The 115343-nt window shown below is 42.5% G+C and carries 91 protein-coding genes and 1 tRNA gene (2 of these 92 running past the window's edge); 26 read left to right on the top strand and 66 right to left on the bottom strand.

All coding sequences use genetic code 11. The features are described 5' to 3' along the window. The 9 genes from G5B43_RS10490 to G5B43_RS10450 form a co-directional block, all read right to left on the bottom strand. Positions 1 to 1588, bottom strand: partial view of a M3 family metallopeptidase gene (locus G5B43_RS10490; RefSeq protein ID WP_165294687.1) — the 5' portion only. 530 nt of this gene lie to the left of the window's left edge; the window shows 1588 of its 2118 coding nt (coding positions 1-1588); its start codon is at positions 1586 to 1588; its stop codon lies off the left edge, out of view. 40 nt (positions 1589 to 1628) lie between these two features. Further along, the gene (locus G5B43_RS10485) at positions 1629 to 3929 is read right to left on the bottom strand and encodes an alpha-L-rhamnosidase C-terminal domain-containing protein (protein WP_240904840.1); all 2301 of its coding nucleotides are present in this window, start codon (positions 3927 to 3929) and stop codon (positions 1629 to 1631) included. A 75-nt stretch (positions 3930 to 4004) separates the two neighbouring features. Beyond that, positions 4005 to 5114: a hypothetical protein gene (locus tag G5B43_RS10480; protein WP_165294686.1), complete on the bottom strand. Its 1110-nt coding sequence runs from the start codon at positions 5112 to 5114 to the stop codon at positions 4005 to 4007. A gap of 21 nt (positions 5115 to 5135) precedes the next feature. Next, on the bottom strand, positions 5136 to 6494 hold the full coding sequence (locus G5B43_RS10475) for an FAD-dependent oxidoreductase (protein ID WP_165294685.1): 1359 nt from the start codon (positions 6492 to 6494) through the stop codon (positions 5136 to 5138). A 30-nt stretch (positions 6495 to 6524) separates the two neighbouring features. Then, positions 6525 to 7949 (bottom strand): RagB/SusD family nutrient uptake outer membrane protein, encoded by a 1425-nt coding sequence (locus G5B43_RS10470; protein ID WP_240904839.1) that lies wholly within the window; start codon positions 7947 to 7949, stop codon positions 6525 to 6527. A gap of 43 nt (positions 7950 to 7992) precedes the next feature. Continuing rightward, positions 7993 to 11220, bottom strand: a complete 3228-nt coding sequence (locus tag G5B43_RS10465; protein ID WP_165294683.1) for a SusC/RagA family TonB-linked outer membrane protein — start codon at positions 11218 to 11220, stop codon at positions 7993 to 7995. 188 nt (positions 11221 to 11408) lie between these two features. Next, positions 11409 to 12605, bottom strand: a complete 1197-nt coding sequence (locus G5B43_RS10460; RefSeq protein WP_165294682.1) for a FecR family protein — start codon at positions 12603 to 12605, stop codon at positions 11409 to 11411. 58 nt (positions 12606 to 12663) lie between these two features. After that, positions 12664 to 13248, bottom strand: a complete 585-nt coding sequence (locus G5B43_RS10455; protein WP_165294681.1) for an RNA polymerase sigma factor — start codon at positions 13246 to 13248, stop codon at positions 12664 to 12666. Between the two features lie 154 nt (positions 13249 to 13402). After that, positions 13403 to 16111: an alpha-L-rhamnosidase gene (locus G5B43_RS10450; protein ID WP_240904838.1), complete on the bottom strand. Its 2709-nt coding sequence runs from the start codon at positions 16109 to 16111 to the stop codon at positions 13403 to 13405. Between the two features lie 232 nt (positions 16112 to 16343). On the opposite strand from G5B43_RS10450, the gene uvrA reads away from it, so the two are divergent. The 3 genes from uvrA (at position 16344) to G5B43_RS10435 (ending at position 21310) form a co-directional block, all read left to right on the top strand. Continuing rightward, positions 16344 to 19160 (top strand): excinuclease ABC subunit UvrA, encoded by a 2817-nt coding sequence (gene uvrA / locus G5B43_RS10445; RefSeq protein WP_165294680.1) that lies wholly within the window; start codon positions 16344 to 16346, stop codon positions 19158 to 19160. A gap of 11 nt (positions 19161 to 19171) precedes the next feature. Continuing rightward, positions 19172 to 20809, top strand: coding sequence for an alkaline phosphatase PafA (gene pafA, locus G5B43_RS10440; protein ID WP_165294679.1), 1638 nt, complete (start codon positions 19172 to 19174; stop codon positions 20807 to 20809). A 66-nt stretch (positions 20810 to 20875) separates the two neighbouring features. Beyond that, the gene (locus tag G5B43_RS10435; protein WP_165294678.1) at positions 20876 to 21310 is read left to right on the top strand and encodes an RrF2 family transcriptional regulator; all 435 of its coding nucleotides are present in this window, start codon (positions 20876 to 20878) and stop codon (positions 21308 to 21310) included. Positions 21311 to 21328: 18 nt separating this feature from the next. Here G5B43_RS10435 and G5B43_RS10430 read toward each other — a convergent pair whose 3' ends face one another. The 6 genes from G5B43_RS10430 to G5B43_RS10405 all read right to left on the bottom strand — a co-directional run bounded on the left by G5B43_RS10430 (position 21329) and on the right by G5B43_RS10405 (position 30406). Beyond that, positions 21329 to 22630, bottom strand: a complete 1302-nt coding sequence (locus tag G5B43_RS10430) for a UDP-N-acetylmuramoyl-tripeptide--D-alanyl-D-alanine ligase (RefSeq protein WP_165294677.1) — start codon at positions 22628 to 22630, stop codon at positions 21329 to 21331. A 44-nt stretch (positions 22631 to 22674) separates the two neighbouring features. Next, positions 22675 to 24996: a glycosyl hydrolase family 95 catalytic domain-containing protein gene (locus G5B43_RS10425; protein ID WP_240904837.1), complete on the bottom strand. Its 2322-nt coding sequence runs from the start codon at positions 24994 to 24996 to the stop codon at positions 22675 to 22677. 5 nt (positions 24997 to 25001) lie between these two features. Beyond that, on the bottom strand, positions 25002 to 25829 hold the full coding sequence (locus G5B43_RS10420; protein WP_165294676.1) for an ATP-binding protein: 828 nt from the start codon (positions 25827 to 25829) through the stop codon (positions 25002 to 25004). Between the two features lie 63 nt (positions 25830 to 25892). Next, positions 25893 to 28301, bottom strand: coding sequence for an outer membrane beta-barrel protein (locus G5B43_RS10415; RefSeq protein WP_165294675.1), 2409 nt, complete (start codon positions 28299 to 28301; stop codon positions 25893 to 25895). Between the two features lie 3 nt (positions 28302 to 28304). Further along, the gene (locus tag G5B43_RS10410; RefSeq protein WP_165294674.1) at positions 28305 to 30041 is read right to left on the bottom strand and encodes a PspC domain-containing protein; all 1737 of its coding nucleotides are present in this window, start codon (positions 30039 to 30041) and stop codon (positions 28305 to 28307) included. 29 nt (positions 30042 to 30070) lie between these two features. Continuing rightward, positions 30071 to 30406 carry a PadR family transcriptional regulator gene (locus tag G5B43_RS10405; protein WP_165294673.1) on the bottom strand — a complete coding sequence of 112 codons (336 nt, stop codon included), beginning with the start codon at positions 30404 to 30406 and terminating at the stop codon, positions 30071 to 30073. 178 nt (positions 30407 to 30584) lie between these two features. Between G5B43_RS10405 and G5B43_RS10400 the strand changes: the two genes are divergently transcribed. Then, positions 30585 to 30971, top strand: a complete 387-nt coding sequence (locus tag G5B43_RS10400) for a VanZ family protein (RefSeq protein WP_240904836.1) — start codon at positions 30585 to 30587, stop codon at positions 30969 to 30971. A gap of 3 nt (positions 30972 to 30974) precedes the next feature. Here the strand turns inward: G5B43_RS10400 and G5B43_RS10395 are convergent, their stop codons facing one another. The 8 genes from G5B43_RS10395 to G5B43_RS10360 all read right to left on the bottom strand — a co-directional run bounded on the left by G5B43_RS10395 (position 30975) and on the right by G5B43_RS10360 (position 39252). Continuing rightward, on the bottom strand, positions 30975 to 31667 hold the full coding sequence (locus G5B43_RS10395; protein WP_165294672.1) for a ComF family protein: 693 nt from the start codon (positions 31665 to 31667) through the stop codon (positions 30975 to 30977). Between the two features lie 162 nt (positions 31668 to 31829). After that, positions 31830 to 32888 (bottom strand): 23S rRNA (adenine(2503)-C(2))-methyltransferase RlmN, encoded by a 1059-nt coding sequence (gene rlmN, locus G5B43_RS10390; protein ID WP_165294671.1) that lies wholly within the window; start codon positions 32886 to 32888, stop codon positions 31830 to 31832. Between the two features lie 19 nt (positions 32889 to 32907). Continuing rightward, on the bottom strand, positions 32908 to 33942 hold the full coding sequence (locus tag G5B43_RS10385) for an LLM class flavin-dependent oxidoreductase (protein WP_206367316.1): 1035 nt from the start codon (positions 33940 to 33942) through the stop codon (positions 32908 to 32910). A 528-nt stretch (positions 33943 to 34470) separates the two neighbouring features. Then, the gene (locus G5B43_RS10380; RefSeq protein ID WP_165294670.1) at positions 34471 to 35052 is read right to left on the bottom strand and encodes a tRNA-(ms[2]io[6]A)-hydroxylase; all 582 of its coding nucleotides are present in this window, start codon (positions 35050 to 35052) and stop codon (positions 34471 to 34473) included. 22 nt (positions 35053 to 35074) lie between these two features. Next, positions 35075 to 35713, bottom strand: coding sequence for a gluconate 2-dehydrogenase subunit 3 family protein (locus tag G5B43_RS10375; protein WP_165294669.1), 639 nt, complete (start codon positions 35711 to 35713; stop codon positions 35075 to 35077). Between the two features lie 11 nt (positions 35714 to 35724). Then, positions 35725 to 37461 (bottom strand): GMC oxidoreductase, encoded by a 1737-nt coding sequence (locus G5B43_RS10370; RefSeq protein WP_165294668.1) that lies wholly within the window; start codon positions 37459 to 37461, stop codon positions 35725 to 35727. A 98-nt stretch (positions 37462 to 37559) separates the two neighbouring features. Next, a complete protein-coding gene (locus G5B43_RS10365; RefSeq protein ID WP_165294667.1) occupies positions 37560 to 38789 on the bottom strand; it encodes a glycosyltransferase in 1230 nt (409 codons plus the stop codon). Between the two features lie 34 nt (positions 38790 to 38823). Beyond that, complete coding sequence (locus G5B43_RS10360) at positions 38824 to 39252, bottom strand: hypothetical protein (protein ID WP_165294666.1); 429 nt, start codon at positions 39250 to 39252, stop codon at positions 38824 to 38826. A gap of 166 nt (positions 39253 to 39418) precedes the next feature. Here G5B43_RS10360 and G5B43_RS10355 point away from each other — a divergent pair, with 166 nt between their 5' ends. Continuing rightward, positions 39419 to 40459 carry a linear amide C-N hydrolase gene (locus G5B43_RS10355; RefSeq protein ID WP_165294665.1) on the top strand — a complete coding sequence of 347 codons (1041 nt, stop codon included), beginning with the start codon at positions 39419 to 39421 and terminating at the stop codon, positions 40457 to 40459. Positions 40460 to 40527: 68 nt separating this feature from the next. Here the strand turns inward: G5B43_RS10355 and G5B43_RS10350 are convergent, their stop codons facing one another. From G5B43_RS10350 to G5B43_RS10300, 11 genes are all read right to left on the bottom strand, one after another. Further along, on the bottom strand, positions 40528 to 41820 hold the full coding sequence (locus G5B43_RS10350; protein ID WP_165294664.1) for an acetylxylan esterase: 1293 nt from the start codon (positions 41818 to 41820) through the stop codon (positions 40528 to 40530). 26 nt (positions 41821 to 41846) lie between these two features. Beyond that, positions 41847 to 43175 carry a DUF3748 domain-containing protein gene (locus tag G5B43_RS10345; protein ID WP_165294663.1) on the bottom strand — a complete coding sequence of 443 codons (1329 nt, stop codon included), beginning with the start codon at positions 43173 to 43175 and terminating at the stop codon, positions 41847 to 41849. Positions 43176 to 43451: 276 nt separating this feature from the next. Next, entirely contained in the window at positions 43452 to 44627 is a 1176-nt protein-coding gene (locus tag G5B43_RS10340; protein ID WP_206367315.1) for a sialidase family protein, read from the bottom strand. An 11-nt stretch (positions 44628 to 44638) separates the two neighbouring features. Continuing rightward, the gene (locus G5B43_RS10335) at positions 44639 to 46111 is read right to left on the bottom strand and encodes a RagB/SusD family nutrient uptake outer membrane protein (protein WP_165294662.1); all 1473 of its coding nucleotides are present in this window, start codon (positions 46109 to 46111) and stop codon (positions 44639 to 44641) included. A gap of 2 nt (positions 46112 to 46113) precedes the next feature. Further along, positions 46114 to 49434: a SusC/RagA family TonB-linked outer membrane protein gene (locus G5B43_RS10330; RefSeq protein WP_206367314.1), complete on the bottom strand. Its 3321-nt coding sequence runs from the start codon at positions 49432 to 49434 to the stop codon at positions 46114 to 46116. A 193-nt stretch (positions 49435 to 49627) separates the two neighbouring features. Further along, complete coding sequence (locus tag G5B43_RS10325) at positions 49628 to 50809, bottom strand: FecR family protein (RefSeq protein WP_165294661.1); 1182 nt, start codon at positions 50807 to 50809, stop codon at positions 49628 to 49630. Positions 50810 to 50884: 75 nt separating this feature from the next. Beyond that, complete coding sequence (locus G5B43_RS10320) at positions 50885 to 51448, bottom strand: RNA polymerase sigma-70 factor (protein WP_206367313.1); 564 nt, start codon at positions 51446 to 51448, stop codon at positions 50885 to 50887. Positions 51449 to 51514: 66 nt separating this feature from the next. Further along, positions 51515 to 52447: a dihydrodipicolinate synthase family protein gene (locus tag G5B43_RS10315; RefSeq protein WP_165294660.1), complete on the bottom strand. Its 933-nt coding sequence runs from the start codon at positions 52445 to 52447 to the stop codon at positions 51515 to 51517. 35 nt (positions 52448 to 52482) lie between these two features. Then, positions 52483 to 54033 (bottom strand): sodium:solute symporter, encoded by a 1551-nt coding sequence (locus G5B43_RS10310; protein ID WP_165294659.1) that lies wholly within the window; start codon positions 54031 to 54033, stop codon positions 52483 to 52485. A 7-nt stretch (positions 54034 to 54040) separates the two neighbouring features. Further along, positions 54041 to 55672, bottom strand: a complete 1632-nt coding sequence (locus G5B43_RS10305) for a ribulokinase (RefSeq protein WP_165294658.1) — start codon at positions 55670 to 55672, stop codon at positions 54041 to 54043. A gap of 12 nt (positions 55673 to 55684) precedes the next feature. Next, positions 55685 to 57289, bottom strand: coding sequence for a fucose isomerase (locus tag G5B43_RS10300; RefSeq protein WP_165294657.1), 1605 nt, complete (start codon positions 57287 to 57289; stop codon positions 55685 to 55687). A 149-nt stretch (positions 57290 to 57438) separates the two neighbouring features. Here G5B43_RS10300 and G5B43_RS10295 point away from each other — a divergent pair, with 149 nt between their 5' ends. Continuing rightward, entirely contained in the window at positions 57439 to 58293 is an 855-nt protein-coding gene (locus tag G5B43_RS10295; protein ID WP_165294656.1) for an AraC family transcriptional regulator, read from the top strand. Between the two features lie 13 nt (positions 58294 to 58306). On the opposite strand, the gene G5B43_RS10290 is transcribed toward G5B43_RS10295, so the two are convergent. Next, positions 58307 to 60121: a hypothetical protein gene (locus tag G5B43_RS10290; protein WP_165294655.1), complete on the bottom strand. Its 1815-nt coding sequence runs from the start codon at positions 60119 to 60121 to the stop codon at positions 58307 to 58309. Positions 60122 to 60355: 234 nt separating this feature from the next. Here G5B43_RS10290 and G5B43_RS10285 point away from each other — a divergent pair, with 234 nt between their 5' ends. Next, positions 60356 to 60682, top strand: a complete 327-nt coding sequence (locus G5B43_RS10285) for a DUF4870 domain-containing protein (protein ID WP_165294654.1) — start codon at positions 60356 to 60358, stop codon at positions 60680 to 60682. Between the two features lie 55 nt (positions 60683 to 60737). Continuing rightward, positions 60738 to 61424 carry a hypothetical protein gene (locus tag G5B43_RS10280; RefSeq protein ID WP_165294653.1) on the top strand — a complete coding sequence of 229 codons (687 nt, stop codon included), beginning with the start codon at positions 60738 to 60740 and terminating at the stop codon, positions 61422 to 61424. Positions 61425 to 61502: 78 nt separating this feature from the next. On the opposite strand, the gene G5B43_RS10275 is transcribed toward G5B43_RS10280, so the two are convergent. Continuing rightward, entirely contained in the window at positions 61503 to 62447 is a 945-nt protein-coding gene (locus G5B43_RS10275) for an aldo/keto reductase (protein ID WP_165294652.1), read from the bottom strand. Between the two features lie 156 nt (positions 62448 to 62603). On the opposite strand from G5B43_RS10275, the gene G5B43_RS10270 reads away from it, so the two are divergent. Then, positions 62604 to 63113 (top strand): GNAT family N-acetyltransferase, encoded by a 510-nt coding sequence (locus G5B43_RS10270; RefSeq protein ID WP_165294651.1) that lies wholly within the window; start codon positions 62604 to 62606, stop codon positions 63111 to 63113. 38 nt (positions 63114 to 63151) lie between these two features. Here G5B43_RS10270 and G5B43_RS10265 read toward each other — a convergent pair whose 3' ends face one another. Further along, on the bottom strand, positions 63152 to 64183 hold the full coding sequence (locus tag G5B43_RS10265; protein WP_165294650.1) for a threonine aldolase family protein: 1032 nt from the start codon (positions 64181 to 64183) through the stop codon (positions 63152 to 63154). Between the two features lie 355 nt (positions 64184 to 64538). Between G5B43_RS10265 and G5B43_RS10260 the strand changes: the two genes are divergently transcribed. Next, positions 64539 to 66065 (top strand): SulP family inorganic anion transporter, encoded by a 1527-nt coding sequence (locus tag G5B43_RS10260; protein ID WP_165294649.1) that lies wholly within the window; start codon positions 64539 to 64541, stop codon positions 66063 to 66065. Between the two features lie 145 nt (positions 66066 to 66210). Beyond that, positions 66211 to 67350, top strand: coding sequence for a hypothetical protein (locus tag G5B43_RS10255; protein ID WP_165294648.1), 1140 nt, complete (start codon positions 66211 to 66213; stop codon positions 67348 to 67350). Positions 67351 to 67535: 185 nt separating this feature from the next. Here the strand turns inward: G5B43_RS10255 and G5B43_RS10250 are convergent. Continuing rightward, positions 67536 to 67607: transfer RNA gene (locus tag G5B43_RS10250), tRNA-Glu, on the bottom strand. 176 nt (positions 67608 to 67783) lie between these two features. Next, positions 67784 to 69058, bottom strand: coding sequence for a phosphoribosylamine--glycine ligase (gene purD / locus G5B43_RS10245; protein ID WP_165294647.1), 1275 nt, complete (start codon positions 69056 to 69058; stop codon positions 67784 to 67786). A 99-nt stretch (positions 69059 to 69157) separates the two neighbouring features. Between purD and G5B43_RS10240 the strand changes: the two genes are divergently transcribed. Continuing rightward, positions 69158 to 71806, top strand: a complete 2649-nt coding sequence (locus G5B43_RS10240) for a TonB-dependent receptor plug domain-containing protein (RefSeq protein ID WP_165294646.1) — start codon at positions 69158 to 69160, stop codon at positions 71804 to 71806. A gap of 1 nt (position 71807) precedes the next feature. On the opposite strand, the gene G5B43_RS10235 is transcribed toward G5B43_RS10240, so the two are convergent. Beyond that, on the bottom strand, positions 71808 to 72335 hold the full coding sequence (locus G5B43_RS10235) for an ExbD/TolR family protein (protein ID WP_240904834.1): 528 nt from the start codon (positions 72333 to 72335) through the stop codon (positions 71808 to 71810). Positions 72336 to 72425: 90 nt separating this feature from the next. Between G5B43_RS10235 and G5B43_RS10230 the strand changes: the two genes are divergently transcribed. The 5 genes from G5B43_RS10230 (at position 72426) to G5B43_RS10210 (ending at position 77534) form a co-directional block, all read left to right on the top strand. Continuing rightward, on the top strand, positions 72426 to 73193 hold the full coding sequence (locus G5B43_RS10230) for an enoyl-CoA hydratase/isomerase family protein (protein ID WP_165294645.1): 768 nt from the start codon (positions 72426 to 72428) through the stop codon (positions 73191 to 73193). A gap of 2 nt (positions 73194 to 73195) precedes the next feature. Further along, complete coding sequence (locus tag G5B43_RS10225; RefSeq protein WP_165294644.1) at positions 73196 to 73825, top strand: hypothetical protein; 630 nt, start codon at positions 73196 to 73198, stop codon at positions 73823 to 73825. Between the two features lie 42 nt (positions 73826 to 73867). Then, complete coding sequence (locus tag G5B43_RS10220) at positions 73868 to 75604, top strand: phospho-sugar mutase (protein ID WP_165294643.1); 1737 nt, start codon at positions 73868 to 73870, stop codon at positions 75602 to 75604. 2 nt (positions 75605 to 75606) lie between these two features. Beyond that, positions 75607 to 76149 (top strand): NUDIX hydrolase, encoded by a 543-nt coding sequence (locus G5B43_RS10215; protein ID WP_165294642.1) that lies wholly within the window; start codon positions 75607 to 75609, stop codon positions 76147 to 76149. A gap of 71 nt (positions 76150 to 76220) precedes the next feature. After that, positions 76221 to 77534, top strand: coding sequence for a nicotinamide mononucleotide adenylyltransferase (locus G5B43_RS10210; RefSeq protein WP_165294641.1), 1314 nt, complete (start codon positions 76221 to 76223; stop codon positions 77532 to 77534). A 10-nt stretch (positions 77535 to 77544) separates the two neighbouring features. On the opposite strand, the gene G5B43_RS10205 is transcribed toward G5B43_RS10210, so the two are convergent. The 3 genes from G5B43_RS10205 to gcvP form a co-directional block, all read right to left on the bottom strand. Further along, positions 77545 to 78366: an N-acetylmuramoyl-L-alanine amidase gene (locus tag G5B43_RS10205; RefSeq protein ID WP_165294640.1), complete on the bottom strand. Its 822-nt coding sequence runs from the start codon at positions 78364 to 78366 to the stop codon at positions 77545 to 77547. 60 nt (positions 78367 to 78426) lie between these two features. Beyond that, entirely contained in the window at positions 78427 to 79176 is a 750-nt protein-coding gene (locus G5B43_RS10200; protein ID WP_165294639.1) for a DUF1080 domain-containing protein, read from the bottom strand. A 100-nt stretch (positions 79177 to 79276) separates the two neighbouring features. Beyond that, positions 79277 to 82150: an aminomethyl-transferring glycine dehydrogenase gene (gcvP, locus tag G5B43_RS10195; protein ID WP_165294638.1), complete on the bottom strand. Its 2874-nt coding sequence runs from the start codon at positions 82148 to 82150 to the stop codon at positions 79277 to 79279. Between the two features lie 342 nt (positions 82151 to 82492). Between gcvP and G5B43_RS10190 the strand changes: the two genes are divergently transcribed. Further along, a complete protein-coding gene (locus tag G5B43_RS10190) occupies positions 82493 to 83407 on the top strand; it encodes a dimethylarginine dimethylaminohydrolase family protein (protein WP_165294637.1) in 915 nt (304 codons plus the stop codon). A gap of 171 nt (positions 83408 to 83578) precedes the next feature. Then, on the top strand, positions 83579 to 84490 hold the full coding sequence (ctlX, locus tag G5B43_RS10185) for a citrulline utilization hydrolase CtlX (RefSeq protein ID WP_165294636.1): 912 nt from the start codon (positions 83579 to 83581) through the stop codon (positions 84488 to 84490). A 7-nt stretch (positions 84491 to 84497) separates the two neighbouring features. On the opposite strand, the gene G5B43_RS10180 is transcribed toward ctlX, so the two are convergent. The 7 genes from G5B43_RS10180 to rpmB all read right to left on the bottom strand — a co-directional run bounded on the left by G5B43_RS10180 (position 84498) and on the right by rpmB (position 89929). Next, positions 84498 to 85124 carry a Crp/Fnr family transcriptional regulator gene (locus G5B43_RS10180; RefSeq protein WP_165294635.1) on the bottom strand — a complete coding sequence of 209 codons (627 nt, stop codon included), beginning with the start codon at positions 85122 to 85124 and terminating at the stop codon, positions 84498 to 84500. Then, positions 85124 to 86713, bottom strand: a complete 1590-nt coding sequence (bshC, locus tag G5B43_RS10175; RefSeq protein ID WP_165294634.1) for a bacillithiol biosynthesis cysteine-adding enzyme BshC — start codon at positions 86711 to 86713, stop codon at positions 85124 to 85126. The genes G5B43_RS10180 and bshC overlap by 1 nt, the downstream gene beginning before the upstream one ends. Positions 86714 to 86826: 113 nt before the next feature. Continuing rightward, positions 86827 to 88128 (bottom strand): 30S ribosomal protein S12 methylthiotransferase RimO, encoded by a 1302-nt coding sequence (rimO, locus tag G5B43_RS10170; RefSeq protein ID WP_240904833.1) that lies wholly within the window; start codon positions 88126 to 88128, stop codon positions 86827 to 86829. 36 nt (positions 88129 to 88164) lie between these two features. After that, on the bottom strand, positions 88165 to 89127 hold the full coding sequence (gene ftsY, locus G5B43_RS10165; protein WP_165294632.1) for a signal recognition particle-docking protein FtsY: 963 nt from the start codon (positions 89125 to 89127) through the stop codon (positions 88165 to 88167). Positions 89128 to 89240: 113 nt separating this feature from the next. Further along, the gene (locus G5B43_RS10160; protein ID WP_165294631.1) at positions 89241 to 89402 is read right to left on the bottom strand and encodes a DUF4295 domain-containing protein; all 162 of its coding nucleotides are present in this window, start codon (positions 89400 to 89402) and stop codon (positions 89241 to 89243) included. Between the two features lie 40 nt (positions 89403 to 89442). Further along, on the bottom strand, positions 89443 to 89625 hold the full coding sequence (gene rpmG / locus G5B43_RS10155; protein ID WP_002998409.1) for a 50S ribosomal protein L33: 183 nt from the start codon (positions 89623 to 89625) through the stop codon (positions 89443 to 89445). A 70-nt stretch (positions 89626 to 89695) separates the two neighbouring features. Beyond that, on the bottom strand, positions 89696 to 89929 hold the full coding sequence (gene rpmB, locus G5B43_RS10150; RefSeq protein ID WP_130142180.1) for a 50S ribosomal protein L28: 234 nt from the start codon (positions 89927 to 89929) through the stop codon (positions 89696 to 89698). Positions 89930 to 90107: 178 nt separating this feature from the next. Between rpmB and recO the strand changes: the two genes are divergently transcribed. Next, positions 90108 to 90833 carry a DNA repair protein RecO gene (recO, locus tag G5B43_RS10145; RefSeq protein WP_165294630.1) on the top strand — a complete coding sequence of 242 codons (726 nt, stop codon included), beginning with the start codon at positions 90108 to 90110 and terminating at the stop codon, positions 90831 to 90833. A gap of 87 nt (positions 90834 to 90920) precedes the next feature. After that, positions 90921 to 91367, top strand: a complete 447-nt coding sequence (locus G5B43_RS10140) for a DUF805 domain-containing protein (RefSeq protein WP_165294629.1) — start codon at positions 90921 to 90923, stop codon at positions 91365 to 91367. 123 nt (positions 91368 to 91490) lie between these two features. Here the strand turns inward: G5B43_RS10140 and G5B43_RS10135 are convergent, their stop codons facing one another. After that, a complete protein-coding gene (locus tag G5B43_RS10135) occupies positions 91491 to 91682 on the bottom strand; it encodes a cold-shock protein (protein ID WP_093364840.1) in 192 nt (63 codons plus the stop codon). Between the two features lie 149 nt (positions 91683 to 91831). Here G5B43_RS10135 and G5B43_RS10130 point away from each other — a divergent pair, with 149 nt between their 5' ends. The 4 genes from G5B43_RS10130 to gcvT all read left to right on the top strand — a co-directional run bounded on the left by G5B43_RS10130 (position 91832) and on the right by gcvT (position 95231). After that, positions 91832 to 92560, top strand: coding sequence for an SIMPL domain-containing protein (locus tag G5B43_RS10130; RefSeq protein WP_165294628.1), 729 nt, complete (start codon positions 91832 to 91834; stop codon positions 92558 to 92560). A gap of 436 nt (positions 92561 to 92996) precedes the next feature. After that, positions 92997 to 93368 (top strand): DUF4359 domain-containing protein, encoded by a 372-nt coding sequence (locus tag G5B43_RS10125; protein WP_165294627.1) that lies wholly within the window; start codon positions 92997 to 92999, stop codon positions 93366 to 93368. Further along, positions 93368 to 94045 (top strand): pseudouridine synthase, encoded by a 678-nt coding sequence (locus tag G5B43_RS10120; protein WP_165294626.1) that lies wholly within the window; start codon positions 93368 to 93370, stop codon positions 94043 to 94045. Before G5B43_RS10125 ends, G5B43_RS10120 begins: the two co-directional genes overlap by 1 nt. Before the next feature lie 103 nt (positions 94046 to 94148). After that, on the top strand, positions 94149 to 95231 hold the full coding sequence (gcvT, locus tag G5B43_RS10115; protein ID WP_165294625.1) for a glycine cleavage system aminomethyltransferase GcvT: 1083 nt from the start codon (positions 94149 to 94151) through the stop codon (positions 95229 to 95231). A 43-nt stretch (positions 95232 to 95274) separates the two neighbouring features. On the opposite strand, the gene G5B43_RS10110 is transcribed toward gcvT, so the two are convergent. The 4 genes from G5B43_RS10110 to G5B43_RS10095 form a co-directional block, all read right to left on the bottom strand. Next, positions 95275 to 95487, bottom strand: a complete 213-nt coding sequence (locus tag G5B43_RS10110; RefSeq protein ID WP_165294624.1) for a DUF6358 family protein — start codon at positions 95485 to 95487, stop codon at positions 95275 to 95277. 2 nt (positions 95488 to 95489) lie between these two features. Further along, on the bottom strand, positions 95490 to 95789 hold the full coding sequence (locus G5B43_RS10105; protein WP_165294623.1) for a hypothetical protein: 300 nt from the start codon (positions 95787 to 95789) through the stop codon (positions 95490 to 95492). Between the two features lie 24 nt (positions 95790 to 95813). Continuing rightward, positions 95814 to 97232 (bottom strand): Glu/Leu/Phe/Val family dehydrogenase, encoded by a 1419-nt coding sequence (locus G5B43_RS10100; protein ID WP_410528487.1) that lies wholly within the window; start codon positions 97230 to 97232, stop codon positions 95814 to 95816. 253 nt (positions 97233 to 97485) lie between these two features. Beyond that, a complete protein-coding gene (locus G5B43_RS10095) occupies positions 97486 to 97800 on the bottom strand; it encodes a rhodanese-like domain-containing protein (RefSeq protein ID WP_165294621.1) in 315 nt (104 codons plus the stop codon). Between the two features lie 108 nt (positions 97801 to 97908). Between G5B43_RS10095 and G5B43_RS10090 the strand changes: the two genes are divergently transcribed. After that, positions 97909 to 99219: a M20/M25/M40 family metallo-hydrolase gene (locus G5B43_RS10090; RefSeq protein ID WP_165294620.1), complete on the top strand. Its 1311-nt coding sequence runs from the start codon at positions 97909 to 97911 to the stop codon at positions 99217 to 99219. Here the strand turns inward: G5B43_RS10090 and G5B43_RS10085 are convergent. The 11 genes from G5B43_RS10085 to G5B43_RS10035 all read right to left on the bottom strand — a co-directional run. Continuing rightward, a complete protein-coding gene (locus G5B43_RS10085; RefSeq protein WP_165294619.1) occupies positions 99208 to 99699 on the bottom strand; it encodes a GNAT family N-acetyltransferase in 492 nt (163 codons plus the stop codon). The two genes, G5B43_RS10090 and G5B43_RS10085, sit on opposite strands and share 12 nt — an antisense overlap. A gap of 1 nt (position 99700) precedes the next feature. Continuing rightward, positions 99701 to 100264, bottom strand: coding sequence for a thiamine diphosphokinase (locus tag G5B43_RS10080; RefSeq protein WP_165294618.1), 564 nt, complete (start codon positions 100262 to 100264; stop codon positions 99701 to 99703). Positions 100265 to 100267: 3 nt separating this feature from the next. Next, entirely contained in the window at positions 100268 to 101455 is a 1188-nt protein-coding gene (locus tag G5B43_RS10075) for a M20 family metallopeptidase (RefSeq protein ID WP_165294617.1), read from the bottom strand. 17 nt (positions 101456 to 101472) lie between these two features. Next, positions 101473 to 101925, bottom strand: a complete 453-nt coding sequence (locus tag G5B43_RS10070) for an SPOR domain-containing protein (RefSeq protein WP_165294616.1) — start codon at positions 101923 to 101925, stop codon at positions 101473 to 101475. A 14-nt stretch (positions 101926 to 101939) separates the two neighbouring features. Then, entirely contained in the window at positions 101940 to 105245 is a 3306-nt protein-coding gene (gene secA / locus G5B43_RS10065; protein WP_165294615.1) for a preprotein translocase subunit SecA, read from the bottom strand. Positions 105246 to 105413: 168 nt separating this feature from the next. Beyond that, a complete protein-coding gene (locus G5B43_RS10060; RefSeq protein WP_165294614.1) occupies positions 105414 to 106289 on the bottom strand; it encodes a menaquinone biosynthesis family protein in 876 nt (291 codons plus the stop codon). A gap of 87 nt (positions 106290 to 106376) precedes the next feature. Then, on the bottom strand, positions 106377 to 108263 hold the full coding sequence (locus tag G5B43_RS10055; protein ID WP_165294613.1) for a heparinase II/III family protein: 1887 nt from the start codon (positions 108261 to 108263) through the stop codon (positions 106377 to 106379). Between the two features lie 33 nt (positions 108264 to 108296). Continuing rightward, the gene (locus G5B43_RS10050) at positions 108297 to 109841 is read right to left on the bottom strand and encodes a family 43 glycosylhydrolase (protein ID WP_165294612.1); all 1545 of its coding nucleotides are present in this window, start codon (positions 109839 to 109841) and stop codon (positions 108297 to 108299) included. Positions 109842 to 109878: 37 nt separating this feature from the next. After that, the gene (locus G5B43_RS10045) at positions 109879 to 111609 is read right to left on the bottom strand and encodes a RagB/SusD family nutrient uptake outer membrane protein (protein WP_165294611.1); all 1731 of its coding nucleotides are present in this window, start codon (positions 111607 to 111609) and stop codon (positions 109879 to 109881) included. 29 nt (positions 111610 to 111638) lie between these two features. After that, a complete protein-coding gene (locus tag G5B43_RS10040; RefSeq protein ID WP_165294610.1) occupies positions 111639 to 114761 on the bottom strand; it encodes a SusC/RagA family TonB-linked outer membrane protein in 3123 nt (1040 codons plus the stop codon). A 28-nt stretch (positions 114762 to 114789) separates the two neighbouring features. After that, on the bottom strand, positions 114790 to 115343 hold the 3' end of the coding sequence (locus tag G5B43_RS10035; RefSeq protein ID WP_165294609.1) for a hypothetical protein. Its footprint extends 1051 nt past the window's final position; 554 of the gene's 1605 nt are visible here — the last part of the coding sequence; the start codon falls outside the window, past its right edge; the stop codon is at positions 114790 to 114792.

Here is a 115343-nt window from a genome sequence, read left to right as displayed (position 1 = left end):
GCGATGGTAACTCGACAAAATCGCGCGATACAGATGTACCGGCCAAACTGCGGTATTTTACATTCGATAACAGACCATGTAACGCATGTCCAAATTCATGAAACAGCGTAGTCGCTTCATCAAATGTTAATAGTGCGGGCTCATCTCCCACGGGTTTTGTAAAGTTGCACACGATAGATATAACAGGAGCAACACGCTCCCCATCTTTTGTGCTTTGTGAACGGTAAGACGTCATCCACGCCCCCCCTCTTTTCGATTCTCTCGGGAAGAAATCAGCATAAAGCAACCCTAAATGTTTGCCATCGCTATCTTTTACTTCATACACTTCCACCTCTTCGTGATAAGTTGGTACATTGCTCAATGCGACGAAACTCAAACCAAATAATTTATTGGCCGTATCAAACGCTCCTTGCCGTACTGACGCCAAACTAAAATAGGGTTTGATTTCTTCTTCATTCAAGGCATACTTTGCTTTACGGATTTTCTCCTGGTAATATCTCCAGTCATACGGCGCTACCTGAAAATCTCCGCCAGCGGCTTCGATCTCTTTTTGAATGTCGGCCGCTTCCACTTTTGCTTTTGCTAACGCCGGTGTCCATATTTTATTCAGTAGCGCATATACATTCGTTGGATTTTCTGCCATAGCTTCTTCCAACACATATGCGGCATGTGAATCGTAGCCCAATAATTTTGCCTTCTCTAAACGAAGGTTCGCTGTTTTAAGCAGGATTTCTTTGTTATCATTATCATTGCCGTTGTTGCCTCGCATTTGGTAGGCATTCCAAATATCTTTACGCAGCTCTCGGTTATCGGCATACTGCAAGAAAGGCATCACAGAAGGATTCTGAAGTGTGAAGAGCCATTTACCTTCTTTATCTTTTGCTGTTGCCGCGTCAGCAGCGGCTTGTTTTAGCGCGGCAGGGAGTCCAGCTAAATCTTCTTCATTATCCACAACCAATTCATAGGCATTAGTCTCCGCCAACAGATTTTGTCCGAAATCATTCGTAAGCACGGATAATTCAGAGTTGATCTTTTTCAACTTCTCTTTATCACTTTCGGAAAGATTAGCACCCGCGCGGACAAACCCTTTATAAGTTTCTTCCAATAATTTGGCGTCTTCTGCATCCAACGTTAAAGAAGCACGATGATCGTATACTGTTTTTACACGTGCAAACAACTTCGCATTCAAGGAAATTTCATCGCCGTGTGCCGAAAGTACAGGCGCCATATCTTTAGCTATCGCTTGAATGGAATCATTTGTATTCGCTGAATTAAGGTTAAAGAATACACGCGAGATATCTCCTAATGTACTCCCGGCATTCTCCAACGCTACGATAGTATTTTCAAAAGTAGGATCCTCCGAATTGTTTACGACAACGTCGATTTCTTGATTGTGCTGTTCTAAAGCAGCTTTGAATGCGGGACGAAAGTGCTCATCCTTAATTTTGTCAAATGGTGGTACTTGAAACGGTGTGTCATAAGTCAATAACAACGGGTTATTTTCGTCTGGTGTGCTATCTGTTTCCTGACAGCCTACGACTACTGCTGCAACGACTATACAAAATGGTAAGAACTTTAATTTATTCATTCGTTGTTGTTTAGTTTTTGGCAAAGATAAGGATTATGAGTTAGATACTTATTCTAATTTCCCATTTTCCTTCCGAAATGATCCATTGACCGTCCGAATTTCCTACAGCAACGTTTCCTTTTTTTAGCATGTTGCCCACAGGAACTCCGTTGATAAGAATAGATGTATAGTTCTTCAAAGGAAGCTCAAAAACCGCCGTTGTACCTTTAGGAACATTCAACGTTACCGTCATTTGATCCGTAGATTGCGTGATAGAACTTTCTATCTCTCCCTTGATGGAAGAAACCTTAGCTTTGGCAAACGACAGATTGCCTAGCTGGGGCGTCACCGAGAACGTTTTATATCCCGGCTCTAAAGGTTTAATACCACAAACTTCACTAGACATGATGGTAAGCCCTCCCCCGCTCCAAGCATGATTTACAGTACCCCCGCCGTATCCATCCTTACCGATACCCCAACCTTCGAACAGGGTAGTAAAATTAGGGTTATTAACCATTTCGGCAAAACGCTTTTTATGACGGGCATTAGCCAAAACAGGCTGCTTCATTTTGTACATCGCTTCAAACACATATTTTTCCATATAAGGACTTGCGTGCTCCTGCTTAGAAAAGACATCTAGAATGAGATCATATTTATCCTTATCAGCAATATCAGCGAGAACCGCCAAAGCATGCACCCTATCATCTGTCTTGCCGCTATAGGATGGATCGCGGTATGCTGTACCATTCCAGAATCGCTGGTTGAAGGTCTGTTTAAATTGTTTCATTTCAGCCTCGATCCGGCGCATATCCTCCTTATACCCAATTTCGTCAGCCATCAGACAACTTCCCTTCAAAGCTAGATAATACCAGAGATTATAGAGCAGTAACATATCTTTATTCTCTCCCCAGTCGCCCCATTGCCACCCTCCTTCTCGCAATAGAACCAAACCATCTTTATCCTTCTCCCAGAGCGAAATGTACTTTTGGATAGCTGGATAAAGATCCACAAGAACCTGCTTATCGCCTGTATGCATATAATACATCCAAATCCCATAATAACCAATACTCGCAAGCGCTTGATCAGGGAGTTCTTTATCCCAGTTGCCAGCAGGAACAGGAGAAAACAGCACACCATCTGCTTTTTGCCAACCAATCAGCTCATACAGCCACTTTCTTGCCAACGCGTGAGAAGAAGGGCTTAACGCATAAAAAGCTTCTTGCGCTTCAAGTACCACATCCCCCGTCCATTGCGCTCGTTCACGGTCGGGACAATCCATATAGGTGTCACGCATGGTTATGTAGAGTGTACGGGCAGCTTTTTGCCAAAGCGTATTGAAAAAGCGATCGGAGCATTCGAAAAATCCTGCAAACTCCGTGTCGTAGCCCGTTTCGCGATACATTAGCTGATGGATCTTGACATGTTCGGGAACGATCAAGTACATCACATGTCCATTTATCCACCCCAGACTTTCGTACTGCTGGCGACCATTTTTGGCTACATACGCTGCGCGTAAATTTTCGGCTGAACCATTATAATATAAATAGTTGTCGGTAACGATGTGGATCGAGTCTCCTTCATTGGCCTCGATATCAAAATAGGGGGTAAACTGCATATTGTATGGCAGTTTGCAGATGATAGTATCTCCCTTTCGGAGAATGTCCTGGGAACGAAATGCTTTAAGATCAAAATCCTTCCATAATGGGATCGGTCGTTTAACGAGTTTATTCCAAGGTACCGATCCGAAAGCACCATGCTCTATAGCTGGTTCAAAAGAAGTCAGCTTTCCCTCATTGCTATACCAGCCCTGATCCCCCAAGCGGGCGTCGTAAAGAATATTGGACTCAGGCAACCTGAAATTAGGTTCCTTTCCTGGAGCCGACTGGTATTCCACTAACTGTTTGACAAGCCAGCTATTGTCACTGTAAAGTTCAAACTTTTCGCTTTGCAGATCAAACAAAAGTCCCAGCTTACCACTACTATTGTGTGAAAAACCATGTTTCCCGAAGTACCAGACCTTAATCGCTATGGTATTGCTTTCTTTCTTGAGATATTTGCTGATATCCACTTCGTCGTAGTAGGTGTCATTCGGATTAGGTCCTCTCTTTAACCCGCCCTCGAATACGACAAGTTCATCGTTGATATAAAGCCAATATTTACTATCCACCGCAATCTTTGCTATAGCTTGTTTGGGCAAACTGTCTACGTGAAAATCTTTCCGAAAACCTGCCCAGATGTTGGTCAAGATTGTATCTTGAGACGCTAATCCAATCCACTTACCCTTCCATTGTTGGGCCGCAATCTGGTTAGAAAATAAGACAATAGAAAAAAATGCTAGTAACCACATTCGGTTCGTCTTCATACTATGTTTTCCTTTATCTGGTTTATTTTGGACTATTTTAAATGCTTTTGGATCCTCACTTTAATCTTTTGCAAATTAATCAATCGTTGGAACTTCTTGAAGGAATTTCTTTATCTGCTTAACGATATATGGATTGTTATGTTTAAGCAATGCTGTTACACGCAGCAGAATTTCCGGCTCTTTCGGGAGATAATTTCGTAGACACTGCAACGCAGCAGTCAATACGGGACCATACATTGTTGGCAAGCGGTCGGTAATGTCCAACATAATTGATCGGTCTAGTTTTTTGTATGTGCCAAGTTTCTCCATCACCTTTGGTTCCAATGCTGCGGGAACGCAGTCAAATGCTAACCATAATTTCTGCTGGAAGGAGGAATCTTCACCCCACTCCTCTGGTAAAACGGTTAAGGTATGTAATACAAGGTTGTATGAACTATGGCATAAAAAACCAACGACCTTATCCTTCATTTGAAGTGGGTGATCTGACAACATACGCATTCGATCCAGTGCCCAATATCTGTCCCAGATATCATCGCTATTGAGTATATCAAGTAGAAAACCAGGATTCAGCGCAGCTTCCGTTGCGTGTTCAACATCCCGTTGCATCTGGCCGTACACAAGGTTCCACATCTTGTAGGTAGTAAAGACCGCTCCTTTTACGACATAGGGCAGTACATCTTTGGATGTAGGACGGGTTACAGCATCCACGCCTTCAGCCGCACTGCTCTCCGGGAATAAATTTTGGTAATTGAAATTGCCTATGGGCGAAAGACTATCGGCCAATATAGTGTGCAGTTGTTGGTACTCCTGTTCATTGAAAGGTTCATGCTCCGCTTTGCTTAAAAATTCTGCTGGAGGAAGTTCAAAGCCAAGGTATCGGCCCGTCACATTCCAATAAAGGTTTACCCTCAGCAATCGACAAGACCCGTCAAAGCAGACTTCTGTGCTTATCTCCCGATAATACGATATCGGATCGCCGCGTTTAGTCAATAATTGAAAAAGAGTGTCTTTTGGCGTCGAAATCCCCCCCGTATCGATAAGTATACTATTGACATCAGCGACATTTTGCGGCAGCGTGGGTGTTGTGAAATAACGAATGGTATCTTCCCGACGCTGCTGACTAAAAGTCGAGGTAGTCCCATAGAAAAAAAGGAGTACAATAAAAATAGTTCCTAAAACCCTCATGACCAAATCTTATCTTTTTATCTATCCTGTCGGTACAATAGCGCCGTGTTCCGTCAATAATTTCTTCAGATCTGACATGGCAACCTCCGCAGGTGTTTTACCTTGCACGTGCGCCAATACAGCTGCGGCAGCCGCAGCTTGCCCCATGCCCATACAGGATGCCTGGACACGTAAAGCTGAATTTGCCAGACGGTCACTCCCGACACAACGGCCAGCAACGATCAAGTTCCTGCTGCCTTTTGGTATAAGCGCCCTTAACGGTACCGATGCTACCCGTCCCTCTTCCAGATGTTTAGGGACTACTCCCTTTTCGTCGTGGAGATCTATAGGATAGTAAGAATAGGAAACTGAATCTTCAAAAATTCTTCCCGTAACGTAGTCTTCATGTGTAACCTGATAGATACTATCAATGCGATAGGTCTCCCGGACGGCAGTTTCGTTTTGCATATCCAACACCTTTAAACCGGTTAAACCTGGCAGCGTCCGAAGAAACTTCAGTGTTCTAAACAGCGATGCCCGTCCGTTGATGTTTGCAATAGTGTGCGATACAGAGGTAGTGGCGTCAGCGCCGGCGATGTGCTGCACGTTATCGCCGGCGTTACGAAGCAAAGATTCAACATGTAGAAACTCTCCTTTAATCAGGTCTCCACGATCTACCGCCGCGTTAAATTCATCCTTAATCCGGTTCATATCAAGTTGATCCAGGGAATATCCACCAATACGGAACATCAACGTTCCCGGTTGTGTCTCTTTCTCTCGCAGCAAATTAAATCCTGCCAAGGAGACAGCAAATGCATTTCCAGTGCAATCAATCAATTGATTGCAGACAATCTCCGTTTCCGTTCCTTTTCCGACCGTCGTTACTTTCCAACCTTCCTTATGTTGCACGACTTCTACCGGCGTTTCGTAAAACCTCAGGTTTACGCCTGCCTCCACACATTTATCTTCGATCACCATCGCATAAAGAGGACCATTTAAACGCACCTGGTGATGCCAATGCTGGCGGCCATGAGGAATGGAAAAATCGGGTAATTTGTCATCATTTAACGCGACAGCTTCCTGTACCATTTCCCAGCCTATACCGCCAATAACCTGCTTGCCCCATGCAAAAAAAATACCGGGAAAAGCGACTCCACCGGTCGTGGTAGTACCACCCAGCATACTCCCGTTTTCGACCAAAATAATTTTCTTCCCCGCCCTTCCAGCTTGCACTGCAGCTACTACGCCTGCTGTGCCGCCACCGATCACCAGGATATCGGTAGTGAGCATTTCCTTTTTTAGTATACGTGGTCCTTGTAGCACCTCTCCTTTGAGTAACCGAGGTGTAGTCAATCCTAAGGAGATTGCTCCTAATGTGGCTATAGCTGACCTTCTTTTCATTTTGTCCATTTCTTTAAAGTTTCTAGATGGTTAATATCCGGGGTTTTGATCAGCCACCGGGTCAATTGCATCGTTATAATTTGTCTCGGAAAGCGGAATTGGCCAAAGTAAATGCTTTTGAACGACCGACTTTCCTTTGCCATGTTGAATGCGTTCGTCCAATTTTCCGGTTCGCTTCAATTCGAACCAACGCTTCCCTTCATATATGAATTCATATCCCCGTTCCTGTATAACGAGATCCACAAAGGTGTCACTGTCATAATCTGTAGGGTCGTAATCGACCGGAGCTGATGCATTCGGCGCATAGCCATAAGCCCTCCGATGCACCTTGTTCAGTGCCTCCATAGCCGCTGCGCTGACGGTATTTTCAGCTTTTGCAGACGCCTCAGCGAAGATCAACAAAGCATCGGATAACCGATATATCGGCAGGTCATTTCCTGAAGTATTCGCATCAAGCGCATCTGGATCCACATACTTTGAACTAACCAGCGTATTTGGTCCCAAACCAAAGTTAATCTGGTCCCAGAGCTGTTTGCGGATATCATCGTTATTCCACTCGATATAATTCGCGTTGGTCGCGTCGCCATGGACGGCATAAGCACCTGTACCACCTGCTGTGAGTAGTTTGGTACTTGGATGGTTGGATATCCACAAAATGTAATTCCCCTGAGCAGGAAGACGTGCGTACTTCAGCGCAAAAATCTCCTCGGTGCTTGTGGTGATATCCGGCCCGAAAATTTTATACTGGTAGTCTTGGGGGCTACTCACGCTTACTAAATTAAAACCTGCTTGGACAACTTCGTTGGCTAGTTCAGCTGCTTCGTTATAGCGCTTCAGTTGCAAGTACACATCAGCCAGTAGCGTTTTAGCGGCCCATTTAGTGGGACGGCCGCTAACTGCAGCAGTTTCTGGCAGCGATATCGACGCTGTTGCCAAATCATCCAAAATTAACTGATAGACTTCGTCTTCTGTACTGCGCGGAAGATCCTTTACGTCCATTGTTTCCTCGGTACGCAACGGTACACCCCCCCAATTCCTGACCAACTGAAAATAGGAAAAAGCACGCAGGAACTTTGCTTCGGCAACGTATTCCGCAAACGCTTCCCCTTCTACCACGTTCAAGACAACCAGATTTGCGTTCCTGATTGCCAGATAGAAACCATTCCAAAAACCTTGAACGCGTGTTATGTTCGCGTCATCCAGCCCTTGGTAGTTGCTCAGGGGGGTCCAACTACCACGACCATACATCCAGTCTGAATGACACTCCAGCGCAGCAATATAATTCGGCATGAGATCTTTACGCAATGGGCTATAAATCGCATTCACTGCGGCTTCAACTTCTTCTGCCGTATTATAAAAATTCTCCTCCGAGATCTGCTTAGGTGTTTCTTCGAGGGCCTTTTCGCACGCTACAAAAAGTGCAACTATACCCCACATGCATATTAATCTCTTCATCGTATTTAATTTCAATTTCTTCATCCTATGAACTGTAATAAAGTTAGAAACCGGCTCGGATACCGAAGGTGACCGATTTCGCCGACGGGTAGCTATTATGGTCGAGTCGAAAATTCACTTCCGGATCCCACCAGGAGTAATTGGTGAACGTAAGTAGATTTTGTGCGCTCACATAGACCTGCAGCCGCTGTAATTTGTTCGTATTCCATGCTTGCAGTGGTAGGTTGTAAGCCAAGGATATGTTTTTGAGTCGCAAAAATGAACCGTCCTCTATAAATCGATCCGACACCTTTACGGGCGTCGATCTACTGATCCGCGGATAGTCGGCATCTGTATTATTGATCGTCCAATGATTCTCATACACTGTTTTGGGCATATTCAGACCAAAGCCATAGTCCATGGTATTCGTAACAGAGCTCGCATTGAAAATATCATTTCCATACGTTCCTTGGAGAAAAAACGAAAATTCGAAATTCTTATAATTCATTACGGAATTAAATCCATATGTAAAATCAGGGTTAGCGTCCCCAATATATGTCTTGTCGGCAGATGTGATGCTACCGTCCTGATTGACATCACGATAAATAATGTCCCCTTTCTCGTCGTAACCATCCTCTATGTAACCCCAGAACTGTCCGACGGGTCGTCCCTCCCTCAATATGCTGGTAGCATCGCTCACGATGACCATACCGATATTATCCCGCAGAACATCTTCGCCGTTGTATAGACTGATTACTTTGTTTTTGTTAAAGGCTATATTGGCATTTATATTCCACGTAAAACTGCCTTCAAAAGGCCTTGCTTCCACGCCTAACTCAACGCCTCTGTTTTGTACCTTGCCGACATTTCGGATCGTCGTCGTATAGCCCATGGAAGCCGGCAACCGTACATCACTCAGCAAATCGCGCGTATTTTTCACATAGTAGTCCGCGGTTAACAATACTCTATTATTCAGGACGCCAACATCTGCTCCAAGATCAAACTGCTCGGTAGTTTCCCAGGTTAAGTCATTCGGCAGTCGTGTTAATGGACTAACCGTATTGAAATATTCATTACCAAATATCGTCTTACCTGGGGATAGTAAATTAAGCGTAGTATACGGATCAATGGCTTGGCTACCGGTTAGCCCCCAGCTGGCCCGCAACTTGAGATCCGAAAAGGCCGAAACATTACGCATGAAATTTTCGTTTGAAATACGCCACGCAAGCGCTGCTGAAGGAAAATTCCCCCATTTACTTCCCGGCGAGTAGCGCGAGGATCCGTCACGGCGAAAACTTATCGTCGCGAGATAACGGTCGTCGTAACTATAATTTACGCGCCCCAAGAACGAAATTAATACCGACTTTGTGTACGCGGACCCGGGTACACCTGGCGTACCAGCTGCGCCCAAATTGTAGGTCTCATAGATATCCGAAAGAAAATCTGTCCCTCCGGCGTTTACAGCCGTCGTCATAAAATTCTGGTAGGTCAGTCCCGCTACCGCAGCGAGACTATGGTTGTCATTAAACGTTTTATTATAATTCAATGTGTTTTCGTTCAACAGGCTGGTCTGCTGCGTGGAAGATACATTAGCGATTCCCGGGCTATCAAAAAATTTGGTCGTCGTATAATTATCCGAACGGTCATCGCGGTTCTCCAACCCTCCAGCCACTTTGAAGATAAGATCGGGGGTAATCCGATAGGATACAGCCGTATTGATCAACGCTACGTTTGCTTTGGTCTGCGCGGTACTTTCATTGATCCAGTTAATGGGATTGCGCAGATCTGTCGCCAGAAATGGATAAGCGGTATGCAGTATTCGATAAGAACCATCTTCGTTATAGGGTGTCAGAATCGGTGGAGCAGAAATGGCTGCAGCAATCATGGAGTTGCCTCGATTGCCTCCTCCACTGTCTCGTCTTTCGGTTGTCAGACGCGAGAGGATCGTATTCAATTCGACGGAAATCTTATCGTTGATTTTATGATCGATACTGCTTTGCAACGAATAACGATTGTAATTGCTTCCTTGAATGATACCATCTTGCCCGAAAAAGCTACCGTTTATGGAAAACCGCGTTTTCTCATTTCCACCAGCTATGCCAAGCGCAGCCGTGGTCATCGGGGCATTTCTAAAGACAAAATCCTGCCAGTCAAAACCTTCCCCAAATCCGCTTATCTCTTCTTCATTAAAATAAGGTGCCACATTATCGTTCGTCGCCTGTTCGTTGTAGAATCTTGCATACTCCTGCGCGTTCATAAGATCGAGTTTACGGATGAGCCGCTGCGAGCTGTAACTGGTTTCAAACGACACATCTGTACGTCCTTCTTTTCCCTTTTTTGTTGTAATGATCACGACACCATTGGCACCACGTGAACCGTATATCGCCGTAGCCGATGCATCCTTGAGAATCTCGATACTTTCTATATCAGCGGTATTGACTATGGAGGGATTAGAACCGGCTATGGGAAATCCGTCAATAACATACAGCGGTTCATTACTTCCCTGAATGGAATTTCCTCCGCGAACACGAACAGATATACCGGGACCGGGGGCGCCCGAACTCTGGCGTATATGTACTCCGGGAGCTCGGCCTGAGAGGGCCTGCAATGCGCTGGCATTGGGAAAGGCATTTACCTCTCGAGCCCTTACCTGCGCTACGGATCCGGTCAGATCCACCTTCCGTACTGTCCCATACCCGACCACAACGATTTCATCAAGTTCATCCGTTCGGTCTACTAATACCACGTCGACCACCGTTCTGTTTCCAAGACTTATTTCCTGATCTTCATATCCGACAAACGAAAAATGCAGCATTGCGGCATCATCTTCAGTACGGAGGATATAATTGCCTCTTTCATCAGTCATCGTACTGTTGGTTTTCCCTCTTTCGGAAACAGTAACTCCCGCGAGCGGTTCACCTGCGCGATTCGTAACGTTACCCTTCACTATTTTTTCTTGGGTTAGCCTCCGATTGTCCGTGCTTGCTATCGAAGCATTTTCCTTTCGCATCAATATGATGTTCTTGTCCACCAGTTTATATCCTATATGAAACTTCTCCAGGAGTCCGTCGAGGACTTTCTCGACATATACGTCATTCACGTGCAAATCCACCAACGCATTTGCCGGAACGACAGATTTATCGTAAAAAATATTATATCCGCTTAGTTTCTGGATATCTTTCAAAACAGCAGTCAGTTTTACATTTTTCCTGCTAAGCGTCACTTTTTGACCAAACGTAAATGCGCTAACTTGCAACGTGCTTACAATCATTAAGATCAAGGATAGTTTCATGACGAACAATCTAGGTTTCAAACGCCTGCAAAACGGCGTGAGTATATCATAATTTTTATACATTTGTATTTAAGATTGGTTGTTTACTATTATATGCTAAGACATCAATCGACAAGCCCGCGGGACTTGGCTAATCAGGGGCGGTCGCAACGCTCCTGATTGTTATGCTCTTCCAATTCTGCTGATTTTTATTTCATAACCAAAATCCTCCTTCCATTGATTTCGAATCTTACCGATCCTGTTAACTCGACCGTTTTCAACAATTTCTCAATATCCTCAAACCTGGAGATCATACCGGAAAACTGCTTATCCCTTAAATCATCTTTAAACACGACATCCACATCATACCATCTGGCAACACTTTCCATAACTTCATCGATCGACGCATCTTCAAATGCAAACGAACCATTTTTCCAGGCAATGACATAAAATGGATCCACATTGGTGATGGCTATGTTTTTTGATTCGCGTGCATAAACAGCTTGCTGGCTAGGTTTTAGAACATGAGCTAGTCCATTGTCGAAAGAGATCTTTACCGACCCTTCTACCAAGGTTGTTTGAATCGTTTCACCATAGCTGTTGACGTTAAAAGCAGTACCCAGCACTTCTAGGGTTTGCTGATCCGTCTCCACAATAAAGGGAATCCGTTTCCCATTTCTGTATTGTTTACTTACATCGAAATATGCCTCTCCCTTCAGTTCAACACGACGGACATTCTCCTGGAAATTGATCGGATAACGAAGCGTGGATGAGGCGTTCATCGCTACTTTTGTCCCGTCAGATAGCGTTAAATTATACTCTCCACCATTTGGGGTAATAATGGTATTATACAGGTTACCTTTCACCCTTTGTTCACCCGTTATTGCGTACGTAATGGATCCCTCGGCTGTCTTATGTACTGCATAGCCCTCCAGTTGGATTATTGTATCATTTTTCAATCCCTCCAGGTCTAATTGAGTTCCATCGGCCAAAACAATCCGGGCTTTATTTCCTCCCGGCTTAATAGTCGAAATCGTATCCTTAACGCCGAGTTTTACCGCTGTTGGATCTGGCCCATTTATAAAATCTATTGCAAACTTTAAAAAGACAAGGATACTTGCAGCAGCCACCAGCTTAACTAAACGTTTAGTTGTTTTAATCTTTTTGGTATCTTTAGAAAAATTCGGCTGAAGCCGCTCATCCAACATAATCCGCTGGAATAAATGGTCGGAATCGGGGGCATGTCCTTTTGTGGCGGGCGACGACTCCATAAGGATATCCCAGACCCATAGGAGATCTTCATCTGTTTTCTGTTCCAACGCGTTTTTAAGCAAAACAAGATTGTCGGCAGATATGGAATTGTCCATATACTGACGTATGAGATGAATGAGTTGTCCTTTTTCCAACGTTTATAATTAATGGTTACTTATTATATAAACGAAGTAGCAATAAAAAAGGACTAGATTAAAATAAATTTTTTAATAAAAAAAGTAGAAGATAAATATTTTTCACGATTAGTTTCACCGTTTTGGATGCTGTGATCAATTGATTCTTAACGGTGTATTTGGAGACGCCAATCTTATCCGCAATCTCCTCATAAGATAATCCATTGATTTTATTTAATGTATAGACTTCCCGTTGCTTTTCGGGCAGGCGCTCAATGGCATTAGTCCATACGCTGGTTAACTCGGTCATATCGAGTGTGTGTTCCGTACTTCTACATGCTTCTTTCCAACTATACTTCAAATGCTCGGCAAATTTGGATTTCACCACCTTTTTTCTGAAAATGGAAATTGTTATCCGTTTGGTGATGATAAATAGATAAGCATAAAGACTGTCGGGACTTTCTATCTTGTCACGGTGTAGAAACAGGGAAACAAACACTTCCTGAACAAGTTCTTCCGCTTCCTCATGATTTTTACAAAACTTATAAGCATAGTTATAGATTGGCTTGTGATAAGCATCAAATACCCTGCGGAAGGCCTTATGGTCTCCGGTCTTGAAATCCGCAAATTCAACGTCCGATATCGTATTTATAATTTGGGCCATTACCAAAAGATTGCATATTCCCGCAGGCTTATATTATCATGCACCATAACAATGAACCTACATTGCCTAGTACAACTAGCTATTTCAAAAATATCAAAATGTAAACCAGCAACTATCCTGCACTATCCTGCTTTTATGAGTTAATATATGCAATTTATTTCAACAACAGTTCGTATTCTCCCTGCCCAATAACAATTTCCTTGTCTTTTATTTCCTTGCCTGCTAAATAAGGCCTTCTATTCTCCATCATTGGAATAGCAAATCTCGCCCTCATATTAGAAGGAATCTGTATCGTCAGATAAACATCTGATTTTTCTTGTCGCCACGAAACCTTGATTTCTCCTCTGACACTATGAAAACTGGCAGAGAACTCTTTCAGATTTTCAGGAATAAAAGGTTTGATGTTAACTTCTTCAAATCCCGGTGCGGTTTCCATCGGCTTAATGCCTGCAAGGCCCTTATAATACCATGCGCCTATTTCCCCAAACATAATATGGTTCATGGAAATATCTTTCTTGGCACCAATATCCCAGTTTTCATACAAGGTGGTAGCGCCATTTTTTATCCACCATCCCCACGACGGATATTCTTCTTTAGAAGCAATCTGATAGGCTATATCGGCATAACCATTTTCACTTAAGGCATTTAGAATGGATTTGGTACCGAGTAGACCTACGTCTAAAAAGTAATTATTGGTTTTGACCTTCTCAACAAGATTAAGAGTAACTTTTTCTACCAGATGTTCCGGCACTATTTTCCAATATAAAGGCATGCTTAATTCTGTCTGCGTCCCACTGGAATAAATACCTTTTTCGTAATCCAAATATTTAGCATTAATCGCATTTTTTATTTTGACTGCCAACTTGCTGTACCTATCAACATCTTCCGTACGGCCAAAAATTTTTGCCGCTTTAGCAAGAATATCTGCATCTACATAAAAATAAATGGAGGTGGTCAGCTCCACATTCGATTTCGTCCTGACAGGAACCCAGTCACCTAACCCCCAGTCAGTCAGTCCGGAGGGATATTTATAATCAATGTAATCTACATATTTCTTCATCGCATCATACGCTCTCGACAACAAGGTGGTATCGCCATAAAAAAGATAGATGTTCCAAGGTATAATGGCGATGGTGCTGGTCCAATCCGGACCATTTGCCCAATGATATCCCCACCCACTGGTCGGAATGATTGCAGGGAGCACCCCGTTTGGTTGTTGCTCATCAAGGTGGTCATTGATCCATTTTTCGTAAATCGTGATACCGTCAAAATTATATAATCCAGTCTCTACAGCAATATGGCCATCACCAGTCCAGCCGTTTTTTTCCCGCTGTGGACAATCCGTTGGATAACCAAATAGATTAGAAAGATATGCGTTATTTGTTGCTTCCCAAATTTTGTTTAAAGTAGGATTTGAACTATGGATTTTTCCAATCGATGGAACATCAGAATGCATAAAATAAGCGGTAAGATTTTCCATCCCCAGTTTTAATGGCTGAGAAGTCGTTACTTCCACGTATTGAAAACCCTTGTAGTTAAACTTCGGCATAAACTGATCCTCCGCTCCGCTGAGGATGACAATATCTGTTTGAAATGGGTCGGTGTCATCCGTGGGTCGATAATGATGATCGATGTTGGACATATCTAATCGCCCCTCCTTATCCAATCGCTCTCCGTGCTCCAGCCTGACAACTGTGCCTTTCTTTCCTTTTATAACTAACTCGGTTACCCCCGAAATATTGCGTCCAAAGTCATATAAATAGGTCGTATCATTGATTCTCTTTACTTGTTTGGCAGTCAGCTTCGAAGTGTTACGTATAGGGTATAACTGCTGGGCGACAATATTATTGGAAGGGGCAGCCCGAATGTGTACCTCTTTCCAAGCCGAATCGTCAAAATCCTTCGTATCCCATCCTGTATTGGTCAAACGGGCATCATAGTGCTCTGCCGTATAAATACTGTTAAAAATAATCGGCCCGCTATTCGTTTTCCAAGATCTGTCCGTAGTTATCGTTTCCACAGTACCATCTTCATATGTGATACGCACATCCATACAAAAAGTAGGTCGATTTCGCCAAGGAGCCTTATCAAAAAACCAAACTGCGGTAGACTGATGGTTATACCAACCATTGCCCAAGACGACCCCCAGTGTATTCTGCTCCCGCAGGAGATGTTCTGTAATATCATAGGTCACATATAATAACCTTCTATCAAACCGGGTATACATAGGATCTAAGCGATGGTCGCCAACTTTAGCACCATTGATAGAGAGCTCAAAAAGACCTCCTGCAGCAATATAAGCACGGGCATGTTTTACATTTTTATGCTGTAACTCGAACTTCTTCCTAAAATAAGGAGCCTTCTTATCATCTATATCGTTATGATCTGAAATCCAGACACCTTTCCATTCATCAGGTGTCATCATACCCGTTTCGAAAGTAGTGGGGGGCGAAGTCAAGACCTTGCCATTTTTATCCCAAATCGTTACTTTCCAATGATACTGCGTAAAGGATTGCAACTTTGGCCCACTGTATATGACAACATTATTATTTGACTCGATCTTTTGAGAGTTCCAAATCGGAACTGCAAAATCCTGCGTTTCCGAGATCAAAATTTGGTACGCCTGCTGTTCCTTATATTTTTCCTCGAAAGTCCAACTGAACCTAGGCGAAGAATTGTCTATACCAATTGGGTTTTGCAGAAATTCCGTCAGAAAACGTGATTTTCCCTTACCGACATTTCGATCATAGGAAAAACCATACAGCATACTATTCCCTAAAAAAAGAGAAATTCCGAAAATCAGATAATATGGAAAGGTTTTCATGATGATCATAGAAATACAGTGAATGGATTTGTTACGCATACATTTAAAATTACCTTTTATTAAATTTAGATTGGTTCTGTTTTCATTCCACATACTCCACTCATCACTAGGGCAATAGAAGCTGCAGATGTCCAAATTAACACTATTTCCTCCCTTTACTATCCTGTAGTGTCCTGTTCATCACACACAAAGTAAAAAAGAAGCGACCAACTAATTATTCCGAATGCATAATGGAGACTTATAACAGACAAAATCCTTACCTTTGTGGGTTATGTCAAAAAAATCGGAACAAAACGCGAAGTCGTTTATCCAAATTAAGGGTGCGCGGGTCAACAATCTGAAAAACATCGATGTCGATATTCCTAAAAATAAGCTAGTTGTCATTACGGGAATGTCAGGTTCAGGGAAATCCTCTCTTGCTTTCGACACCCTCTATGCAGAGGGACAGCGACGTTACGTAGAAAGTTTATCTTCTTACGCCAGACAGTTTATGGGCCGGATGAATAAACCTGAAGTAGACTATATTAAGGGGATCGCTCCGGCGATTGCCATCGAGCAGAAAGTAATTACTTCCAATCCGCGCTCTACTGTGGGTACATCTACGGAGATATATGATTATCTTAAACTTCTCTACGCACGTATCGGCAAAACCTTTTCTCCAATTTCGGGTAAGCAAGTTACAAAAGATACCATATCCTCTATTATCGATGAGTTGATGACATATCCCGAGGACACCACGATTACTATTTTCGCAGAACTTATACCTATCAATAAACGGAAGCTAAAAGAGGAACTATCGTTGCTACTTCAAAAGGGATTTGTTCGGGTTCTTTTTGAAGAAAAGATACAGAAGATAGAAAGTATTATCGAAGATACAACGATACAAAATAAGGATTTTAAGGCGGGAGAAGTGCACATTGTTGTAGATCGTATCCGGTTAGATAAACAAGACGAGACAAACAGCCGCATTGCCGACTCGTTACAGACTGCTTTTTTCGAAGGGAAAGGCGAATGTTATGTCGACATCGACGGCAACAGAAAGCACTACTCCGATAAATTCGAGTTGGACGGAATTGTATTCGAAGAACCTACACCAAACTTCTTTAGCTTTAACAACCCTTATGGTGCCTGCAGACGTTGTGAGGGATATGGCAAGGTTATCGGTATCGATGCCGATTTGGTCATTCCAGATAAAAGCCGTTCGGTATATGATGGTGCTATTGCTCCGTGGAGAGGAGAGAAAATGGGTGAATGGCTGAACCGCCTGGTACGCAACGCACTCAAGTTTGATTTTCCTATACACCGCGCCTATGGTGACCTAACACCTGTACAGCAGGAATTATTATGGACAGGAAATAAGTATTTTGCTGGATTGAACCAGTTTTTTGAAGAACTGGAACAACAGACGTACAAAATACAATATCGGGTTATGTTGTCGCGTTATCGCGGAAAGACGGATTGCCCCGATTGTAAGGGATCACGTTTACGTAAAGATGCCACTTATGTCAAGATTGCTGGCAAATCTATTACTGATATTGTATTATTACCATTAGAAGAAGCACTACAGTTCTTCAAGGGGCTTAATTTAACGGAACACGAACAGCTCATTGCAAGAAGATTGCTTGCCGAGATTGTCAACCGACTTCAGTTCTTGTGTGATGTGGGATTGAGCTATCTTACCTTAAATCGTTTGAGCAATACGCTTTCGGGTGGAGAGTCGCAACGCATCAATTTAGCCACATCGTTAGGTAGTTCATTGGTTGGCTCTATCTATGTATTGGACGAGCCAAGTATTGGTCTACACCCTCGCGACACACAGCGGCTTATCGGCGTGTTAAAATCGCTCCGCGATGTAGGAAACACGGTTATCGTAGTGGAGCACGAACAAGAGATGATGGAAGCCGCCGACTATCTTATCGACATTGGACCCGAGGCAGGAATCAATGGCGGTCAACTTGTTTTCGCAGGAACTTATCCAGAAATCGTGCAAGACAAACACAGCTTAACCGGACAATATCTAAACGGTCAATTAACCATCCCTACACCTAAAACACGACGCAAATGGCGCGATTCTATTGTCGTCAAAGGAGCTCGGGAAAACAATTTGAAAGGAATTAACGTAACCTTCCCGTTAAATGTATTTACAGTCGTAACGGGTGTGTCTGGATCGGGAAAAACGTCCCTCATCAAACGGATTCTATATCCGGCCTTACAAAAAGCCATCGGTAACTATAGTGGCGAGCAAACTGGCATATTCGACGCATTGGAAGGCGATATAACGAGTATTGAACAAATCGAAATGATCGATCAGAACCCGATCGGTAGATCCTCGCGTTCCAACCCTGTGACGTATGTGAAAGGCTGGGATGAAGTTAGAGCAGTTTACGCTAATTTACCTGCTGCAAAGGCATCTGGACTAAAACCTGCTGCTTTTTCGTTCAACGTGGAAGGGGGTCGTTGTGACGTATGCCAAGGGGACGGCGAAGTAAAAATCGAAATGCAGTTCATGGCAGACATCGTACTCCCCTGTGAGGCTTGTGGTGGTAAGCGGTTCAAGCAACATGTGTTGGACGTGGAATACAAAGGAAAATCGGTAGCTGACGTCTTAGACCTTAGTGTGGATGAAGCTATGGAATTCTTCATTGACGTACCTAAAGTCATTGCCAAAATCAAACCTTTACAGGACGTGGGATTAGGTTATGTAAAACTTGGACAACCATCGAGTACGTTATCGGGAGGTGAGGCACAACGTATCAAGCTCGCTTCTTTTTTGATTAAAGGCAACAACAGCAAGAAAACGCTCTTCATTTTCGACGAACCGACAACCGGACTGCATTTCCACGATATTCACAAACTACTTAAAGCGTTTGATGCACTGATTGCGCTGGGCAACAGTATTCTGGTCATTGAACACAATATGGAGATGATAAAAACGGCCGATTGGGTTATCGATATCGGACCAGAAGGCGGAAATAAAGGAGGAGAGATCGTTTTTGAAGGCATACCAGAAGATTTGATGAGATGTAACGAATCTTATACTGGGAAGTATTTAAAAAATCATCTACCTTTAGCTACCGTTTCTAAGTAAACTAAGTTATTATGTGGAAATTTTTCTTTACAAGTCTCTCGACCATAATTATAGCGCTTCAAGGACATGCACAACCCGCACGCCCAAAGTTGGTCGTTGGATTAATGGTGGACCAGATGCGATGGGACTATCTCTATAGATTTGCCGATAGATATGGTGATAACGGTTTCAAGCGTATGTTAAATGAAGGTTTTTCTTGTGAGAACACCCTTCTTAATTATATCCCGACGTTTACAGCAATAGGACACAGCTCTGTTTATACTGGTTCCGTTCCCTCTATCCACGGCATCGCGGGAAATGATTGGATTGTACAAGCGACGGGGCAACCCATGTATTGCACGCAAGATGACAACGTCCAGGGAGTAGGCACACAAGAAAAGGAAGGACAGCAATCGCCTCGCAACCTACTGGCATCCACCATTACCGATCAATTGAAACTGGCGACCAACTTTCGGTCTAAAGTTATCGGTATCTCCATGAAAGATCGCGGTGGAATCCTCCCTGCCGGCCACTTTGCAGACGCGGCGTATTGGTTGGAAGGGAAATCCGGAAATTGGATCTCCAGTACATTTTATATGAAAAATTTACCTCATTGGGTTGAGGATTTTAACAAACGGAAACTGGCGGATAAATATTTAAAGCAAGACTGGAATACGTTATACCCTATCGAAACGTATACCAACAGCACGGCTGACGACACCCCTTATGAGGGCAAGTGGCCTGGTGAAGAGGCTTCCACATTTCCCAGAAAAACTTCTGAATTGATGAACGATGTCGGTTACGAGCTCATCAAGACAACACCTCAGGGAAATACATTGACCCTCGACTTTGCTAAAGCAGCTATCGAACAGGAGCAATTGGGTAACAACCCAACAGAGAATACAGACTTTTTGTGCGTGAGCTTATCAGCAACAGATTATGTTGGTCACCGTTACTCCTTATCGGCAGTAGAGATTGAGGACACATATCTCCGTCTTGACCAGGATATTGCGGATTTTTTGGCTTATCTAGATAAACATATAGGAAAAGGTAACTATACTTTTTTTCTTACCGCAGATCATGCCGCGTCTTATAACCCCATGTATTACACAGATCAGCAAGGGAATGGAGGCTATTTATTTACACGGCAAATCCAACGTAGCCTGAATAGCGAACTTCAAGAAAAATTTGGCAGCGATAAAATCGTAAGGAGTTTAATGAATTACCAAGTGCATCTCAATTACGCGCTCATCGATTCCCTTCAACTCAGTCTTAAAGATGTCAAGGAAACAATCATTAATTCGCTTAACAGAGAAGAGGGCATTACATATGTTATTGATATGGAAGGGAACCAGAATATGTTCATTCCCGCTCCGCTTCGAGAGAAAATTATCAATGGTTATAACCGAAAGCATAGTGGTGCCATCCAGATTATCGCAAATCCCCAATGGTATGCCGGCACGCCGCGTAGCCCGGGAACAACTCATGGTGTGTGGTCACCATATGATTCACACATACCTCTCGTATTCATGGGCTGGGGAATATCGCAAGGTGTAAGCAATAAAGAAGTACATGTTGTTGATATCGCTTCAACACTGGCGTCATTGCTGCATATTATGGAGCCTAATGGCAACATCGGAAAGCCGATCGTTGAGGTATTAGGCCAATAAGTCAAGGGCAAATTATTTTTCCGTATCTTTGCGGCTACTATTGATTGATCCATAAAAAGGGAACACATGCTTTCTAAGAAAACAAAATACGCCATCAAGGCGCTCATGGTGCTGGGACGTAACTACGGAAAAGAACCTATGCAAATTGTAAGGATTGCAGAAGAGGAACGTATTCCTAAAAAGTTCCTGGAACAAATTCTTTTGGAAATGCGTAACGCCGGCATATTGTATTCTAAAAAAGGTGCCGGTGGGGGATACAGCTTAAACAAAGCGCCAGAAGATATCTACCTTTCCCAAGTTATGCGATTAATTGACGGCCCTATCGCCCTACTACCTTGCGTGAGTCTTAATTTTTACCGTTCCTGTGAGGAGTGTGTGGAAGAGCACGCTTGTGGTATCCGCGATACCTTTATTGAGGTGCGGAATGCGATGCTGCAGATTCTTAATGATACAAGTATCGCACAACTTATTAATAAAGAGAAGCACTTGTCCTTGGATTAAGGACGAAATAATACAGCCTTACAACGTCTCCATCAGTTTTTCAAATGCCATTCCACGAGAAGCTTTCAGTAGGATAGTACTGTTAACAACAGGATGTTCTCTGAGAGCTTCTTTAGCATTGTCCGTCGTTTCGTAAAATTCCGCTTTCGTATTTTGATGAGCATAAAACGCCTCACCCACAAAGATGGTCCGATCGGCATCGATGGCTAGCGCCTTGTCGACCACATATCGGTGTTCTTTCGTAGCATCGTCACCCAATTCAAACATATCGCCTAGTATGATTACTTTATGTTCCGCTTCGATAACTGCTATATTAGCCAACGCGGCTTCCATACTGCTTACATTTGCGTTATAATAGTCAGCAATAATAGTATTGTGTATCGTCTTGGTAATTTGGGAACGGTTATTAGTCGGTGCATAAGCCTCAATCCCTTGGTTGATATGGTCATCATCTATGCCGAAATAATGCCCTACGGCAACTGCCGCTAATATGTTTTCCGTATTATATGAACCTGTCAGTTGCGTTTGTGTTGTTTGATATACCTCTGTATCCCCTGTCTTCCAAGAAACACAAAGTAGTGGATTTGCATATTCCAGTCGTCCTATGACGTCATTTGCCGATGAAAAACCATAGCGAACAATTTTTGAAATTCCGCGCTGTATTTCCATTTCTCGCAGATGTTCATTATCTCCTTGTAGAAACAGCACACCATCATGAGTTTTAAGAAAATCGTACAGCTCGCCCTTGGCTTTCTTCACCCCTTCAAACGAACCGAAACCTTCCAAATGTGCCTTTCCTACGTTGGTAATCAGACCATGTGTGGGCCTAGCAATGTCGCACAGAAATGCAATTTCTTCCTGGTGATTAGCACCCATTTCGATAACCGCCATTTCAATGTTGTCATTTATCGAAAGCACGGTTAGCGGAACACCGATATGATTATTAAGATTTCCTTTTGTCGCATACGTTTTGAAGCGTTGCGATAATACGGCATGTAATAACTCTTTAGTGGTGGTCTTCCCGTTCGTTCCGGTGATTCCGATAAACGGTATGTTTAGCTGGCCACGATGATACCGTGCCAGATCTTGCAACGTAGCCAATACATTTTCTACCAGAATATAGCGTTCATCCGTTGCATATTTTGCTTCATCGACAACTGCCCATTTGGCGCCGCTCGCTAACGCTTGCCCTGCAAATTCATTTGCATTAAACCGTTCTCCTTTTAAGGCAAAAAATATACTATCAGGTATGATGTTACGTGTATCTGTAGATACCGAGAAATGCTCTTTATATAAAGAATATAACTGCTCGATTGTCATGTTGCTTATTTTTAGACAAAGGTAGTTTTATCCCCTTAAACTTACTATATCTTTTTCTTGATCTTATTCCCGTTTACAAAAACATTCACGGTTTCATCCTTTTTGCCGCGCACCTTGAAGTTTGTTACGCGACCATCCTTCCATCGAATATCCACGGTATAATTTCCCCGTGCTTTCAATCCTTTCACTTCACCACTATGCCACGCTTTAGGTAACGCGGGGAGCAAGTGGATATAACCGTCATGCGACTGTATGAGCATTTCGGCAATTCCCGCAGAGCCGCCGAAGTTGCCGTCGATCTGGAACGGTGGATGCGCACAGAAAAGATTCGGATATGTTCCGGCTCCCACGCCTACATAACTCGCTTCATCTTTAAAAGCAGGTTTGAGCAATTGCCGGAGAATCTCCAACGCGCGATCACCATCATGCAGCCGAGCCCAGAACAAAATCTTCCAAGCACGAGACCATCCCGTTCCCTCGTCTCCTCTTACAAGTAGCGTTTTCTTTGCTGCTTCCGCCCACTCGGGCATGCTGACCGGCGAAATGAAGTGCGCAGGATATAGTCCATATAAATGCGACACATGGCGATGTTGAGGCTCAACTTCTGCGTAGTCCTCCAACCACTCCATCACACGCCCTGAGTTGCTGACAACCACCGGCGGCGGCACATCACGAAGTTGCCGTTCCAGATCTACCACAAATGGATCCTTTAATTGGAGTATATCGTTTGCTTCGATTACCGCCTCGTACAGCTCCCGCACGATCTGATTGTCTATTGTAGGCCCCATCGCTACCGACGCCACCTTACCATTCGGCATCTTGAAAGCATTTTCCGGCGAAACTGATGGCGCAGTTACCCACCAACCGTTTTTAGGCTCTTTAACCAGTGTCGCATGGTAGAAAACAGCGGCTTTTTTTAGTACCGGATATATTTCAGCGAGGTAATTTTCGTCTTTTGTGAACTGATAATGTTCCCACAAGTGGTTGCAAAGCCAGCCCGATGCTGTACTTGCGCCCCACGATGCTTGCTCGCCCGGCGCCGAATACCCCCAAATATTCGTCATCATATAGACCACCCAACCGGGCGCATTATAATAAGCTTTGGCTGTCTTTTCACCTTCTTTCGCAATACGCTTAATCAAATTAATAAAAGGTATATGGTACTCCGAAAGATTATTTACTTCGACCCCCCAATGGTTCATCTGTGCGTTAACGTTCAAATGGTAGTCTCCATTCCAGGGCGTTTGGATTTGATGCGCCCACAAACCCTGCAGATTTGGGGGAAGCGCGTTTCTTACGTTCGGCGCGGTACTGGATATACTAAGGTATCGGCCGAATTGATAGTACAAAGCCGCCATGGCGTTATCCTGCGCAGGATCCTCAAAAAATTGCTCGATGCGTTGGTCGGTAGGAATGTCCCGGCTGTTCCGGTTATCTTCCAAATGTAACGAGACACGACCAAAAACATTTCCAAATTGCTGGCGATGTGCTTTCCACAGACTTTTGTATGTCCATTTAGCAGCACCGGCCAACAAACGCTCAACAGCCTCGTCAGGACGGTGTCCATAATAATCCGTTGACGCTGCAAAAACGAGCAGTACTTCATCCGCATTTTTAACAATGACTTGATGGTCATGCGTCATATGGCTGCCACCATTGGTAATGACTTTTACTTTCCCCGCGAACCGTAATCCATCCCCTCCTTTTCCGTCGGGTAATGTGCCACTCCATGTCATTTCGTTATCAGTCACGTTCATATGACGCACATTTTCATCCCTGTAAAAATGTGTAGCAAAGGTAATGGCACCTTTCTTATTCGCCGACAAGCGGACAACACCGACATTCCTGTCAAACGAGGTGAAATATTCGCGCAGGTACCATATACCATTCGCCTCGAAGGACGTTGTGGCGGTAGCATTTGCCAGATCCAACGTGCGTTTATACTGCGAAACCCCTCCGGGTATCGTATGCAAAAAATTGAGGTAGCCGAAGTTCTGAAAACAACCGTAGGGTATCTCTGCTCCCTTCCCGTGCCCCGAGCCCTTTCCTTTCGTGACAAAGTTCCTGTTGACCAATATTTCCGCTTCATCGTTCTTCCCCGCCATCAACAGCTTTTGAATACGATCGACGCCTTTATATGCATTGCCATTATTCGGGTCTTCTGGACTTCCCGACCACATGGATATTTCGTTTAATACGATAGATTCGTCCAGAATTTTCCCATCAGGCATCATGCCAATCTGCCCGTTACCCAGAGGCAGGGTTTCCTCCCAACGGACCGCGGGTTTATCGTACCACATCGTCAAATCCTGCGCATACAGATTGCAGACAAGGTGAAGGAAGATGATCACATTTATGACTTTCAACCTTTTTACTTTTTATCGAGCTTAATAGCTTTGACGCTATTGCTGTTAAACGTAGGAATGTATATCGTATTTGTCTCTGGGTGTATACCCAAATCTGCGGTGTTCATCTTCCCGCGCACATCCATCAACTTCTCGGAAGAGCCATCCGCCTTTACATAGTATACCAAGCCTCCCCAACATGTAACGAGAAGGTCCCCATCGTTACCTATCGGTTCCAATCCGTCACCTCCCAGTTCAAACCCTTTCGCAATAACAGTACTTTTCTTGTTAGCATCGATCTTCCATAATTCTGGTCCTACCAAAGCATAGAGGTTTCCTTTTATAAATTTCAACCCGTTGGCATTCGGCGCATTTTCCAGAAACACCGTTGGCTTGTTGTTTCGCATCTGGTAAATAGTCCCCGTGCGGGTGTCTGATACATAGACAACACCGTTATCATCGACCGTCACATCGTTCAGGAAAACAGCTCCGGGGAACTCAATTTCGTTAACGACATTACCCGTCACCAGATCAACAACCGCAACAGCGGTGATATCAGCCACATATAAAAAATCTTTGTAACTAGCCATTCCTTTGGGCGCGTTCATTCCCGTTACCCAATTTTGATCTTTTACGCTACCATCTAAATTTAACACAGCAACGCCTCCTTGTCCATCTTTTGTCGCACCGTCTCCGTCAATCAATGACACGTATAAAACATCATTTCCGGCATGATAAAGCACAGACTCGGGAACCGGTAAATTTTTCGTTTCCCACAATTCCGTTAATTGATGCTGGCCAAATGCCGTCGTAGACAATGCCGCTCCTAAAGAAAAAAGAAGTAATCGTTTCATTTGTATATTTTTTATTTTAAACCCATACAAGATAACAATTTTTTAGGAGTTTGGTTTATTGACCTACCGGGCGCGGCTTGCTTCTTCAGATTCGGAGTCTCTTTTTCTGATCTGTTGTTTCAAATTACCGAATTTATAGGTATACGTTAATCGAACGGTTTGATTGTCATTGTACTGCCGGATCATGGAGTTGAACTGGCCAAAATCTGTCGATACGTTATTTTGTTGTGTTCGGAAAATATCTGTTGCTGCCAATTTCAGCGAGTTTCGCTCGTCTTTGAAATTATAATTGATACCTATATCCGTTCCCCAGCGTGCATGAATTTTATAAATATTATAGAGGAATGGGCTATTGTAATCAACGGCCAACTCCGCAGAAAGTGCCTTGGTCAGCTTAAAATTGTTCGTACTACGACCTTGAAAGAAAACAGAACCTAGGTCAGCATATTCTCCAGCTATCGGCCCGTTAAAATGCATATAGATCGTTGTCAGGTTATTGTTCATTGTCCAAATTTTTCCTATTCTAAATGGCGCGTTGATATTCAGATAGGAAGTCACTGTTCTGGCAAGGTTTTCGCGCGTCACCCAGGACTCGCCTTTAATATCATCTTGCCCCATGCTTTCAACCATAGCGTCGTTCGTAATATCCGTACCCAGTGTTATATTGAACATTTTGTAGAGCGTATAATTTAATGTAAATCCATCTGTGTACTGAGGTCGGAGATACGGATTCCCTAACATAAAGGTAAACTTATCTATATAATAGGGCATGGGATTCAAATAGCGATAGTTTGGTCTCGAGATCTTTCGCGCGTAACTTAAAGAAATAATGTTGTTTTCGTTAACCGCGTGAGAGATGCTCGCTGAGGGAAAAAAGTCTAAATAGTCACGTTTATTGGTTACGCCGTTGGTGACCGAATGGGCATCCGAAAACGTATACTCTGCGCGGACACCTAACTTGATATCGGTTGCTCCGAAAGAGCGGTTATAATCCAAATAGCCTGCAGCAATCTCCTCCGTGTAGATAAAATGATTTTGACGCCCCTCAAAATCTTCCCAGGTATTATCGACAAATCTTTCAAAAGCTAAATTATTATCTGATTTTACGCGACTATATTTTAGTCCCGATTCTAGCTTTCCCTTACCCAATTTTTTTATAAAATCGATTTTCCCAACATAAATATCGATATCGACCGGCATCCCCGTCCGCCATTTTTCGGGAGCATAAGACAGATTCCCGTCTGGAAGATAGGTTTTATAGTCGTAATCAATATCGGCATCATTGCGAAATGCTGTCCAATCAAAATCAAATATCAATTTTCCGCCTAATGTATCCAGCTGAAGTTCGTTGTTAAAGTTCACGGAGTACCGATTGAAAGGCGTTCTACTATTCGTTACCGTACGTAGTACCGAGTCAACAAGACCCAACTCTGGACCAATATTGGTCAAACTCGCGTTTACGGAGCTTTCCCTATCATTATCGCCAGAAAATTGCAATAGCATGGTGTTCCTTTCGGATGTCTTCTGTTCTATCCCTATTCGGTAATTGTGGGTTTTATTAGTTTCCACCAAGCTAGCGTCTTGATCGAAAACCCGGTCACCGACCTCTTCAGAAGGAATTTTTCGCTCCAACCCCAAATCAAATTGCCTCTTATTCCGAGTGAAACCATACGTTCCGAAAACAGTCGTGTTGTTTTTCTTATAACTGAGGTTCAGTGACGAATTCCCCCGGGCATGCTTACCATGTGCCCCACTGGCAAGAAACGACCCGTTGAAACCTTCTAGTCTGTTCTTTTTCAAAACAATGTTAATGGTGCCCACCGTTCCCTCCGCATCTTCCTTCGCACTTCTTATCGTACTGACTTCCACACTTTTAATCTGGTCGCCGTTCATGGATTTAAGAAAGGTCGACAGCTGTTCGCCACTCATATATGTTTGCCTGCCATCAATCGTTACATTTACACCTTGTTGTCCCATTAACTGGAGATTCTCATCCTTGTCAACGCTTACTCCCGGAGCACGTCGCACCACTTCTAACGCATTATTACCTGCTGCCAACGTAGAATTTTCCACGTTCAAGATCAGCTTTCCATCCCGTTGTTGAACGAGGGGCACCTGTCCTTCCACCGTTACAGCGTCGATTGCTTGCGATTCGGGTTTTAATATTATATCGTCTACGGTAACAGATTGACTTGCTACCTTTAATAAAGAAGATTTGCTTGTTTCGTATCCTACAGATGAAGCCTGCACCACAAATTCACCAGGGGATACATTTTTTATGACGTATCGTCCATGTTCATCGGTTACCTCTGTTTTGATGAGGGCTCCTACTTTTGCCGTCAATAAGTAAATTGACACATTTGCTATCGGTTCTTGCTGTTCATTAAAAACACGACCGCTTACTTCCCCTTGTTGGGCCTGTGCTGTAAATACAGTAACGAGGAGAAAACATACATTTAAAATAATGCGCATATATTAACTTTCTTCTTTTTTAGTATTGATTTTTACGTTGTTGTCTTTCACTTCAATGGTTACATTGGAACCGTCAATACGGATGACAGAGTCTGGCTTTACCTCTACGCCATCCGATAAAGCTTCCGTTCTGGACTTCACGTTCTCTTCCTCTTCTTCTTTTGGCTTTGGTGGTTGTGCACACCGTAACCCGACATTAGTCATTGTCCACTCTGTGTACTTCTGTTGATTTTCATTAGGATAGTTGTTGCGACACTCCCAATAAGAAATGTCCCGAATTTTATGTTCTATTTCTCTTTGAAGTACTACCTTAGCACCCTGGGGGAGATATACGGTCACCGCCACTTGCTGATCTCTATCCAGCGCATTTTTCTTCAACAAAAAATGACTAGGGAACAAAAGAGTCTTATCTTCTTGGATAGCCTCATAAGCGATATTATGTGCGCGGTCAGAAGCCAATTGATAGGTTTTTCCTTTGGCAGAATAACTATATTGTATATAGGGCTGGCTCAGTGAATCGATATTTTCAAAGTAGATGCTGATATCACGATGCAGGTAGTTCCGCAAGTCCTGTCCATCCAGCTGAATATTAAATTTTGATTTTAGGGAGTCTTGCTCACTAGCATCCAGGACGCGGATATCTTTCTCCGTAAAATAGTAGACTTCCTGCGGTTGTATGCTTTTTTGCACATTGATAGTACTCTTTTCCCGAAAATCTTGCGAGGCGGCTATACAATAGTAGACGATCCCCACGATGGATACGATCCAAGCAGCAAACATGGTCAACGACAGATAGCTATTTAATTTGTCAGTTTTAAACAAGATGCGTGTAAGCCAAAAAAACAAGGCAAAAAATGGTATAGCAATCGCCAGAAAGCCAAAAGTCAATGCAATAATAGCATCATTGGTTGCCAATCCTTTCAACGGCGGAAAGAACATCGGGTTTTCAAGTCCAAAGAAGTTCATCATATTAAACACATAAAAGATGAACAATCCTAATAAATTTAAGCCTGCGAAAATCAACATAACCCATGCAATCATTTTCCCGATCAGACCTAAACAACCGCTCAATAGATTTCCGGCTGTCCGTGCGCCGCGGCCGATACGCTCACCGGTACCAGAAAAAGTTTCGGAAAAACTCTTCGCTTCTTCATCAAAGGATTTTTTAAAGTTCTGTAAATTTGGTTCCTCACCGCGCATGGCCATTTTATCGGCACGGGTTTCTGCGATAGGCATTACAATCCAAAGTATAATATATGCCAAAACACCCGAACCGCCAAGTAAGAAGAAAAGCACCAATAGAATACGTATCCAAATGGGCTCTATACCGAAATAACGTGCCAGCCCACTACAAACCCCGCCCAACATTTTGTCATCCGGATCGCGCATCAATTTTTTACCGACATATTCTACATGGGGTGGTTGTGCCGCCCGCTGCTCATGACGAAAGTCCTCTTCTACCGGTGTTCCCTCGCTTTCTTCAAAGTCGCTTACACGCCCCATCTGCTCAATGACCCGTTGAACATCATCCAAATTGATGACTTCCTTACGTCCTGTTTGGATACGCTCATTAAACATTTCCGCAATGCGATTTTCAATATCTTCCAGTATCTCTTTGCTTTCAGCTGTATTTCCAAAATGCTTTTTAATATCAATCATATACGATCGTAGCGTATCATACGCATCTTCTTCAATGTGGAAGACAATACTGTTGATATTTATAATAATTGTCCTATTCATGACTTTGTTAATATATGTAGATGTTGTTATTAGTCGTTTCGCCCTAGCAGGGATGTTTCCACTGCAAAAACAAGTTCTTTCCATGTTACGTCTAGTCTGGATAACACAGCGCGTCCTTCATCCGTAATTTGATAATATTTACGAGGAGGCCCTGAACTTGATTCTTTCCATGTATAACTCAACAACCCGTTGTTCTTCAAACGTGTTAATAAGGGATATAATGTTCCCTCTACCACTAATAATTGGGCTTTTTTAAGCTCTCCAATAATATCTGAAGCATAAATCTCCCCTCGGGAAATGATAGAAAGGATACAGTATTCCAGTATTCCTTTCCGCATTTGGGTTTGTGTATTTTCTGCTATCATAACATGACAAAGATATATGTTTTATATTGTACTATGCAATACATAGTACTATAAAAATCACAAAACAAACTATAAAAAGCTCATTTACAGTAAATTATTTTTTAATTCATCCATAATTAACTGTTTTTAAATATAATTTGCTTTGAAAGTTCCCCAATTAACACGACTTTTATCCCCCATGTTGAGAAACTTGTTTAACTACATTTGGGCCGTTATTTGGGGTATTATGATGCTTCTGCTCATGGGAATGCCATCAGATGATATGCCGGGAGTTAGTTTTTTTGAAGGGTTTGATAAGATGGCACATTGTGGTTTTTTCTTTGTCTTTACTGCATTGCTGCTATTGGGTTCTATTTCACCCGCTAGCGGTAACCCCTCTAAGATAAAAACGATCATCGTTACATTTCTCATTGCCGGTATTTTTGCCTTCGGTACAGAAGCCATTCAATATTACCTGTCTACAGGGCGTCAAGCGGATTGGTGGGATATTTTTGCCGACTATGTTGGGATAGGTATGGCTCTCTTCAGCTATATATTGTTTTATCGGAGACGCATATATGGATAGCAATTAGGCTATCGCTAATACAGCCACAGAAACTTTACAATGGCACTGTTCGGCAAGTGTTCGTGCCGCAGAGGCAATAGTAGCCCCGGTTGTAAAAACATCGTCCACCAATAATATGTGTTTATTTTCAAAGACTGACGGTTTAACACAAGAAAAAGCATTTTCGACGTTGTCATAGCGTTCCACACGACTTTTCTTGGTTTGTGTTTCCGTATTTTTTACCCTTATAAAATCCGCTTGGTTTAGAGGTAACGACATCGCCTCGGCAATTCCTTGTGCAATATATTCACTCTGATTATATCCTCGAATCTGCTTCTTTTTTTCATGCAGTGGCAATGGGACCACCACATCGATATTCGCGTAAAACGGAGAAGCGAGCAATTGGATTCCAAAGCACCTTCCTAGATATTTTCCAACTCGTTGGTCTTTACGGTATTTCAATTTATGAATTATAGCTTGTACTAGGGAAGATTTTGAAAACGAGAGATAGGCCGCACCAGCATCAATAGGTGCTTTGCCCAATAGACGTCGGGTTATTCCGTTTTGTTTGAAAAGATAATGATCATTTATAGGTAAATAGAATCGACAGGTTGTACAGATAAATTCTTCCTGGTACAAAAGAACATTTTCGCAGGAAACGCACAATGGCGGGAATAAGATAGATACAAAGCTTTCCCAATACGATTTGATTTGCATACTGTTTACAATTGGTATATACAAATTTACTTCTTTTTTAGAAAAAGAATCAAAAAATCGTCGCTTTGGATATTTGAGAGGATTTGTAGTGCGAAGTGTATATTTCTGCAAACCTCAATTGTGAGTAATAATCACAGATACGAGAGAACTGTTCTTTGCTCTCTAAACTACGGTTTCTTCTTTAATAGCAAGCTGGCCACAAGCAGCATCGATATCTTTCCCCCGGCTGCGGCGGACGTTCGTCACAATATCCTGGCTGCGTAAATAATTTGCAAACTGATCGATTTTATCCGCCTCAGCATTCACAAAATCAGCCAAAGCGATAGGGTTGTATTCGATAATATTCACTTTACAAGGTACATGCTTGCAAAACCGGGCAAGCTCCTTTGCATCCTGCAATTCATCATTAAAATGATGGAACACAATATATTCGAAAGTTACCGGATTTTTAGTTTTTGTGTAGTAATATTTTAATGCGTCTGCCAATGCTGCCAAGGAGTTTTGTTCATTAATGGGCATGATCTGGTTTCGCTTTTCATCGCTTGCAGCATGTAATGACAAAGCTAAATTAAAGCGAACCTCATCATCTCCCAGTTTTTTGATCATCTTCGCAATACCAGCGGTAGATACGGTGATGCGCTTTGCCGCCATATTCAATCCATCGGCTGCCGTAATCCGCTCTATTGATTTCATCATGCCGCTGTAATTCAACAACGGCTCCCCCATTCCCATATAGACGATATTGGTCAACGGTTGGTGGTATCTTTCCTCAGCCTGTTTAGCAATCAATACAACCTGATCGTATATCTCATCGGCTTGAAGGTTACGCTTTCGCTCCATGTAGCCCGTAGCACAGAATTTACAGGTAAGGCTACATCCTACCTGCGAGCTTACACACGCTGTCATCCTATCCGGGGTCGGAATCAGCACGCCCTCGATTACATTTCCATCATACAGAGTGAAGCTGCTCTTAATGGTTTTGTCCGAGCTCACCTGCGACTCCCGAACTTTCACAGCACGTATCTCGAAATTATCTTTCAGTGTTTCGCGTAGCGCCTTACTCAGATTTGTCATTTGTTCGAAATCTGTACATGATTTCGACCATAGCCATTCATATACCTGCTTCGCCCGGAATCCTTGCTCACCCATCGCAGTTAGTTTATCTTTTAAATCCGATAAACTTAAACTCCTGATATCAATTAATTTACTCTGCTGTACCACGGTACAAAGATAGGGAATTTTATTTCAATGCCTCTTTCACTTTCGGGATAATCTGCGAGCCGTACAATTCAATTGCTTTCATCATGTCTTTATGATCTGGACTACCCACATCCATGTGAGCCGAAAAACGGGTAAGTCCGAACATCTCGATAACGTGCAGAATTTTTTCTACCGATTCATTTACATCACCGACCACCAAATGACCATGCTTGGACCGGCCGAAATCGTATTGTGAGCGCTGATAAGGGGGCCAACCTCTGGAGGCACCGATTCTATTCATTTGTGCCGCGTATAATGGATAATATTGATCCGCTGTGGCTTGCCCGCCCTCACCAAAAAAGGCATGCATATGGACACCTACCTGAAAGTCTTCCATAGCATGTCCATTATCCTCCCACGCCTGTTGGTACACTTCAAATAACGGCTTAAAGTTTTCAATGGCGCCCCCGATAATTGCGAACATAACGGGAAGCCCCAATTTCCCTGCCCGGATTACTGACGACGTTGTTCCTCCGACAGCTACCCAAATGGGTAAAGAGCCACGAACGGGGCGAGGGAAGATTTCCTGATCTATCAACGGTTTCCGAAATTTACCCGACCAAGTAACCGTCTCTTGCTTATTCAATCGCAATAGCAATGCTAATTTTTCTTCAAAAAGCTCCGCATAGTCCTTCAAATCATAACCGAATAACGGAAAGGACTCAATAAAAGATCCGCGACCGGCCATTATTTCCGCACGACCATTCGATAGCAGATCCACCGTCGAAAAATCTTGAAATAACTTAACGGGATCCGACGAACTGATAACGGAAACGGCGCTACCTAATTTGATGTTTTTGGTTACCGTGGCAGCTGCCGCCAATATAATTTCGGGAGAAGAAACGGCGTAATCTATACGATGGTGTTCACCCATTCCAAAGAAGTCCACCCCAACCTCGTCCATCAACTTTACTTCTTCGATTATTTCCTGCGTACGTTGCGCCGCAGATTGCATTTTGCCGGTTGCGGGATCTATGTGTACATCCCCAAACATGCCTATACCTAATTCGATCATAGCTTTTTTCCTTTCTGCTACAAAAATAGTGTACCCCCAACGTCAAAACATTGATATACATCAAGAAATTTGCCTTTTTCTTTTCCCTAGATGGAAAAGAAACAAAAGATCACGACTTGTATAGCTCTGCTATTTTTTCTCGTCTATTCCTAAACAGAATAAAACTCACTTCGTTCAAACATGATTCTGTTTTTAACGGAATAGCCTTCGTAAAAATCAACGCAGAACGATACCATGTCGACTTAACCCGCATAATCGCAAAGCAATATTGATCGCTTTTATATACGCATTTGCACCATCCCAAATTAACCTTAAAGGTCACATCCGACTATTATGAGAAGCGTATTAGATTTTTGAGATATGTAGAATGTTTAAGTCTGAAAGATATTGCACTTCCCTTCTTTGACCTTAAAAGGTCGCCTCCGGATGTTTGACGTCTGAAGAAATCCATCATTAGCACTGTCCAATATGTCAAATATCCGCAGCGACGATTTTTTTGTCGTACTTTTTTCTAAAAAAAGTACCCAATCAACCATGAATATATTCCTTGTTCCCGTAGCTCTGAATCAACTCCCCTTCAAAATCCAACCATTCCTGCCATCTTTTGTCAACATCGACATCCGTTGTATATTTACGTGCAAAATGGAGAAAAGTGGTGTAATGATTAGCCTCTGAAACCATCAAATCGTGGTAGAATTTTGCCAACTCTTGGTCATTGATATTTTTAGAAAGCACGCGAAAACGTTCACAACTACGCGCTTCAATCATCGCCGCAAACAGTAGTCGGTCTATAAAAGCTTGGTTACGGGAACCATCTTTCTTAGAGAATTTCATCAACTGTCCGACATAGTCGTCTTTTCTTTCCCTTCCTAATGCATATCCCCGAGCTTTAATAATATCAATCACCATCTGGAAATGCTGCATTTCTTCTATGGCAATAGCAGTCAACTCGTGAACGAGATCTTCATGTTCCGGATTCTGCGTAATTAACGTAATCGCATTAGACGCCGCTTTTTGTTCGCACCACGCGTGATCCGTCAGAATTTCATCCAAATTAGATTCTGCGATATTTGCCCAACGAGGGTCTGTCAATAATTTTAATCCTAACATACGAATTCAATAAACCCCAAAATTACCCAAAAAAGTTCTCTAGGTCAAACCCGTGTTCCTTTAATACATCTTCAGGGACACCGTTCCATACACCAGGCCTATTTCCCACGTAACCGATATCTTTAACCCCCATTTCCGTCGTATAGAACCCCGAGGCCGTCAAGTTACGCATCAAGGAGAAGAACGCAACGCCCTGTTGCATTTCCGGTTTAGCTTTATCGGGATAAGCAATTTCGTCGATAAATTCAATCTGTTGCTCTTTCGTGCATTTTATAAAAGCGTTGCCATAACGTTTCTGACATTGTACATCTGTCCATTTTAACCCACCGCGCATAGGGATTTTGTTGGAGGGAAGATCCTTGACAATAAATTCGATAAAGTCGGGCACGCCTGCTTCTGAAGCACTTCCAGACACATCATCCTTTGGTATAATAATATTCGCTAGTACCGTAATGGTCGCCATTTCATGGTCTGTAAAAAACTTTTCTTCTAATAGTTTTTGCGTCCGTTCGTGTTCCCAATCCTCTACGCCCGGCAGTTTATCAGAAGTCTCACTGGCGATTCTCGCTTCCTTTGCACTCTCCCCATTACAGGCTGTCGTTAAAACACCGGCACCTGCGGCAAGTAAACCTAAAGCCTTAAGCGATTCTCTTCTATTCATATCTTTTTCGATTAGCCATTTAACTTTTTCTTTTCTTCCAATATGTATTCCGCTGTACGCATGGACAGCGCCAATATGGTCCAAGTTAAGTTTTTGTCTCCTTGCTGCACGAAAGGGCCCGCATCTACTACATACAAGTTCTTACAATCGTGCGCCTGTCCCCATTTGTTCAACACAGAAGTTTTCGGATCATTTCCCATACGCGTAGTACCACCTTCGTGAATAATCACACCCGGAGCTTCCAAACCATATTTTGTTTCTGGCCCTTGCTCGGGCGACAAAACAACAGCTCCCATCTCGTGCATGATGGATTTAAATGTGTCTTGCATGTGCTTGGCTTGTTCAACCTCCTCATTGGCCCATTTGTAATGAAAACGTAATACAGGAATACCATATTTATCCACTCTTGTTGGATCTATTTCGCAATAGTTATCTTTTCTTGCCAAAGCAGTGCCGCGTCCGGCCATGCCGATGGATGCACCGTAGAAGCGACGATAGTCTTGCTTGAGCATAGCGCCGTATCCACCACTATCCCGCATTTCTCCATTCTTTCCTGCCACCATTCCGACAGCTCCAGGAACCCAGTTTAAGAATCCATACCCTGGCATATTCAATCCGCTACCATATTCAATATGATAACCTCTGGGAAAACGCAATTTCTTATTATCTCCCCACCAAGGAGAATAAATATGCACACTGCCTACACCGTCTTCGTTAAAACGTTTCCTATCTAGCAATTGTGGTAGGAATCCCCAAGCACTTGATCCCGTAGAATCGTGTAGATACCTCCCCACTAAGCCACTGCTATTACCAACTCCACCTGGATGGGCGGACGATTTAGAGTTCAGCATAATGCGCGCGCTTTCACAGGCGCTTGCACCCAAGATCACCGTTTTTCCCCTTACAGCATATTCTTGTAAACTCTTCGTATCTACGTAAGAAACACCAGTCGCCAGCCCCTCATCGTTTGTGAGTACCTCACGAACCATAGCGTTGTCTATCACTTTTAGATTTCCGGTCTTCATTGCCGGCATAACCAGACAGGAAGAAGAAGAAAAATCTCCGTAGACCTTACAGGCTCTTCCACATTGCCCACAATAGAAACATGTTCCACGCCCCTTAATCTCCGGCGACGATTCTGTCAAAACTGCTCCTCGTCCAGGCAGAACTGGAACACCAGCTTTTTTTGCTCCTCTGGCGATATAAAGCTCCCCTAAACGTGGTTTCGGCGGTTTCATAAAGATCCCGTCTGGTTCATTCGGGTAACCTTCTACCGTACCATATATACCGATCATCCGGTCTACCCGATCATAGAATGGTTTAACCTCTTCATAGCTGATAGGCCATTCCTCGGTAACACTATCCGTTGGCTTGAAGTCATCTGGTCCCATCCGCAAAGAAATACGTCCCCAGTGATTTGTTCGCCCGCCAAGCATGCGGGCACGAAACCATTCAAATTCTGTCCCCGTTACCGTGGTATAAGGCTCTCCTTCTAATTGCCATCCACCATAAGCGGCATCAAAATCACCAAACGGACGAGTTGTTCCCGCACCTCTACGGGGCGACTCCCAAGGCCAGCGCAACTGCAATGCATCCTTTGCGGGATCCCAAAACGGCCCTGCTTCCAACATCAATACGTTAAGTCCGGCGTGGGCTAGCATATAACCTGCCATACCACCGCCTGCTCCAGACCCTACAACAATAGCGTCATAAACTTCCGGACTCTCTTTTATCTGATAAACGCCCATATTTTTGTGAATTTATAAAAAAGCGGTAAAATTATTTCTCTTCTCTAATACTGCTTAGCCACAACCAAAGTAAAAAAAAATCTAACTTGAAAAGAATGTTATCGTATATTCTTATTTTTTTCCTCAATCCAGAGCGACATATATTTACTGGCGTTATAGTACTGGCTCTGTAAGATCTGGCCGACAAAATTCTGCCGGCGATGTGTATCCAAATCCTCTTTTAACTCATCTACGTAGATAAGAAATGGCGTTTCAAACCGCTCTCTACTGCTCGTTGAATTAAGTATGGTGACTCCCTTTTCCTGCGCCTCATGCCACACCTCCAAATCCGCATATAAAAGAGCGGCTTTTTCTACAAAGCTATTCAAATCATCTTCAATATATCCATTCCAGAGCCCCTCAGCTGACATCGATTCTGCGCCCACAGCCGTGGTAACCGAAGGGGTTCCCGCTTGCATGGCATCGATAAATTTGCCCTTGACACCTGCCCCAAATTGAATTGGTGCGATCAGCGCCCGATAGGTTTCGAGGGTTTTGCGAGCGTCATCGGCCCTTCCTTTTATCAGGAAGTTCTCTTTAGGCTGATGTAGCTGATAAACCTTTTCACTCGCATAAGCTCCATAGATATGCAGCTCCACGCCGGATAGACGCTTTCTTAATTCCGGCCAAATCCGTGTTTTTAAGAGCTGCACCGTATGCCAATTCGGTTCATGCAAGAAGTTTCCGATGAACACAAAATTTTTTCGCTGTGAAAAAGAAGTCCATGCATGTTTTGCAGACGCTTCTATTTTCGATTCTAAAAAAGGAAGGTAATATAACAGTTCAGCTGGCAAGCGAAATGTTTCCAAAAGAAGTTTCATTTCGCTCTTTGAAATAATTAAGGAAAGGTCACAACGCAGTATAGCGGCTATTTCCCGCGTGGTAATGTCGCCATAAAAATCTATTATTGTATTTTGTTTTATCGCATCTTGCCGTGCCTTTCGCAAAAAATGCAGATCCTCCGTATCCAATATGGTTAGCGCAGATGGCCAATATTGTCTTACACGCCAACCGTATTGCTCCTCGGAGACAAAACGGTCAAAAACGACAATATGAGGTTCTAAACATGTAATAAAATCATCGAAACTGCTATCGTTAAGCTGGATATACTCTTCCCGAACATTCTCTTGGAGAAGCGGATGGCTATAGGAGGATTTGGCAGCAGCCGAAGCGAAGACGATTTCGTAGCCCGCATGTTGAAACATCCTAACCAATTGCAGAATACGCGTTCCTGCTGCAGAGGATTGGGGTTCTGGCCAAACAAGCCCGATGAAAAGCACTTTCTTCATCGGGCTAAAATAAGGAATTTACATTTTCTGAATGCTATCTCCGTCTAAATTCAATTTTCGTAGTGGCGCTACCTGTTGTGTTCACCAACGTAAATTTGGCTACGGTTTGGATAATATTTTCCTGAATATCGTACTCCATATTGTCAAAAACCATCTTCTTACTGGTAGGCATACTATAGGAATAGGAGCTTGTCTCTCCTTCTGCACCATATACATAGGCGTAACCGTTGGATTTAAACTCCATATTTTCACCGTCTCCAACTAACGTCACCCGCACATCGGCCGTACCAGCAACAGACGTTGTTTTTACCACATCAAACCACTTGTTTGAGCGGATAATATTCAACGCTGTATCACGACCTATATTATCCACTGTTTCTTTACTACAGGACGATAGTCCTATCAAAATCATCCCAACAAACAGAAACATCCAGTTCCTATATGTCAATGTGCATCCTTTCATATTGATATAAACTTTTAAAGTACAAAAGAAAGTATCCAAGTATAATGCCAAAATAGTCAATTCAAAAAATGCTTTGACTTGAAAACAAAAAGATAATATGGATGTTAACGTCATAAGTTACGCTGTTCAACATTATAATATTAATTAATATAATCAGTTTTACGTTATGAAGTATTTTCTCTATTTTATTCTGGTTGCATCGATATGCTTTCAACAGAAAACAGTAGCATGTACGCGGGTTGTTTATAAGGGTCCTAATGGAACAGTTATAACGGCACGAAGCATGGATTGGAAAGACGACATCGCCGCCAATATCTGGGTATTTCCCCGCGGCATAGCAAGAAGCGGAGAAGCTGGCCCACAATCTTTCACCTGGGTTTCCAAATATGGAAGTGTGATTTCGAGCGCTTGGGATATCGCAACAACAGACGGTTTAAACGAAAAGGGGTTGGTTGCGAATGTATTATGGCTAGCAGAATCCAGCTATCCTAAATTTGATCCTCAGGGTACAAAGAAAGGGGTCGCCATTTCGGCCTGGGCACAATATGTCTTAGATAATTTTGCAACCGTGAGCGAAGCGGTTGCCGAATTAAAAAACGAACCATTTGTTGTCGTCAGCGACTATGTACCTGGCACAACAAAATTCACGACACTCCACTTGTCCATTTCAGACGCGACAGGTGACAATGCCATTTTTGAATACATAGATGGAAAACTCGTCATCCATCACGATCCTTCCTATACAGTGATGACCAATTCTCCTGTTTTCGACCAGCAACTTGCTTTGAATAATTATTGGCAAGGTATTCCGGGTACCGTTATGCTACCTGGTACAAACCGTGCAGCCGATCGGTTCGTTAGGGCTTCTTACTATATAAATGCCATTCCGCAGACGGAAGATACGAGGATAGCGGTTGCTAGTGTATTCAGTGTTATCCGAAATTGCTCTGTACCTTTTGGTATTAGTTCAGAAACAGAACCAAATATATCATCCACACGCTGGAGATCTGTCGCAGACCAAAAGAATAAAGTCTATTATTTCGAAACAGTTTTAACCCCAAATACTTTTTGGGTCGACCTGACTAAATTCGATTTGCAGGAAGGAGCTAAAACCATGATGTTGAATTTAAAAGGACATGCAACATTCAGCGGTTTATCAAATAGCTTTTTTAAAGAAGCTAAACCTTTTAAGTTTATGGGTATTTAACCCCATTCCATTTTCAGCAGACTTATTTTACAAACAGGGCATCTTATAGATGCCCTATCATATTTTTCCTATTTCCCTAGTTGTTTTAATATCCACTCTCTAATCTGCTGTTGTTGCTCCGGATATGTCCAATGTCCCGTTTCCTGCACCAAATACAGTTCTTTAGGTGCATCGATTACATTATAGGCGGCATAGTAAGATGTGGGTGGACAGGTATCGTCATTGTATCCCCAGGTGTAGAATCCCGGAACTTTCACGTAACGTGCAAAATTAACAACATCATAATAGCTCGAAACGTTGATTTTCTCATCCGTTGAACCATCCCTAAACATGTGAGGCCATCCTCCGGCGCGGTTATGCAGGTATCCCGTCAGGTCGCTCAGTGCTGGATAAAGAGATACCAAGCCCTTTACTCGATCGTCCAAGGAAGCCGTAATGATGGCCAGAGCCCCTCCTTGACTTCCTCCCCAAACCAACAGATTATCTTCATCAAAATCTGCTAACGAATATAAAAAATCTATTGCTCTGACACACCCTAGATATACTTTATTGTAATAATAATCATCCCGATTATCAAGGTTGAAAAACGGATATCCTCGTAATGCTCCATTGCGCAAATCTTCATATAAACCTGTTTCATAGGTAACGGGAATGCCGTGTATGCCGATTTGTAATGTAATGATTCCTTTTTCTGCTAAGTCTACAATACCCGCATAAGGGCGAACTCCTGCCCCTGGAACCGATAACACAGCAGGATATCTTCCTTCTTTCTTCGGTTTCGCCAATATACCGTACAGGCGATTGCCTGCCATAGCATTTTGGAGATTGACTTGAAATACATCTACGGTTTCCGTACAGCGTTCCGGTAATAGCGTTAGCTTTGCATCCATCGGTACTTTTTCTGCTTTTGCTTTTGCTGTATTCCAAAACTCTTGAAAATCATCTGGCAATGTTTGCGTAGGCTGGATCTCCAACGGAGCATAACCTGCCGTAGCGATTCCCCGATAGGTATTGCCATCGATTGCCACACTGGCCTCGCAACGTAGAAAACCCGGACCCGACAATTTTCCTTTTATTATCCCAGAACCGTTTTTTAATTTCAGTTTTCCTTCGTCCGTCGGCTGCATCTTTTCCGGCCCAACAGCATAGGTAACCTCTACATCATGGAGTGGAACCTGATGCTTTAACACCTGTATCTTAAACGTGGCATCTTGATTCGGCTCATATGTCCAGTCTGGCTTATCCGGCGAAACAAGCACTTGGATAGGCTGCGTTGATCGTGATTGAGCGAGGCCTGCTAAAGAAATAAAAAGACAGCAACATAACGTTGTTAAGAACTTAATAAAGTTGATTCTATTCATAATCGATTTATATTATTTTTGAGGGTTCAAGATAAGGAATTACGGGGAAAATGTTTCGTTGAATTTGGAGATACGTTGTTGGCAATACTGACTCGCTTTATCTGCAAATACTCTTCTCCTTCGATATGCTCATATTGATTGTAGACCACGAAGCTCCCATCTGGGGAAAAAGATGGGGCACCAACTACTTTTCGGTCATTAAGGTCATTTTGGGTAATTTGGATATATTTGTTACTCTTCATATCATGAACAAACACATTGTTTTCCGCCACAAATGTAATCTTCTTGCTTTCCTTACTGAGATTGAACGGAGAAGATATGGAAAATGGGTTATCTGTCACAAAAGTTAGTTCTCCACTATTTACTTCACATCTTACTATCTGGTTATTACCTTGTTCATCCTTCGCCAAAGCATAGATATATTTTCCGTCGTGGCTTGAGCGGAGCCAATGCCTTAAATCAGATAAATTAGCTCCGTAGGTTAAACGTCTCTGCCGAATGCCTTGCGGAACTTTCGGACGCTCTCCTTCTTTTCCGACCGCAGCTTTATCTGCCAAGATCTTTTCCCGATCTATTTCCACGACAAAAATTTCGGTTACCAGCTGACCGTTTGCACTTATGGTATTTCCTTGAAAGGCGATGGCATAATGATCAGTGGTTCCATCTGTAGCTGGAGAAACCCAGCACTCATCGAAAGCTTTATTGATCTCATCAGAACCAGGGACAGGATTTGCCACCACATCAGATACTATAGCCGAGTAGTATCGACCATTGGAGTTTCCAGATCCTTTATCAACGATGATGTCCGCTTCGGATTTTAGCATCACACCAACCACTCTCAAATCCGGTTCCACTAATTCATCATTATAGGTAAAGCTGAGCATCATACCGTCCGGACTCCAGCAATGCGAGTGTGTTCCCCCGCGAAGGCTGCCCGGCACATAGGGTGTCGATACATCTCTGGCATCCGCCGAAAAAGCAGGTCCTTCCTGATGAATATTCACAAGCATTCCTGTACGCCTTGACATCGCGTAGGGACATTCTTCATTTGCGTCGGGCAAACCATGAATGAATATCACTTGGTCTTCTACCGGACTAAAGGATACTGCACCAACACCTGGCCCGTATATCGTTTGATTTGCCGTTTTGTATATAATCCGTTCTTCACCTGTTTCTACATGCACAATGCCTATGGTAGAGGTTTCACCAATTTTCGTATCGTCATTTCTGCCGTCAAATACAATCCATTTACCGTCTTTGGAAAAGACACCATGGTGGTGCAGGGTATGCCCATTTGGCGAAGTGGTTAGGTTGTTAACAGCTTTGTCTTCTATTATTCTATTTTTAATATTCATACAACTTAGACAAATTAAGGAAAGGATCGCTAACGAAACTTTGGAAAGGCTCTTTATGTGCTTACTTATCTCAACATGCATATCTATTGCCCTTTGCTTGGGTTAAGCATCATGAATAGCTTAACATAAGGTTCTACCATAACATTCACTTTAGTCCCACAAAAACAATAATCCTTAGGTCAAGTCAAAATTAACCAATGCTTGATTTCCCAAAGTCATGCGAATTGTCAAAGATATCCAATTTTTTGTCATCAAAACAGTGATGAATTATATCTTTCAATCCAAAAATCTAAATCTTTCGATCCGGTGAAAGGTCAGGAAATTGGCGTCATGGTTATTTCTAGCGTCCGCGTTTCCATCGAAATAAGCCGTACGCGAAAGTACGATAATATCCTCCCCTTCAAACGACCAGTCCACATATTGGAAGCCATGGTTGATAACGTCCTCGTGCTCTAAAAGGGTTTTAACATCTTCCCATTTCTTTAAATCTTTCGATCTGCGTAACACCAATACATTCCGAAAGCCCGCCGGGTTCCGTTCGGGATATTGCCTGCTATATTTCTCCGGAATCGAGTTGACCAGGGTATAATAGTAATCTGACACAGGGTCGTACTTGATGACGAATTTCTTGCTACCGCCGTCAAATGGAATAAACCCCGTTTTAGGATCAAAAGAGAGTTCTTTGCCACCCTTTGAAATATTCACCATCGCAGCTTTCTCCTCATGCGAAGTCCGGTCGTCCACACGCAGCATGTTCCACATCTGCCCATCCTTACCTACCACAAAATTTCCTTCGAGCCAACCCGTAAAGTTACCATTCAAATACGTGGAGTCGTATAGCATGGTACTACTTGTTGTCCATGATTTAGCATTCATCAGATCGGCGTCTACAGCAGCTGACATCACCATTGCACCATATCGCTTGCCCCAAGCCAGATCGGGACCATGTGCTGTTTCCATCGGACGCCACAACCTCCCGTTATGCTCTACTACCGGCATTGGAGCACAATGAAACTGTCCAGTTAACAACACGCCATTTTCCCTGTTCGTAGGTTGGGTCCAGGTCTGTCCCCCATCGGTAGATTTACGGATTAATACTGTTCCATGATGACGGTCGGGACCAAGCAGATAAAGCTCCCCCTCGTGAACAAACAAACTACTCCAAAATGCGCCGTTTATTTCAGAAAGGAACCGCCAAACTTTTCCCTTATCGGAAGACGTATAAATTCGTGTCGTGGCTTGTTGCCATTCGGTACTCTTCGGCCCGAAAAAGTCGTGTGATGCTACGTAATCACCATTAGGTAAGATTGCTAGGCTGGGAGAACCTATATAGCGTTGAGCAGAACTGGGTTCATAACACACAATCTGGCCAGGAACGTGTTGAGCTAACAGCAACGTCGGCAGAAAAAAAGAAGCCCATAAAAAATAGCATACTGCATGTACTTTCATCATTTCTATATATATTAAAAATTATCATTCTGTTCAATCGCAGAATCTGAATCGATCACCACTTGTGGAATAGGAAAGACGATGTGATGTGGTTGTGCATTCTTCCCTCTTCTCACCGCATCTGAGATAAATTTCCCGTGCCTGATCATATCCATTCTTCGGTGTCCTTCATTATAAAATTCATGTCCTCTTTCCAATAAGATCCTGTCTCTCATTGCATGCTGACTCATCACATCACTAATTTCCAGATCATCAAGCCCAGCACGCTGCCTGACTAAGTTAAGATACTGCAAAGCTTCTTGACTCGGAAATTGAAGCTCGTTTAACGCTTCCGCACGAGAGAGGTAGATATCTGCCAAGCGAATCTCCGGAATATCGTTGCCATGAGCCGCTCCAACATGATTCTCATCCGGCCAATATTTGAATGATCGAATGTTATCGTTACCTGCCAGAAGAACCTCTTGATCGGAATTATTGATATACTTTGTGATCATCAGATTCTTGCGTTTATCAGCATTTTCAAAGGTGTTATAGAATTCGTCATAAATCCGAAACTCGTTTGGCCAATTTAACCAAGTGCTTCGAAAAACCAAACCTATCTCTGGAGCCGACTTAAAATTATCGGGGAACGACACATTGCTCCAGCTATTTGCTGTAGCTCTATCTGCCGACGGCACCGCCGGTCTCACCCAGATATATTCATTATTCTTTTCACTCTCCACCTTAAAGAGATCCTGATACGTCTCATGAAGGGAGTAATTAAAAGAATCTAAAAATTCAGCTGTCCAGTCGGCAACCTTCTGCCACTGCTTGGTATTCAAGTACAATTTGATCAAGAACCCCATTGCTGCCGCTTTATGAGCACGGTATCGTTCGGGTTCGTTACCTGGATTAGGCAATAATTCTACGGCACTCAGCAATTCCCTTTCCATAAATTCTTTGATTTCATCTTCGGATGCCTTTGCCAAACTTAACTCTTGCGTAGTAGATGTTCTCAACGGCACAGGTCCAAAGAAGAAGTAGAGTTTATAATAGGAAATTGCCCGTAAGAATTTAGCCTCTGCTTCATACAACACTTTATCCTCTGCCGATAAATCAGAGCCTTCTAAGCTTTCTAGAACAATATTAGCATTCCGGATACATTGATAAGGTGAATCCCAATTCTGAATCAGGAAATCCATCGTTGGGTCCCAGTTAAAATCCCGATAATTTTTTATGGTTGCTTCCACATTATCACCGCTCTGATAGAGAATATCTGTAGAGAATTCTTGTGGCCCCAATATATAAATAGAATTATTGCTATTCATGTTCGCCGCTTTCGCATATCCTTCATACAATACCGACGTTAACCCTTCCTTTGTTTTTAGGTAGTTTGTTGGAGAAAGCTGAGAAAACACCTCTTCTTCCAGAAAACCTGAACACGAAGAGAAGCATATTGCCGAAGATAGGATGCTGATATAATAAATTCTTGTTAATTTCTTTTTCATATCTATAAACTTAAATTGACACCAAACATAAACGTACGGGCAGTAGGATAAGCGTTCCAATCAATACGAGCACCGCTACCATTTGGATTTATTGATGGATCATAACCTGTGTATTTCGTAATCATGGCTAGATTTTGTCCCACCAAAAAGAGATTTATTCCTTTCACATATCTCGTATTTGTTAGCGAAAACGTATACCCGAGCTTCACTGTATTTAGACGAATAAAACTTGCATCTTCTACTGTATAAGAGTTCACTTCTTTCTTTCCCTGTCCATTCGGGTTAACAAAAGAAGGATAGACCGTCGAAGGATTATCTTCCGTCCATCTATTCAGCATGGGTTCTGCCAATCGATTTCTTTTCAGGTTAGCCGGAAAATACGTGTCAACCAGGTTATTGTTCAACATATCTACGCCGAATACACCATCCATAAAAATATTCAAGTTAAAGTTCTTATAATCGATATTATTCGTTAGAGAGGCGGTATACTTTGGGAAAGAATTTCCCAATACAACGCGATCATCTGCATTAACAACACCGTCACCATTAATATCTCGATATTTGAAATCACCCGGAGCAACCGGATCGTTGGTTACCGAAAAATCATCTGTAGCTTGCCATATGCCATCTATTTGGTAGCCAAAAAAAGAATACATGGGCAATCCCACCTCGATTACGGAAATATTAGATACGCCACCTGCAGCTCCGGAGTAGATAATTTTATTGGTCCCGAGGTCCCTTACCTCATTCTGCAACCAAGCAAAATTCAACGTGCTTTCCCATAATACAGCTCCTGTTGTATTCTGCGAATTCAGCATCAACTCTACGCCCTTATTTCTCACGGCTCCGACATTCGTCATCATGGTCGAAAACCCGGTTGTCCGCGGTACCGCCAAGTTCAACAACATATCTTTGGTATCTTTATAAAACCAGTCGATACTACCCGATATACGGTTTTGTAAGAATCCGAAATCCAGGCCGAAATTCAGTTGTTCCGACGTTTCCCATTTCAAATCCGGATTCGCTATCCGGCTGGGTGTCGTTGTACTGACCTGAACTTCTCCTATAACGGCTTTTTGTCCTGTAGCATAAGTCGACATTGATTGATAGTTACCTATTTCCTGGTTTCCCGTTCGCCCCCAACTACTTCTCAGCTTAAGCGTATTAAAAACACCCATATTTTGGATAAATTCCTCTTGATCCAATTTCCAGCCAAATGCAAAGGATGGGAAAACACCGAAGCGATTATTCTCTCCAAATCGAGAGGAGCCGTCCATCCGTAAAGAAGCCGTCAATAAGTATTTATCCATTAAATTATAGTTTGCTCTACCTAGGTAAGACAACAGGCTATTTCTGGTCCGAGAGCTCCCAACGATAAATTTGGTGGGATCGGCCAGCCCCATGTTATCGGTTTTGGTTGCATCAGAAGAAAATCCACTTCCTTGGGAGGAAGATGAAAGGTAGTTAAACTGCTGACCGGTAACACCTAGGATCACATCCAGATCATGTATATCCATTTTCTTTTTATAACCGACTGTAAACTCACTCAGATAACTGGTACGCGAACCTTCCAAGATACTTGCAATCCCTTCATTAGACCGCCCTTCTATTGTCTGTCTATCGACGTATGTATCTCTTCTTTGATTTGAAATATCAGCCCCGATATTCAATTTCGCGGTAAAATCATTCAAAAAATTAATCGCGCCATACACAGTTCCAAGCGTTCTGTACAGATTAGACTGAGAAGTCTTACCGTTCGCAATGGCTAAAGGGTTATCAATATTCATATCAGGGGAGAGCATATATCCCCCGTTGGCATCGTACACAGGAAGAGTAGGGTTATAGGCAATTGCCGCATAAATGATACCGGCACGCTCATTTAAATCCATACCGTTCGCCACATAGTTATCCTTTATATAGGAGCTCGTCATGTTGGCTCCAAACGTAAAGTAGGACGCTGTATGTTCTAAATTTAGCCGTGCACTGTAACGCTTATTATCAGAATTAATCAATAGCCCATCTTGATCATAATAGTTGAGAGAAGTATGGTATTTAGTACGTTCGTTACCTCCCGAGAACGATAGGTTATGGTTCTGAACCGGAGCATTTTTATCGTACATCAAACCCAACCAGTCAGTCGAATGCCCGGTATTTTCAACTCGTTGCTCGGGGGTACCACCACCTGCATCAATAATGCCGTTAATTGCATCACGGTATTGTTCGGTATTTAAGATATTGATATCACGCTGTATATTTTGAACACCGTAATAAACATCATAATCCACTTTTAAACCATCTGATTTTCCTCTCTTGGTGGTAATCAAAACAACGCCATTTGCTCCTCTCGATCCATAAATCGCTGTTGCAGAAGCGTCTTTTAAGACTTCAATCGAGGCGATATCATTGGGATTAATTGCATTTAATGGGTTTCTAGCAGATCGCATTCCTGTAAAGTTAGCACCCGTACCGCTTACGGTCACAGCGTTATCAATAGGGAATCCATCGACAACATATAATGGAGAATTGCCGGCGTTGATGGAACCTGTTCCCCTTACGTTTACAGAAATTCCTCCTCCTGGCTCACCACTGCTTTGAACAACTTGAACCCCCGCTACCTTACCTGCCAATAGTTGTTCAGGCGAGGTATTAACTCCTTTGTTAAAATCTTCCTCCCCTAAACTGCTAACGGCTCCCGTAATATCACTTCGCTTAGCTGTACCATATCCAATGACCACCACATCGTCGATAGCTTCTTCCATAGGTTGCAAAACTACATCTATGCGATTCCGGTTGCGCACTGGTTGCGATTGAGCCGTATAGCCAACAAAAGTATAAGAAAGTGTATCCCCTGGATTGACAGATATGTTGTAAATCCCTTGTGCATCCGTAGCCGTACTGGTCGATTTACTTCGCACCGCAATGCTGACACCTTGCATCGGTTGGTTATCAGGCGTACGCACAGTACCGGCAACGGTATACTGCTGCACTTCTTTTGTTACAATGGTTCGATTTGTTTTTACTTTCCGTGCTTCCTTAATGAACACCGTCTTATGCTCTTCATTAAGCACGACGTCGATCGCGATTCCGGCAAAACACTTTTCAATGGCATCTTGGAGTCCTACATCTTGTAGGTCCAATGATACGGCACGAATCTTTTTCGACAGATGAGCATCCGCAACAAAATTATATCCAGTTTGCTTGGAAAGCTTATAAAATACCGTGTTAAGCGGTGTTTTATAAGCCTTTATACTTACATTTTGAGCAAATGTCATTGCATTTGCCTGAAAAAAAGTCACTATCAATAGAATAAAGCTAAGCTTCATAATGATTAGTTTTTTTAAAACACAATGTGGTAGACCGCATTGCCATACGGTTGTTTTTTTATACATTTGAATTAGGATTTTTTTGACGTTATTGACTCTTTGTTAATTAATCCTTTCTAAGCATTTGCTAGTATGGGAACAGGAGTGCTCGCAACACTTCTGTTCTTCATATGAAGGTTCATTTTTAGATTTACTACGGGTTCTTTCTTTTCACTATAATCCTCCTTTCATTGTTTTTATCTATAATTTCGAATTGCAGGCTGTTTGCCATTTCCATGGTCTTTAATAAATGCCTTACATCCCGTGTACGCAGATAGTTCCCTTGAAACGCGACATCTGTCATGTTTCCAACATACTCCACCTCAAAACCATACCATCTGGAAAGCTTTTTCATAATATCTTTTATGTTTTCATTATTAAAAATAAAATATCCCTCTTTCCAGGCCTTCAAATCGGTCACTTCAAACTCTTCCACCTTCAATTTTGATGTATGGACATCATTTACTGCCTTTTGCCCAGGTTTCAGCAGCACTTCTGCCTCCCTTCCGATTAGAGACACCCTGACAGCACCTTCTATCAATGCCGTTTCGACAATATCATCATCTTCATAGGCATTCACACTAAACTGTGTACCAAGCACTTCCACTTCTTGATTCCCAGCTTTCACAATAAAGGGTATTCTATCGGATCGAGATGAACTGGATATTTTTAACGTCGAATAAGCAGGAACAATTTCAAAATGAGCTTGTCCGATGAGTTCTACCCGTCTTTCTTTTTCTGAAAAACGGACAGGATAACGTAATTGAGAGGCCGAACTAAGGAAAACATGGCTACCATCGGGCAATATAAGTTTATATTGGTGGCCTTTTGGGGTTTCAATAGTGTTATAGGCATCGCTTACTGATATCTTTTCCTTCCCATCATCGATAACCGTGTACACAAGCTGTCCATCTACCGTTTGGCTTATGCTGAAATGGTCTTCGGTCACAATTTCTCCGATATTATTCTCTGATATTGTCACCTTCTTACCATCCGCCAATGTCAGGATAACAGCATTGGTCTCAGGCAAAAAATTTGACACAAATTGCTCCTCGTTCATTTTCTCTTCCGAGTTCATCACAAACCAACCTATTCCCAGAAATAACAGCAAACATGCGGCAATGGAAATAGGCAACTTAAATTTTATGACTTTCTTTTCTCGTAAGGCTTGTTGAAGTTTCTCCAAACCCAGTCTGTGTTCTTCAAGCAAATCCGCAGGTTTCAGATCAGACGGAGATGTTTTGTATTTCAGGTACCAGCTTTCCACAATCGCTTTTTCTTCTGGCGTGGCTGTCCCCAAATTATACTTCTCTATTAGTTCTTCCGCTCTTTTCATTAAAGTTTATGCCTGGTTAAAACTATTGCTGTTTATAGCTAAGACACGGAAGTATGGGGGAGGGGGTATAAGATTTTAAAAAAACAGCATAAAAATATTCGTTCCTAATTTCACCCTAAGTATTCTCAGCGCATTCCTAACTTGGGTGCGGACAGTCTGCGGACTTATATCCAATTCGTCTGCAATTTCTTTATGGGATTTTTCCTGAAACCGACTCATTTCAAAAATTAATCGCATCTGTGGGGGGAGCGAAGCGACTTCTTGTTCTACTAGCTGAATCAATTCCTTTTCTCGTATTTTTTCCGCCACAATATCCTGTTCCGCATCCATAAAATCTTGTAAAGAACGCATATATACATCTTGGACTTTCTTGTTTCGAAAAACATTGAGCACCCGACTTCGGACAGCGGTATACAAATAAACCGATAAGCTGGAGGTAATGGTCAATGTCTCCCTATTCTTCCAAAGATAGATGAACAGTTCATGCACGATATCTCTTACCTCCTCCCTATCCGGCAATCGACGATACGCATGGCTGTACAGCACACCATGGTATCTGTTGTAGATTTGTTCTAACGCCGACTGCTCGCCGGTTTTCAGCAAATCAAAAAGTTCCTTATCTGTAACTGACGCATTCAATAGAATCTAAGTTTATAACAGGAATAAATGTATCTTTTTTTGCGGAAAAATAAAAACTTTTATGCACTACCTCACCGATACCAAATCTATTTTATGAGCTAGGTTTTCGAAATCCTGCCGCAACAAGTCCAACTGTTTTTCGGTCTCCTTGTTCGGCAGTACACTTCCGTTTCTACAAGACAACCCTATATCCAGCCCGCGTTGTCCTAGGATATATTTTGCGCTAGCCGGATAGGTGTCGTGCATGACATCCATATTCGTCGCGAAAAATTCCTGTACTTTGGCTACCTCCGCTTGCTTTCCCTGATCAGCGTAGTTGTCGCATAACCATACCACAAGCTCCGGGAAATAGTTCCCCTGAATACAGGATAGGCCAGCGGATCCAGCTTTTAACGATTCTACAGCGTGTACCATATAGGCATCGTATAGGCCAAAAGAGGGTTCCGTTTGCGTATTGGCAATTTTCTGACGGACGTTGGCGATATCCAGACAGGTATCTTTATGGTATTTTACCCTTCCTGTGGCGACCAATTCCCCTAACAATTCAGGAGATATAATACGCTTGTAAGGTACGGGGCATTCGTAAAACCCGACCGGAATGTCGCCAGTTAAGTCCAATAATTCATAAACATTTTTTCTAAATATCTCTTCGGAGTCCTCCTCTTTCGCCAACAGGCCGGATATCAGAATAATCGCAGAAACGCCTGTACTATATATTTTCTTCACATTTTCCGCTTGCTCCACCATCGTTTCGCCAAAAGAACCTGTTGCTACGATGGGAACACGCCCGTTAACGCGCTGCACAATATAATTGACAGAATCTACCATTTCGTCTACCGATAGCTGGTACATTTCACTGGACAGACAATTGGCAAATAAGCCCCCTGCCCCACTCTCTAAATAAAAGTCAACCAATTGCCCCAATACATCATAATCAATAGATAAATCTTCCTTAAACGGCATCAGCATTACCGGTATAAACTTTTTGCTATTATTCATTTTAAAATATTAATATGTTTTTTTGTTTCCACTCATCACACTTTACGCCTTAACCGCTGGCTGATATTTCCCACCAAAAGGATGGCCATCGTTCCAACTACGATGATCATATTCGCATGGAGCATATTTCTGAGAAAGGCATATTCCTCGGGGAGTAGATAGGAAAATGTCATCCATAAAATAACGGCTATTCCAAAACCTGTCGCGAGCATTGCATCGCTATTGCCCACTTTTTTATTGGTAATCCCCAACAGGAACAAACCAAGCATACCCCCAGCAAAGATTCCCGACAAGGTCCACCATACATCCAATATACTTTGCACACCAATCATCGCTATTCCCGCAGACATCCCTATCACACCAAATACGCCAGTACCGATCAGTAACAGACGCAGGTTACCTTTGTCCGAAATATTCGGATTAATGTAACGCTTATAGATATCCTCTGTAAAAACGGTGGCCGAAGCATTCATTCCGGAACTGACTGTGCTCATGGCCGCAGCTAAAATAGCGGAGACAATGAGCCCCAAAATTCCCACAGGAATGTTATTCACCATATAATGAGGCAGTACTTTATCTCCATAATCTGCGGGAGTCAATGTGTTCACCACATTGGCGAGGTCTCCTCCTATTGCACCCATCCTCTCGATTGCTGCCTGTTCTTTAACCGTTGTTAACAATTCCGGATTAACATCATAATACGCATATAAACACGCTCCGATAATAAAAAACAATAAAGAAATCGGTAGATAAAGCCAGGTACATAACCACACGGATTTAGCTGCTTCCTTCGCGTTCGGTGCAGCATGATAGCGCTGCACATAATTTTGATCCATCCCGAAGTTCGTCAGGTTCATAAAGAACCCATACAACAGAATCACCCAAAACGTAGAAGAAGAAAAATCGGTCAGCGAGAAGGATCCCAAGCTAAACTTATCGTCCCGCAGACCAATATCCACAATGGTAGCCACACCTCCTGGGATACCATATACCAAGGTACCGATCACAATCAGTGCACCTATTGTCAACAATATACCTTGAAACACCTCTGTCCATATCACCGCTTCCAGTCCTCCCAGAATGGTATAGATGATAATACATGCTCCCGTCACTAACATAATCAAAGACATATCCAGGCCTGTTAGGGCCTGAAGGGTAAGCGATATGCCGAAAAATATAGAGCCCATTCTCGCCACTTGGGTTAATAAGAAGCATATAACAGCGTAACTTCTCGCCCATGTGCCAAACCTATTCTCTAAATTCGTATAGGCTGAAACTTGCGTATGCTTGCGATAAAACGGCACAAAATATTTTGCTGCTATAAACGCCGCTATGGGCATAGACAGGCTAAAAACGAAGGCATTCCAATTGGATCCGTAGGCTTTTCCGGGGACGCCGAGGAACGTATTAGAACTGAGGAATGTTGCATATAGCGAGATGCCTATCGCCCAGGCCGGAATTTTTCCTGCAGCCTTTGTATAGGCCTCAGAGGTCGTGTTTTTTCGCGAAAAATAGACGCCCACTAGCACCATTGCCAGAAGATAAACAGCTATTACGGCCAGATCGATGATTGGTAAATTATTCATAATACGTTTATAAGGTCGTTAACGTCGTATATCGGTGGTATAAAACCTCATATATATCTTGAGTTGACAAATTTGGTTGATACGTCTTGACAGCCTTGGCTGCCATCACCGTTTTTGCTTCCTGTATATCGTCATAAATTCCCGATGCAAGAGAAGCAAATATAGCAGAACCCAACGCGCACGTCTGGTCACTGTCCACAACCTGAACATCGTAACCCAATACGTCCGCCAATACTTGAACAACATAAGGTGATTTATTCGGGATCCCCCCCGTAGCAATGATTGATTTTATTGGAATATCAAAAGCCCGAAAACGATCCACGATGGTTTTAGAACCAAATGCGGTCGCTTCTACCAATGCTTTAAAAATATGCCCTGCGTGCGTAGCCAACGAAAAGCCGTGCGCCGCGGCTTTCTTCGTGAAATCTGCATCGGGGGTACGTCTTCCGTTATGGAAGTCCGTAAAGACGAGATCATCTTTCGTGACAGGTAAAACAGACGCCTCTTTCGTTAGATAATCAAAAAGCCTTTCTTCTAACACCTGCAGTTGCTCCTCACGCAACTGGTCGTCCAAAACAGCATAAACAGGACTTACCAAAAGCTTTCTGAACCAGTTATACACGTCTCCAAAAGCCGACTGTCCCGCCTCAAAACCTATCATTCCGGGATCTATTGAACCGTCCACCTGCCCACATATGCCATCTACCAAAGGAGGGTGATCTTCCGTGGGCACCACCAACATATCGCAAGTGGACGTCCCGATTACCTTAACCAACGTATAAGGCGCACTCCCCGCGCCAACAGCTCCATGATGCGCATCAATCGCGCCAACAGTAATAACCGTTTCGGGTTCAAAGCCGTATCTTTCCACAAAATGGGAACCAATCTTGCCGAAGGTTTTATCGGAAGTGTAGGTCTCCCCGTAAAATCGATTGACAAGATGATAAAATGAAGGATCCAAGGAACATAGGAATTCAGGTGATGGCAATCCGCCATGATTTTCATTCCACATCGCTTTATGCCCAGCTGCACAACGGTTTCTTTTAATTTCCGAAGGCTTATCCGTACCGGTTAGATATGTCGGAATCCAATCCGACTGTTCGATCCAGGTAAACGCCCTTTCCTTTATTTGAACATCTCTCCTATTCGTGTACAATATTTTGGACCAAAACCACTCAGACGAATATATACCTCCACTATACCGAGTATAATCAATGGGCCATTTTTTCGACAATGCATTAATTTCATCTGCTTCTTTTATCGCCGTGTGGTCTTTCCATAGGATAAACATCGCGTTGGGGTTATCTTGAAACCCCTCTAATAAAGCTAACGGTCGACAATTTTCATCTACCGCAACCGGGGTCGATCCTGTTGTATTTGTCCCGATGGCCACAACCTGCTTAACTAAAGCCGGATCTAGTCCTCGAAATAACGCAACAAATACGTCATCGATCGATTCCATATAATCTAAAGGATGTTGTCTATATTGGTCCTTTTCTGGAGAACAGTATAGCCCCTGCCGCCACCGTCGAAAATAAGAGACCGTCTTCGATAAGATTTCTCCGTTATACGGATTGATCAATATCCCCCTGACAGAATCCGTCCCAAAGTCCATCCCAATAACGAGTTTATCCTGCATCTATCTGTTACTTTATATGCCGCAAAAATTCACCTTAATTCCCAAAGCTTGAAATGCTGCCGCTTTAATTTCTGCGGCTCTTCTTACATCAAAATCACCGTCCACATAAACCACCTGTATGTGGTTCGCCTTATGCTTTGCCATCATCTGGTCTCTACTTACGCCATCCAGCACACCGTGCATAATCGGCCATTGAGGATCTGTGAGCGCCCACCGTCTTTCTGTTTCCTCCTTTGATAACTCCACGGCCCGTCCGGTACCTATATCACACCATAACTCATCCTGCTCTATATATATCCTGCTCCACACGATGTTCCCTGGACGACTGACGCCACGAAGCGTCCCTCCTCCTTTTTTGAAGAACATGGGGGGTTGGCGCATGCTGCTCGCACTGGCATACCCATCAACAAAATGGGAAGCTGGCACTGCCCCGGATATTAAAAACACCCAAACGAACTCCTCTTTTCCATCCACGACGAAGTTTTCGCCGTAACGTAAATCATGCAACGTATTATCGCCGTTCAGCCCCAACTGTCTCCAGAGGTGATAAGTGATATATCCGTCGATACCCGCACATTCATCTACTTCATTGAAATGCGGTAAAGCCCCGCCTGGATATAATTCTTTTCCTTTCTCATCATAAACAGGAGGTCTCTCTGTATTGTTCAAAAGCCCTTCCACCAAATCACTCGCCGCCACTAAGTCTTTCAGTCCCTGCTGGTATTGTATACCGATGGTATCACATCCAAACTCATCCGCCAAACGTAGCGCCGCAATGTACATTTTACACTGTTCCAACGTCTGTTCTTTCGTCAGTTCGCTAACAGGATCGGTGCCCCAGTCGAACTTCATTCCTTTTTTCAGCAGCCAGTCTAGAACGGCGTGTGCCTCTTCATCTGTTACCGTCAACATTTTTGCGTATAACGTCGACTGGCTGAGTCGCTCCTTGAAAATACCCAATTGATGAATCAATGCGTCAGGCACAATGGCGTTGAACATCCCCATACAGCCTTCGTCAAAGACCCCCATAACTACCTTGTCATTTTGTATTCTCGTCGCGAATCTCGCTGCCAATTCACGGTCTGTTGCGTTCGATGCGGCCTCAAAAGTCTTCACATGAGAATAGTCATGAGTTATCGCTCCTGTATCTAACCATTCTTGAAGTTTGTCAATGAAAAAATCATCCGTGAAATCCTTACTCCACAGAAAACTATATTGCACATTCGCTTTTGTAAGCGAGCCCGTCAGGTTCAGTGCACCGACTAATCCGGGGTAGGTACCATCCCAATTTGCGACGATCAGGATCGGTCCTTCGTGGGAAATCAGTCCTGCCAGAACATGATGGCTATATTGCCATACACTTTCAGCAACAATAAGCGGGGCTTTTTTATCAATTTCTCTAAAAATTTTAATCCCCACATGCTGATAGTCAATAAAACCATGTCCTTTTTCTTCATCGTATGTATGCGCTCGTTTAATAGACCAGCTTAACTTTTGCAATGCAATATGAAGTTTTTCTTCCATTTGTTGTTGCATTGGCCAACACTTGATATTCGCTGAAGGTCTTAGGTCTCCGCTACACACTAAATAAGCTTGATTATTATTTGTTGTCCTCATGTGATCTATATTTGGTTTAACAAAGATGCATTGGAAAACGCATCATTTCATGACGTAACTTTTCCAAAGTATCCAACATTTTATCACGATTTTGTAGAAAATAGATACTTTAGCTAAATTAGATGACACCTTTTATAAATAGTAGGGTAATGAAAGCGAAATTTCACCAAGTTCCAAAACCATTCAACAATGCCTTCAGTATAAGGCATGACATCTTGCCCCATTTCGGTACCATATGGCACTACCATCCCGAAATAGAATTACATTACCTCATCAAAGGAGAAGGGGTGCGATTTATAGGTGACCATATCGACCATTTCCGAGAAGACGATATGGTTTTATTGGGTTCCAATCTTCCACATACTTGGAAATGTAATGAAATAAAACAAGGGGAAAACCATGTGGAGGCTCTCGTATTACATTTTCATCCGGAATGTTTTGGCAAAGAATTTTTGGCCGTTTCGGAAACGCAGGAAATATTAAGATTATTGCAACTATCGAAGAATGGACTGATCATCCACGGAGAAACGAAAGAGCGAATCAAGGAATTAATGGCTGCAATGGAATACACAGATGGCCTAGAAAAGCTGATCTATCTTTTCGCTATATTCCGTATACTCGCCTCCAGTGAAGAATATGACACTCTATCCAGCAACTTTGTCTATAGCAAACTAAATAAAATCGACGAGAGCCGGATGGACAAAGTATTTTCTCATACCTTGAAAAATTTCAAAGGAAAGATATGCATAGAGGATGTAGCCATCTTATGCAATTTAAGTTCTACATCTTTCTGCCGATATTTTAAAATGATCACCAACAAGTCTTATTTTGATTTTCTAACCGAGGTACGCTTGAATCACGCTTGTACGTTAATTATTGATTCTGATCTTACCATGCAGCATATTGCCTTGGCGAGTGGTTTTGAAAACACCTCCAATTTCTACCGACATTTTAGAAATTTTAAGGGAATTACGCCTACAGAATATAGAAAGGGGTTGGTGTGATACGTATTTATCATTAGTTAGCATTCAAATCAATCAAAAACTTTTCCAAATCGACATCCTTCCCTAACCCAAACTTCTGTTTTAACCGGTATTTGAACATCCTTACACTTTGTGGTTCTACGTGCAGTGCCTGTGCAATTTGCTTTGTGGTCATTTGCAGGTATATATAAGCACAATATTTCAAATCGAGTGCTGTAAGCTTCTGGACGGCTTTTTCGGTCAGCTGGTTAAAAAAAGTAGGATGGAGCTGCTGGATCTGCATTTTAACGTCTTCAAAATCGGCGCGTAACAACATCTCTTCTTTCAGTAGCTTCTTGACATCCGCAGCATCTCCGTCTTGAATTTTTCCTTGGATTTGCTTAAGCATATCATTTTTATGTTCAATAATCAGTGAATTGGCCAACGCTTCTTTCTCCAGTTGCTGACGTTTTAGATGTAACAGTTCCTGTTCTGCCCTAAGCCTCGCCTGCTCTTCTTTCTCAATTTTCAATTGTAATGCAGATTGGTGCTCTGCATCCTCTTTTTCCCTGACAAGTTGCTTCTCTCTTTCTATGGAATACTTCAATTTAAAATGATAGGAAGCAAACATAAAAATAAGCCCGAATAACAAAGCTACGGCAATACCTCCGTACAGATAGTTTTGTTTCTTACGGAATCCCTCCCGCTCCCTTAATAACTTCAGTTGCTGATCCTTTTTCTCGGTTTCATATTGAATTTCCAACTTTTGCGCATTGAAAAGCTGTTGGGCATCAAAAGATTTTTTCAGCAGACTCTCCGCTCTTTGTTGATAAGCCAAGGCCGTTTTTAAATTGTTTTTCTTTAATGCAATATCCGTAAGATCCTTGTTGACAGCATACTCTAATTTAAAATGATTTCCATTCGAACTCATCAGCTGACTCAATCCCTGCACAAGATATTGTTCCGCAAGCACCAAATCTCCCTGCTTTTTCGCAAAACCACTTTTAATGCCAAATACATTAATCCATTTTTCAGAACTCGCTTCCTTATTCTGGAGCTTTTCCTCTGCAAGACGAAGATATTGAAAGGCCTTTTGACGACGGGTGACCAAATCCGTTGCTGAAAACTCCAGATAATAATTTGCCAAATTGATACAGGTAATAACCGAAGTATTGCCACTGACTTTATCTGGTGATCGTTGGTATAATGTTAAAGCGTTATTCAAATAGTGATAACTACTATCCAATAAATTTTGTTGACCAGATGCTTTGTAACGGGCAAGAAACATACTGGACATACCATTGTTTACGTTCGCCTGCAGATTGATATTGTTTACTAAAATTGCATATTGTTGGCAAATACGAATATACTTTTCCATTTTTTCTTCATCATCCCATTTGCTATAAGCGCTATACAGAAGATAATAGAGGTAATATTTCGTTAACAAATCATCGTTATTATCTTCAACATACTTCAATCCCCGCAAAGCATCTTCCACGACAGCATCAGGAAGATTAAGCATATTGCTTAAATAGGCTTTAGCACGGTAAGCAATGGCCTTGGCGTGCGGATTCTTCGATTTTTCCGCATTTTCCATACTGAGATCCAATAACCTTTTCCCTTTCAGCAAGCTATCCATGGCAACGTACATACCACTTTGATGCGCGTACAAATACGCCAAATCTGCAGGAGAGTCCGTATTCCTTATCGCCTTTTCCAAAGCGTCAAATGCATCTAGGGGCTTATTTCGCAATTGGAGCTGATCCAATGTATCAAGTGCTTGCTGTGTGGCCGGCAGAATATATTGTGCATGCCCTAAAGAGCAAATCAAGAAAAGATTAATAAACAAAAACACCTTTGTCAACATCATAAAAGTTATCTATGGAAGAACAAGATAGCCAAAATAAAACATTAGCTTAAGCTAAGCTGGCCATAAATCCTAAGATTACAAACCTATTAGAAACTATAAATCAACAATATAAAAAAAATGTAGACACTTTGTATATACACGCATCATATTCATAGATAGTTTGTTATATGTTTAAATTATTACACCCCAATTTTTATAGTGAATTTCGTTGCAGAACATTAAATATATAAAACAATGAACGCGAAGGTACAGTCGATTTTAAGTTATATCGGAATTGCATGGCTCATCGCCTATTTCGGAGGCAAAAAAGAAAGAAACGATTTCAGCCGTTACCATTTGAAACAAGGATTAGGGCTTTGGATCATTGCCATTTGGAATGTGCTCGTCTCGGTAGTTAGTGTTATTTCAGCTTCAATCGCCGTACTGTTGAGCTATGTCGGGTTCATTTTCCTGGTTTTGATGATTATGGGCATTATCCATGCCGTTAATAACGTCAAAAAACCGTTGCCAGTCGTAGGTGTACTCTTTGAGGACAAATTTGATTTTATTAATAACTCATAAGTCAAACCATACTGGCATATGGGCTCTGGCGAAGTAATAACACAAATTAAAAATTATGTTTTTCAGCATTCAAAAAATAGAACAGGCAGCACATCATACGGATAAGCTGCAAAACCCAAAGAATCCGGGTAATCCTCTGGTACTAGGCATTTACCGAAACAAAGTAAGGACCATAATCTACACCATATATACGAAGAAGACTTTTGGTGAGTACTGGGACAAAGTGGAAAACAAAAAGATCCCGAAACGGTTGTGGTCGCCCGAGATGAAGGAATTCTATAAGCAAAAAGCACTGGAAGCCCCCAAGCCACCTTACATTTATAAGTTTACGATTTTCGGATGGCTATTCGTTCTTTTCTTCATAGGCGTATTCGGTTACATAATTTATGATTCGGTCAAACCACCTTTGCCAAAATCAGAGGAATATGTGGCTATGGAGACAGCACCCGCGGAAGGCGACATCTATTTTGGCCGATACGAAATATATAAAGAGAAAGGAAATCCTTTAGGGATGGAAGCACGTTTTGGTTGGTTTAAAGTCCTCCAAGTAGATGGAGAGGTTTATCATATAGCAAAATCAACCGAAATGAACAGAAGCCACAAGCCGAAAGAACAACTCAACAGCACGGATTTTGAATCGGAAAGTATGTCGCCAGTGAAACTAAAGGAGCAAACAGGTTATAATATACGTTTCTTATCAGATGACGGACTGACGGAAATATACATTACGGACAAGAAATAAGCCTCGCAAACGCTCGCAGAAATATTCAACAATAATATATACAGATTTAGCCCCGGTTCAAAACCGGGGGGGTTAACGTTACTTACTCGCTTCGTCTAATATTGCCAAATCCTCGGCATCCAATTTCAGATCGGGCGCAGCGAATAAGGTTTGCAATTGGCCCTCGCTGGTCGCACTGACAATAGGCGCTGTAATCAGTGGATTTGCCAACAGCCAAGCTAAAGCTACCGTCGCTTGCTTTACTCCATGTTTCTCCGCAACAGCATCCAATGCCTTTAAAACAGCTTTTCCCTTATCATCGAAATACTTTTTAACGCTGCCGCCTCGAATCGTCTTATTGAAATCCTCTTGTGTTCTGTATTTTCCTGTCAAAAATCCAGCTGCTAATGACCAATAAGGAAAAACACTTAGATTGTACCGCTCTACTAGGGCCGCGTAATCAGTTTCAAATGTTGTGCGCTCTACCAGATTATAATGCGGTTGCAAAGCGACATACTTTGGCAGACCGTTTTTCTCCGCAATCTCAAAACTCTCTGCAAGTCGAGCAGGGGAAAGGTTGGACGCCGCTATGTAACGGACTTTTCCAACTTTAATTAATTCATCGTAAGCGGCTAGGGTTTCCTCTATCGGTGTCACCTTATCATCAAAATGGGTATAATATAAATCGATATGATCCACTCCTAGCCTGCGCAATGACTCATCAGCCGACTTTATGATGTGTTTTTTGCTGATGTCAAACCCATGTTCCTTCGTTTCCGAACCTACTTTTGTGGCAATCACAACTTGGTTTCGATTTCCACGGCTTTTCAGCCATTTGCCAATAATTTCCTCAGATTGTCCACCTGTTCCATTTACCCACCAGGCATATGTATCTGCAGTATCGATAAAGTTGAAACCGGCAGCAGTAAATTTATCTAATATATCAAAAGATGCTTGTTCATCTAATGTCCAACCTAGGACATTACCCCCAAAATTGACAGGTGCTATTTCTAAATCAGTGTTCTTAATTGTTACTTTGTTCATATTATGTACTATTTTAATATTCATATGCAAAAGGCATACTCACCCATTGACAGATAGCAATACATCGGGTTATCTAACGTTTTTAAATTTAGTGATTATTACCAGAGACGATGTTATCTGTTTGTAATAAATAATGTAAATTTATATCATAAAAAAATGGAATATAGTTTTAGACAAGCGCAATCAGAGGATATACCCCAGATCTGGGAAATCTTGGAACGCGCCATTCAACGGCGAAAAGAAGAAGGAAGCAATCAATGGCAGGATGGTTATCCAAACGTTTCCGTTATCAGAACAGATATAGAAAAAGGACACGGTTATGTATTAACAGATGGTGGTATCATAGCAGGTTATTGTGCGATACTGATAAATGATGAACCTGCATATGCCAATTTACAGGGACAATGGTTAACAGCGGGAGATTTTGTGGTGTACCACCGTGTTGCACTTGCCGAAGAATACCTAGGAAAAGGGCTGGCGCAAAAAATGTTGCTCTATATCGAAGATTTCGCCCGACAACATAACATATACAGCGTTAAAGCCGATACAAACTTTGACAATGGGGGCATGCTCAATATATTTAAAAAATTGGGCTACGCTTATTGCGGAGAAGTATTCTTTCGAGGAGCACCTAGAAAAGCCTTTGAAAAGGTTATAGCTCATTAAAAATCCACACTACTATAATATAATAATTTGCCACACACTTAGCTCGTTACTCCTTTCAGACTATCAATAAACGCATCTACTTTATTTTCTTCCGTAGCCCATGACGTGATAATACGAACAACGGCGTACTGCTCGTCAACGGCTTTCCACTCGTAAAAATCATATTGTCGCAGAAGTTCTCTAATCACTGCTTTGGGAAGAATGGGGAAAATCTGGTTTGTGTGCGGTGGTGTAAGAAAAGAATAACCTTGTGCTTCTATCGCATAAGCTATTTTCATCGCCATTTCATTGCCATGTTTTGCCAACGAGAAGTATAAATCATCCCTAAACAGTTCTAGAAATTGGATGCCTAATAATCGTCCTTTAGCCAATAGTGCTCCCTTTTGCTTCAACATATAGTCAAAATCTGTTGCATGATGGATTCTATTGAAAATAATAGCTTCGCCCAATAAAGCACCATTCTTCGTCCCACCGATATAAAAGACATCTGTATAGTGTGAAATATCAGATAAAGTCAAATCATTGTTCTTTGCTGTTAACGCCTGCCCTAACCTCGCACCATCCAGAAACAGATATAGGTCGTTGGACTTACAGTAGTTCGATAAGCGCTCCATTTCCGATTTGGTATAAATTGTTCCTATTTCAGTCGAATTGGATATGTACACTAATTTAGGTTTCACAACATGAGGTCTATGGGAATACGTCTGTAATATATTTTCAATATCGTCAGGTTTCAGTTTGCCATCTTCCGTTTCAACGGTGATTATCCGATGTCCCGTAGCCTCGATCGCCCCTGCCTCATTGGCGTAAATATGGCCAGTCTTGGCGCTAATAATGGCTTCGTGCGGTCGCAACAGAGATGATATGACGATTAGATTCGTTTGCGTGCCTCCCGAAACAAAATAAATCGCTGCATCGGGATTTTGTATCTTTTGCCGAAGTATTCCCTTTGCCTCCACAGAATAATCATCTTCGCCATATCCCACTTGCTGTACCGAATTGGTTTCTACAAGTTTCCGGAGAATTTTAGGATGGGCACCCTCTGCGTAATCGTTTTTGAAACTGTACATATCGTTATTTATTTTTTTGTCAAAGCAAAAGTAAATATAGGAAAGGATTCCTCTAAACAGAACGTATAACAATAAATTAACCTGCGTCTTGACATCTCTCGAACACATAATATCTTCTTTGATAAATACGCTCGCTATCTTTGGATTTTAGGATAATAAAACTATCTTTGTGGCATCAAAACTAACGATGGTCGCACCACACTAGTTAAATATCATCCCCTCTTTCCGCCCTATTACGAGGGCGAATAGATCCTTCGAAAAAGGATTTAATAAAATTCCCGTTTTGTATTTTTTTGTCTGCACAATTTTAGGAGCATAATATACTTTTCACTATCATATCAATAATTTCAATTCAATGGAAAAAGCAATCAATTTGCAGCCCCTCCAGGGCTTAAACATTAAAAATGAAATCCTCGCTGGACTTACCGTAGCCATGACCATGATTCCCGAATCCTTGTCCTTTGCAATCCTTGCGGGGTTATCGCCCTTAACCGGGCTATACGCGGCGTTTTTAATGGGACTAGTCACAGCGATCCTAGGAGGCCGCCCCGGCATGGTTTCAGGTGGCGCTGGAGCGACGGTCGTTGTCCTGATTGCATTGGCTGCTGGACACGGTGTGCAATATCTGTTCGCCGCAGTAGTTCTTGCAGGTCTACTCCAGCTTCTGGTCGGTGTATTTAAACTAGGTAAGTTTGTCCGACTGATACCCCAACCCGTGATGTATGGCTTTTTGAACGGGCTTGCAATTATTATTTTTATGGCACAGGTGGAACAGTTCAAACTGCCTGGCAGTGGGGAATTGATTCAGGGAACAGCATTTTTCACGATGATCGGCCTCACTTTCTTAACCATTCTTGTTGTAATCGGCCTCCCCAAATTAACCAGAGCAATACCTGCCTCTCTTGTCGCTATTTTGATCGTATTCGCCATTGTTACATCGCTAGGGATTGAAACTAAAAAAGTAGTAGACATAGCTTCGGTAAGCGGATCCCTTCCTTCCTTTCATATTCCTGAAATTCCATTTACTTTAGATACTTTAAAAATCATATTTCCTTATGCACTTGTTATGGCAGGAGTGGGATTAATAGAATCGCTGTTGACACTGAATATGGTCGATGAATTGACCGGAACCAAGGGTAAATCGAACAAAGAGGCTATGGCCCAGGGAACAGCGAATATCGTCAATGGTTTCTTTGGAGGAATGGGGGGCTGTGCGATGGTAGCACAGACACTCGTCAACCTGAACGCCGGTGCCCGTACCAAGATATCCGCTTTTGTCGGTGCAATAGCGATATTAATTGTAATATTGGTTGGTGCACCGTTTATAGAAATGATACCAATGGCTGCCCTAGTAGGCGTGATGATGATGGTGGCTATCGAGACCTTCCAATGGGTCAGTTTCCGTATCATCAATAAGTTTCCGAAATCTGATATCTTCGTAGGTATGCTGGTGGCTGCCATAACGGTCGTCCTCCATAATCTCGCCCTTGCGGTTTTGATTGGTGTCGTCATCTCAGCGCTCGTGTTCGCCTGGGATAATGCAAAGCGTATCCGTGCAAGAAAATATACCGATGAAGATGGAATCAAACACTATGAAATATTCGGGCCTTTATTTTTTGGGTCCACAACGGCCTTTTTAGAAAAGTTCGACGTAGAAAATGACCCTTCGCGGGTGGTTATCGATTTTAAGGAAAGCAGGGTTGTCGACATGTCTGCGATAGACGCGCTGAATAAAATCACAGAAAAATATACCCGATCAGGTAAAGAGATACACCTTCGCCACCTGAGCGAGGACTGCCGCAGCCTATTGGCCAATGCACAGGGTGTTATTGAAGTCAATATCCAAGAGGACCCTACTTACCGGGTTGTTCCAAAAAACTAAATATATTATATATCGTATCCGCACTTCATTATCCTTCACATTATATGTTATATTCGACGTAACGGACAATATACCGGATTTTAGGGATCTATAGATCGATCTAAAATATGCATCTTTGTATGGTATGGATTATCTTTATAAAGGAATGATACGGAAAACATTGATCCTCGGTGCGCTGTTTATATTCATCATGCTAACATCATGCGATAACAGATCTTATAACCGAAAACCGTTCGTGTGGGATGAAGACGTCGAGCAACTGATAGGTGGGGAAAATCTGAATACATGGCTTCGGAAAGCACCTTTTGGTGATGAACTGAAACAAGCAGAAAAGGATAGATTAGTCTTTACTAATGCTAAGCAGGTATTCCCCTTCATGAACCGCTACTATGATGCGATAGAAGAACTTCGCGAATACGGTGATCCCGCTACAGATACCGTCATTTTCAGTGCAAGCGAAGTGTTGTTTCAGGATTCCGTCTGGGGAGACCTTTTTGTTGGCGCGACGTTACTTTATGACAACCGGGAGGTGTTTTTGAGCGACAGCTATCTCGAGAGCGGTAGTCCTATTTTTGGTGGCGTAGAGGCCGTTCGCGATATACATCGTGCATCGCTCCATGAAACCGGAGTTTTAGCTAAACACCCGAAATACAAGACCGGTATCTACCGGGTGTGGACAAGTTATCGTGATTATCTGTTAGGTTTTTACCAGCAGGGACAACTGGTTTTTGAGGCCGTGGTACCTTTGCTGGGAAACGATACACTCGCCACGCTGAACAAAATGAAAGAAATTAATAAAAATCTCGGACTGAATGTTCCTGAATGGGAAAATGCTACAGTAGAACAGCTACGACAAGTCGACGAACCGAAGAGTTTTTGGCAAGATCCGTTTTTGGGCATTTATCCAAACAAGTTCACGCACGACATATATCTCAAAATAAAAGGTACCCCGTTTCTCCAAGATGAAAAGCCACGCAAAGGGGATTATTATTTTGCCTATCGCGCTGACGGCGGCGACGTTTCACTTTATACCTTGCTGAAAAAAACGGAAATGAGCAAAGATGATTTCAACGAGGCGAATAAGGCAATGAATAGCTACCGCTACAGTTACGACGATATTTTCTACGAAGAACAGCCGAAAAATGGTTACGTGGACGGTACGGCAAAAACCTACTTTAAGGATAATCAATACTTGGAAATCTATTATTCCTATCCGGAAACAGATAGGGAAGCGAAAAAACAGGTGCACAATATTTTGCGGTACGTCAACACGCTTATTTATTAACGATGAATGTACATATCCCAAGCACAGTCGACCGGACAAGGGATCGTCGAACCCAGAAAGTGTTAATTGCGGAAATTCAAACAATCCGTGTCACAGCGGGATACTGACGTCACATAACAAAAACCCGCCTTTAAATATATAAAGGCGGGTTTTGAATTTTCTTAGCTCATTTTAGAGCCTCTAGGTAGCCCGTAGGGGAATCGAACCCCTGTTTCAAGAATGAAAATCTTGCGTCCTAACCCCTAGACGAACGGGCCATTTGCTTTTGGTGACGCAAATATAAGAGCAATATCTTTATTGCCAAAACTTTTTCGCCTCCTATTTTATAATACATTGAATCTGAAAAAGTTATTTTTACAACAGAGGTTTGTCTTAAAAGGCATAGAGTGACTTCGCGACGTCTATGCCCTTTAATATTGTTTTTGCCGAGCATTTATATCAAGTCGAACCCAATATCTTTACGAAAATATTTACGTTCAAAAAAGATTCTTCCAGCATCCGCTGTCGCTTGTTGAAGTGCATCAAACAAGTTATCTTGTAGCGTCGTTACCGCGATAACGCGTCCTCCCGCAGTAACAACCTTCCCATCCACTTCTTTTGTCCCTGCATGAAAAACAATAGAGTCCTCAACATTCTCGATATTCGTAATCTCTTTACCAGATTCGTAATCTCCCGGATAGCCTCCGGAAACCAATACTACTGTTACAGCTGTTTTGGAGCTAACTGTATAATTCCGAGAACCTAAATCGCCTTTTGCTACCCCTTCCAATAAATCAACTAAATCAGACTGGATCCTCGGCAACACAGATTCGGTTTCGGGGTCGCCCATACGGACATTGTATTCGATAACGTAAGGTTCTCCATCTACATTCATCAAACCAATAAAAATAAAACCCTTATACGGAATTCCATCTTTCTTCAACCCCCCAATTGTCGGTTTAATGATGCGCTCTTCTACTTTGGAAAGAAAAACTTCATCCGCAAAAGGGACAGGAGATATCGACCCCATACCACCGGTGTTTAGCCCAGTATCACCCTCTCCGATCCGCTTATAGTCCTTAGCTGAAGGCAATACCTTATAAGAATCACCGTCGGTAAGTACAAAAACGGAAAGTTCAATACCTTTTAAAAATTCTTCGATAACTACTACCGAGCTAGCATCGCCAAATTTCGCATCGGCAATCATCGCCTTTAGTTCTGCTTTAGCATCTTCCAATGTCTCACAGATCAAAACCCCTTTTCCTGCAGCTAAGCCATCGGCCTTCAAAACAATAGGCAATTTTTGTGTCTCTAAATAGGCCAGTCCCTCGTCCAGATTAGATCTGTCAAACGATTTATAAGCAGCCGTCGGAATTTCATGGCGTAACATAAATTCCTTTGAAAAATCTTTAGAACCTTCGAGCTGCGCTCCTTTTTGTTGAGGACCGATGACAGGTATATGCTTAACATCTTCGCGGTTTAAAAAATAATCGTGAATACCTTTTACTAGCGGTTCCTCAGGTCCTACTAGAATCATATCGACAGCATTTTCACGTGCAAAAGACGCTATCCCGTCAAAATCTGTGACCTTCAAATTTACATTTTGTCCGTACTGGCTCGTCCCCGCGTTCCCGGGAGCGATAAACAGTCGATTCAATTTTGGACTTTTCGATAATTTGTACGCAAAGGCAGACTCCCTGCCGCCGGAACCAATAATTAAGATATTCATATCGACAAAGATACCGATGTTGATTAATAATCAACAAAAATTAATGATGTATACCGTTTTTTTTTCGTATTTTGAGTCCAAATTTCACCTGTTATGAACATGAAAAGACTTCTTTTATTGTGCTTTTTTACGCTAGCAATAGCCGGTACAAAAGCACAAGATTTACAAAGTCTTCTGGCTAAGATAAACGCGTACCACGATTCCCGCCCTATTGAAAAGCTCTATCTCCATATCGATAAGTATAGCTATACGGCAGGTGAAACAATTTGGTTCAAAGCTTATACCACAGTAGGAATAGACAACCTTTTATCCAACATTAGCAATATTGCCTATGTAGAACTTCTCAGTCCGAAGGAAGAGGTTGTGTCGAGTATACGAATTCCTATATTAACAGGTCTCGGCATGGGCGACATCACATTGGCGGACACATTAGTGGAGGGAACATACCGTATTCGAGCTTTTACCAATTGGATGCGCAATGATAGCGCTATTTATTTCTTTAACGAGAATATACAGGTGAGCAACGGCAGATTAGACAATGTCCTTTCCCGCTCTTATTTAGATAGTGGCAATTACACCATCCAATTGCAGGATATTCAAGGCACGCCATTGGCAGAGGAAGTCGTACGATACGAAATTATTTCTCCAGGAGGCAGAAACTTAAGAAAAGGTCGTGTAAAAACCACCGACCAAGGACAGTTGGAGATTCCTTTTAAAAATGATTATGCCGAAGCCAAACTTTCCATTCATTTTATGAATAGGGCAAAAGCGCCTGTCGAAAAAATCTTCAAATTGCCGAAAGCAACAGTTTTAGAAAATAGTATGCAATTTTTTCCAGAAGGTGGAAACTTACTAGCCAACGCCATCAATAGAGTCGCTGTTAAAGCACTAAAACCCGACGGGCTCGGTATCAAGAGTCACACGACTATATTAACAACAACGGGTGATACGGCAGCAACCATCGAAACCAATATTTTGGGTATGGGTTCCGCTCCACTATTTATCCAAAACACGGAACCCATGGTCGCCTATACCACATTCGATGATGGAACGACTATAAAATCGGAACTTCCCGCCCCGTTGTCTTCGGGGTATAATATCCAGATGAACAATGGAAATAGCGATAAACTGTTCGCACAGGTAAATGTAAGTACCGATAAACAAGATGGTAGCCAAATCTATTTTGTAGCACAGTACATGGGAAGTGTGTACTATGCATCGAAACAACCTGCTTCCAAATCAGAACTCATCTTTTCTGTACCGAAAACAGATTTACCCAACGGGGTATTAACGATCAGTATCCTAAACAGCCAACTAGAGCCACTGATTGAAAGACCTGTTTTTGTCTATAATGAAAAGAAAACATTACCCCTAATAACAAATGTCGACACACCAACGAGCACCAAAAGGAAAAAAATAACCGTGTCGCTTGAAACGGGAGATCCGACGGATACTATACGAACCTCGGTTTTATCTGCTTCCGTAGTCAACACCTCCAAATTGAAAGATAATCCTAAAATGGCGCCCAACATTCTTTCATCGCTGTTGTTAAGTACAGATATAAAGGGGTATATCGAAAACCCCGGCTATTATTTTTATGGCGAAATAAAAACCAGCGATATAGACAATCTACTTTTAACACAAGGTTGGCGAAAAATCGATATAACAGCTCCTTTAGAAATCGTTGAACCTGCTTTTTTTCCTGAGAAGAGCATATCCATCAAGGGTCAAGCACGGAAACTCGGCCGAAAAGCACCTGCTCCAAAAGCCAACATGGTGTTAGTACCGACACACAATTTTATGGAATTTATCGATACGGTGGCAAATGAGGAAGGCTATTTCGAGTTTGACAATTTATTTTTTCCCGACAGTATTAAGTTCCTCATAACAGCGAAAGACGAAAAGGGACGAAATAACATCGACATTATTGTGCCTGCAGAAACCTCGCCGGTTATTGGTCCTAACAAAAACGCTCCCGGCGAACAGAATAATGTGAATGCTACTTTCATAGACGAGCTTCTCCACAGTAAGAAATATTTCTCGGGACTGGAAGCGCAGGGTCTTATGGAAAAATCTATCGCTATTGAGGAAGTTATCGTAACGGCCCAACGTCCTCGACATAAAGCTTCTGAACGTTCTGCAAATCTTAACGGACCAGGAAATGCCGATCAAGTAATTTCCGCGGAGGATTTGGAAATGTGTACTACTTTAGAAATGTGTCTAAACGGACGGTTGATGGGGGTCATGTTCCGAAACGGCATACCGCACACGACTCGTGGAGGCGGCGAAATGCAAGTTATATTGGACGGAATGTACGTCGAAAGTGATATGCTATCGATGATCAACCCCATGGACGTGCAAAGTGTAGAAGTACTGCGTAATGTAAACTATACCGCCATTTATGGTTCCTATGGAGGAAACGGCCTTATCATTATTACATCAAAAACGGGGGCCGACGCCATGCGAAGCAGCTATATCCCTAAAGGTATAGCGACGGTGCAACCGAAAGGCTTCCATATTCAGAAATCAATTTACAAGCCCGTCTATGAACCGGGATCTGAAACGGTGCTCAAGCAGGATCTACGGACTACCATACATTGGGAGCCCAATATCATAACGAACGAGGAGGGCAAAGCAACTTTTGATTTTTATACTTCTGATGAAGGCGGAGAATACCTTATAACCATAGAAGGGTTGGATTTTAATGGAAGATTAGGGCGAAAAACATTGACCGTTGACGTAAAATAAGTCACATCATTTTTTTCTCCTCATCATTCATCTTGATAATCATGTAGCGGCCGATTGCCGCGCGTTGCACTGCATCTACAGCATCCACCAGGTTTCGTGCTGTTGATCCTCCACTGGGCTTAATCAGCACGATAATGTCCTTCCCATTCGTTGTCTGTTTCACGTCAACAGCCGTCTTCGCCAGCAGCTCTCCTAAACCCAGTTTTCCATATGCTACTTTTTGCGGACTGCTTTTGGGTGATTCGGCAGTGCCGCGATAATACGTTAATTCATTATTTTCGCCTAACAGAAGGTTCAGCACTCGATCTTCACTCAGCAAAATTGGCTCCGTTATAGGCCCTTTATCTGGCATCGCTATATCTAGTTGGTTGGGTGTATTCAGCGAGGTAGTGAGCATAAAAAAGGTAATTAAGAGGAATGCCAAGTCAACCATTGCTGTCAAATCTACTTTAGGCATAGGCTTGTTTCGAATACTCCTGCGTTCTTTCTTGCCTTTAGTTTTTTGATTGTTCATTAATTCTGCCATCATGTATTGTTTTAAAAAGTGAGACTTGGTTATTTGTTTATAATATTGATGGTTTTTTGCTTATTTTTCCATAAAATAGCACAAAAGAATATTATGGGCGAATTCATCAAAGCACAGACAACCGAACATATCACTTATTTAGGCCTTGACCGGGGAAGATCCAACGCTATGCATTTAGAAATGATGCAGGAACTAATAAGTGAATTGGAACGTGCGAAAGAAGATCCCGCAGTGGAGGCTATTATTCTTCACGGCAAAGAGGGTTTCTTTTCTGCTGGACTTGATCTCATCACGCTATACGAATACAATGAAGAGCAGATAAAAAACCTGTGGGAAACATTTATCGATTTAATATATAAGCTTGCTGCTTTTCCCAAACCAACCATTGCTTCTGTTACAGGACACGCACCGGCCGGTGGATGTGTTTTGGCCATCTGTTGTGACTATCGTATTATGGCAGAAGGAGAGTTTATTATCGGATTAAATGAAGTTCCCGTCGGCCTAATTGTGCCGCCAAGTATCTTTGATCTCTACAGTCTATGGTTAGGACAAGCCCAAGCTTATCGATATCTTTTAGATGGAAAACTTTTCTCTCCCCTGGAGGCGCTACAAAGTGGTCTTATCGATGAAGTTGTTCCGGCAGACCGCATCCAAACTACAGCCGCGAGGAAAGCAAAATCATGGACACAATTCGAGCGCCAAGCTTGGGGAACTACAAAATTAAATATGCGCAAACATTTGCTACAACACATCAACGACAACAAAACAGAAGCGGTGCAGCAGATGATAGCACAATGGTGGAAACCATCAACACGGCAGATATTGAAAACTATTATCAACAATCTCACGAAACACGGATAAATATGAAGAACATTGCTATTTTTATATGCTGCTATGTCATTTTAACGACGTCCTGTACCTCGTCCAATAAAAAAACGGAGGAGACAAGAGACTCTATTGATACCCCAGCAGCTATATTTCCGGAGGATACACAAGGAGTCAGTGAAGTCATCACGCGCTTTACGAGAGCGTATCTCAGCCAGGATAATGAAAAAGCAAATGCACTTATACACCCTGATTTGGGCTTATATGTGATTTATCGTCCGGGAGCAGCCGATACATATGAGCGAATAGATAGCATCGATTTCAGCCGACCGACGCCCGAATATTTTCCCTACGTAACTTTTGAAAACGACTACGCGCTCACATTCGAAAAACTTCCGGTTTTTGATTGCGGAGAAGAAAAATGGGATAAGCTGGGATTCTTCTGTGATACCACTTCCCTGGCAAACCAGCTGACAACGATAGCGACCTTTGAACATGAATTTAATGGCATAAGCGACGACGAACTCACGGCAATAAAACAGCTAGAAAAAGATACCTTTCGTGTTATTTTAACCAAAGACGAAAGCTTAATCTTTCACGTAAAAAAACACCAAAACAAATGGTATGTGTTCGTGCTCGATCGTGCTTATGGTGGATGTGATGCATAAAATACAACCAAATAGGCTTAAATGTTAGATAAATTTTACGATATGAACAATATAGACATAGAAACAAGAAACCGTATTCAGCAATGGCTTGGTGCAGAGTACGACAAGGATACTGTTGCACAGGTACAGACGCTTGTGGACAACAACGAAGAAACAGAGTTGATCGATGCTTTTTACAAAGAATTGGAATTTGGAACAGGGGGTCTACGTGGTATTATGGGGGTCGGGTCGAACCGAATCAACAAATATACCATCGGTAAAGCAACACAGGGTCTAGCAAATTATCTGAAAAAACAATTTCCAAATCAGGCCGTCAAGGTGGCGGTAAGTTATGATTGCCGAAACAATTCGCAACAACTAGGGCATCTGGTAGCGGATGTTTTCTCGGCAAATGGCATTCATGTCTACCTATTTAAAGAGCTTCGACCTACTCCGATGCTCTCTTTTGCCGTCCGGCATTTTGGGTGTCAAGGCGGCGTAATGTTAACGGCCTCACACAACCCCAAGGAATACAACGGGTACAAGGCTTATTGGAGCGATGGCGGACAACTGGTAGCACCACACGATAAAAATGTAATTAATGAGGTCAACGTCATAAAATCCATTAACGATATTAAGTTTGAACGCGATAACAATAATATTACCCTTGTGGATGAAGACTTTGATAAGCTCTATATCGACGAGAATAAAAAATTAAGTATACATCCGGAAGCGGTAGCTGCTCAAAAAGATTTAAAAATAGTCTTCTCACCCATCCACGGGACAGGCATAATCGTGCCGAAGATGCTTTCCGCATGGGGTTTCAACAATGTGCAGGTCGTAGAAGAACAAATCAAATCGGACGGAAACTTTCCAACAGTAGTCTATCCGAACCCTGAAGAGGAAGAAGCGATGACGATGGCAAAACAAAAGGGACAGGCACTAGATGCCGACGTCGTCATGGCAACCGACCCGGATGCAGATCGTGTGGGTTTAGCGGTGAAGAACGACAAAGGAGAGATGCAACTGTTAAACGGGAACCAGATTGGTAGCCTACTCATTTATTACGTGCTATCGTCCAAAAAAGCGAAAGGCGAGCTGCGGGATAACGATTTCATAGTGAAAACCATCGTAACATCCAACCTGATGACAGACATCGGCAATAGCTTCGGTGTAAAGCATTACGACACACTGACCGGCTTTAAATTCATTGGTGAGGTTATGACGAAACTGGAAGGGAAGGAAAACTATCTTGTCGGTGGCGAAGAAAGTTATGGATTCCTGGTTGGCGATTTAGTTCGAGACAAAGACGCCGTAAATGCCTGTGCCTTTATCGCCGAGATGGCTGCCTACTTCAAAACACAGGGAAAAACGGTCTTCGAAGTATTATTGGAACTTTACGAAAACTATGGTTTCTATCAAGAAAAACTTATCTCGCTTACCAAGAAAGGAAAAGCAGGTGCCGACGAGATCAAACAAATGATGGCGGATCTACGTGCCAACCCTCTACAATCATTAGGAGGTATCAAGGTTAAAGAAATCCGTGATTATTCCACCAGCGTCGCACACGTATTGGCAGATGGAACGAAAACATCCATAGATCTGCCGAAATCAGATGTGCTTCAGTTCATCACCGTTGATGGCGATGTTATCTCTGCTAGACCATCGGGTACCGAACCTAAGATTAAATTCTATTGTTCTGTTAAAGAGAATCTCGATTCCAGGGATGCGTACGAGCAAGTGCTAGTGAAACTGGAAGACAAAGTAAAACACATTATGGCTGACATCGTGAAAGATTGATTATGGAGAAATGGACTTTATTAGATTCAAAATATATTATCCAACGTCCATGGGCCACTTTGCGTGTTGATAAGCTGCAACTTCCAAATGGTAATATTAAAGACGAGTATTATGTCTTGGAATATCCCACTTGGGTCAATATGATCGCCTTTACGGAAGACAATCAGATACTCTTTGTCCGACAATATAGGCACGGCGCCAATAAAATCATGGTGGAACTGCCCGCCGGTGTGGTCGATGATGGCGAGGCACCGGAAGCAGCAGCGCATCGTGAGCTTTTGGAAGAAACAGGTTATGTTTTTGAATCTATTGAATATATATGCGAGTTATACGCCAATCCGGCAACGAGCGGAAATTTAACGTACACGTATGTATTGAAAGGCGGAAGGAAAATTCAAGAGCAACAGTTGGATAGCTCGGAAGATATCGATGTCGTGGTTATGGGAATAGAAGAAGCCAAACAGTTTCTTTTTGATAATAAAATAGGCCAAGCTTTGCATGCCTCCGCCCTATTTTATTCTTTTCAAAAATTGGGTTTGCTTTAAGCAAACCCAATTTTATTTTCAAAACACACCTCTAAACCGAATAATATTCAAGATTTTTATATCTTTGCAATATGGCAAGAGAGATTTTTGAAACCAAACGGAAAGCATTAAAAATTAACCTTAACCCCGATATTTATGGCACCTTTGCCGAGATTGGTGCCGGACAGGAAGTCGCCCGAAACTTTTTTGGCGCTGGGGCTGCTTCGGGGACGATTGCAAAAACGATGTCGGCTTACGATATGGCGTTTAGTGATGCTATATACGGCGTGGAGGAATCTGGTCGTTATGTGAGCCGTACCCGTTTAATCAAAATGCTAACCCACGAATTTAATTTACTGACCGAACGTCTGCAGGGAGAAAAGTATAAATCAAAAAAATTCTTTGCTTTTGCCGATACCGTTACTACACTCAATTTTACCAAGACCAACGATCCACATGGATGGATCGGCATACGTTTTCAACATGAGGTAGACGGCCCCGTCAATGATATCGTTGTCCATATCCGTTTGTTGGACAGTGATTCTCGTCTACAAACTAAGGTATTGGGAATTTTAGGTGTTAATTTAATTTTTGCAGCGTACTATTATGCAGAAGATCCACAAACCATGATTGAATCACTGGTCGACAATCTTTCCATCGGATCAGTCGAAATAGACTTGGTTAAAGTGTCGGGGCCTGTTTTCGAGCATGCCAATGAAAGACTTCTCAACCTTTATCTCATTGCTAAGGGATTTGCTAAAGCAGCTATCTTCAGACCAGATGCACACGCGGCTCAAATCAAAGATTATTTGTACAAAAAAAATATCATTATCCTACGCACCAAATACCGTCAGAAATCAAATCCTAACTTTGACCTCTTCAATCTTGCTGTGGAACAGTTCAAAAAGAATACAGGAGGGACAGCAGCAGATACGGTCGTTTTAATCGAGGTGTTGATGGGTAACGTGCTCGATGAAGAAAACCGAATCACGAATGAGGATCTCACTTATTTCGCAGAGCGCGCTGAATACCTTTGTTCAACAGGCAACAACATCATGGTCTCCAACTTCAGGCGCAATAACCATCTTGCCGAGTTTATCCAAACATTCAAACCGAAACACGTTGGTATTGCGACCAATACATCCAACTTGAAGAATATCTTCAATACAGACAATTACAACAAAGATCTCTATACAAACGAATTGCTTTCCTATATATCCGGCATGTTCAGTAAAGACGTCAAGCTATACGCTTATCCCTATTTGGATAAAAAAACGAATGAAATTATTACAACCCAAAATATGCCCGTCGCCCAGGAGGCAAAACCACTGTTTGACTTCTTAGTACGGAACAAATACATTATCGATATTGAGAATTACGATGAGAAGTTTGTAAAAACGGTATAGCTAAGGAATACTAGAGATATTTTTTAAAAATAGAATACAGAATTTTTATTTCCTCTTCATTCAAAACAGCTGCAGTCGCACCTTCTTGAATATAATGAACCTTAAATGCTTTAATGGCGGCATCTAAATTCGTTATGTTATATCCGATAACCCGTAATGCCAATTTAGGATCAAACCCTTGCGGTGGTGTTTCCAGGTTATCATCATACCAATATCCAAAACCTTGATCTGCCAGTATTTTCCAAGGAAAACGAGAAGGGTCTATCTTTCTACCGGGTGAAACATCCATGTGCCCTATAAAGTTAGCCTGTGGAATTTTATAGGTCGCTTTCAGATAGCGCAATAAACTAATCAATGCATTGATCTGCACATCCGGCCAGGGATCCGTAGTTCCGTTATTGTCCAGCTCAATACCAATCGAAGACGAGTTGAGGTCTGTATCATTTCCCCACTTGCTTACACCTGCATGGTGTCCTCTATATAGATCGTTTACCATTTGTATCACTTTTCCATCGCGCCCGATTACGGAGTGAGAACTCACACCCGCCTTCTGGTTGTGAAAAGTTCGCACAGTCTGTTCCGTAGAATTTTGTGCGGTATGGTGGAGAACAACATAGTTTGGCTTTCGGGTCCCAAAATTAACTGAAGCTATCCATTCCTTTTCCAGGACAATAACCTTTTCCAATTGGCCCGTTGCAGGCGCTTCTTTATATAATTCTGCAAATTCCTTTGCCTTTGCTTTATAAATTTTTTCTGTTGCCGCATATTTACCACCGCCACAAGAAGACAACAAAACTGCACAACTAAATAGAAAGATATGGATTTTTTTCATTCGATTTTTTTTACTAGCTCTTCGCTCCTGTCTCATACAAAGCAATAAATGCTCCAATTCCTAAAGCTCCTTCACGACGTGTTCCGGTAGGATATATCCGTCCTCCAGCTCGATAATCTGCAGACTCCTGAACTCTATTTGAGCTCCTTCCGATTCAAGGCATAAATATCCCCTTCTTTTAGAGGATTCACGTATACCATTTACAAATTTTCCATTAACAGCGAGCTTGATGGTTCCGTCTACACAAACCACGGTATATTTATTCCACTCACCTACGCCTAAACACCTGTTCTCAATCGATTTGCTTCGCACCCCTCTAGGATTATCCGGCTCCGTAGTAACTTTTCCGGCTCCGAAAAGTTCACCATGCACGTAGGCAATAGGTGGCGTCTCTCCATTTCGCTTGTTCTGATTTACCCAATCCAGTTCCAGCATCTGTACTTCTACCCCGCTAGGTAGTCTATTGTGTTCCTCTGGTTGAGCATCACACCAAACAAAGATACCCGAGTTTCCTCCTTTCTCCATATGACGCCATTCCACATGCATGATGAAATTTTGGTACATCTTTTCCGAACGTACTACACCGATCGGCAAACCTTTACACACCAGCTTATCCCCATCGCGATACCAAGTCGTATCGGTCGTGTTAACGTCAAACCATTTTAACGTCTGCGCTTCGGGCATGCCATTTATCAAAGCATTGAAATCCTTCCGTTCCCCAAACTCAAAAAGAGTTTCCTGCGCTTCGGAAGTTAATCGCCCAAATAAAATAAACAGTCCGACGAAAGCTAGTATCTTTGATATACGCATGATAAAAGGATTAAGTTTTCTCTAAAATAAAAAAACTCCCGCAATTAAAAAATCGCAAGAGTTCTTCTTCAGACTGTTCTCGACAAACAGGACGGCCATTTTAAGCTTCCGCGTATTCTTCGATAGAAGGACACGAACAAATCAATGTTCTATCCCCTTGTGAATCGTTTACCCGGCTTACCGATGGCCAGAATTTATTCACTTTCAAGTAAGGAAGCGGGTAAGCCGCTGTTTGACGTGTATACGGTCTGTCCCATTCATCAGCGGAAACGATCTCTGCTGTATGAGGCGCATGTTTCAACACGTTGTCCTTTTGGTCAACCTCACCAGCTTCTACCGCAGCAATTTCGGTACGGATGGCAACCAACGCATCGCAGAAACGATCAAGTTCCGCTTTGGACTCCGATTCGGTCGGCTCTACCATCAATGTACCTGCCACCGGAAAAGAGACCGTAGGAGCATGGAAACCATAGTCCATTAGACGTTTGGCGATATCACCAACTTCAATGCCTACACTCTTAAATGCACGGCAATCCAATATCATTTCATGCGCACAACGGCCATTCGCCCCCGCATACAATACGGGATAATGGCTTTCCAAACGTGCCTTTATATAATTTGCATTGAGGATAGCTGTTTTAGTTGCCTCGGTCAACCCTTCTCCTCCCATCATTGCAATATAAGCATATGAAATAGTTAAGATGGACGCCGACCCAAAGGGCGCAGCAGAAACTGCAGAAATACCTTGCTCCCCCGAAATTTCTACCACCTCGTGATTTGGCAAAAATGGCACCAGATGTGCCGCAACACCAATTGGTCCCATACCTGGTCCACCGCCACCATGCGGAATACAGAAGGTCTTGTGTAAGTTTAGGTGGCACACATCTGCTCCGATAAAACCTGGGCTCGTCAAACCTACCTGCGCGTTCATATTTGCACCGTCCATATACACCTGTCCACCGCTTTGGTGAACGATTTCACATATTTCGATAATGGATTCCTCGAAAACCCCGTGCGTCGAAGGATAGGTCACCATTAAGGAATTTAAATTTGTTGCATGTTCTTCTGCTTTCGCCTTGAGATCCACCACGTCGATATTACCATCCGCATCACATTTGACAACAACCACTTTCAATCCCGCCATAGATGCTGACGCCGGGTTTGTGCCATGTGCCGAAGCTGGAATTAAACAAACGTTACGATGTCCCTCACCGCGGCTTTCATGATAGGCCCGAATGACCATTAAACCGGCGTATTCACCCTGCGCACCCGAATTTGGTTGAAACGACATCTTTGCAAATCCCGTGATTTCGGATAACCAATCGTTTAATTCGTTAATGAGTTGCATATAGCCGGATGTCTGATCAACAGGCGCAAACGGATGCAGGCCACCAAAATGAGCCCATGTTAGGGGCAACATCTCTGTCGTTGCATTGAGTTTCATCGTACAAGAGCCCAATGGAATCATAGAATGACATAAAGATAGATCTTTCGCTTCCAATGATTTGATATACCGGAGCATTTCACTTTCCGAATGATAGCTATTAAAAATCGGATGGGTAAGATAAGAAGAGGTACGCACAGCTTCCGAAGGAATAGAGGGTTCCAATTGATCTGCTAGATTACGTAAATCAACATCGTTCCATGAGATTCCTTTGATTTTTGCAAAAACCTTTACGATGGTTTCGACATCCTCAAAAGTGGTAGTTTCATCAAGGGAAATACCAACTATTCCTTCATGGTAAAAGAAATTAAGTTCATTGTTGAGGGCTTCCGCTTTCAACGCACCAACATGATCACCAACCGCAACACGTAACGTATCAAAATAAGTCTCGTTGATTTGATCGTAACCAAGCTCCTGCAATGCTTTATCCAGCAGTTTGGTTAAATCATTGATACGTGTTGCTATATCTTTTATACCTTGAGGTCCATGATACACCGCGTAGAAAGACGCCATGATTGCCAACAGCGCTTGCGCGGTACAGATGTTGGAAGAAGCTTTATCACGACGAATATGTTGCTCCCTCGTCTGCAACGCCATACGCAGCGCGTAATTACCACTAGCATCAGAAGTAACACCGATAATACGTCCCGGAATATTCCGTTTATAGGCTTCTTTTGTCGCAAAGAACGCTGCATGCGGTCCACCGAATCCCATCGGTACACCAAAGCGCTGTGAATTACCGACAACAACATCGGCACCCCATTCTCCCGGAGGCGTCAGTAGCGCCAACGACATTAAATCGGCTATAGCGCAAATAGTGATATTTTTATCGTGGGCCGCTGCGGTAAACGCGGCATAATCCGTAATCGTGCCATCGGCGGCCGGATATTGAATAAGCGTAGCGAATATTTCTTCAGTTAAGTTTTCTTCTTCTAGATCAGCCACACGGATTTCCACACCAAACGGAACTGCTCTCGTTTGCAGTACATCCAATGTCTGTGGATAGATATTCGGCGTTACCAGAAACACATTTGCAGTTTTATTTTTTCGCGCGCTGTATAGCATAAACATCGCTTCAGCAGCAGCCGTAGCTTCGTCCAACAGCGAAGCATTCGCAATTTCAAGTCCCGTCAGATCAGCAACCGCTGTCTGGAAATTTAACAGGGCTTGCAGACGCCCTTGGGCAATCTCTGCTTGATAGGGTGTGTACTGGGTATACCATCCCGGGTTTTCCAGTACGTTGCGCTGAATAACGGCAGGGACAGTCACGTCATAATAACCTTGTCCGATAAAGGATTTGAATACCTTATTTTTATCTGCAATTCGCTGGATTTTGACTAAATATGCTTTCTCACTTAATGCCCTTGGTAAGGCAAGGGATTTTTTCAACCTAATCTGGCTCGGAACTGCCTGTTCGATAAGCTCATCCAAGGATTGCACTCCTAAATAGCTTAACATCTCCTGTGTCTCTTCTGCTCTCGGGCCGTTGTGGCGATCCTGAAATTTTTCTTGATAAAATACGTTGCTCATTTTGCGCTTAACTTTTTCCGTAGCATCGTCCTAAACCATCTTATTTAGACCTTTTTAGCGTGATGCTTTGATATACTTTTTGAGACCGCAAAGATACGATTTAATCGTCGAAATTAATAGGAACCGCAAGTCGGATATAGGGTTATTACATGACAACCGTTTGCGGTATTTTTTAATATACACTATCTTATTTAAAATAAAATTAAGATTGATCGATCTTTCTTTCCAGAATTATCAACCTTTTCACAAGAATTTTAGCAATAACGCATTTCGGCATAAAAATTAGTCTTCGCTCTATAAATTGCTTAACTTTAGGACAGTAGTAAATAAAAAGCAACCTTTATGATAAAACTCCAGGTGACAAATGAAACGGGAAGATTAAGGGCTGTCGTATTAGGTATTGCAAACCAAAACGGACCGGCTCCAAAAGCAGAAGAGGCTTATGATCCGAAGTCTTTGGAACATATATTGGCAGGTACCTATCCGGTAGAGTCGGATATGGTTTTTGAGATATCTGCTTTTCATGATGTGTTGGAGCGATATGGGGTAAAAGTATATCGACCCGAACTGATACCTGATTTAAATCAAATATTCTCGCGTGATATCGGATTCGTGATAGGTCATTATTTCATAAAAGCAAATATCCTTCCGGACCGCGCCGAAGAATGGCGAGCCATCGAACATATTGTGAAGCAGGTTGAACCGGAAAATTTTATAGAAGCACCGGAGGAAGTACATATTGAGGGCGGGGATGTTATCCTATGGAATGACTACCTTTTTGTAGGCACATACAACGGTGACGATTATTCGTCGATAAATACCGCCAGAACGAATATGAATGGCGTACAATTTTTGAAGGATATGTTCCCCAACAAAATTGTGAAAGGATTCGATTTGATCAAATCAATGACCAACCCAAGGGAAAATGCCCTTCACCTGGATTGCTGCTTTCAACCTGTGGGCAGGGAGAAGGCTATCATCTATCCTGGCGGTTTCCGGAATCCAACAGACTATCTTTATCTCCGCAAAATTTTTGGCGGAGAAAACATCTTTACTATAACGGCAGACGAAATGTACGAAATGTACAGTAACGTATTTTCTATTTCCGAAGATGTAGTTGTGACCGAGCGCCGGTTTGATCGGCTCAATTATTGGCTTAGGGACCACGGATTTCATGTGGAAGAAGTTCCTTATCACGAAATTGGCAAACAGGAAGGGTTGTTGCGGTGCTCTACCCTTCCACTTTACAGGGATTAATTTTTATGTTCTTTTTTACCTCAAAAAAGAACCAAAAAAATCGTCGCTTAAAACCTTTGGCATGGAGGATAGTACAAAAAATAGAGTTTTACATTTGCCAAAGCTTTTGAGGCGACATTAAGTGTTAAGGAAGGGATAGTGCATGTGTGGAAATAATAATCTTTTGTGGGTATGCAAACAACAAACACTTTACTTTTAGTTCGGCCTTTTCGATTTCGGAAAAACGAAGAGACTGCCATAAACAATTATTTTCAAGAAGATTTATTGTCATCCTTGTCTGCTCAGCACGCCCAAAAGGAGTTTGACAATTTTGTCAGCACGCTTAACCTACATAAAATAAATACGCTGGTCATACAGGATGAAGGAGCGTTTGATACACCCGATAGTATTTTTCCAAACAACTGTATTTCATTTCATAAACAAACAGCGATTTTCTATCCGATGTTTGCTGAAAACAGACAGCGGGAACGAAAATTGGGTTATCTGGAAGCGTTGAAACAGCATGGCTTGACGTTCGATATTATCATAGATTATACTGGTTTCGAGGAAGAAAACCGTTTTTTAGAGGGCACAGGTAGCCTAATCTTAGATCGCATAAACCGGATTGCTTACTGCGCATTGTCTCCACGCGCTGACGCCGGCATTGCACATCAATTTTGTCTAGATCTGGGGTATGAATTAACTATTTTTGAAGCCAACCAGACAGTAGACGGTTTGCGTAAACCCATTTACCATACCAATGTAATGATGTCTTTAGGAACACACTTTGCCGTGATATGCACCGATAGTATAGACAACACCTATGAAAAAGCGACGCTGATAAAACAGCTGGAAGAAACCGGAAAGACTGTTGTAGAGATATCCGAAGAACAAGTTAGCTCTTTCGCGGGAAATATATTAGAAGTAAAGTCTACTATCGGTGAACCTTATATTGTGATGAGCACACAAGCATATCACAGTTTTACAACGGAACAGTTAAGCTTGCTGTGTTCCTGGGGACAAATTATACATAGCCCCCTGGATACTATTGAAAGAGGGGGTGGCGGCAGCGCGCGGTGTATGCTCGCAGAGGTATTTTATTAGAATAACCTTACTCCTTACCCCTATTGGTTCTGCTTTCAGATAATAGCTCCCGACGTACACGACTAAGGCTCTCTGGCGTTATACCGAGATAAGAAGCAATCATCCATTGGGGAACGCGCTGTAGCAAACTCGGGTACATATCCATAAACAACAGATAACGTTCCTTTGCACTCATGGCCAATAGTGAGTTTATTCGTTGTTGCTGTATGTAAATATTCCGCTGTAAAGAGTTTTCCATAAAACACGCAAAAGCGTGACTTAAGTGCGACGCTTTTTCCATAAACTCCGGTTGTATAAAAACAATTACCGATGGCTCGATCGCCTTGATATAGAAATCGGTAGGCTTATTGAAATACTGGCTTGCCCGATCCGAAATAATCCAGTTCTCCGGTGCAAATTGTAAAATATGCTCTCCTCCTTTCTCATCCAAAGAAAACGATTGTAACAGACCCGATTCCACAAAAAAGGCATATTGACTCAATTCTCCTGCTCTTAACAGATAATGGTTATGAGGTATTTCCTTAAACGAGAAATAACCCACAAGTTGCTCAAAAACATCTTCGAAAAGTTCAGCTTTCTCCTTATAATATCTATAAAAGTTACTCTCTCGCCAATTGATATCTAGCTGTGTCATTAATATAGAATCGTAAATTTAAAATCTAACGGATTAAAGTGCTTTTCTAGATCCCGAATAAGACCATCACCGTGTTTTAGATACAAAGAAGCAAAGTTTTCCGTACGCTCCTGTAGCCCACCATTGGGGAACAGTTTATCTTTCACACGCTCTATTTGTATCAGAGCATCTTCATGATTATGTTTATCGGCTTTCAGCAGCTTCTTCTCCAAATTATTAATCGCTTTCTTCAGGCGGGCCTTTACCGCTTCCGTACTCGGCCCAAGACTCGGGTCAATCTTATGCGCCCGTAGTTTAATCTTTCCGAAAATAGCATTAAACTCCATCCACTCGTCACGCAGATTCAACCGATGTTTTGTATGACGCCGAACATATTCATTCTTTAATACGTTTGTCGGTTTAAATATGCTTTTGAAAGTCAGATCCAAACGAAAAATTTTTCCCGCGACATTGTCATCTGTAATCATGGCCGAATTACGGGGAACAAGAATAGGGAACGGCACTTGGTAGTAATCGAAATTGGCCTTCAGTTGCAGCCAATACACGATCTCTGCTCCTCCACCAATATACGCCAAGTTCGGCAAGATCAGTTCTTGATATAATGGCCGCATAACCACATTCGGACTGAACCGTTCGGGATACTGCTCTATTTCCGTTCGCATCTCCTCTTCCGAAAAGTAAAGTTCACGATGCAAGACTTCGAACCGGCCATCTTCCGTACGTACGATACGCTCCCGGAATTCATCCGTCAAGTAAAAAAAGTTGATTTCCCTCGCGTGCACTTGGGCATGATAGCCCAATTTTTCCAGCTTTCCGGAGGTGTCTTCAATACTTTTAAAGCTATTTTCATCAAAAATATCCTGGGCTATAATTGGCGCAAAAACTTTCTTAAAGGCCTTATTATCCGCATCAATAATCACCAGTCCATAGGATTTGAAAAGTTCGTTTACCATATGCCGGGTAGCGGCTGCAAGCGACTGATTTTGCAGATAAGCGTCTTCTACTATTGTTTTTAATTTATCCCCGTTCACAGATAACCCAAACGTACCACAATATTGTTTCACGGTATCGGCAATATCTTGTGTGGACATCCGCCCCGTAGCAGAAATAGTTGGTGTATCCCATATTATCTTCTTACCGAATACCTTGGTGTTATTGATTTCGGCGAAATCATGGTCTTCGGTAGCCATCCAATAGACCGGTACGAAAGCATATTCCGGATAGGCTTCTTTTAAATCTTTCGCCAGTCGTATCGCGGTAACAATCTTAAATATAAAATAAAGCGGGCCAGTAAATATATTAAGTTGATGTCCCGTAGTAACCGTAAACGTCTTTTTATTACCCAACAACATGATGTTGGCTTCCACTTCGGGGGATTGTTCTAAAATCGAGCCGTATTGCTCACGAAGTGTCGTGGTTAATAATTTTCTATGCGGGAATTTTTGTTTCTCGGCAATCTGTCGTTTAAATCCTTCCAGTGTAGGTGCTTGACCATAAAAAGGTGCCAGCTGTTCATCGTTGGCAAGATAGGCTAATAGTGTCTGCGAAAAACTACCCGTGTCACCGTAATCAATGTATGTTGCTTTCATGTAACGCTGTTCGTGTCGTCTCGTAATATCTACGGATTGAGCGGACAATTTACATATTTTTGTACGAAGCTACCATCGGAATATCGAAATTATAGCAAACGTTTGACGAAAGTCTATTTAATTACTTTTCCATATAAATCGAAATCCTCTGCCCGCTCTACTTTCACCTGAACAAAATCTCCGATACGTGCATAATCCGTTCTGGCATCCAAAACCACTTCGTTATCCACCTCCGGCGAATCATATTCTGTACGACCGATAAAATAATCACCATCAACACGGTCAACAAGCACCTTAAACGTTTGTCCGATTTTACCTTGATTAACTTCGTACGAAATGCCCTGTTGCACCTCCATAATTTGCTCTACACGCGACTCTTTCTCCTCTTGTGGCACGTCATCTGCTAAGGTATGGGCATGCGTTTTTTCTTCGTGTGAATAGGTAAAACAACCTAAACGGTCAAATCGGGTTTCTTCTACCCATTCCAACATTTCATTAAAGTCCTGCTCCGTTTCCCCCGGATAACCACATATTAAGGTTGTACGTAAGGCAATATCGGGCACTTTATCACGGATTTGATGGACAAGATCAATTTGTTTTTGTTTAGTCGTTCCACGGCGCATAGATTTCAGCATATTATCGGAAATGTGCTGTAAAGGCATATCCAAGTAATTGCAGATATTCGAACGCTCATTCATCGCATCCAAAATATCCATTGGAAAACCGGAGGGATAAGCATATTGCAGGCGAATCCATTCTATGCCATCTACATCAGATAAATGACGTAATAAATCGGCCAGATTACGTTTTCCATAGATATCCAACCCATAATAGGTTAGATCCTGCGCGATAAGTATCAATTCTTTCGTTCCATTAGACGCTAAAAACCTCGCCTCTTTCACTAAATCGTCAATAGATTTAGACACATGCTTACCTCGCATTAAGGGGATGGCGCAAAACGAGCAGGGACGGTTACAGCCTTCTGCGATTTTGAAATACGAAAAATGAGACGGTGTGGACAGTAAACGCTCTCCTATTAGTTCGTGTCGATAATCCGCCCCAATTGTTGTCAGCAATTCTGGAAGGTCATTTGTCCCAAAATAAGCATCAACATTTGAAATCTCCGATTGCAGTTCCGGTTTATATCGCTCGGATAAACAACCAGTCACGATAACCTTGTTTATCTTTCCTTCCTCCTTTAATGCCGAATATTGTAAAATGGTATCGATAGATTCTTGTTTTGCATTATCAATAAAACCGCAGGTATTAATGACAACAATATCACTTTCCTGTATATTGGAAGCTTCATGCACAACTTCCATTTGATTGCCTTTCAACTGCCCCATCAACACTTCAGAATCGTGGATATTCTTAGAGCATCCCAACGTCACGACATTCACCCGTGGCCTACTCATTTGAGTAGACATTTTTCTATTTCTTGTTCTCATCTATTACTTAAACAACGAATCGACGAAATCCTTTTTGTTAAACAGTTGCAAATCGCCAATTTTCTCACCTACACCGATATATTTTACAGGAATCTTAAACTGATCTGAAATACCGATAACCACACCTCCTTTTGCCGTACCGTCTAATTTTGTCAGTGCCAAGGCATTGACGTCGGTCGCCTGCGTAAATTGTGTAGCTTGTTCAATAGCATTTTGTCCCGTTGAAGCATCTAACACTAACAGGATTTCATGAGGAGCGGCCGGTACGACTTTTTGCATCACGTTTTTAATTTTGGTCAGCTCGTTCATCAAGCCCACTTTATTATGCAAACGGCCAGCCGTATCTATTATAGCAACGTCATCTCCATTTGCCACAGCGGATTTGACGGTATCATACGCCACCGAAGCCGGATCAGAACCCATCGGCTGTGCCACCACACGAACCCCAACACGTTCTCCCCACAATTTAATCTGATCTACGGCCGCAGCGCGGAAAGTATCTGCAGCACCCAATACAACCTTATTTCCAGCTTCTTTTAATTGATGGGCAAGTTTACCGATGGTAGTGGTTTTCCCGACACCGTTTACACCTACGACCATAATCACATAGGGCTTGTGGGCACCATATTCAAATGTCTCGAAGTCATTGCTGTTATTTTCAGCCAACAGGGCTTGTATCTCTTCTTTGAGTAGTCGGTTTAAGTCCTCCGTGCCTACGTATTTATCCCGTGCAACACGTTGCTGGATACGATCGACAATCTTTAACGTTGTTGTCACGCCAACATCCGACATCACGAGCACTTCTTCGAGGTTATCTAAAACTTCATCATCTATAGTCGATTTACCAACAACAGCTTTGGTTATTTTGGAGAAAAACCCTTCTTTGGTTTTTTCCAACCCTTTATCTAACGCTTCTTGCGCTTCTGCTGTTTCCTGCTTCTTTTTAAAAAAATCAAATAATCCCATGGAATGAAAAAAAGTAATACGTAAATATACTAAAAAAGCCCTTTCGGTACATACCAAAACGGCTTCTCTTGTATTTTAAAGAAAACTTTAAAAAGGAATAGCTGCTGCGCAACTTATTTTGCAGCTTCTGCTACAAATTCTTTTACCTTGTCGTTGTGAACCATGCCTTCTGTAAAGGTATAAGCTCCCGTTTTGGCAGACTTAGTAGTTACGACAACCTTGGTAAATTCCTTACCGCCTCCTTTTTGTAACGATGCAACCGATTTCTTTGCCATTGTCTTATATTTTTTAGAGAGCTAATGCTCTACACGTTAATTATTTAATTTCTTTGTGAACAGTTACTTTTCTAAGCACCGGATTGAATTTCTTCAATTCCAGACGCTCTGTTGTATTTTTCTTGTTCTTTGTGGTGATATAGCGAGACATTCCCGGAAGACCACTTTCTTTGTGCTCAGTACACTCTAAGATTACTTGTACTCTGTTTCCCTTTTTTGCCATTGTTTTACTTTATTTGATCCGCCAAACGACGGACAGATTTCATGAATATTTTGATAACAGGCGGTAACGACTAAATAGACCCTTTTTTGATAAATTTATCGATTACTGCTGTAATTCCCTTTTTGTTAATCGTCTTGATTGCCGAAGTAGATACTTTTAGCGTAATCCAACGGTCTTCTTCCGGGATATAAAAACGTTTAGTTTGTAAGTTAGGATAAAACTTACGTTTAGTTTTAACGTTTGAGTGTGAAACGTTATTCCCTGTTAATGCCGCCTTGCCTGTTAAATCACAAATTCTTGACATGATATTTGATTTTAATATTGTTTTCTCCAACCACTCTTTTCACAAAGAGTTTGCAAATATCCATATTTCTTTTGTGAATTGCAAACAATGAAATAATATTTTTTAAAGTTTTCCACAATTCACATTCCGCCTTCGACAAGTATAACCTTTCCTTTTTATATTTGTCCTTTAGACAGACATGCTTCACAAAACGCAAGGAATCGCTCTTAAGACCACCAACTATGCAGACAATAGTATTGTCGTTCATGTTTTCACAGAGACGTTTGGCATGCAGTCCTATCTCATAAACGGAGCTAGAAAGCCCAAAGCACGTATTTCAGCAAATCTCTTCCAACCTTTGCATCTCCTGGATCTCGTCGTATATTATAAGGAGACCAACGGGTTACAGCGTATTAAAGAAGTACGGCCGCGACCGATATTAAAGGAGATACCGATGGACATCACCAAGGGTTCGCTAGCCTTGTTTCTGAACGAAATACTCTATAAAGTGCTTCGTCACCAATCACCGGATACTTTTCTTTTTAATTTCATACAACAATCAATTATATGGTTGGACGAAACAGATCGACGTTTGGCAAATTTTCACTTGATTTTTCTGATTAAGTTAAGCCGATTTCTGGGCTTTTTACCCCTGCACCATCATAACCAGAGATATCCATACTTTAATCTTCTGGAAGGTGTATTCGGCAACAACCTTCCCGCACATGGTCACGTATTACAGGAACCACATACCTCTCTTTTCCTCCAGTTACTACAAACTGATTTTGGAGAGTCACACCTTATCAGCATGAATAAGGATGATAGAAAATATCTTCTAGAAAAAGTGTTGGAGTTCTATAGATTGCACACAGAAAACTTCGGCCAAGTAAATTCATTATATATCCTGGAAGAAATATTTAACTAAATATTTCTATGTAACATTTTTATTGCTATTTTTAAGACAGCAAAACAACATTTGTTTACTTATTTACTTTACTTAAAATCTACTGTTATGGACTGGTTTCTGAAAACATTAAAAGAAAACTACGCTAATTTCGACGGTCGGGCGCGCAGAAAGGAATTCTGGATGTTCGTTTTATTTGTCTGGTTAATCTATGTTGCTCTTGGTATCATAAGTGCTATACTTTCTTATATTAGCTCCATGTTGGGTGGGTTGGTATCCGTTATTATGGGTCTTGCTTCTCTCGGATTACTTATCCCCAATCTAGCTGTGGCGGTACGTCGCCTTCACGATACAGGTTGTCCCACATGGTATATTGTATTCGCCTTTATTCCTCTCGTCAACTTATATTTCCTATATCTAATGATCAAAGAAGGAGACAAAGGCCCAAATGAATTTGGTCCGGATCCGAAAGAAAGTGGCGACGGCCCCAATCCCTTTGGCAATTTCCCGCCAACACCAGGGAATAATCCATTTACGAACAATCCTAACGTATAAATAAAAAAGCCAGACCGAAAGATAATGTCTGGCTTTTACTATACTATAATTATAAGGATAAAAAAGAAGCCGTTTTCCTATTCGGAAAACAGCCCTTCACAATAAATATATTTGAAATCTAAATTAGATAAGCTTTACATTTACCGCATTAAGACCTTTACGGCCTTGTTCTACTTCGTAAGATACGTGATCGTTCTCACGGACTTTGTCTACTAATCCTGACACGTGAACAAAAATTTCACTCTCGCCAGAGTTAGGAATAATGAAACCGAAACCTTTGGTTTCATTAAAGAATTTTACTACGCCTTCTTGCATTATTGTATTGTATTATTATGTATTGTTTCTAAAGGTAGAAATTAATTTTTAATGTCTCTTTATTTATTTTCAATTTTAAACGAAAAGCAAGTTGTACCGTCAAACAATACGCATGCAATTTTGTATTAGTAACAATAAAAACAAAGAAAATGAAGAATATAATCGGTTTAATTTTAGTAATCTGTATGGTCTCTATGTCCAACGCACAAACGAATCATTTTGAATCTAGCAGAAGAGTCTCCACGAGAGGATATGCTGAAAAAGAGGTGACACCCGATATTGTTTATATTTCCATTTCATTAAGAGAATACTTTGTGGACGGAAATACAAAGAACAAAGTCAATATCGAAACACTGGAAAAGCAGCTTTATGATGCTGCAATGGCTATTGGCGTTAAAAAAGAGGATTTCAATATCCAAAACATCTATAGCTATAACTATGACAGTTCAAAGAAAAAAGAAAACAAACAATTATTACAAGCGAAACAGTATAGGATTAAAGTATCCAACCTCAACGGGTTGAACAACATGCTGGACCAAGTAGATCCTAAAGGCATACAAAATACTTCTATAAACGGTTACGATCACTCTCAAAAGCGTCAAATTGAGAAAGAACTGAAAGTAGCAGCAGTGCAGGATGCACGAACTAATGCAGAGATTATCGCTACTGCAACCGGGGACAAGATCGGAAAAGTCCTTGCTATCAACGATAACAGCTCATTTGGTTGGAATGACATTTTACCAACTCCGCGTATGTATGCCATGTCGGCAAAAGCAGAAGTAGGAGATGTTGCTTCGGCAGATGGCGGAAACCTCGACATCGACGTGCGCCCGATTAAGCTTACCTGTAACATCGATGGGATCTTCGAATTATTATAAAATTTTCTTGTTCTTTTTTTCCCGTAAAAAAAGAACCAAAACCGAGCGAAACGAACTCATGGATACCAAAACAAACAAACTCTTATCCATAAAACCTCGTCACTGTTTTTTGTTGAATCCTTATTGGATAGTACAAAAAAGAAATTTCTACATACTCAACAAAAAATAGGCGACATTAAGGTTAAGGAAGGGATCGTGCAATCGCGGACAAAACGCGATCATTGATTGATTGCAATTCAGCGAACTAAAACGGCCTAGCATCGTTCCGCGGCTAGCTTTACGCAGGATATTCCGTTAAAAACAAAATACTGTTTGAGCGTTAGCGAGTTTATTTTGTTTAGGAATAGGCAAGGAAAGGTAGTGGAACGATGCAAGCCTTGACTTTTTTGTTTCTTTTTTTGTTAAGAAAAAAAGAAAAGAGAATTTTGTACCCAATATGAGCAAAACAAGAATATTCGCCCTCAGCATGATCGTGCTCATGCTTATCGCTTTCTTCAGTAACCCTGAACAGGAGCAACACGAAAAGATAGTAAGGGAAAAAGCCATCGTGCTCCTTAAACAGCAAGCTGGAGAGCAAAATGAACAAATGGTGGATTTTGGTATTCAGCTTTTCGGAAATACGTTAATCGATCAATTCATGCAAAACCATGTAAAGGTCGAAAACTACTATCTTTTTTCTCTCACGAAAATACGTGTGGGCCACCAAGAAAATACGATTGGCGGAGGAGCGTTCGGCACGATCTGGCTAAGCCCTAAAATAGACGAAAAAGCAGCAGAAATAGTCAAAATGATCAAAGAGGGGCTATAATGTTAGACATTCTATATGCAGATCAGGATTTAATTGCTATTAACAAGCCGCATGGATTATTGGTACATCGATCGTCTATTGCGGCGGATACCTCCGAATTTGCTCTACAACTTTTACGGGATCAGATACAGCAAGCAGTATACCCCGTCCATCGTTTAGATCGCAAGACCGGCGGTATTCTGCTCTTCGCACGAAATAAGGAAATGGACTCGCTTACACAACAACTCTTTGCTAACAAAAATGTAACGAAAATATATTGGGCCATAGTACGAGGCTACACCGATGACCAAGGGACAATTGATTATCCTCTTCGTAAGGAAAACAATTCCTTGCAAGATGCCATTACACACTACCGAACGTCATCCCGTGCGGAGGTTGCACTCCCTTTTGGCAAACACGCTACTTCTCGTTACTCCCTATTGGAAGTCAGGCCGGAGACGGGCCGGATGCACCAAATTCGTAAGCACCTCGCTCATATTTCCCATCCTATTTTAGGCGATAGACCTCATGGCTGCAATAAGCAAAACAAACTTTGGAAAGAGCAGTTTTCCATGGACACCATGATGCTCCACGCACAAAAATTATCCTTTGAACACCCGAGAACCCAGCAAGAAATTAATATTGAAGCGCCCACACATTCGGAATTTACCCGTGTACGACAAATTTTGGATTTATAATACAAAGCGATAGCGTAAAATCGTTTGCGTGAATTGAAAATAGCACAACAAATGGGAATATAAATGGTCTTTTTTTGCCTATTTTTGGAAAAATTTAGATATCATGATTAAAAACATTGCGTTAGCCGAGCATCATATAGCGCTTGGTGCTAAAATGGTACCTTTTGCGGGGTTCAATATGCCTGTTCAATATTCAGGGATCAACGATGAGCACGAAACTGTACGCACCGCGGTGGGCGTCTTCGACGTGAGCCACATGGGCGAATTCATTCTAAAAGGCGAAAAAGCAATGGATTTGATTCAAAAAATATCATCAAATGACGTTTCCAAGTTGTACGATGGCAAGATACAATACGCCTATATACCAAACGAAACAGGGGGTATTGTTGACGATTTTCTAACTTACCGCATCGATAAACAGACTTATTTATTAGTCGTGAATGCATCCAATATAGAGAAAGACTGGAACTGGATTAGTAAATATAACACGTATGGGGTGGAAATGAAAGATATTTCGGACAAAACATCGTTATTTGCTGTCCAAGGTCCCAAAGCCGCCGAAGCTTTACAATCTCTAACCGATATCGAACTAGCAGAGATGGAGTATTATACTTTTAGAAAAGGCACATTCGCTAACGTATCAAACGTACTGGTATCCGCTACGGGTTATACAGGTGCTGGGGGATTTGAAATCTACGTAGCTAATGAAGACGCCAAGAAAGTTTGGAATGCAATCTTTGAAGCCGGTGCCGCATACGGCATAAAACCCATTGGTCTTGGCGCGCGTGATACGTTACGTTTGGAAATGGGCTTTTGTTTGTATGGAAACGATATTGATGAACATACTTCTCCATTCGCCGCAGGTCTAGGCTGGGTGACAAAATTCACGAGTGATTTTGTAAATAGCAAGAACTTAAAAGCTGAAAAAGAAAATGGTGTTTCCCAGAAACTGGTAGGTTTTGAAATGCTTGAACGCGGGATCCCCCGCCACGATTATGAAATTGTTGATGCCGACGGCAATAAGATTGGACGTGTAACTTCAGGTACACAATCACCAACGCTAAAAAAATCCATTGGTTTGGGTTATGTCGATGCAGCTTTTGCTAAAGAAGGAACGGATATATATATATCCATCCGAAATCAGGCAGTAAAAGCTGTCGTTAAAAAAGCTCCTTTTGTTAAATAAGAATACTATCATATTCAATATAGGGACGCGAGGTATTGCGTCTCTATTTTTTTCCTTTCGGTTGCTGTTTTCCCTCCCTTACATTTCTCTTCACCACTTTCAACAAGACCACTTTGAAATAGATCAATACCACCAGCAGCGCTATAGAGATGAACAAAAAAAGATGGTTTCCTGTTTGGAAAGACACGATGCCGCTGTACACCAAAAACGCAATGGCGAGATTCAAAACTATATTTAAGATAAAATACTTTGTCATATTTACTTTTTAACGGGTTTTCCTATGACTTTTTCGCGCATAAAGAAGAAATAAGCCATCCCAGCTATAATATTACCAAAGATGATAAAAATAATTAAAAATATCCGCTCAGTATTGGTCAACTTAACCGAGAGCATAATTTCCCGTAAAACCAAAAGTATCCACACCAAAGACAGCAGCAACGCCATGCTTATTAAAATGTAAGCTAAAGAAACGTTTAATACCCACAATATAAACGCCAGGATATAAAACCCTAGGCTAAAATAAAATGCTTGCTGGGTTTGTTGGATGAGATTCTTCATCCAACAAAAATACAGAATCTTTGGTTATGGGAAAATTCCCAACTCTTCATAAGCCACTCCGATCTTATCGATAGCACAGATGAAAGCAGCCGTCCGTAAATCCTCTACCCCCTCCCTGTTCTTATAAATATCCCGAATCTCACGATATGAACCTATCATCGTATCTTCCAGTCCGGAATGCACCAAATCTATTTCATCTGGTCCACGTAAAATAGTTTTGCGCTCCAGATCAGAAACGCGTTTTCCTGTTGTAGATTCGATAATATCGATTAGCTCATTGTACATATTTTCTTCAAAACGCTTTTCCAAACGCCCGTAACGCACATGGCTTAAATTTTTCAACCACTCGAAATACGATACGGTAACCCCTCCCGCATTCAGATAAATATCCGGAATTACCAAAACACCTTTTTCGTTCAGAATTATATCCGCATCAGATGTCAACGGACCATTAGCCGCTTCTCCTATAATTTTTGCTTGTATCCGATCAGCATTATCTTTATGGATAACACTTTCTAAAGCTGCCGGAATCAAAACATCGCAAGGCTGCTCCAATCCTTCTGCGGGATTAGAAAAATTTATGGCCCCTGGGTAATTAAGAATACCTCCTGTTTTTTGCCTATGCGCTTGCACTTGGTCAACATCCAGCCCATTTTCGTCATAGATTGCTCCATTATATTCAATTAAACCGACGAGTTTTGCTCCTGCTTCCTGAAAATACTTTGCAGCATGATATCCCACATTTCCTAACCCTTGTACAATAACACGTTTCCCAGCAATGCCCGTAGTAAGCCCCAGCTTCTCCATATCATCCTGAAAGGAGCATGCCTCGCGGACACCAAAGAATACACCTAAGCCTGTAGCCTCAGTCCGCCCCCGGACACCTCCTTGAGAAACTGGCTTTCCGGTTACACACGCCTGCGCATCGATATTATTAGGATTAAGAGAAGAATAGGTATCCACAATCCAACTCATTTCACGAGCTCCGGTACCATAGTCCGGTGCCGGAACATCGATACCTGGACCGATAAAATTTTTCTTACATAGCTCCGATGTATAACGACGTGTTATCTTTTCTAACTCAAAAGTGGAATATTTACGTGAATCTATTTTTATCCCTCCCTTTCCTCCACCAAAAGGAACGTTTACAATGGCACATTTATACGTCATCAACGCTGCTAATGCCATAACCTCCTCCTGATCTACTTCCAAGCTAAACCGGATCCCGCCTTTGCATGGTAGCTTATGATGTGAATGTTGTACCCGATAAGCTTCGATAACCTCAATATTGTCTCCAATCTTAACGGGAAATTTTACCCGAAGAATAGAATTACAGGCTTTGATCTGGGCTAGAATTCCCTGGTCAAATCGCGTAAATTGAGCGGCCTTGTCAAAATTCCGCTGGACACTTTCAAAGAAGCTGTTGTTTGCTGTAGTGGTCATCCCCATAATATTGTTTTTTATATATTTATGTTGGTTTTGCTTTACGTTTTAAAATTAACAAACTTTAATTGAGTTAAGCACAAAATACACACAGCAACAAATATTTATATTTTTTTTGTTGAAATATGCTTTTTATTTTGCTTTATATAAAAAACAGCCATGTCTGCTAAGAGTTTTGTCCAAAAAGCCAGAACTTTTTTCGATAATAAAAAAAGGAAACTAATGTTTCCTTTTTTTATTATCGATATGAACGTTAATAAACATCCATTTCCGGATCAATTTCTTCTTTCCATGCTAAGATACCGCCTGTCAAGTTGGCCAAATTATCGAATCCTTGTTGTTCCAACAACATAACCGCCTGGGCACTGCGTTTACCACTACGACATTGAATAATCACCGGTCTATCTTTCGAGACCTTGTCTGCTTCAATTACAATCCCTGCTAGCGGGATGTTTAATCCATTTAAATTAGAAACTTCATATTCAAAAGGCTCGCGCACATCAATAAGCTGGAAATCATCGTTGCGATCAATCATTTCTTTGAGTTCCTGAACTGTAACTTCTTTCATATTTTTTCCTTTTCTTTAAATCAAAGATACTACTTTTAAAAACACGTAATCGAATCCTATCGTCAACATCATGCAAATTTTATACCCAACTATACTTAATATTGTACTATGAACGCAAAACTTTTACGATGGTCTTTCCCTCTTTTGCTACAATTGGTCGTATACTCCACCTTCACTACGGCCCAGATAGTAGAAACAACGGACGTGAAACGCATTATCTCTACGCTTGCCGACGACGATATGCGAGGAAGAGCAGCATTAAGCCCCGATATTGCCCGAGCAGCAAATTTTATCGCAGAAGAATTCCGCCAAGGGGGTCTACAGCCGTATGCCGAAGACAGTTACCGTCAGACATTTGAGGTCACGAAAGTTTTTACCGAAGACGAGTCCATCAAGATCAATGGGAAAGCATTAAAAGTAGATGAATTTATTATATTGAACAATAATCCCAATCTATCTTGGAGTCAAGATTCAGAAATAGAAGTCATGGAAATCAGCGCAGGAGATGATTTCTCTGAGCGTTTCCGTGATATCGTCCGGAATAACCCAAACCACGGCATTATTTGGGTAGATCCGTCCTTTGCACCTATGTTGGCACGCTTCAAAAAAATATTTTCACGTGAAAACGTCATTCCAAAACAAGCAAGCGTAACCGACAACCCAAGTAAGGTGTTTGCCATCAAGAAAAAGAATATAAAGAGTTTTCAGGTAGAAGCTCGCACCGTAAAAGAAGATTTCCCATTGTTTAACGTTGCAGCTATTATTCCGGGAAAATCTAAAGCAGACGAATTTGTTGTTTTCTCCGCCCATTACGACCATATTGGTATCCTCGACCCCGTGGGAAAGGATTCCGTCGCCAACGGCGCGGATGACGATGCCTCCGGCACGACTGCCATGATTGCATTGGCCAAACATTTCAAAAAGGAAAATATCAATGAACGTACGTTGGTTTTTGTAGCCTTTACAGCAGAAGAGATCGGTATGTTTGGCTCCAAATACTTCTCTAATAATATCGACGCGGATAAGGTCATTGCGATGATTAATATAGAAATGATTGGCAAGGATTCGAAATTTGGACCCAATACCCTTTATGTAACAGGATATCATCATTCCAATCTGGCAGAACTAATGCAGGAAAACTTGGAAGGGACCGCGTTTACCTTTCATCCCGATCCTTATCCGAAACAAAACCTCTTTTATCGAAGCGATAATGCCGTATTAGCCGCTTTGGGCGTTCCAGCACATACATTTTCTACTTCGCAGATTGACAAAGACGAATACTACCACACCGTAAAAGATGAGCTTTCTACTTTAGATATTCGAAATATAAAATCGAGTATCGAGGCCATTGCCAAAGGTGTAATCGGAATTGTCACGGGAGCACAAACACCATCACGTGTAGAGAAGCTAACGGACTAGTCGCTGCATAACGTAATCGTCGAGGATAAAATCATAATAAGGTATATCCACTTCCTTCATAACTTGGAATCCCTGTCTGAGATAGAAGTGATATGCCTTGTTTCCTCTATTTACATTAAGCTCAAGTGCCGAATAATCAAGCTCCTTAGCTTTTTCCACCGCGAAGTCAATTAATTTTTTGCCTAAACCCAATCCTTGGCTATCAGCTAAAAGGTATAGTTTTTCTATTCGTAGAATATCTTCGCTCTTCTTTTGAAGAGCGATAAAACCCAAAGGGTGTGTCTCCTCTTGAAAAATAAGATAAAAATCTTGCCCATTTAACATAGATTGTTGGATGGCTTCGGGACTATAATTTTTACGCAACATGAAATTTATTTGAGCAGGACTTAAAATAGCCGTATAGGTCGTATGGTATACTTCCGTCCCTAAACGATGGATTACCGCAGCTTCTTCCTTACTTACTTTTCGAATAGTGTACATTTTAAATCTCTTCACCTATACAAACATATTCATCAGAATTAAATTCCAGATAAATAAAACCGTCCTGTTCTGTTAAAAATTCATTCCGGTTTATCTGTTTAAGCCCGACAAACGATTTCAGTCGGTTTTCCGGAACTGAAATACGCGCGCCTGCTTCTTTCCACTTTTCGTAGCGATGACGAATGTATACATATCGCATCCCATGAGACAACACAACAATGTTAATTGCCGCACAATAAGCTTTTAATGCTTCATCAGGTGCATCGCAAACAATATTAATGGCTTTGTGGTTGTGGTAGATAAGATAATCTAATGCGTCAGGTATAAAGCCTTTTGTTATTGAAAAGGTTTTAATTTTCTCTTGCTCATATACGCTTTCCTTCGTACTGAACACTATATCCACTTTAATGTCTGCGGCTAAGAAAAAATCTACGGTATCATCGTTAGCTATTACCGTAGGGCTCCACTCCAGAAGTTGTCCTATATATTCTTCATCGAGCGCTTCATAAGAGGCGACAATCAAGGCCGGTTCTTGATTTTCTCTAATAATATGGTGTGAGGACATTTTTTAATTCTCGCCAAGTTGTCGCAATGTGATGTATGACATCAATCCTATACTCACTTTCAGTGCATTTTCATCAATATCAAAGGTTGGCGTATGCACAGCCGATGAAATTCCAGCCGCTTTATTTCCTGTTCCTAACCGATAAAAGCAAGCGTTGGTTTCTTGCGAATAGTAAGAGAAATCTTCGGCAGCCGGCCATATATCCAACTCAACAACATTTTCCTTCCCTAGATATTCCTCAGCAAAAGTACGGGACGATGTTGTTAACCGTTCTTCGTTAATGAGGAAAGGATACCCTTTTCGTACCTCAAGATCACACGTTGCACCCATACTCTCTGCGATGCCTGTTGCCATCTTCACCATATGCTTATGTGCCTCCTCCCGCCACTTTTCGTCAAATGTACGGAACGTTCCTTCCAAATATACCTCATCAGGAATAACGTTTGTAGCACCATTTCCCACTATCTTTCCCCAAGACAAAACGGTTGGTATTCGCGGGTCAGCATTTCGGCTGACTACTTGTTGCAGCGCGGTAATAATTTGTGCGGTAATTGCTATTGGATCTATGTTTTGGTGTGGATGTGCACCATGTCCGCCCCGACCTTTTACAGTCATGAAAAGTTCGTCACAGGATGCCATATATTTTCCGGCACGAAAACCCACTTTACCTGTTTCGATGAAAGGCATTACATGCTGTCCGATAATACCGGTAGGTGCTGGGTTTTCCAGTACCCCTTCTTTAATCATAATGGAAGCACCGCCAGGTAAACGTTCCTCCCCCGGCTGAAAAATAAGTTTTATGGTACCTCCGAATTCGCTTTTTAAGGATTGCAATATAGACGCCACACCGAGTAACGAAGAGGTATGCACATCGTGTCCACAGGCGTGCATAATGCCAAAATTCTGTGAACCATAACTACGCCCTTCTACCTCCTGTATAGGAAGAGCATCCATATCGGCCCGAAGAGCCAATACCTGTGTCGAAGGTTTCTCTCCGTGAATGAGCCCCACCACACCCGTGTTGGCCATGTCCTCATGAGGTATCCCTAAACGTTCTAGTTGATGTTTGACAAAAGCAGATGTCTCATATTCCTCAAATGATAATTCAGGATGTTGATGCAAATGGCGTCTAAATCCCACTGTTTCTTCAAAGAAGTCTTCGGCAAGTTGCTTTATCTTTTTTTTCAACATAGACATGATTTTTCTCCTTATTGGTACGCCCAAACGTCCTCGGTGAAGACGAAGACATTACTATACTGTGAGCGGAGCTCCCGCATAAAATTCGTCGCTTCGGATCGACTTCTAAAATCGCCGACCTTGACTCTGTAATTTGGTTCGTCATAGGTTACATAGCTTCCTATGTCTTTATAAGACGTCTGAAACCTAGATTGTACGGCATAAGCATCGCTTCGGCTGGACCCAGAAAATATCTGCACACGAAACCCCCGTACTTTTACCCGCTTTCCGCTCTTTTTGTCGACTACTTTTGATCCTAAACTGATCATACGGGCGGTAGTAGGATTGATACCGTTTTCTGCTCTGAATTCCTGCAACAGGTTAATCAAAGAATCCTTTTCCACTTCAACGATTCCCGATTGTGCCTTACTAACCTGTGCTAATCCAATGAGTATAAAACCAAATATCAATCCTTTATATAACATCTTCCGTAAATTTTTTAATTGTTTTTTCCGTGACAGTTTTTATATTTCTTGCCCGACCCACAGGGACATTCATCATTTCTACCCACGGTCTGCGTTTTGCGTATAGGTTGTGTTACCTGTTGCTCGCGCGTGTCCTTATCTTCTTGAGAAACACCTGTTGGCGATGCTAGCTCCGCTTTAGTAGCCTGAACCTGTGCCGGCTGTGGCTGTATGGGGCGTGCTTCCCGCACATTTTGTGGTTCTTGCTGCTGGCCCGGAATTTCCCCTTTAAATAAGAAACTTACAATTTCTTTATTCATGGAAGCAAGCATACTCTTGAACAAGTTGTAGGCTTCCATTTTGTAAATAATAATAGGATCCTTTTGCTCATAGACAGCATTTTGTACGGATTGCTTTAAGTCATCCATTTCACGTAGATGCTCTTTCCAAGCTTCGTCAATCAATGCTAAAACAATTCCTTTTTCAAAAGATCTGAAAACTTCTTTCCCGCTCGACTCTACTGCTTTTTGCAAATTCGTCGCAACTTGTATGCCACGAATACCATCGCTAAACGGAATGACCACATTTTCAATCATAGCACCCCGTTCCGCCAAGACATTTGTCAATACTGGAAGTGTTTGCTCCGCAATCTGCTGCGCTCTATTTTGATAATGTGTAATGACTTGTTGGAATAGTTTATCTGTCAACGCCGCTACGCCACTCTGCATAAACTCTTCTTCCGTAATTTCGGGATTTAGCGCGAACAAACGGATGACCTCAATTTGGAATTCTTCGTAGGTTCCGCCCTCTTTCGCTTCGGAAACGATATCTTCTACAACATCATAAATCGTATTGTTCAAATCGACATCTAAACGCTCACCAAACAACGCGTTCTTACGTTTCGAATAGATTACCGTACGCTGTGAGTTCATCACATCGTCGTATTCCAGCAACCGCTTACGAATACCAAAGTTGTTCTCTTCTACTTTACGTTGCGCTCTTTCAATAGATTTCGTCAACATACTGTGTTGCATCACTTCACCTTCTTCTACACCCATTTTCACCATGATGTTGGAAATCCGTTCAGAAGCGAATAAACGCATCAGATTATCTTCCAGTGACACGAAGAATTGTGACGACCCTGGATCTCCCTGACGACCGGCCCGTCCGCGTAACTGCCGGTCTACCCGGCGCGATTCATGTCGTTCTGTACCGATAATAGCCAAACCTCCCACCTTAATAACCTCATCCGTTAATTTAATATCCGTACCACGGCCCGCCATGTTGGTAGCGATCGTTACCTGCCCAGGGCGTCCGGCTTCAGCGACGATGTCCGCTTCCTTCTGATGAAGCTTCGCATTCAATACATTGTGCTTGATTCCACGCAATTTCAACATCCGACTAAGCAATTCTGAAATTTCCACAGAGGTTGTACCAACCAATACCGGCCTTCCGGCCTCGGTCAAGGCTTGAATCTCCTGTGCTACCGCGTTGTATTTCTCTCTCGCTGTGCGGTAAATCAAATCCTGACGGTCATCCCGCTGGATAGGTCTATTTGTCGGAATTTCGACCACATCCAGTTTATAAATTTGCCAAAGCTCACCTGCCTCCGTAGATGCTGTACCAGTCATCCCTGCAAGCTTATGGTACATACGGAAGTAGTTCTGCAAAGTAATCGTTGCATAGGTTTGCGTCGCATCTTCTACTTTTACATTTTCTTTTGCCTCAATTGCTTGATGCAGACCGTCGGAATAACGGCGCCCTTCCATGATACGGCCTGTCTGTTCGTCCACAATCTTCACCTTACCTTCATCTACGATATACTGATCATCTATTTCGAATAGCGTATAGGCTTTAAGCAATTGATTTATAGAGTGGATACGCTCGGATTTAATCGAGTAATCCCGCAATAATTCTTCCTTTTTCTGTGCTTTCTCTTCTAGGGAAAGATCTGATTTTTCGATATCGGCGATTTCGGATCCCACATCTGGCATAATGAAGAAGTTAGGATCCTCGCCTGAAGCAGTAATCAATTCAATACCTTTTTCACTAAGCTCTACTTGATTGTTTTTTTCATCGATCACGAAGTAAAGTTCCGCATCCACTTTAGGCATGTTGCGGCTTTGCTCTGCCATATAGTAGTTTTCCACCTTCTGCAGCAATTGTCTATGGTTTCCTTCGGATAGGAACTTAATCAGCGCCTTGTTTTTAGGCAAACCGCGATAAGCACGCAATAATGCCATTCCGCCACCTTCTACATCAGCATCACCGTTGGCAATAGCTTTTTTCGCTTCGTTAAAAACAGTATTTACATACGCCTTTTGTGCATTTACCAATCGCTCGATACGTGGTTTCAGCTGATAAAACTCATGCTGATCACCGCGTGGGATAGGGCCAGAGATAATTAACGGTGTCCGCGCATCATCGATTAATACAGAGTCCACCTCATCAATCATCGCAAAATGCAGTTTACGCTGCACCATAGAATCCGGCGTCTGTGTCATATTGTCGCGCAGATAGTCGAAACCAAATTCATTATTTGTTCCGTATACGATATCCGACAGATATGCTTTTCTACGTTGAGGTGAGTTAGGTTGGTGTTTGTCGATACAGTCAACACTTAATCCGTGGAACTCAAATAACGGACCGTTCCATTCGGAGTCACGACGTGCCAAATAATCGTTCACCGTTACGATATGTACACCTTGTCCGGATAACGCATTCAGGTAAGTCGGTAGTGTACCCACCAATGTCTTACCCTCACCAGTAGACATCTCTGCAATCTTACCTTGGTGCAACACAATACCACCGATAAGCTGTACATCATAATGCACCATATTCCAGGTAACTTCCGTCCCAGCGGCTGTCCAGGAGTTTTTCCATACCGCTTTATCATTCTCGACAATTATGTTCGGTTTGCGTGCCGCCAGTTCGCGGTCAAAATCGGATGCCGTAACTTCGATTTCTTTATTTTCTGTAAAACGGCGGGCAGTCTCTTTTACTACTGCAAAAGCTTCCGGCAAGATTTCCAACAGGACTTCTTCTAGTTTCTTATCTCTGTCCTTGGATAGCTTGTCCACCTCCTCATACAGCTCTGTCTTTTTACCCATATCGACGTCATCCTTGTCAGCTTCTGCTTTTAGGGATGCAATTTCATCATCTATATCGGCTAAATATGCTTTGATTTGGTTTTTAAAATCGGCTGTTTTCGCCCGTAATTCGTCATGGCTTAACGACGATAGCTTCTCGTACTCCTCCTTGATCTTATCTACAATGGGCTGTATGGATTTGATATCTCGCTCTGACTTGCTGCCAAATAATTTACTTAAAAATTTTAACATAATATTTTTATCTCCGTATATCGCTGTGCAATAATGGCTCCAACACACGGTTTACAGACATTTTGACACTAACCGGGCAAATTTAATTATTACATGTGATAACTAACAGGATTCCAGTTTATTTTTTTGTAAAACCTGTGTTGTTCTACAACTTATATGATCTTCTTTCTAAACCGTTAAAAACAGTCTTTTATCCAAAGCCGGAATAAGCTTTAACTCCTGTGCTTTATCAAACATGTGTTGAATTGCCGTTCGTCCCTTTCCTCCCAAATCTTCCGAATACTTATTGACATACAATTCAATATGCTTATACATCACATCTTCTTCCATTTCCTGCGCATGTGAACGGATATAATCCAACCCCGATTTCGGATTTTCAAAGGCAAACTGCACACTCTCACGAACCAATCGGTTGATTTTTAACTTAAGTTCCTCATCCAAACTACGCTTAACTACAATTCCCCCCAACGGTATCGGATTGTTGGTCGTTTGTTCCCAGAAATCGCCCAGATCTACTACTTTATGTAGCCCTTTCGCTTGATAGGTAAACCTGTTTTCGTGGATGATCAGCCCTAAATCTATCGTTTCGCCCAACAGAGATTCTTCGATGTCGGAGAACACCAACTCTACTTTGCTTCCTAAGTTCGGGAATGCCAAACCTAATAGAAAATTGGCCGTTGTATATTTTCCCGGAATACCGATTTTTAATCCGCTTTCCGCTGTATTTAGCTGCTCCTTTTTTTCCAGCACTTTTTTTAACCGTGCCGCTAACGCTGGGTCTTTCGCGATGAGCAGCGGCCCCACACCGGAACCTAATGCACTCCCCGAGTCTAGCAACTCATAGTCGTTTACCGCGTATGCAAAAGCGTGGTAACTCAGTTTGGTAATATCCAATTCCCCTTGAAAAGCTTTTTGATTCAAGGTTTCCACATCTTGATACTGCACCTCAAATTCTAGTCCCCCGGTGTCGATTTTATGATGGATTAAGGCATCAAAAATAAAGGTATCGTTAGGGCAGGGCGAAAAGCCTAGAGTAAGTTTCATATTCATATTGTCGCTCACCACAAAGGTAGGGTTTATTTTGTAGGCCGCAAAAGCCCCTCAACAGAAACAGGGCTTTGGCATCCCTCGTTATTGTAGTTTCAAGCTTACCGTAAATTTAGCCGGAGTACGATCCGGTATTGCTGCATCGAAGCCCAGCATCACCGTCCCTTTATTTTGCTGATTGTAATCTCCATATTTATAATCGCCAAATTCACAACGATATTCTTTCGGGTCTTCCGATGGACGTATAACCAGCTTGAAAGGTAGATCGGATTCAAACGTCACCAACATCGTTTTCCCTTTCTGCGAAAGCTTGATGGTCTGCTTGTCAATAATTTCTGCTTTAGCGGGTGTTACCATATTCCAACGCAAATCAACCGCCTTTTCATTGGTTTCGATAAAATCCTCGATTTTCAAAAAAGATTCGTCGACCACAACGGCTTTCCGAGTGGCTTTCTTCAGTTCATTGTTTAGGTTCAATGCCGGCGTTAAATCCACCATAGCTCCTAGTTCTCTACCTTCCTCATAGGTTTCGATAATTTCTGATTTTCCTTCTATATTATGCCGTTGATTATTAATCGTTAGGGTGTTGTGGTTAAGATTGTTGTATCGAAAGATATCCCAACGTTGCGAGTTTTGACTCATGTTCCAGAGGTCCACACCCTCAGACTCCAACGTGATATAGCTCTGCAGACCAAAATCCATTGCCCAACGGAGATTCCCCACATCATACACAAAGGTACCTTGGTCCATGTGTCCATGGGGATCACCGGCTTTCCCTCCCTTAATGCCAAGATACTTCCCTTGGCCATCCTGCCAGTTCGTGCGAACAATAGATATAGGCGTCATGCCATGCCCCGTATAGGTATTTCCACTAGGGGGCTTAATTTCCGATAACGTTAAATTTTTCCCAAACACTAACGCATTAGGCAAGAAGCGGTGTTCGTCCGAATTGATCTTTTTGGTGTATCCACCTTTTCTGATCAGTGGTATTTCCTGATAAATTAACGCCGGATCTTGTTCTTTTTCCGCAAACCAGAACAAAGCAGAGGACGGCGCTACGGCGCGACCTCCGTCGTAGTAGTTGAAATAATAGCCGGAGGGGCCAACAGCGTAGAGCATATAATGTGCGGAGGCCATAAAGCCGGGCGCTTCGGATAGCCCCAAGTCTGACCCTAAGGCGCTTTCCAAAGCAGCGAAAAACATGACCTGAAAGGTGGTCCCATAATTCCAGTAACCCGGACCTTCGGGATAGTTTCCATCCGGCGCGTATGTTTCCAACGGCAACTTGCTAGATTCCAGTGCCCGCTCAATAATAGCCGTAGCCTGTTCTTGTTCGTCTTCAAAAATAGCCAACGCAGCGTATACCAGCCCCCCGTTACAAACCGGATTCCAGTTATTATGTCGTGTTAAAAACGAATTATCCCCCGATACATACGATGGCTTAAAAGCTTTCTCTACAATGGCCTCCCGAACCAACTTACGTGTATCGTCTTGCAAATCATCATAAAGCCAATCATAAGCGATGGCTACTCCCATAGCCATCTCCCCAACATCGAGAAAATGGGATGGATTCCAAGATTTGAATGCAGACACCGCTTTGAGTTCTTCCTCTGCCCGCCGGAGATAACGGGTGTTGCCAGTCATCCGGTAACTATATGATAAGTAGTACAAACGGGTAAGTGCAAGGCGCGATACGGCTAGCAAACGTTTTCCTTGTTTTTTGAATACAAGCGTCGGTTCATCAAGCAGTTCGTCACAAACCTGTCGAATGTACGCATCGATTCGTTGAAATTCGGGATTTCGCTGCAAGGAAGCACGGATAGCTTCTTCCTCTCCTTGTTTCAGCAAAAGCCTTGGATGGTCAACCATCTTCTCATAGTGGTATGATAAACTCGTTTTATCCTGCGCATAACCCAAAACAGAGTAAGTCGAAAGGCACGTTATCAACAGAAACTTCACGGTATGGAACATAGATTTACTTTTTTGTTTGCAATATACGGTTCTTTAGTTAAGTACAGCGTTGAATACAGGCGCATATGTCGCACGCGAAGGTGATCCCCCTTCGACATACGGCCAACCATCCTGATCCCATTTTATTTGATCGAGCATCAGCACTCGACCGGAAGGGTCGCTGGTGCGCACACCGTGATACAATATCCAATCTTTACCAGCATCATCCTGAACAATCTGCGAACAATGTCCATTGCCCACGAAGGAATCATTTCTATCAATAACTAAGGTTCGCCCGTTGTTCATCATATTAAAGCCACTTCGGTTGTAGTAGGGACCGGCGAGGCTAGTGGAACGTCCCACCACCAGCTGATAGGTGCTGTTGATACCGGCACAGCAAGAACCAATAGAAGCAAACATATAGTAGTAGCCATCTTTTTTGTGGATATACACCCCCTCGAAATAAGTGCCAGCCACCTGTTGTTTTTCCGCACCCTCTTTTACCGAGAGACCATCCTCGCTCATTTCAATCAAGTAAATGCCGCGGAAGCTTCCCCACATCATGTAATTCCGCCCATTATCTTCAATAAAACATGGATCGATAGAGTTTTGCACACCGACCTCATTGCTTCGGAATAACGGCCCATGATCGGTAAATGGACCCGTTGGATTACTAGCTGTAGCTACACCAATGCCGCAGCTCCACTCGCCACCCCATACAGACATGGAGTAGTATAGCACATACTTTCCGTTGATATAGCGGGCATCGGGAGCCCAAAGTCCCCCATTCGGTTCGAACGTAGGGCGAGTAGCATCGGTAAATGCTGTACCTACCCGCTCCCAGTTGACTAAATCACTGGACTTCATGATCGGGGTATTGCGGATATCCTCCGTCGCATATAAATAAAAGAATCCATCTTCCGCTTTGATCAGCGTCGGATCGGGTAGACTCTGCGCCACCACCGGGTTACTATACAGGTTATCCAGGTAGGAGAAACGTCTAACATTCGATTGATTAGGCCCGACATCCACGCGCACGTCCATGGCGATGCTTTCGCCAAGCTGCGGTGACAACGCCCGAACCAGTGTATCCGTCACCAAAAGAAGATCGGCTGTATCGCCATCAAAGGTCACGGTAGTATTTTCTTCCAAATTCCCAAATCCCGAGCCCATGATATCGACTGGATCACCGATATAGGCACGGGTTAGCGAATCAATAGATGGCTGCGTAAAGCCGAACGTGAAATAGTATTGATTGGATTGTTCTTCGCCAACCTCCAATTTTATCTTTGCATAACCAGCTTCCGTTTGCGCAGGGACGATCGCCTCAATCCTGCCTGGGGAATAATTTACAATCTCTGCGGCTTGGTCGCCAAACATGACCTTGATCTTCGAGCGGTCATCCCCAAAGTTTACACCGGAGATGATCACGTGGTTACCGGGGAGTGCCGTTCGTGGAACGACCGCCCTTATTCCGGGTTTACTGCTGTCACCAACGCTCAAGTCATCTATCTTTTTGTCAGAACAGCCCAAAAACAGCAGCGAGATAAATAAGGATCCCACGCCGTTTAATACTGATTTTTTTATCTTTTTATCCATCTTTTCCAACTTCTGGTTTACGATAAATCAATTTTTGTTACCATGGAAAACGTTGATCCAGTTCCGTATTAATCGTTACTTCCTGCAATGGGTAGGGCAGCAACATGTGTCGGCTACGATCAAACGTAAGCCCTGGTTCGCGATAAGTCTGGTGAAAGGCATCAGTTTCCACATAGAACGAATTAAAGCGGATCGCTTCGTCGAGTTGGTCGAGCTTTTCTCTCAATAAATTCCAGCGCACCAAATCCTGCTTGCGTAACCCCTCAAAGCACAGCTCCCGAAGGCGTTCATCAACCAATTCACTAAAGAAAGCATCATGCTGCGTACTTCCGATATACGGTTCCAGACCTGCCCGTTCCCGTACAATATTCAAGCTATTCACCGCTTCTGGCGATGCATCTGCGCTTCCGAACCGACCGCCGATGATGGCCTCCGCATGCATAAGCAGCACGTCCGAATAGCGCAATAATGGGAAGTTAATACTCGTATAATTTGGATCGGTCGCCGAGCCCGGAACGTTGTTCAAAATAACATAAGGAGCGTCTATAATGCTTCGCTGCGTACGCAACTCCTCCATATCCGTGGGTTCCCACCTCCTATACTTACCGATCGCAAACTCTTGATGCAACGGGCGGTCAAAAATATAGCTCATCGTATAGCGTTGATTGGCCGAAGAGTAATTGTTGCGGTACCCTGCGATATTCCAGGCCATTCGGGTATCCTCAACCGAGTAGCGATTATACAGTGCAACCGATGCGTTCACATTGGCGAAACCTCGGGGAATATCGGATGTCCCTACGAACTCTACTCCATTGATATTACCCATCCGTCCGTGCACATTTAATCCCATTTCGATCAAGTTACCAAAGGACACCTCATAAAGTGATTCGCGCAAATCGTACCGATTTTGCAGGTAATTCATGAAATGCTTACGATAGCTCTGCGGATCGGTAGCGTAAGGCACGATATGGTGCCAGCCATCTTGGATAATAACCTCGCATTGTTGCCGGGCTTTCTCAAAATATTGCTGGGGATTGTCAAAATAACAATCTGCTTCATTTTCCGACAAATAGGGCTGGAAGCCGCCCATGCGCAAATACAGCCTAGCTAACATGCCATGTGCTGCCATTTTATTGGGTTCGCCCGGAACATAGTCGGGACTATTGGCATGAAGCAGATGCTCCGCAGCAAACAGATAATCGCGTTCCACCTGTTGGTAAACCTCCAACACGGTAGAAGGAGCCACGTGATTATCATCCTGATTAGAACTCGGCTTTAGGCGCATAGGCACTGGACCAAACCAATTCGCCAAGTTAAAATAAGCGAATGCGCGCATAAAACGTGCTTTCGCTAGATAGCGGTTGGTTTGTTCCTCGGAAAACATCTCCGGATCTAAGTTCTTTTCCAGCTGGTTCACCAAGTTGATCATGCTGTAGAAGTGTAGCCATATATTCTGCACCTCATCACTGGAAGAGGTATACGCGTATCGGGCCGCTCCCCAGTTGGCAGCAGAAGAGTTCGTATACATCTCGTCCGTACCGCTTTCCAGCACCACATTAAACTTATAGCCATACATATCATCGTTGGCCATCCCGCTGTAAATCCCGGCAAGTGCCATTTCCACTTCCGATGCGGAAGAATAGAATGTCTCGTCCCGCCACGTCGATAGCGGGTCTAAGTCAAGGAATTTCTTGCATCCAGCGCTTATACATGCTGTTAGCAAAGCCATCATGGCTACGACCACTCGAAATCTTTTTGTATTCATCATTTCCTAATTTTATACCGTTTTATAATCGATTAAAAAGAAAGTTCCAGTCCGGCCGATATCGTCATGCTCTGCGGATAAGCAGAGTAATCCAAGCCGGGGGTTAACGCCCCAAACCTTCCTACAGACACATCGGGGTCATAACCCTCATACTTTGTCAAGGTTAGTAAGTTCTGCGCGGAGAGCGATATCCGACATCGCTTCATACGTACGCGCGATATCAAGTCCTCGGGAAGATTATAACCGAAGGAAACCGTCTTTAGCTTGAGGTAGGAACCGTCCTGTATATGTCTGGAATCCAACTTGTAACCGAAGGGTGTTAACAAGTTTGTACCGTCGAACCGCATGCCGCCGATCTCCGTATCCGGATTTGTCGGTGTCCAGAAATTCGTCAGTGACTTTAGTCCATTTCTGCTAGTCTGGTATATATTTCCATATTCCGCCTGGTTTCCATTCAACAGGTCGAATCCGTAAGCCCATTGCAATAGAAACTGAAAATCAAAAGACTTATACTGGAAATTATTGAACAACCCACCGGTATGTTTTGGATGTGGGTTACCGATAATCGTCCTGTCTTCCTGACTAATCATTCCGTCACCATTTACATCCTTAAACCGTACCATTCCCGGCTTAGTGACACTCATATGCGTCGGGATTCCCTCTTTAAGGGTATATGTTCCATTTTGGAAGCTGAAATCGTCCACCTGATAAAGTCCATCGAATACGAAGCCGTACATCATCCCTACTGGCTGGCCGACTTCCGTAATATACTGATATTCCGTCTGCATGAACTGCACATCCCATTGTGGATCGGTACGAATCTCATGCTGACCACTATTCAACTGTATCGTTTTGGTCCGGTTGAAGGAAATATTAAAATTGGTGCTCCAAGTGAAATTGGCATTCCGAATGTTCTGAGACTCTAATGTAAATTCTATCCCTCTATTGGAAACCTCGCCTACGTTTTGTTGAACACGTGCAAAGCCGGTGCTTGGCGCCATATCGGCCGCCAGCAACAAATCTACCGTGTTCTTCTGGTAAACATCTACCGTCAAATTATACCGTCGGAGGAGCTGTAGATCCAATCCAATATTCGTTTGTTCCGTTTTTTCCCAGCGCAGGTCTGGCACCGCCATATTGCTTTGAAAGGCACCTGGAACATAGCCTTGATTGGCGCCCAGTATATAGCCACTATTCGAGTTGACACTAAACAGATTGTATGCCACGAAATCCCCCACACGGTTATTTCCCGTAGCTCCCCATCCACCGCGAAGCTTAAGATCGGTGATTGCTTCAATCGGTTTGATGAAAGGTTCCTCCGAAAGCCGCCACGCGAGCGAAAATGAGGGGAAATAGCCCCAGCGGTTGGCTGTGCGAAACTTAGAAGAGCCGTCTGTACGCATCGTTGCTGTCAGTAAATATTTATTGTCGTAGGTGTAGTTGACCCTTCCGAAGACCGAAAACAATGAATTTCTGGAATAGTCCGTACCGGCAATGGTTGACGCGGTCGCAATCCCAAGATTATATATACCAAACTCATCGGTAGGCAGGTTGGTGTTCTGTAGGCTATTGAACTTTGATGTATTGTACTGCGCCTCGAGTCCAGCCAATACGCCGTAATTGTGTTTACCAATTTGGTCTTTATATCGCAATGTATTGGAGGTTGACAACACATCCCAGCGATTGTTCGTCAACGAACCGTTGATTCCCCGACTGGTACGGGTTGCTTCATAAGAGTCCCGTTTATGGAAAGTCGTCGTTTCCCGGAGACTCGCTCGATAATTACCCATCATGCTCAGCGTCAATTTTTTCGTTATATTATAATTGAAACCAAGGGTACCCCCCAATACATCGTCGAGCCGAAAGCGATCTGTACTCTGCATTCTGCGAACGGGATTTAGAAGATAAGGGTCAGTATCTTCTACGCCGGCCTCATCACTATCTGTCCAGTTGATCGGTGTCAAGGGGCGGAAGGATATTGCATCACGGATGATACTGTGTCTTGAATTTCCAGACGCTATCTGTCCATCGTGGTTGTTCCGACTATACTCGAACTGCACATTTGCCTCGAAATTAGGCGCGATTTTGTGTGTGAATTTCAGTCGGTTGTTGATTTTCCGGAAATTCGTCTCAATCAATGTTCCTTGTTGATTCACGAAGTTTCCGCTATACAAGAACGTCGTTTTGCTGTTGCCTCCGCGCAAAGAAAGCGACTGGTTCGTCGAGTTAGTCGAACGGAATATCTCGTCTTGCCAATTGATTCCCTCTACACCGCGATACAATTCCGGATCTACATATCGCCGGTTAAAAAGCTCTACATTGGTTCCTGGTACATAATTGTCGTTGGCGTAAGCCAATTTTTGCTGGTAAACGACGTACTCGTAGGGAGTCATCACATCCAGGCGAGTAGGAATATGCTCAAACCAAGCCGAAGACCGGATGTCGACATCCGTACGTCCGTCGTTATTCCCGCCGTAGGTATTGATCACGACGACCCCGTTTGCACCCCGCGAGCCGTAGATAGCGGTCGCGGAAGCGTCTTTCAGGATATCAAAACTCTTAATATCCCGCGTATTGATGGTACCCGGATCAAACCCTTCCAAAGGTACGCCGTCCACCACGTAAAGCGGAGAGTTGTCACCGGTTATGGAGTTTCCGCCCCGGATCACGATCTGTAAAGGTGCCCCAGGTGTCCCGTCCTGTGAAGTCACCTGTACACCCGCCACCCGACCGGCTAACGCCTGATCAAAGTTGGCTGCAGGCGCTTCCGCAAGTTGCTTGGTGTTGACACTAGCTACCGAACCCGTTAGATCCTCCTTTCGGACCACATCGTAGCCTATCACCACTTCCTCCAGCTTCACATCTTCCACCTCTAACACCATGTCGATCTGCTGCCGACCGAGGACAGCCTGTTCTTCTCGGCGAAATCCGAGGGAAGAAAAAATCAACACCGCATCGGATGGTACGTTATTAATGACATACGTCCCCTGCTCTGTCGTGGTTGATCCGCCTGTTTTTCCTTTTATAGAAACACTGACGCCTCCGATCGGTGTTCCATTTGCCTCTCTTACTGTCCCTTTCACACTTTGCTGCGCCTGTGCGGAGAAAGCGGAAAGGACACTGATAATTAGTATAATAAATAGGTTATTCCTCATATTTTATTAATTAGTATATCCAATAACTCTAGTTTTCTGGTTCTACCGCTCTGTAGTGGAAGTCCGAAAGGAAGAAAATTCCCCCTCGTCCTGGTGCGGATGCGTTGTTCAACAATTCTCCTTCGAAATAAGAAGCTATTTTAAACGCTACAGTAAAGGTTGTAGAAACCTGTTCCACAGGAATAGCATAGGTACATTTCACCCACTTACCGTAAAAGGTACCCAGCTCCGGTCGTTTACGATCATCCGGATCGGGCCCTGCTTGATTGCCCGGATAAGGTGTGCCGATAAACGCTGGCCCCCAAGGCGCTCCAGCTGAATTACTGCCCGCCGTACCTTCGGAACGTTGACAACGCATCACGTCGTTAACCTGTGTCCAGGTACCATTCAACCAGTTGCCATTGGCGTCTTGAATGGTGCCGCCGGTATAGTCTGTCGAAATATACACTTCCATGTCTGCGGGCGTCCGCCCGTCTGCCATATAAGTTTGAAAGTGCGGCATATAATAATAGTCAAAGGATAAGTCGTAGCCATATTCAAAAGGCGTTAAGTCCTGCGTGGTGGTAACCATCCAGCTTGTAG

Origin of the sequence: Sphingobacterium sp. SGR-19 (genome assembly GCF_011043555.1) — a bacterium.
Lineage (GTDB): Bacteria > Bacteroidota > Bacteroidia > Sphingobacteriales > Sphingobacteriaceae > Sphingobacterium.
The sequence above is the reverse complement of the archived record's forward strand: the minus strand, read 5'-3'. Positions and strand labels throughout refer to the sequence as shown.

Bases quoted from the DNA above. Each gene is read 5' to 3' on its own strand.
- G5B43_RS10355 (WP_165294665.1), top strand. From the start codon at position 39,419: ATGAAGTATTTTCTCTATTTTATTCTGGTTGCATCGATATGCTTTCAA.
- G5B43_RS10205 (WP_165294640.1), bottom strand. From the start codon at position 78,366: ATGAAAAAAATCCATATCTTTCTATTTAGTTGTGCAGTTTTGTTGTCT.
- G5B43_RS10330 (WP_206367314.1), bottom strand. From the start codon at position 49,434: ATGAAGCTTAGCTTTATTCTATTGATAGTGACTTTTTTTCAGGCAAAT.
- G5B43_RS10315 (WP_165294660.1), bottom strand. From the start codon at position 52,447: ATGAATAATAGCAAAAAGTTTATACCGGTAATGCTGATGCCGTTTAAG.
- G5B43_RS10350 (WP_165294664.1), bottom strand. From the start codon at position 41,820: ATGAATAGAATCAACTTTATTAAGTTCTTAACAACGTTATGTTGCTGT.
- G5B43_RS10160 (WP_165294631.1), bottom strand. From the start codon at position 89,402: ATGGCAAAGAAATCGGTTGCATCGTTACAAAAAGGAGGCGGTAAGGAA.
- G5B43_RS10285 (WP_165294654.1), top strand. From the start codon at position 60,356: ATGAACGCGAAGGTACAGTCGATTTTAAGTTATATCGGAATTGCATGG.
- G5B43_RS10040 (WP_165294610.1), bottom strand. From the start codon at position 114,761: ATGAGGAATAACCTATTTATTATACTAATTATCAGTGTCCTTTCCGCT.
- G5B43_RS10310 (WP_165294659.1), bottom strand. From the start codon at position 54,033: ATGAATAATTTACCAATCATCGATCTGGCCGTAATAGCTGTTTATCTT.
- G5B43_RS10070 (WP_165294616.1), bottom strand. From the start codon at position 101,925: ATGTTATATAAAGGATTGATATTTGGTTTTATACTCATTGGATTAGCA.
- G5B43_RS10370 (WP_165294668.1), bottom strand. From the start codon at position 37,461: ATGGGCGTTTATCAGATAAAAGAGAGTCCGGAAGTTTATGACGCTATT.
- G5B43_RS10055 (WP_165294613.1), bottom strand. From the start codon at position 108,263: ATGTTCCATACCGTGAAGTTTCTGTTGATAACGTGCCTTTCGACTTAC.
- G5B43_RS10120 (WP_165294626.1), top strand. From the start codon at position 93,368: ATGTTAGACATTCTATATGCAGATCAGGATTTAATTGCTATTAACAAG.
- G5B43_RS10470 (WP_240904839.1), bottom strand. From the start codon at position 7,949: ATGAAGAGATTAATATGCATGTGGGGTATAGTTGCACTTTTTGTAGCG.
- G5B43_RS10090 (WP_165294620.1), top strand. From the start codon at position 97,909: ATGAACGCAAAACTTTTACGATGGTCTTTCCCTCTTTTGCTACAATTG.
- G5B43_RS10215 (WP_165294642.1), top strand. From the start codon at position 75,607: ATGGAGAAATGGACTTTATTAGATTCAAAATATATTATCCAACGTCCA.
- pafA (WP_165294679.1), top strand. From the start codon at position 19,172: ATGTGGAAATTTTTCTTTACAAGTCTCTCGACCATAATTATAGCGCTT.
- G5B43_RS10375 (WP_165294669.1), bottom strand. From the start codon at position 35,713: ATGAATAGAAGAGAATCGCTTAAGGCTTTAGGTTTACTTGCCGCAGGT.
- G5B43_RS10095 (WP_165294621.1), bottom strand. From the start codon at position 97,800: ATGAAAGAAGTTACAGTTCAGGAACTCAAAGAAATGATTGATCGCAAC.
- G5B43_RS10050 (WP_165294612.1), bottom strand. From the start codon at position 109,841: ATGGATAAAAAGATAAAAAAATCAGTATTAAACGGCGTGGGATCCTTA.
- G5B43_RS10265 (WP_165294650.1), bottom strand. From the start codon at position 64,183: ATGTACAGTTTCAAAAACGATTACGCAGAGGGTGCCCATCCTAAAATT.
- G5B43_RS10365 (WP_165294667.1), bottom strand. From the start codon at position 38,789: ATGAAGAAAGTGCTTTTCATCGGGCTTGTTTGGCCAGAACCCCAATCC.
- G5B43_RS10275 (WP_165294652.1), bottom strand. From the start codon at position 62,447: ATGAACAAAGTAACAATTAAGAACACTGATTTAGAAATAGCACCTGTC.
- G5B43_RS10290 (WP_165294655.1), bottom strand. From the start codon at position 60,121: ATGATGTTGACAAAGGTGTTTTTGTTTATTAATCTTTTCTTGATTTGC.
- G5B43_RS10345 (WP_165294663.1), bottom strand. From the start codon at position 43,175: ATGAATATTAAAAATAGAATAATAGAAGACAAAGCTGTTAACAACCTA.
- rpmG (WP_002998409.1), bottom strand. From the start codon at position 89,625: ATGGCAAAAAAGGGAAACAGAGTACAAGTAATCTTAGAGTGTACTGAG.
- G5B43_RS10435 (WP_165294678.1), top strand. From the start codon at position 20,876: ATGCTTTCTAAGAAAACAAAATACGCCATCAAGGCGCTCATGGTGCTG.
- G5B43_RS10325 (WP_165294661.1), bottom strand. From the start codon at position 50,809: ATGAAAAGAGCGGAAGAACTAATAGAGAAGTATAATTTGGGGACAGCC.
- G5B43_RS10045 (WP_165294611.1), bottom strand. From the start codon at position 111,609: ATGATGAATACAAAAAGATTTCGAGTGGTCGTAGCCATGATGGCTTTG.
- G5B43_RS10220 (WP_165294643.1), top strand. From the start codon at position 73,868: ATGAACAATATAGACATAGAAACAAGAAACCGTATTCAGCAATGGCTT.
- G5B43_RS10300 (WP_165294657.1), bottom strand. From the start codon at position 57,289: ATGAGGACAACAAATAATAATCAAGCTTATTTAGTGTGTAGCGGAGAC.
- bshC (WP_165294634.1), bottom strand. From the start codon at position 86,713: ATGAAAGCAACATACATTGATTACGGTGACACGGGTAGTTTTTCGCAG.
- G5B43_RS10485 (WP_240904840.1), bottom strand. From the start codon at position 3,929: ATGAAGACGAACCGAATGTGGTTACTAGCATTTTTTTCTATTGTCTTA.
- G5B43_RS10305 (WP_165294658.1), bottom strand. From the start codon at position 55,672: ATGCAGGATAAACTCGTTATTGGGATGGACTTTGGGACGGATTCTGTC.
- G5B43_RS10295 (WP_165294656.1), top strand. From the start codon at position 57,439: ATGAAAGCGAAATTTCACCAAGTTCCAAAACCATTCAACAATGCCTTC.
- G5B43_RS10385 (WP_206367316.1), bottom strand. From the start codon at position 33,942: ATGATCGAATTAGGTATAGGCATGTTTGGGGATGTACACATAGATCCC.
- G5B43_RS10410 (WP_165294674.1), bottom strand. From the start codon at position 30,041: ATGAATAGGACAATTATTATAAATATCAACAGTATTGTCTTCCACATT.
- recO (WP_165294630.1), top strand. From the start codon at position 90,108: ATGCTTCACAAAACGCAAGGAATCGCTCTTAAGACCACCAACTATGCA.
- G5B43_RS10260 (WP_165294649.1), top strand. From the start codon at position 64,539: ATGGAAAAAGCAATCAATTTGCAGCCCCTCCAGGGCTTAAACATTAAA.
- purD (WP_165294647.1), bottom strand. From the start codon at position 69,058: ATGAATATCTTAATTATTGGTTCCGGCGGCAGGGAGTCTGCCTTTGCG.
- G5B43_RS10100 (WP_410528487.1), bottom strand. From the start codon at position 97,232: ATGACCACTACAGCAAACAACAGCTTCTTTGAAAGTGTCCAGCGGAAT.
- G5B43_RS10180 (WP_165294635.1), bottom strand. From the start codon at position 85,124: ATGACACAGCTAGATATCAATTGGCGAGAGAGTAACTTTTATAGATAT.
- G5B43_RS10135 (WP_093364840.1), bottom strand. From the start codon at position 91,682: ATGCAAGAAGGCGTAGTAAAATTCTTTAATGAAACCAAAGGTTTCGGT.
- G5B43_RS10380 (WP_165294670.1), bottom strand. From the start codon at position 35,052: ATGTTAGGATTAAAATTATTGACAGACCCTCGTTGGGCAAATATCGCA.
- G5B43_RS10075 (WP_165294617.1), bottom strand. From the start codon at position 101,455: ATGTTGAAAAAAAAGATAAAGCAACTTGCCGAAGACTTCTTTGAAGAA.
- G5B43_RS10420 (WP_165294676.1), bottom strand. From the start codon at position 25,829: ATGAAACGATTACTTCTTTTTTCTTTAGGAGCGGCATTGTCTACGACG.
- G5B43_RS10360 (WP_165294666.1), bottom strand. From the start codon at position 39,252: ATGAAAGGATGCACATTGACATATAGGAACTGGATGTTTCTGTTTGTT.
- G5B43_RS10415 (WP_165294675.1), bottom strand. From the start codon at position 28,301: ATGCGCATTATTTTAAATGTATGTTTTCTCCTCGTTACTGTATTTACA.
- rimO (WP_240904833.1), bottom strand. From the start codon at position 88,128: ATGAGTAGGCCACGGGTGAATGTCGTGACGTTGGGATGCTCTAAGAAT.
- G5B43_RS10230 (WP_165294645.1), top strand. From the start codon at position 72,426: ATGGGCGAATTCATCAAAGCACAGACAACCGAACATATCACTTATTTA.
- ftsY (WP_165294632.1), bottom strand. From the start codon at position 89,127: ATGGGATTATTTGATTTTTTTAAAAAGAAGCAGGAAACAGCAGAAGCG.
- G5B43_RS10450 (WP_240904838.1), bottom strand. From the start codon at position 16,111: ATGCGTAACAAATCCATTCACTGTATTTCTATGATCATCATGAAAACC.
- G5B43_RS10400 (WP_240904836.1), top strand. From the start codon at position 30,585: ATGTTGAGAAACTTGTTTAACTACATTTGGGCCGTTATTTGGGGTATT.
- G5B43_RS10080 (WP_165294618.1), bottom strand. From the start codon at position 100,264: ATGTCCTCACACCATATTATTAGAGAAAATCAAGAACCGGCCTTGATT.
- G5B43_RS10125 (WP_165294627.1), top strand. From the start codon at position 92,997: ATGAGCAAAACAAGAATATTCGCCCTCAGCATGATCGTGCTCATGCTT.
- G5B43_RS10235 (WP_240904834.1), bottom strand. From the start codon at position 72,335: ATGATGGCAGAATTAATGAACAATCAAAAAACTAAAGGCAAGAAAGAA.
- G5B43_RS10335 (WP_165294662.1), bottom strand. From the start codon at position 46,111: ATGAAAAAGAAATTAACAAGAATTTATTATATCAGCATCCTATCTTCG.
- ctlX (WP_165294636.1), top strand. From the start codon at position 83,579: ATGCAAACAACAAACACTTTACTTTTAGTTCGGCCTTTTCGATTTCGG.
- G5B43_RS10465 (WP_165294683.1), bottom strand. From the start codon at position 11,220: ATGAAACTATCCTTGATCTTAATGATTGTAAGCACGTTGCAAGTTAGC.
- G5B43_RS10190 (WP_165294637.1), top strand. From the start codon at position 82,493: ATGATAAAACTCCAGGTGACAAATGAAACGGGAAGATTAAGGGCTGTC.
- rpmB (WP_130142180.1), bottom strand. From the start codon at position 89,929: ATGTCAAGAATTTGTGATTTAACAGGCAAGGCGGCATTAACAGGGAAT.
- G5B43_RS10405 (WP_165294673.1), bottom strand. From the start codon at position 30,406: ATGATAGCAGAAAATACACAAACCCAAATGCGGAAAGGAATACTGGAA.
- gcvP (WP_165294638.1), bottom strand. From the start codon at position 82,150: ATGAGCAACGTATTTTATCAAGAAAAATTTCAGGATCGCCACAACGGC.
- G5B43_RS10475 (WP_165294685.1), bottom strand. From the start codon at position 6,494: ATGAAAAGAAGGTCAGCTATAGCCACATTAGGAGCAATCTCCTTAGGA.
- G5B43_RS10280 (WP_165294653.1), top strand. From the start codon at position 60,738: ATGTTTTTCAGCATTCAAAAAATAGAACAGGCAGCACATCATACGGAT.
- G5B43_RS10395 (WP_165294672.1), bottom strand. From the start codon at position 31,667: ATGCAAATCAAATCGTATTGGGAAAGCTTTGTATCTATCTTATTCCCG.
- G5B43_RS10110 (WP_165294624.1), bottom strand. From the start codon at position 95,487: ATGACAAAGTATTTTATCTTAAATATAGTTTTGAATCTCGCCATTGCG.
- G5B43_RS10270 (WP_165294651.1), top strand. From the start codon at position 62,604: ATGGAATATAGTTTTAGACAAGCGCAATCAGAGGATATACCCCAGATC.
- G5B43_RS10130 (WP_165294628.1), top strand. From the start codon at position 91,832: ATGAAGAATATAATCGGTTTAATTTTAGTAATCTGTATGGTCTCTATG.
- uvrA (WP_165294680.1), top strand. From the start codon at position 16,344: ATGTCAAAAAAATCGGAACAAAACGCGAAGTCGTTTATCCAAATTAAG.
- G5B43_RS10480 (WP_165294686.1), bottom strand. From the start codon at position 5,114: ATGAGGGTTTTAGGAACTATTTTTATTGTACTCCTTTTTTTCTATGGG.
- G5B43_RS10240 (WP_165294646.1), top strand. From the start codon at position 69,158: ATGAAAAGACTTCTTTTATTGTGCTTTTTTACGCTAGCAATAGCCGGT.
- G5B43_RS10140 (WP_165294629.1), top strand. From the start codon at position 90,921: ATGGACTGGTTTCTGAAAACATTAAAAGAAAACTACGCTAATTTCGAC.
- G5B43_RS10340 (WP_206367315.1), bottom strand. From the start codon at position 44,627: ATGATGAAAGTACATGCAGTATGCTATTTTTTATGGGCTTCTTTTTTT.
- gcvT (WP_165294625.1), top strand. From the start codon at position 94,149: ATGATTAAAAACATTGCGTTAGCCGAGCATCATATAGCGCTTGGTGCT.
- G5B43_RS10105 (WP_165294623.1), bottom strand. From the start codon at position 95,789: ATGAAGAATCTCATCCAACAAACCCAGCAAGCATTTTATTTTAGCCTA.
- G5B43_RS10255 (WP_165294648.1), top strand. From the start codon at position 66,211: ATGATACGGAAAACATTGATCCTCGGTGCGCTGTTTATATTCATCATG.
- G5B43_RS10225 (WP_165294644.1), top strand. From the start codon at position 73,196: ATGAAGAACATTGCTATTTTTATATGCTGCTATGTCATTTTAACGACG.
- G5B43_RS10455 (WP_165294681.1), bottom strand. From the start codon at position 13,248: ATGGCCCAAATTATAAATACGATATCGGACGTTGAATTTGCGGATTTC.
- G5B43_RS10085 (WP_165294619.1), bottom strand. From the start codon at position 99,699: ATGTACACTATTCGAAAAGTAAGTAAGGAAGAAGCTGCGGTAATCCAT.
- G5B43_RS10430 (WP_165294677.1), bottom strand. From the start codon at position 22,630: ATGACAATCGAGCAGTTATATTCTTTATATAAAGAGCATTTCTCGGTA.
- G5B43_RS10200 (WP_165294639.1), bottom strand. From the start codon at position 79,176: ATGCGTATATCAAAGATACTAGCTTTCGTCGGACTGTTTATTTTATTT.
- G5B43_RS10210 (WP_165294641.1), top strand. From the start codon at position 76,221: ATGGCAAGAGAGATTTTTGAAACCAAACGGAAAGCATTAAAAATTAAC.
- G5B43_RS10060 (WP_165294614.1), bottom strand. From the start codon at position 106,289: ATGAAACTTACTCTAGGCTTTTCGCCCTGCCCTAACGATACCTTTATT.
- secA (WP_165294615.1), bottom strand. From the start codon at position 105,245: ATGTTAAAATTTTTAAGTAAATTATTTGGCAGCAAGTCAGAGCGAGAT.